The sequence below is a fragment of the Mesorhizobium sp. BAC0120 genome, from assembly GCF_033542235.1.
In the GTDB taxonomy this organism is placed as follows: domain Bacteria; phylum Pseudomonadota; class Alphaproteobacteria; order Rhizobiales; family Rhizobiaceae; genus JAWRCU01.
In genome coordinates this window covers 112,316-223,150 of record NZ_JAWRCU010000011.1, presented here as the reverse complement: position 1 = coordinate 223,150, position 110,835 = coordinate 112,316, and the positions used below count along the sequence as shown (strand labels likewise).

The window sequence follows — 110,835 nt, the reverse complement described above, 5'->3', positions numbered from 1 at the left end:
TCGACCGGGAAGCTGCGGCCCTCGCTGTTCAGTACCGGCGCATCGCCGAGCAGACCGGCGACGCGCGCGCCGTCAAGAGTCGCCGACATGACGAGCAGCCTGAGGTCGGGCCGTAATCCACCTTGCACGTCAAGCGCGAGCGCCAGGCCGAAATCGCCGTCGAGCGAGCGCTCGTGGAACTCGTCGAACAGGATCGCTGAAATGCCGGAGAGTTCCGGGTCGTCGAGGATCATGCGGGAAAGAATGCCTTCGGTGACGACCAGAATGCGTGTGTTTTTCGACTGCCGGCTCTCCATGCGCATGGCGTAGCCGACCGTGCCGCCGACCTCCTCGCCTAGCAGGGAAGCCATGCGGCGCGCCGCTGCACGAGCGGCTAGCCTGCGCGGCTCAAGCAGCAAAATGCGGCCGCCCTGCGCCCAGGTTGCCTCCAGCAGCGCGAGCGGCACGACCGTTGTCTTGCCGGCGCCCGGCGGCGCGATCAGCACGGCGTTCGGCCTGGTCGCGAGCGCCAACAGCAGGTGAGGCAGGACCTCGCGCACAGGCAGGTCGGGCAGGCTGTTGCGCACAGAAATGTCGTCGGCCGTTTTCGTCAACTGCTCCGCCGCTCCTTTCGGCTGCGCAGCGGCATATCAGTGCCGGGAGGCAAGCCGCAACCGGCGGCGATGTCCGCCGGCCCTCCGTTTACGCAGCGTTGCTGCTATTTCATGCTTGAAATATTTCGGGGCGGTTTTAGCGTGCCGCCCAGGGAGGACATCCAGCGATGGCGAAACCGCATCCACTGAAGGGGCCGAACCAGCTGAAGCTCGGCGTCTTCTCGACCAATGCCGACGGCGGGCTCGCCATCACCGACGTGCCCGAGCGCTGGACGGCAAGCTGGCAGGACAATCTGACCGCCGCACAGATCGCCGACCGCGCCGGACTCGAGTTCTTCCTGCCGATCGCGCGCTGGAAGGGCTTCGGCGGCAAGAACAAGGTGCGCGAGTGGTCGTTCGAGACCTTCACCTGGGCGGCAGGGCTCGCAGCGGCGACCGAACAGATCGGCCTGTTCATGACCGTGCACGTGCCGCTCGTCCACCCGCTCTACGCAGCAAAGGCGCTTGCCACCGTCGACCACATCAGCAAGGGCCGTGCGGGGCTCAATATCGTCTGCGGCTGGAACCCGAAGGAATTCGGCATGTTCGGCACGCCGCTGGTCGAGAAGGGCTACGACCAGGCGACCGAGTGGCTGGACATTGTCGAAAGGCTCTATACGGCCGTCGAGCCCTTCGATCATGAAGGCACCTACTACCGCCTCAAGGAGGCCGTCAGCCGACCCGCAAGCGTGCAGGAGCCGCGCCCCGTGACCATGAATGCCGCATTCGGCGGACCCGGGCGGGACTTTGCGGCCGCCAAATGCGACTATCTCTTCACCACTTTTTCCGAAATAGCCGACGCGGGAAAGCATGTGGTCGACATCCGCGAGAGAGCAGAGAAGAACGGCCGCAGCGTGGGCGCCTATACGGTAGCACATGTCGTGTGCCGCGAGACGTCGGAGGAGGCCGAAGCCTATTACAGGCGCTATGCGGTAACCATGGCCGACCACGAAGCAGTCGATGCGCATATGGCCGGAAAGAAGGAATTCTCGCAATCGCACGACCGCCACGCGTATGACCGATACCGGCAGCGCTTCGCCGGCGGCGCGGGCACCTATCCTCTCGTCGGAACGCCCGAGACGATCGCCGCCGCGATGATCGGGATAGCCAACCAGGGCTATGAGGGAATTGCTCTCTCCTTCGTCAACTATACGCAGGAATTGCCATATTTCTGCGACCGCGTGCTGCCACTGCTCAAGGAGGCGGGCTACCGCGAGTAGCTCGGGGCGTGCCCGAGCAGGTGCAGCCGCCCCATGCCGCCGGTTCATTGATTGGCCTGGCGGCAGCATTTGAAAGTAAACGGGCCGTAACAGCACCTTCGAGTCAGGAGCGAGCGCCCATGACCACTCGCCGTGCATCGTGCAGCTGTGGAAGTCTACAGGTCGCTTGCGCTGGTGAACCTGCGAGAACTGCAATCTGCCACTGCCTCGAGTGCCAGCGCAGGACCGGAGCCGTGTTCGGCAACCAGGCGTTTTTCAAACGAGAGCAGATCATCTCGATCTCTGGCGCCACTACGCATTTCACTCGCCTTTCCGGCTCCGGCCGTTCCGTAACCTTCCGGTTCTGCCCGACCTGCGGCTCGACGGTGTATTGGGAGGCGGAGGCACTTCCCGGCATGATAGCTGTGGCTGTGGGATCATTTGCCGATCCGACCTTTGCGGCACCACAACACTCGGTTTGGGAGCGAAGACGGCATGTTTGGGTTGCGCCGTTTTGCGACACGGCCATGCAGCACTCGGACTGAGACGCGGCGGCGGGCGTGATCTGCTGACAAGGAGATGCGCGCGCTCGTGCGTTTCGGAGGCGAGTGACGCCACCCGCCAAGGCGCCACTCAGTTCAACTTGTGTTGCAGTGCATCAAAAAACGCTGGCCCTTACCCCGCACTCCCCTAGGTCGAACCAATGAAGGGGGGCTCCCTTCCGCCTGGAGTGAGCCGAATAGATGAGTGCAGTTACCGTCGCCGAGCCGAAGCAGTTTCGACCCGACATCGAAGGCTTGCGCGCTCTCGCCGTGCTCGGCGTAGTTGCCTTCCATCTGGGGATGACCAGCCTGCCCGGCGGTTTCGCCGGCGTCGACATCTTTTTCGTGATCTCAGGATATCTGATCACGCAGCTGCTGCAGCAGGAGATCGCCAGGCACGGAACGGTCGATCTCTGGCGCTTCTATGCGCGCCGCGCGCGGCGGCTGCTACCCGCTTCCATCCTCGTCATCGTGGCGACGCTTGCGGTCGGCTACTTCATCCTGGCACCCTCGGAGCAGCAGCTCTACTCGAAAGGGGCGCTGTTCGCTTCGACCTATGTCATCAATCTCTGGCTGATCCGCTGGTCGCTCGACTATTTCGCACAGGATGCCTCAAACAACCCATTCATCCATTTCTGGTCGCTGTCGGTTGAAGAACAGTTCTATTTCGCCTGGCCGGCGCTGCTTATCCTGTTTTCCCGGCTGAGGCTCGGCCGGCACGGCGTGTCGCTGGCGATGGCTGCGGTCGCTGTCGTCTCGTTTGCGGTTTGCGCCTGGCTGACCGAAGTCTCGCAGCCCTGGGCATTCTATTTCTCCCCGTTCCGCGCATGGGAATTTGCCGTCGGAGGCATAGCCTCGATGGCGATGTCCGGCGCCTGGGCGAAGCGTTTCCCTTATTCACCTGTCATGGGCTGGCTCGGGCTCGCGCTGATCGCCACGACCTATCTGACGATCACGGAAGAGATGCCCTTCCCTGGCTTCATCGCGCTCGCCCCGGTGGCCGGGACGGTCATGGTACTGTTGAGCGGTATGCATGAGGGCAAGTGGGGGCCGAGGGCGATCCTTGCACTTGGACCAATTCAATGGGTGGGGAAGCTCTCCTACTCGCTCTATCTCTGGCATTGGCCGGTCATTGTCTACGCGGCGATGCTCGTGCCTGATCTGACGGGTCTTCAGCGCCTGCTATGTCTCGCGCTCACCTTCGCGCTATCCTTTGCCAGCTACCATCTCGTCGAGAACCCCGTCCGCCGGAACATCTGGCTCGTCGCCAGCACCGCTCGCTCGCTCGGCCTGGCAACGCTGCTCACGGCGGGAGGCGCCGTCGTCGCCTATGCGAGCGTTGCGCTCGCAGGCCACAATCTCACGCCGCAGCTGAAGAAGATCGCGGAAACCGCGGAGCGCGACTCGACCGCCCGCCAGACCGACGCAGGCTGCGTGGCCGACCTGCTTACCGTCCAGCCGAAAGCCTGCGTGTTCGGCTCGCCATCCTCAAAAGAGACGATCGTCCTGTTCGGTGACTCCCATGCGGACCACTGGTCGACACCGCTGATCGAGATCGCAAAGAAGGAGAATTTCCGGCTCGTTACCTACATGAAATCATCCTGCCGGGCGACGCGGGTATCGACAAGGGACAACAAGCTGAAGCGTGAATATACCGAGTGCAACGACTGGCGGGAGCGTGCGCTCAAGGAAATCATCGCGATGAGGCCGCAGATGGTGATCCTCTCCCAGATTTCCATCAACCATCTCGATGAGGAGGTCGGCTCGCCGTCTGAGATCCCGGCTCGCAGGGCGGAGTGGGCGCGGGGCGTAAAATCGACGGTTCAGGAGCTGAGCGATGCCGGCATCCACGTCGTCTACCTTCGTGATGTCCCCACCCATACATCCTTTCTCGACAAATGCGTGGCCCGGGCGCTCTGGCAGAACAGAAATCCTTCAGTCTGCGACACCCCTCGGTCAATCGCGATCGACGAAGAGGACGCTGTGACGGAGAAGGCAATCGTCTCGAGCATCCGAAACGCGAGATTTGTCGACATGACGGGCTTCTTCTGTAGCGACACCCTCTGTCACGCCATGATCGACGGCAAGCTGACCATCCGAGACCGTCACCACATCGCGACACCCTATGCCGAAATACTGGCGAGCCCCCTGGAACGTGCGATTTTCGGAGGCACTTTCACTGCAGCTGCCAAGGATCGTTCCGCAAAAAGTGAATAGGCGTCAGGGCCAATTCGGGACGAGTCACTCCACCTGCGGTTGAAAATTCGCTTGACAGATTTGTTCTCTTTTCGTTCTATATCGAAAGGGGGGCCGGACATGGCTGGCAGATGACTGCAGCGCCGTCCACCCGGATCGATAGTAAGCCGATATCGGCATCGTCATCGCACTGCGTGACGGAGCTTTCGGCTGGGATACGTTTGAAACATCCAACTTGGGAGCCTTTCATGCCTGTTACCCGTCTTGCCCTGTTGGCCGGCCTTGCGCTGGCTTCCACACTCGCAATCGCGCCCGCGCATGCGCTGACGATGAAGGACTGCAGCGCAAAGTTCAGTGCCGCCAAGGAAGCCGGCACGCTCGGCGACATGAAATGGAACGATTTCCGAAAGACCCAGTGCGGCTCTGATGCCGATGCTGCCGCCGCCGATGCAGCCGCGCCCGACGAGAAGGCGGCGGCCTCCAACGCCAAAGCCGAGAGCACGACCGGTCAGATGGAGGCGACCTCTGCCGTCAATTTCAAGCAACCTGCCGCTGCGATGGTCGCGGTCCCGAGCGAAGTCAGCTTCCCCACCAGCGTCTCGTCGAAATATGCGGATGAGACGCCGGCCAAGGCGCGGATGCATACCTGCCTCGACGAGTACCACCTCAACAAGAACAACAAGACGCTCGGCGGCCTGAAATGGGTCCAGAAAGGGGGCGGCTATTACGGCCTCTGCAACACGAAGCTGAAGAGCTGATCTGGAAAGCGGCCGTGGGCCCATGGAGGATGGCCGTTTTCGTATAGAGCATCAGACCGAACCGAGTACCGGGTGAGTGAAAGTGCGGTCTGGCGCTTCAACTTGAACGCACGCCACTCACATCTGGCCGCCACGTCTCGAGGAGCAGGAAGGGAACGGTCCCTCATCCTGCTCCTTGCTTTTTGCCGCACGGATTGGAGAGTGCCGAGCGTCCTCTGCATCTACCCGGGCGCGGAACTGGCGACAGGCATGTCATTTCGCCCGCGAATTTCGCCGAGCCGCAACAACGCTAGATTTAGCTGTCGCTACTATGCAACGGAGGCTGCGTGAAGTAGCCTTGCCTTGCGCGAACTCTCGTTCACGCCCCGAGGCCATGGCCGAGGTGTATCACCGGCTGCGCGGAGCTGCGCAGGCCGGAGTGAACGGCGAGGGGGCCGGTCGAGCCTCAGGAACACCTGAGCAAGGAGCCTCCTCATGCCTATCACCCGTCTTGTACTGTTGGCCAGCCTGGCGCTGGCTTCCCCGCTCGCCATCGCACCCGCGCATGCGCTGACGATGAAGGAATGCAGCGCGAAATATAATGCCGCCAAAGAAGCAGGCACGCTCGGCAATATGAAGTGGAACGATTTCCGCAAGGCCCAGTGCGGCGCGGATGCCACCGCGGCCGCTGCCACGCCTAACCCGGCCAAGCCCGACACCAAAGCCAGCACCTCGACTGCGAAGCCGCAGACCGCGGCAGCTGGCCAGTCCAAGGGCCTGAACATGACCCAGTGCAGCGCGAAGTTCAAAGCTGCGCAGGAGGCAAATGCCACCACCCTCAAATGGAACGACTTCCGCAAGGCGGAGTGCGGCCCGGGCGCCGATCCGGAAGCGCTCACGTCCAACGACACGAAGGAGCCGCCCGCAGCCACCACCGCTGCACCGAAGGGCGTCTCGTTCCCGAGCAGCGTCTCAGCGAAATATGCGAGCGAGACACCGGCCAAGGCACGGATGCACACCTGCCTCGACCAGTATTACGCGAACAAGAACAACAACACGCTCGGCGGCCTGAAATGGATACAGAAGGGCGGCGGCTTTTACAGCCTCTGCAACGCCAAGCTGAAGGGCTGATGCCGAACGCGGCCGCGTCCTGACGCGGTGCGGCCGCTTCCATGCGAAATCTTCAGAGAACGCCTGGAACTAAATCGCTTAACAAATGTTAGGCTGGGAAGTAGAGCCGAGTGACCTTCATGGGCTTGGGCACTCGGCTCCGGAGGGCCCGCCGCACTCCCCGCGCCGGCGGGCTTTCTGTTTGGACGTCCTCCCGCCCGCCTTATGGAAGAGCGGGCAGATGTTCTTAGTATAGCAGCTTTACTTCGGGTTTGTCGAAAATCGAGAGCATCGGACCGAAAAGTGCGTAGCGCTTTTCGGCGATGCGCAAAGAAAGAGATAGAGCTGCGTGGCGATCCAACTTGAACGCACGCCGCTCTAAGCGACTTGACCTGTCGCGAACATCGGCCCGCCCTTATGCGCGGGAAAGCCGTAGCCATTGATCATCACCAGGTCGATGTCGCTGTCGCGTTCGGCGATATGCTCGGCGAGGATTGCCTTTCCCTCGGCAGCCATGGCGGCAAGGAGACGGGAAACGATCTCCTCGGCCGGGACGGCGCGAGGGACAACACCCTTGGCCGCGCGCGAAGCGTCGATCAAGGCAGTCACCTCAGGATCGACCGCGCGCTTGCCTCCGCTATAGACATACCAGCCGCGACCGGACTTCTGCCCGAAACGGCCGGCCTCACAGAGACGGTCGGCGATATCGACATAACGTTCCCCGGGATCGCGTGTCGCAGCTTGGCGCTTGCGGCGCGCCCAGGCGATCTGCAGCCCGGCGAGGTCAGAGACTGCGAAGGGGCCCATGGCGAAGCCGTAGGCCTCCATTGCCGCGTCGACCTCATGGGGAAGTGCGCCGTCTTCCACCAGGAACTCGGCCTCGCGGCGGTAGGCCGAGAAGACGCGGTTGCCGATGAAACCTTCGCAGACGGCGGAGACGACGGGCAGCTTGCCGAGCCGGCGCGCGAAAGCAAGGCCGGTTGCCAACACGTCGGGCTCCGTCTTCGCGCAGCGCACGACTTCGAGCAGCCGCATTATATTAGCCGGCGAAAAGAAGTGCAGGCCAAGCACTCGTTCCGGCCGCAACGTTGCAGCGGCAATCACGTCAGGGTCGAGATAGCTGGTGTTGGTCGCAAGGATCGCGCGGCGGCGCACGATGCCGTCAAGCTGCCTGAAAAGCTCCGTCTTCACGGCGGGGTCGTCGAACACGGCCTCTATGACGAGGTCGGCTTCGGCGAGCGCCGCCATGTCCGCGCCGATCGAAAGGCGCGCTAACCTCTCGGCACGCCCGGCCGCATCGAGCCTGCCAGACTGCATGGCGCGATCGAGAAGCCCACTGATCCGCTCCCGTCCCTTAGCCGCAGCTTCCGCCGTTTGCTCGACGGCTATGACGTGGTAGCCTGCCCCGAGCGCCGCGACCGTAATGCCGGAGCCCATCAGGCCGGTTCCGACCACACCGACGATCCGCACGGGCCGCGGCTCCACGCCTTCGACGCCGGGCACTTTGGCGGCTGCGCGTTCGGCGAAGAAGACATGGCGCAGGGCTTTCGCCTGTTCGGAATCGCGAAGCCTGAGGAACGTCGCGCGCTCGTCGGCCAGCCCTTCCGTGAGCGGCCGTTGCCCGGCGGAACGCACGAGGCGTACGGCCTCGACGGGCGCCTCCTGTCCGCGCGCCCTGGACAGCGCCTTGGCCGCCGCCTGCTCCACCGCCTCGGCCGATGCCGCGGACACGTCGAGCGCGCCGGTGCGGCGCAGCTTCCGGCCGGCAAGGTTGCGTGCCGCCGTGAGCGCTTCAGTCACGGGATCTCGTGCCACGACACGGTCAACGAAGCCGAGGGCGAGGGCCTCGTCAGCCGACACGATGCGACCAGTCGCGATCAGCTCGACGGAGGCAGCAGGCCCGACAAGGCGAGGCAGGCGCTGAGTGCCGCCCGCGCCCGGCACTATGCCGAGCTTCACTTCGGGAAGGCCGAGCTTCGCGTCGGCTGCTGCGATGCGATGGTGGCAGGCAAGCGCTATCTCGAGACCGCCGCCGAGAGCGGCGCCGTTGATCGCCGCCACGACCAGCTTGCCGCTCTCCTCGATGGAGGCCACCACTTCAGGCAAGGTGGGCTCGGCCATAGGGGCGCCGAATTCCCTGATGTCGGCTCCGCCGACGAAATTGCGGCCGGCGCCCGTGACAACCGCCGCTCGTACCGTCTCCGTCTCGCCGGCATGGCGGATGGCCGCGGCCAGGCCGGCGCGCATGTCGGCGGAGGCGGCGTTCACGGGCGGATTGTCGATCGTGACGATAAGAACGCCGTCGCGGAGCTCACCGGAGACGGTCTGGGAAAAAGTGATGCTCATCCGGCAGCCTACGATTCGCCTCTTCTCTACGAGGCGTCTTCTAGGGCACTAAATTTGTTTACGCATCGGATTTGTCCGAAAACCGTTGGGCACTTTTAGCTGACGCGGTCCTTTGGTTCGGTCCTATGCGCGAGGCGCGACAGATGAAGCGTCGTTCACTCCGGCACGACGGCCGTCGCCTGGATCTCCACCTTTGCGCGGTCCTCGACCAGCGCCACCACCTGAACCGCGGCCATGGCAGGGAAATGCCGACCGATCACCTCCCGGTAGGCCTCGCCGATCCCTCTCAAATTCGCGAGATACTCGGCCTTGTCCGTGAAATACCACGTCATGGAGGTGAGGTGCTCGGGCCCGGCGCCCGCCTCGGCGAGCACGGCCACGATGTTCTGCAGCGTCTGGCGCACCTGGCCGACCAAGTCATCGGTCTCGAATCGGCATTGTCCGGTCCATCCGACCTGCCCGGCCACGAAGATCTGCCGCCCCCGCGCGGCAATGCCATTGGCGTAGCCAACCGGTTTCGCCCAGCCTTCCGGCTGCAGTATGCTATGCATTTCGACTCCCCAAAACAGTTTTATCCATCGTCTAGAGTTGGGTCCGCACGTTCCAAAGCTCGGGAAAAAGCACGACTTCCAGCATCTTGCGCAGGTAGGCGACGCCCGCCGTGCCGCCGGTGCCGCGCTTCAGCCCGATAATGCGCTCGACCGTGGTGACATGATTGAAGCGCCAACGGCGGAAATAATCCTCGAAATCGACAAGCTTCTCCGCGAGCTCGTAGAGCATCCAGTGCTTTCCGGGCGCCGCGTAGACTGTCTTCCATGCCGCGAGCACTTTCGCATTCTCGGCGCGCGGCTCGCGCCAGATGGTGCGCTCGGCATCCGCGCCGATGTCGAAACCGCTGCGCGCCAGATGAAGCAGCGCCTCGTCATAGAGGCTGGGTTCGGCAAGTATCTCCTCGAGCGCTGCCATCACGTCCTTGCGATGGGTGTGCGGCCCGAGCATCGCGAGATTGCGGTTGCCGGCGAGGAACTCGATCGCCCGATACTGCCAGGACTGGAAGCCCGAGGACTGGCCGAGCTCCCCGCGGAATTCCGTGTATTCGCTGGGTGTCATCGTCCTCAGCACGTCCCAGGCATTGTTGAGCTGCTCGAAGATGCGGGCGACGCGGGTCAGCATCTTGAAAGCGGGCTCGAGGTCATCGTTGCGGATCGCGCGCATCGCCGAGCGGATCTCGTGGATTGCGAGCTTCATCCACAGCTCGGACGTCTGGTGCTGGATGATAAACAGGAGCTCGTCATGGGCGTCGGAGAGCGGTTGCTGGGCATCGAGCACCCGATCGAGCCTGAGATAGTCGCTGTAGGACATGCGGTCCTTGAAGGACATCTCGGCGCCGTCCCGCGCAGGGTCGTAAGGCTTGCCGCTCATGTGACCGCCGCCTTCTCGTGGTATTCCGGCCGATCCCACAGTCGGTTCGCCATGATGTCGGCCAGGGTGTCCACGGCTTTCAGCACGTCGGCCTCGCCGAGGTAGAGCGGCGTGAAGCCGAAGCGGATCGAATCCGGCGCGCGGAAGTCGCCGATGACGCCGCGGGCGATGAGTGCCTGCATGATGGCGTAGCCCTGCTCGTGCCGGAACGAGACCTGGCTGCCGCGCCTGGTGCCGCTGCGTGGCGAAGCAAGCGTCAGTTCCGGGCAACGTCCTTCGACCTCACGGATGAAGAGATCGCCAAGCCCGATCGAGGCCGCGCGGATATCGTCCATAGACACGCCGTCCCAGACGTCAAGCGCGGCCTCGAGCGCCGTCAGCGCGATAACAGGCGGGGTGCCGCAGCGCATGCGCTCGATACCGAAGCCCGGCCGGTAATCGAGATCGAAAGCGAAGGGGGCCTCGTGCCCCATCCAGCCGGACAAAGCAGGCCGGGCCCGATCGGCATATTTCGGGGCGACATAGATGAAGGCTGGCGCGCCGGGGCCGCCATTCAAATATTTGTATGTGCAGCCGACCGCGAAGTCGGCCTGCGCGTCCGTGACGTCGACCGGAAGCGCGCCGGCCGAATGGGCGAGATCCCAGACGGTGAGCACGCCATGCTCGTGCGCTTTCTCCGTAAGCGCTTTCATATCGTGCAGGCGGCCGGTGCGATAATCGACCTCGGTCAGCATCAGCACGGCGATCGTATCGTCGATCGCCTCCTCGATCTCTTCCGGCTCGACGATGTCGAGCACGTAGCCGCCGTCGAGCAGCTCTGTCAGCCCTTGGGCCATATAGAGATCGGAAGGAAAATTGCCGCTGTCGGAGAGGATCACGCGGCGGCGCGGATTGAGCTCGAGGGCGGCTGCGAGCGCCTGGTAGACCTTGATGGACAGCGTATCGCCCATGACGACGGTGCCTTCGGGCGCGCCGATCAGCTTGCCGATCCGGTCACCGACCCGGCGCGGCTGCACGAACCAGCCAGCCGAATTCCAACCCTTGATGAGCTGGCCGCCCCATTCGTCCTGCATCATGCGGGCGACGCGCTCCTTCGCCGCCTTCGGCAGCGGGCCGAGCGAGTTGCCATCCATGTAGATGACCCCGTCGGGGATGTGGAAGAGAGCGCGGGTGGCGGCGAAGTCGGTCATGAATAGGTGTGCTCCCGTCCCACTGAAACGTTGGCGGGACAGCGCCCCCCTCTGTCCTGCCGGACATCTCCCCCACAAGGGGGGAGATTGGTTGTCATTGTTGGTTTCGCCAACCTGCAACGCTGGCGATTGGCGAAAGCAAAGCGGCCGTCCAATCTCCCCTCTTGCGGGGGAGATGTCCGGCAGGACAGAGGGGGGCGCTGTCCCGCCAGCCTTGATGGCTTTCGATACGCGGAGGCAATCATCATCCCCCCTCCCGCAGCCTGAAGCGCTGGATCTTGCCGGTCAGCGTCTTGGGCAGCGCCTCGGTGAACTTCACCGAGCGCGGATATTTGTAAGGCGCGATCGTTGCCTTGACGTGGTCCTGCAGCAGCTTCGCTGTCAGCGCATCGGGCGCCACGCCCTCGACCAGCACGACATGCGCCTCGACGATCTGGCCGCGCTCCTCGTCGGCCACGCCGATCACGGCGCATTCCCTGACATGCGCGTGCGCAAGAAGCGCGGCCTCCACCTCCGGCCCGGCGATGTTGTAGCCGGAGGAGATGATCATGTCGTCCGAGCGAGCGGCGAAGTGGAAATAGCCGGCTTCGTCCTGCACGAAGGAATCGCCGGTGAGGTTCCAGCCGTTGCGGACGTAGTTCTTTTGGCGATCGTCGGCCATGTAGCGGCAGCCGGTCGGGCCGCGCACTGCGAGCCGGCCGACCGCGCCGCGCGGCAGCTCGTTCATATCCTCGTCGACTATTTTTCCCTCGTAGCCGGTGACCGGCTTGCCCGTCGCGGCGGGCGCCATGTCGTCCAGCCGGTTCGAGATGAAGATGTGCAGCATCTCGGTCGAGCCGATGCCGTCGAGGATAGGCTTGCCGGTCTTCTTCACCCATTCCTCGAACACCGGCGCCGGCAGCGTCTCGCCGGCCGAGACTGCGATGCGGAGCGACGAAAGGTCGGCGCCCTTGTCGAGCGCAGCGAGCATGGCGCGGTAGGCGGTGGGCGCCGTGAAGCTGATCGTGGCCCGGTATTTCTCGATGATCTCGATCATGTTCGGCGGCGAGGCATTTTCGAGCAGCGTCGCGGCCGCGCCGAAGCGCAACGGGAAGATCGCCAGCCCACCGAGGCCGAAGGTGAAGGCAAGCGGCGGCGAGCCGACGAAGACGTCGTCGGGCGTGACCCCCAGCACCTCCTTCGCGTAGCCGTCCGCGATGATCAGAAGGTCACGGTGGAAATGCATAGTGGCCTTCGGCACGCCGGTTGTGCCGGAGGTGAAGGCGAGCAGCGCGACGTCGTCGCGGCCGGTCCGGACGGCATCGAATTGCACCGGCTTGTCGAGCGCAACGCGGTCGAGCTCGGCATCATGGTTGGCTGTGCCGTCGAAGCCGACCACCTGCTTGAGGAACCGACTTTCCTTGGCGCATCCGACGAGTTCGTCCTTGATGCGGGTGTCGCAAAGCGCCAGCGAAATCTCGGCCTTGTCGACGATCTGGGTGAGCTCGCCCGCACGCAGCATCGGCATGGTGTTGACCACCACCGCACCAGCCTTGGTGGCGGCAAGCCAGCAAGCGACCATGGCCGGGTTGTTGGCCGAGCGGATCAGCACGCGATTGCCTGGCTTGACGCCATAATTTTCGGTCAGCGCGTGGGCCAGCCGGTTCGTCCAGTCCGAGAGCTCCTTATAGGTGCGCCGGCGGCCATTGCCGATCAGGGCCGTATGGTCGCCGAAGCCTTTCTCGACCATTCGGTCGGTCAATTCGACGCCGGCATTGAGGTGCTCGGGATAATCGAAGCCGTCGAGCAGGAAATCCGGCCGTTCGCCAGGCGGTGGAAGGTTGTCGCGCGTGAAGGTGTCGATGTGGGCGGTGGGGCCGAGGGTCGTTAGATCGCTCCCATTCATCATCGCACTCATCAGCTTCCTCCCATGACCTGCCGCGCGATCACCACCTTCTGAACGTCCGAGGCGCCCTCGTAGATGCGCAGCGCGCGGATTTCGCGGTAAAGGCTCTCGATGATGTGGCCGCGCCGAACGCCGTCACCGCCGTGAAGCTGGACGGCCCTGTCGATCACCTCCTGGGCGCGGTCGGTGGCGAAGAGCTTGGCCATCGCTGCCTCGCGGGTGACGCGGGGCGCGCCCATGTCCTTCGTCCAGGCGGCGCGGTAGACCAGCAGCGCCATTGCATCGACGTCGAGCGCCATCTCGGCAATGTGGCCCTGCACCATCTGCAGCTCGGCCATGGGCGCCCCGAAAAGCCGCCGCTCCGCGGCACGTTTCACGCTCTCGTCGAGCGCGCGCCGGGCGAAGCCAAGGGCTGCCGCACCAACCGTCGAACGGAACACGTCGAGCACGGACATCGCGATCTTGAAGCCCTCGCCGGGCTTGCCGATCATCGCCGAGACCGGCACGGGGACCTCGTCGAAGGAGAGACGGGCAAGCGGATGCGGCGCGATCACCTCGAGCCGTTCGGCCACCGCAAGGCCCTTCGCGTCGGCCGGCACGAGGAACGCAGAGATGCCCCTTGCGCCAGGCGCCTCGCCGGTGCGGGCAAAGACGATGTAGAAGTCAGCGATGCCGCCATTGGAGATCCAGGTCTTCTCGCCGGTGAGGACATAGCTGTCGCCGTCGCGCGTGGCTGCCATGTCCATGTTTGCCACATCGGAACCGGAGCGCGGCTCGGAGAGAGCGAAGGCGGCGATCGCCTCACCCTTGCGCGTCCTCTGCAGCCATTGCCGCTGCTCGGATGTGCCATAGAGGCTGATCGCGCCTGTGCCGAGCCCCTGCATGGCGAAGGCAAAATCGGCCAGACCGTCATGGCGGGCAAGCGTCTCGCGGGTGAGGCAAAGGGTACGAACGTCGAGCGGCTTCGGGTCGGCCGGGTCGAGCGCGGTGGGCATCAGCCAGCCGCCGCGGCCGAGCCTTGCGACGAGTTCTCGGCACGCGGCGTCGACATCGTGGTGGGCGACCGGCAGGTTCTCTTGGCACCAGGCCTCCAGGCGGTCGGCCCATTCGCGGTGCCGGTCGTCGAAAAAGGGCCAGGTGAGGAAGGTGCGGTCAGGCATGGCTTGCGCGTCCCCGTGTCGATGTCGCCGCCCTACGTTGCCCCCCTCTGTCCTGCCGGACATCTCCCCCACAAGGGGGGAGATTGGACGGCCGCTTTGGTTTCGCTAGTCGCCAGATTCGGAGATTGGCGAAATCCTCGATGACAGCCAATCTCCCCCCCTGTGGGGGAGATGTCCGGCAGGACAGAGGGGGGTACTGTCCCGCCAATCCAACCATCTGGAGCGCCGCTCCCACCTCAATCCCCCTCGAACACCGGCTTTTCCTTCGCCACGAAGGCCCGATACGCGCGCTCGAAATCCCTGGTTTGCATGCAGATCGCCTGCGCCTGGGCTTCGGCCTCGATGGCCTGGTCGAGGCCCATCGACCATTCCTGGTTGAGCTGCGTCTTGGTGATGCCGTGCGCGAAGGTCGGACCAGAAACGATGCGCTGGGCGATGTCGAGCGCATCGGCTTCCAGCGCGGCCGCATCGACAAGGCGGTTGTAGAAGCCCCAGCGTTCGCCCTCGGCTGCCGACATGGTGCGGCCGGTATAGAGAAGCTCGGCGGCGCGGCCCTGGCCGATGATGCGGGGCAGGATCGCGCAAGCGCCCATGTCGCAGCCGGCAAGCCCGACGCGGGTAAAGAGAAACGCGGTCTTGGCCTCGGGCGTCGCGATGCGAATGTCGGATGCCATGGCGATGATCGCGCCGGCGCCGACCGCCACGCCGTCGACGGCGGAAATGATCGGCTTGCCGCAATGGAGCATGGCTTTCACCAGGTCGCCGGTCATGCGCGTGAAGGCAAGCAGTTCCTTCATGTCCATCCCGACCAGCGGGCCGATGATATCATGCACATCCCCGCCCGAGCAGAAATTGCCGCCATTGGGCAGGAACGTCACGGCATCGACATCGTCGGCAAAGACCATGTAGCGGAACATGTCGCGGAGCTCGGCGTAGGACTCGAACGTAAGCGGGTTCTTACGCTCCGGTCGGTTGAGGCGGATGCGCGCGATCTTGCCTTCGACCAGCCACAGGAAGTGCTTCGGCTTCAGCCCCGCCATTTGCGCAGGTTTCATTCACGTCCCTCCCAATTGCTGCGGAAGGATTTCAGCATCGCCGCCAGGCGACGCGTATCGTCCTCTCCGACGCTGCCGAGCAGCTCGTTGACCCAGATTTCATGCGCCGTGGCGATGTTGCGGAAAGCGTCGATCCCCGCCTCCGTCAGCCGCACCATCGACGTGCGTCGATCGCCGTTGCGCCTTGCGCGCATCACCAATCCTTCCGAGACCAGCCTGTCGACGATGCCGGTCACATTGCCGTTGGAGACGAGCAGGAAGCGCGACAGATCGCTCATCAGCATGCCTTCCGGCTGCCGGTAGAGCGCCGCCATCACGTCAAAGCGCGGCAGGGTGGTGTCGAATTCCTTGCGCAGCCGCTCGCGCAGCTCCGCTTCGATGGTACGCGAGGCGCGCAGCAGCCTGATCCAGAGCCGCAGCCTCTCCTTGCTGTCGCCGGATTTGCCGGGCGCGGGAAGCGGTGCGCTCACCATGTCTCACCCCCGGAGATCGAAATCGCCTGACCGGTTATCGACTGCGCTTCCTCGCTCACCAGCCACAGCACCGTGGCCGCAACCTCCTGCGGCTGAATGAAACGGCCTTGCGGGTTGTCCTTCCGAAACTCTGCCCGGATGTCGGCATGGCTGCGGCCGGTCTTCTCGACGACGCGCCGGACCGATTCCTCCAGCATGTCGGTCTCGACGAATCCCGGGCAGACCGCATTCACGGTGATGCCGGTCTTCACCATCTCGACAGCCAGCGCCCGCATCAGCCCAAGCACGCCATGCTTGGCCGCCACATAGGGCGCGGTGTAGGGGTAGCCCTTCAGACTGGCGGTCGAAGCGACGAAGACGAGCCTGCCCTTCCTGCGCTTGGCCATGCCGGCCAGCGCAGGCTTCACCGTGAGGAATGCGCCGGTGAGGTTGACGTCGAGCGTGCGCTGCCAGTCGGCGAGCGAGACCTTGAAGGCCGGGGCGCTGGACGCCATGCCGGCATTCGCCACGACGATGTCGAACGGCCCCCGTGCGGCTTCGGCGTTCTCATAGAGCGCGGCCATGGAGGCTTCATCGGTCACGTCGGCGACGACCGGGAAGACGCGCCCGTCCTCGCGGGCCACTTCAGCAAGCTGCGCTTCGCGGCGTCCGCAGATCGTGACGTCGAGGCCTGCGCCGGCAAGCGCCAGCGCGATCTCCTTGCCGACGCCCGATCCGCCGCCTGTCACGAGGGCGTGGCGGAAGGGGATCATGAGCGGCCACCTGCAAAGGATCGAGAGGCGCGGCGCCGGTGCAGGCTGTCTTCTCCCCGTTCACGGGGAGAAGATGCCGGCAGGCAGATGAGGGGCAGCACATACCTTTCAGGGCTGGCGCTGCCCCTCATCCGACCCTTCGGGCCACCTTCTCCCCGTGAACGGGGAGAAGGAAATGCCGGCGTCGCGCTCATACCTTCAGCCCCATCGTCGCGCTGCGCTCGGCCAGCCGATAGATCTGATCGCGGCCGCGGAGGTACGGGTCCGGCCATCTCACCTCGCGATCGCCCAACGCAACGGCTGCGTGCAGCGTCCAATACGGATCGGTGAGATGCGGCCGCGCGAGGCAGACGAGGTCGGCGCGGCCGGCCATCAGGATCGAGTTGACGTGGTCCGGCTCGTAGATATTGCCGACCGCGATCGTTGCCATGCCGGTCTCGTTGCGGATCCGGTCGGAGAAAGGCGTCTGAAACATGCGGCCATAGACCGGGCGGGCGAGGATCGTGGTCTGGCCGGCCGATACGTCGCAAATGTCGACGCCGGCGGCCTGCAGAAGCCGGGCAATCTCGACCGCCTCGGCCGGCGTCACGCCCTCGCTGCCCACCCAGTCATTGGCCGAGATGCGCATCGAGATCGGCTTCTCGTCCGGCCACACCGCGCGCACAGCCTGAAAGACCTCCAGCGGATAGCGCATGCGGTTCTCGAGCGAACCGCCATATTCGTCGGTGCGCCGATTGGTGAGCGGGGTGATGAAGGATGAGAGCAGGTAGCCATGCGCGGCGTGGAGCTCCAGCATGTCGAAACCGCAGCGCTCCGCCATCTCGGCCGATGCCACGAACTGGTCGCGCACCATGTCCATGTCGGCGCGAGTCATCGGCTTCGGCACCTGGTTGCGCGGCGACCACGGCACGTCGGAAGCCGCCATCACCGGCCAGTTGCCCTCGGCGAGCGGCGCGTCCGATTCCTCCCAGCCGAGCTGGGTCGAGCCCTTGGGCCCGGAATGGCCGATCTGGGCGCAGATCCTGGTTTCGGTTTCATGATGCACGAAATCGACCAGCCGCTTCCAGGCCAGCTCGTGCTCGGGCGCATAGAAGCCGGGGCAGCCCGGCGTGATGCGGCCTTCAGGACTGACGCAGGTCATCTCGATATAGATCAGGCCGGCGCCGCCTTTGGCGCGCTCGGCATAATGCGCGAAATGCCAGTCGGTCGGGCAGCCTTCGACGGCCTTGTACTGCGCCATGGGCGATACCACGACGCGATTCCTGAGCTTCAGCTCGCGCAGCTTGAACGGCGCGAACATCGGCGCGCGCCGCACATTGCCGGTGTTGCCGGCCTGGCGATGGAACCAGGCTTCGGCGTCGCCCAGCCATTCGGGATCGCGGAGCCTCAGATTCTCATGGCTGATGCGCTGCGAGCGCGTCAGCAGAGAATAGTTGAACTGGACGGGGTCGAGATGGAGATAGCGCTCCACCTCCTCGAACCATTCGAGCGAGTTGCGAGCCGCCGACTGCAGCTTCAGAACCTCCGTGCGACGCGCGCTTTCATATTTCTCGAAGGCCGCTTCGAGACTCGGCTCGGAATGAACATAGTCGGCGAGCGCCACGGCGCTTTCGAGCGCGAGCTTGGTGCCGGAGCCGATCGAGAAATGCGCGCTCGCCGCGGCGTCGCCCATCAGCGCCAGATTCTTGTGCGACCAGCGCTCGCAGAGCACGCGAGGGAAATTGATCCAGGCCGAGCCACGGATATGACCGGCATTGGACATCAGATGATGTCCGCCGAGATATTTCTCGAAGATCCGTTCGCAGGTCGCGATCGACTCTTCCTTGGTCATCTCGCCGAAGCCGAATTTCTCCCAGGTTTCCTGGCTGCATTCGACGATGAAGGTCGCGGTGTCCTTGTCGAACTGGTAGGCATGCGCCCACACCCAACCGTGCTCGGTCTCCTCGAAGATGAAGGTGAAGGCGTCGTCGAACTTCTGCTGGGTGCCGAGCCAAACGAACTTGCATTTGCGCACGTCGATGTCGGGCTTGAACACTTCGGCGAAGGTGGCGCGCGAGCGCGAGTTGAGGCCGTCGGCCGCGACCACCAGATCATGCGTCTCCATGTAAGGCTTGGGGTCCGGGATCTCCGTCTCGAAGACGAGCTTGATGCCGAGTTCCCGCGCCCTGCGCTGTAGGAGCATCAGGAGCCGCTTGCGGCCGATGCCGCAGAAGCCATGGCCTGTCGAAACCGTGCGGACGCCCTTGTGGTAGACGGCGATGTCGTCCCAATAGGCGAAATAGCGCCTGATCCAGACGGCGCTCACCGGATCGTTTTTCGTCAGATTCTCCAGCGTCTCTGCCGAAAGCACGACGCCCCAGCCGAAGGTGTCGTCCGGGCGATTGCGCTCGATCACCGTCACCTCATGCGAGGAGTCGCGGAGCTTCATCGAAATGGCAAAATAGAGGCCGGCGGGACCGCCGCCGAGAACCGCAACCTTCATCGTGCGATCTCCTCTTCTGTTCTGATTCTTATCGCGCGTGAGGGGTGATATTTCAAGCTTAAAGTTTTCGCAAAAACGCTGGCGCCTCCCTCTCCCCGTTCACGGGAAGAGGGTAAGGGTGAGGGGCGGCGCCAGGCCTGGAGAGGAAGTCGCAAGGACGCGTGCCTACCAATTCGGCCGTGGGCGCCGCCCCTCATCCGCCTGCCGGCACCTTCTCCCCGTAAACGGGGAGAAGGGAGCTACTTCCCCGGATCCTTCGGGCTCCAAAGCACCGTCTCGGCGTCCTTTTCGTAAGCCATGCCGTGGGGATAGCTGATCGCCTCGAGCTGCAGGCCCCATGGTGCCTGGAAATAGAGGATGGTCTGGCCAGCGGCCGGGCCTTCGTTGACCGGCAACGGCCCCATGCGCGTGGCGACGCCCTTGCCCTCCAGATAGGCCTTCGCCGCCGCCACGTCGTCCACATAAAAGGCGATGTGGTAGCCGCCGATGTCGCTGTTCTTCGGCGTCGCGTCCTTCTGGTCGGGCGCCGTGTATTTGAAGAGCTCGATATTCGATCCGAAGCCGCAGCGAACCATCGTGATCTCCTCGACCACGGCTTTCGGGTCGACGCCGAGCAGATCCTTCATGAAGGTGCCCTTGTCATCCGCGAACGGGCCGAAGGACATCGCCTTCTTGCAGCCGATGACATTGGTGAAGAAGTCGACCGCCTGCTTCATGTCGGGAACGGTAACGCCGGTGTGGTCATGGCCTCGCATGCCGGGGATGGTGTCGGCAAAGGCGGTGCCGGCTCCGGCTGCAAAGCCGGCAATCAATACTGCGCTTCGGATAACATGCTTCATCTCAGTCACCCTCTGTTGCGGGACGCCGTTATGGAAGTTCACCGAAGGCCCGCTTCTCCGGATTCATGAGGTGCCGGGGCAATCGCATCTGTCGCGGCCAACCCCCTCTCCGCCGAGCTTCGCTCGGCACCTCTCCCCCTCAAAAGGGGAGAGGAAGGGCGCCTGGCATTGCGGCCAGCGCTTCCTCTCCTCCGTCGACCGGGGGAGAGGTGGTTCGCGAAGCGAACCGGAGTGGGGGTCGACCTCAAAGGCGATTGTCTTGCCTGTGGCCCGTGTCCCCGGTGCCAGCTTCATGCGCCCGCCTTGCTTTCGACCCCGCTTCCCAGCCAATCCGGATCGATCTCCGGAAGCGGGATCGCTGCGATCAACTCGCGCGTATAGGGATGCTGCGGCGCTTCGAAGAGCGCTTCCGTCGGGCCGGCTTCGACGATCTCGCCGCTGCGCATCACGATGACCTGCCGGCAGAGGCGGCGGATTACGGAGAGGTCATGGCTGATGAAGGCGACCGTCAATCCCATCTCGTCGGCCAGCTTTTCGAGCAGCGCCAGAATCTGCGCCTGGGTCGAGACGTCGAGACCGGAGACGATCTCGTCAGCGAGCACGAATTTGGGTGAAAGGGCGAGCGCTCGCGCGATGCCGACGCGCTGGCGCTGGCCGCCGGAAAGCTCGTGGCGGTAACGCTGACCGAAGCTTTCCGGCAGGCCCACACGCCTCAATGCTTCGGCCACGCGACCACGAAGATTGTCGCCCAGGCCGTTCTTCTGAAGCGGCGCGGCGATGATTGAGGCGATGGTGCGGCGCGGGTTCAGCGACGACATCGGATCCTGGAAGATCATCTGCAGGTCACGCCGCAGCGGCTTGAGGGCCGGCTCGGAGAGATGAGTGATGTCGCGGCCGTCGAAGTCGATACTGCCTTCGCTGGGCTCGAGGAGGCGCACCAGCGCGCGGCCGAGCGTCGATTTGCCCGAACCGGATTCGCCGACGATGCCGGTGACCGAATTGCCCGGCAGGTCGAAGTCCAGGCCTTTCAGGATTTCCACCTGCGGCGCGGAGCCGAAGAGCGGCTTTCTCGTCATATCGGGCAGCGCAAGTTTGAGGCCCCGGACCTTGAACAGAGGATCAGCCACGCGTCACGCTCCAGTCGCGATCGGCCTCGGCGATCTCTGTCGCGAGCCCGGCCAGCACCGCTTCATCCACCGGCTTCAGCGAGGCGAGCGGGTCGGTATAGCGGGGCATCGCCGCCATCAGGGCGCGGGTGTAGGGATGGCTGGGCGCGGCGAAGAGGGCGGCGACATCCGCCTCCTCGACGATCTTCCCAGCATAGAGGACGGAGACTTTCTGGCTGATCTTGGCGACAACGCCGAGGTCGTGCGTGACGAACAGGAGCGCGGTGCCGTGCTCGCGCTGGAGCTCGGCAATCAGCCTCAGAATCTGCTTCTGCACGGTGACGTCCAGCGCGGTCGTCGGCTCATCGGCCACGATCAGCCGCGGCTCGGCAGCGAAAGCGGCCGCGATCAGGACGCGCTGGCGCATGCCGCCGGAGAGCTCATGCGGGTAGCAGCGGATGACGCGCTCGGGTTCACGGATACGCACCTCGTCGAGGAGCTGGCTGATCCGTGCGTCGGCCTTCCCGGCGTCCCAGCCGAGGATCCTGACCAGCCTGTCCGTCATCTGCGGGCCGATGCGGCGCGACGGATTGAGCGCGGTCAAGGGGTCCTGCGGGATCAAAGCCGTGCGCGCCCCGATCAGCTCGCGGCGCTTTCTTGGCGGCAGGCTTTCGAGGTCTGTACCTTCGAGGCGGATATGGCCTTCGGCAATGCGCAAGCTCGTCGGTAGCACGCCAAGCACCGCCTTGCCGATCATGCTCTTTCCCGCGCCGCTTTCGCCGACCAGCGCGCGCACCTCGCCCGGCTCGACGGTGAGCGACACCGAGCGCAGCACGCGGGTGCCGTTGGCGAGCACCGCGCTGAGGTTCGAGATTTCGAGGCAGGGGGCAGTCATGTCGCCACCCCGGTCGCCGCGACAGCCCATTTACGCCGGGCGATCACATATGCCAGGCGCAACGCTGACGACCCCCTCCCCCTTGTGGGGAGGGATACAGGGTGGGGGTGCGACGCGCGCCGAACCAAGCCGGAGGCGCCGTCTGCTTGAGCTAACCTTGCAGGGTAATCGCGTGGGAACCCCCACCCTGAATCCCTCCCCACAAGGGGGAGGGGGGCACCGGCGCCGCGCCACATCGAACTCCTCTGCCCTAAACGGAGGAGGCGGACCGCCGACGTGTCCGCCGAACCCTCGATGGCGAAGGCGCAAGGCGGTGGAGGGGGCATGCGAAGCGTGAGGGTAGGCCCACTCATCTCAGCACCGGGTCGAAACGCGCCTTCAGCCCTTCGCCGAACTGGCTGAACGAGAGCACGGTGAGGAACAGCGTGATCAGCGGGAAGACCAGTACCCACCAGGCCTGATGGATGGAAAGGCGGCCTTCGGCGATGATGCCGCCCCAGGTCGGGTCGTCCGTCGAGATGGAGAGGTTCACGAAAGACAGGATCGCCTCGACGATGACGGCGATGCCCATCTCCAGCGACAATAGCGCGATGATGGAGGGCAGCACGTTGGGCAATACCTCGCGCAGCATGATGTCGAGCCGGCCGAAGCCGGCGATGCGGGCATTCTCGACATAATCCATGCGGGACTGGCTCATGGCTTCGGCCCGCACCACTCGGCAGAACCGTGTCCAGTCGATCACGGCGATCGCCACGATCACCGAGCCGAGCCCCGTGCCAAGCACGGCGACCAGGAGAATGGCGAAGAGGACCGGCGGAAATGCCATCCAGATATCGACGATGCGCGACACGATGCGGTCGGCCCAGCCGCCGAAGTAGCCTGCGATCAGGCCCAGCACGGAGCCGACCAGGCAGGCGGCGGTCGCGGCCGCGAAGGCGACGATGAAGGCGATGCGTCCGCCATAGACAAGGCGCGAGAGGAGGTCGCGGCCGAGGCTGTCTGTGCCCAGCCAATAGCCGGGTTCCGCGCCCTGCAGCCAGAAAGGCGGTAGGCGCTCGAGCATCAGGTCCTGTGCGAGCGGGTCCTGCGGCGCCACCAGCGGAGCGAAGATCGCTGCGAGGAGGGCAAGGAGCAGCCAGCCGCCCGCGAGCCAGATGCGTGCATTAGCCTTACGGGCGACGAAGCGCGCTTCAGCCATGGCGCAGCCTCGGATTGAGGAGCGCATACATCATGTCGACGACGAGGTTGATCAGCACGAAGATGAGCGCAAAGACGAGCACGATGCCCTGGATCAGCGGCAAGTCGCGGTTGACGACGGCATCGATCGCCATGTTGCCGAGGCCTTCGTAGGAGAACAGACGCTCGACGATGACGGTGCCGCCGATCAGGAAGGTGAATTGCACCCCGACAAGCGTGAGCGTCGGCAGCGCCGCGTTCTTCAGCGCCTCGCGGAGGATGACCTGCGTCTCCGAGAAGCCTTTGACGCGGGCGAGAACGACATAGTCGAGCCCCATCAGCTCCTTCAGCGACTGCTTCAGCAATTGCGAGATGATGGCGGCGAGCGGCAAGGCGAGGGCGAGCGCCGGCATGAACATGTGGCCGATGAGGTCGCGCGTCAGGTCGAAGCGCAGCCTGACGATGCTCTCGAACAGGTAGAACTGCGTGACGAAGGGCAGCTCCAGCCGCGGCGAGACGCGGCCCGAAATCTCGAAGACCGGCCACAGCACGCCGAACAGTAGGATGAGCACCAGCCCCCACAGGAAATCGGGGATGGAGAGGGCTGCGCCGTTGGCGACGTCGATGCCAGCCTCGACCGCCGTGCCGCGCTCGCGCGTGCCGATGACGGCGAGCGGCAATCCGACCGCAAGCGCGATGATGAGGGCGAGGATCGAGAGCTCGAGCGTCGCCGGCAGCCTGCTCATCACCAGGCCGAGAACGTTCTGCCTGAGCGAGATGGAGGTGCCGAAATCGCCGTGAAGCACGCCGGATAGCCAGATGAAGAACTGCTCGATGAGCGACTTGTCGAGGCCATAGAGCGCGCGCAGACGGTCGATGTCGGCCTGGCTTGCGCCGGGCGGCAGCATCATGGCGATCGGGTCGCCGGGTGCGATGCGGATCACCACGAAAACCACGACAGCCACACCGAACAGGGTGACCAGCATGGTGAACAGGCGGGCGAGGAAGCGTTGCAGGATCATGCTGACAGCCAGGCAGCGCAAGTTCTTCAAACTACGGCGCCGCCCCTCACCCTTACCCTCTCCCCGTAAGGACGGGGAGAGGGGGGCGGCAACGTCTCAGCCCCCCTCTCCCCGTCCTTACGGCGAGAGGGTGAGGGTGAGGGGCGGCGCCAGCCTAAAAACGGAAGGCTCTACGCCGCCGGGGTCATCAGCGCCGGCAGCAACGCGCCGGATTTGTGCGGCACCACCTTCACGCCCTTCGCATGCACGATCGGCTGCGCATATTGCAGCAGCGGCAGCACATAGGCGTTGTCGGCGATCAGCTTGCTGACGGCCTTCCAGCCGGCGATGCGCTTTGCCTCGTCCTTCTCGCCCCAGAGCGGCATGATCGCATCGTCCACGTCCTTGCTGGACCATCCTGAGTGCGGGCTCGGGCTGAACATGGCGAAACCGGTCGAGGTGGTCGGGTCGCCGATCGCATTGCCCCAGTTATAGAAGGCCGCCGGCGCCAGCTTCTTGGCGGCGCGCAGTTCGTAGTGCTTGGCAATCTCATAGACCTCGATATTGGCCTCGATGCCGACCTTGCGCCACATGCCGACGATCGCCTGGATCATCTCGTAGTCCTTGGGCTTGAAGCCCTTGGTCGTCTGGATCGTGAATTTCGCCGGATTGTCGGTCGAGTAGCCGGAGGCCTTGAGCAATTCCTTCGCCTTCTCGGGATTGTATTCGACCTTGATGGAAGGATCGAAGGCCGCGTATTCCGGGGTCTCGAGCGTGTCGATCGGCAGGCCGTAGCCGCGCAGCAGCCGGTCGACGAGCAGCTTTTTGTCGACCGACATCACCGCCGCCTTGCGCACGTTGGCGTCGGTGATCGCATCCCTGGGGCTGAAGAAGATCATGCCGATGTCGGAAATCGTCTCGCACGAGCCGGCGAGCCCGTCCTTGGCGATCAGCCGATCATATTCCTCGTAAGGAATCTCCAGCGTCACTTGCGACGAGCCGGATTCGAGCTCGGCCACGCGGCTTGCCGCATCGGTGACGAACTTGATCGTGACATTGTCGAAGGCAGGCTTGCCGCCCCAGTAGGTCGGGTTGGCCTTGAGCCGGATGAAGGCGTTCTGCTCGAACTTCTCCACCATATACGGCCCGGTGCCGATCGGCGCCTTCTCGAAGCCTTCCGGCCCGACCTTCTCGTAATAGGCCTTCGGCATGACGTAGCCGGTGAGGAAGGACATCCATTTGAACAGGACCGGATCGAACTGGATGACGTCGCCGGTGATCTTGTTGCCGTCGATTTTGAAGTTGCCGACATTCTTCCAGACGAACTGGATAGGGTTGCCCGTCGCCTCCTTTCCGGCACGCTCCAGCGACCACACCACGTCTTCCGGTGTGAAGGGCGAGCCGTCATGCCAGGTCACGCCTTCGCGCACCGTCATCAGGACCTTGGTGCGGTCGTCGTTCCAGCCCCATTCGGTGATGAGGCCGGGCGCAAAGGAGAGGTCGGGCTTCTGGGCGATATACATGTCGAAGACCGACTGATAGAGCCCTTGGATGGTCGGGTTTACCGCCGACGGCCCGACCGTCGGGTCCCAGGACGGCAGGTTGACGTTATAGGCAATCGTCAGTTCGCCAGCCTGAGCGGCCGCACGCCGCGGCATGCCGAGCGCCGCCAAGCCGAGAGCCGAGGCGCTGTAGCCGAGTAGTTCACGTCTGTTGAGCTTCATCTTAGTTCCCCTATCGTTTATTGATTAGACGGTCAGCAAGCGCAGATGCCGGTCCTTTCCGATCTGGCGCTCCGGACAGTTTTATTACTTATTTCGGACTTATTTCGGTCGATGGCTGATGCTCAAGGCGAGTGCGCACTGGCCGAAAAAAGTAAACTCTTCACGGCACCTCCCGCACGCCGCTTACCTCCCGCCAAGTTGCTGAGCGAGCATGAAGCCCGATCCTGCCCCGACCCCCGCACCCGGCCAGACGGCTGCCCCGCAAAGGTGCAGCTTCTCGACCGGGGTGTTGCCGCGGGCAAAGCCGCGTGCCGGACGAAATAGAAAGTGCTGCGTCATGTGGTGGCTGCCGCAGATCTGGTCGCCGCCGACCAGGTTCGGATTGTCGCGTTCGAGGTCGATCGGCGAGAACACCGCACGGCCAAGAATTTTCGAGTTCAGGCCGGGAGCGTAGCCCTCAAGGATGCGGAGCGCGCGATCGGCATAGCGCTCCTTCACCTGATCCCAATGCTCAGGCGCGATCTCGCCTGCCGCGTCAGCCTTGATCTCGGCGGGCAGCACGCGGACCTGCACCCAGAGCACGTGCTTTCCGGCCGGCGCGCGCGAGGGATCGATCGCCGTCGGCTGGCCGACGACCAGCACAGGCTCGGCGGGCAGTAGGCCCGCAATAGCCTGCTGGTAAACTTGCGCCATGGCGTCGAGCGAAGGCGCGAGGTGCACATAGGCGAATTGCCGGAGCTCGCGGCCGGCGCGCCAGTCGGGCAGATCGTCGAGCGCGAGGTGGATCATCATCGTGCCCGGCGCATGGCGGAATTTCTTCATCGCCGTATCGAAGGCCGGATCGCCCGAACCCTTCGGCAGCAGCTTGCCGGGAAGCGCGCTCGGCGCAACGCCGGCGATCACGGCCCTGGTTGCCGTGTGCGTCTCACCTGAGGCAAGGCGCACGCCGGTCGCCTTCCCTCCGGCCGTGGTGATCTCGGCCACTTCCGCGCGCGTGAAAATCTCGCCTCCGGCCGCTGCCATCATCTTCTCCAGCGCGCGGATCATCGTGTCGGCACCACCCTTGCCGATAACCAGGCCGAAGCTCTGATCGACCATGGATTCAAGATATGGGAATAGCGCGCCGCCGGCGATGTCCGGCGCGAAGTCGAGATGCATGCCCCAGGTGGCGAGGGTCGCCTTGACATGCGCGGACTCGAAATTGGCATCCAGCCATTCGCGTGGCGAGGCGAGCAGCAGCCGAGCCATGTCGAGCAGACCGGTGGCGCCCTTCTTGCGCCATGCGTTCCAGGCGAAGCCCGCAAGAGCGCGGCCCGTCATGGGCAAGCCGAGCAGGGCGAAGAGGTGCGCGGCCTCGGCCGGGAATGCCGCCACAAAACGGCGCCAGGTCTCGGCGTCGGCCTTCGAAAAACCGGCCATGCGCGCGACCGTCATTTCCAGATCGGTGCTGACGCCAAACCAGCGGCCGTCGGGAAAGGCGCTGGCGAAGCAATCGACGGCCGGGACCAGTTCCAGCCCATGCAACTTCAATTCATTTGCATATTTCCGGTGGAAGGCGGAGCCGGCGAAGAGGCTGAGATTCATGGCTCCGAAGTCATGGCGGAAGCCAGGGAGCGTGTATTCACCAGTGCGGACTGCGCCGCCGACCGTCGGGTTTCTCTCGAAAATCGCCGTTTTCCAACCCTTCGACGCGAGATGCGCGGCACAAGCCAGGTTGTTGTGGCCTGCTCCCACAAGTATGGCGTCGAACTCGCTCAAAGGCCCCCACCCGATCCTTTATGCTTAAAGAGATAATTGCAGATGCATAGGTTTTCGTCTAGTAGGAGATTAAAGGGCCGTGGAGAGCCCATCTGAATTCGATAAAGAGGGAACAGAGATCATGGACACCCAGAAACTTCTTGGCGAGCTCGCCGGCCAGCTCCTCTCCGGCGGCATCGAAGTCGTCGACCTCACGGCCCTGCTCGGCCCCGACACGCCGCTCATCAAGCTGCCGCCCGAGATCGCCGTCGACACGCCGAAGGTCGAGATCCATGGCATTTCCAACTACGACAAGAACGGCCCGTTCTGGGCGTGGAACTGGCTGAAGCTCGGCGAGCATTCCGGCACGCATTTCGATGCGCCGATCCATTGGATCACCGGCAAGGACTACGCCGATGGTTCGACCGACAAGATCCCGGTCAAGAATTTCGTCGGCCCGGTGAACGTGATCGACTGCTCGAAGGAAGCGGCCGACAATCACGACTTCCTGCTCACCGTGGATCATATCAAGGCCTGGGAAGCCAAGCACGGCGCCATCAATGCCGGCGAATGGGTGGTGATGCGCACCGACTGGTACAAGCGCAACCACTCGGAGAAGGAGTTCCTGAACGCCAACGAGACCGGCCCCCACACGCCCGGCCCGACAGCCGAGGCGATCGAGTATCTGATCAGCAAGGACATCAGGGGCTGGGGCTCGGAGACGATCGGCACCGACGCGGGACTGGCCGGCGGCATGAACCCGCCCTTCCCGGCGCACAATCTGATGCACAAGGCCAACAAATATGGCCTGGCCAGCCTCTGCAATCTCGACCGCCTGCCGCCCAAGGGCGCAATCCTGATCGTCGCGCCGCTCAAGATCGAGCACGGCACGGGCAGCCCGATCCGCGCCCTGGCGCTGGTGCCGAGGCAGTAGGGCGAGGTAGCGGTCTTCGGGAGAAGATCATGTGGAGCACGGCGCTGACACAGGCGCTGAAAGGCAGGGCCGGCAATGTTATCGCCCTGTCGCGCCCCCCTCTGTCCTGCCGGACATCTCCCCCGCAAGGGGGGAGATTGGCTGTCATAGACGGTTTCGCCAATCTGCAACGCTGGCGATTGGCGAAATCAAAGCGGCCGTCCAATCTCCCCCCTTGCGGGGGAGATGTCCGGCAGGACAGAGGGGGGCAACGTAGAGCACCCAACCTCCGGGCAAGATTCTGCTCCTTCCTGTCGCGGAGCCGCCCGTGACCACCGCCGACCACATCATCGTCGGCAGCGGCATCAACGCGCTGGTCTGCGCGGCGATGCTGGCCGGCAAGGGCGCGAAGGTGCTGGTGCTCGAGCGCAACGACCGGATCGGCGGCTGCATCCGTACCGAAGGGATCACGGCGCCCGGCTTCGTCCATGACGTGATGGCCACGACCTTCGTGCTGTTCACGACCGGGCCGGCCTACGCGGCGCTCGGCAAGGACCTCGCGCGGCACGGGCTGGAGTTCTGCAACACGGATGCGCCGACGGGTGTGCTGAGGCCAGACGGCAGCTATCTGATCCAGCGCATGAACCAGCCAGCGAACATCGCCGCTTTCAACGCCGCGGCGGCGGGCAACGGCGACCAGTACGGCCGCGATGTCGGCGAGATCGGCAAGAATGCCGGCCTGCTCTTCGGGCTGCTCGGCGGCGGCCTATGGTCGTGGCCGACGCTGAAACTGCTCGCCGGGGAGGCTTGGCGACGCGGGCCCCGCGGTCTTGCCGGCTTTCTCGGCGAGGCGCTGGTCCCGGCGCGGGGCTGGCTCGAAACCTGCTATCAGTCCGAGACCATGCGCGCGCTCTGGGCGCCATGGGTCCTGCATGCGGGGCTTGGTCCCGAAGATGCATTCTCGGGCCAGATTGCCAAAGTCATCGCCTTCGCGCTGGAGGTGGCGGGCGCACCCATCGTCAAGGGCGGCGCTGAGAAGCTCACCGCCGCGTTCGAGGCGCTGATCAAGGAGCGTGGCGGCGAAATCCGCACCGGCGCCGACGTGGCTTATGTCGCCCGCAAGAATGGCCGCGCCGTCGGCGTGCGGCTTGCCTCGGGCGAGGAGATATCAGCCGCGAAGAGCGTGATCTGCTCGGTCACCCCGACACAGCTCTACGAACGCCTGCTCGGGGATCAGCCATCGACGACGCATACGGAATCTGTCCAGCGATATCGCTACGGCAAGGGGAATTTCCAGATCCACTACGCCTTGGACCGCCCCCCTGCCTGGCGCGGCGAAGGGCTCGGCAAAGTGGCACTGCTGCATCTCACCCCAGGGCTCGATGGCGTGTCCAAAGCCTGCAACGAGGCGACACGCGGCATGCTGCCCGAAGTGCCGACGATCTGCGTCGGGCAGCCGCATGCGCTCGACCCGTCGCGCTGCCCGGAAGGCAAGGCGATCCTGTGGCTGCAGCTTCCCGAGGCGCCGCGTCACGTCAGGGGCGATGCGGCAGGCGCGCTCGAGGTACCGTCCGACGGCAAATGGACCGAAGCGCTGCGCGAGGCTTATGCCGACCGGGCGGAAGCGATTCTGACCAGCCACATCGACGGCTTCAGGGAAAGCGTGATTGCCCGGCGCGCCTATTCGCCGGCCGACCTCGAGGCGATGAACATCAACCTGGTGGGCGGAGACCCTTACGGCGGCTCGTCGACCATCGATCAGGCGTTCCTGTGGCGACCCTTCAAGGGAAGCGTCAATCACGAGACCGAGGTCAAAGGCCTTTACCACATCGGGGCATCGACCCATCCGGGCGCGGGCCTCGGCGGCGGCTCCGGCTTCCTTCTGGCGCAGAGGCTCTAGATGGAGCAGAAGATAGAAAAACGGCAGCGGATCTCGACGCTCGGTCAGATCGGGTTGCAGCAGTTTGCGCCCTATCTGATGAACCGCATCATGGGCCGCTACAACGCCAGCTTGCGCGAGGTGTTGCGTAAGCATGGGCTTACCATATCGCAGGTTCGGACTCTCGCCGTGCTGTCGGTCCTCGATGGGGTGACGGTGAACGATCTGTCGGTCTATACCGTGATCGAGCAGTCGACGCTGTCGCGCACGCTGGACGTGCTGGAGGGGCAGGGCCTCGTGCGACGCGAGCAGGGCGTCACCGACAGCCGTGTAAGGCACGTATTCCTGACCGACGAGGGGCGCGCCGAGTTCGGCCGCGCCTGGCCGTTCATGCACGAAGAATTCGAGACGATGTTCAACGGCATCGGCGATCGCGAATATACGGCGCTGATCGCCACGCTCCAGAAGATGCTGACGAACATCCGCAGGCACGACATCTAGGCGATGGCTGAGATGGCGCAGATTTTTGCTTCGACAAACGTGTCCGGTTGGCGAAACCGACGCGGCAGTCGTCCTTCTCCCCGTTTACGGGGAGAAGATGCCGGCAGGCAGATGAGGGGCAGCGCATATCTATCAAGGCTGGCGCCGCCCCTCATCCGGCCCTTCGGGCCACCTTCTCCCCGTAAACGGGGAGAAGGAAAAGAGGAGGCGTCCCATGGCTGAACGCTCATTCGTCAAGGAAGTCGAGAAGCTGCGCCTCGGCGCGGGCGAGACATTCACCGGCGAGGGGATCCTCGCCATCACCAAGGCGCTGCTCGAATGCGGTGTCGGCTATGTCGGCGGGTACCAGGGCGCGCCGATCAGCCATCTGATGGACGTGCTCGCCGACGCCCAGGATATTCTGGGCGAGCTCGGGGTGCATTTCGAGGCGAGTGCCTCGGAAGCCACCGCGACCGCCATGCTGGCGGCCTCGGTGCACTACCCGATCCGCGGCGCGGCGACTTTCAAGTCGACGGTCGGCACCAATGTCGCCTCCGATGCGCTGGCCAATCTCGCCTCGGGCGGCGTGACCGGCGGCGCGCTGATCATTGTCGGCGAGGACTATGGCGAGGGCTCCTCGATCATGCAGGAGCGCAGCCACGCCTTTGCCATGAAGAGTCAGGTCTGGCTGCTCGATCCGCGGCCCAACCTGCCGTCCATCGTGAAGGCGGTCGAGGACGGCTTCGAGCTGTCGGAAGCCTCGAACACCCCGGTCATGCTCCTGGTGCGCATTCGCTGCTGCCACGTGCATGGCAGCTTCACGACCAAGGCCAACAAGCGCCCGGCGATGACGGTCGCCGACGCGCTGTCGGCGCCGCGCCGCGACACCGGCCGCATCGTGCTGCCGCCGGCCTCCTTCCTGCACGAGAAGGAGAAGGTCGAGAAGCGCTGGCCGGCGGCGGTCGAGTTCATCCGCTCGAGGAAGATCAACGAGTTCTTCGGACCCGAAGACGGCAAGATCGGCATCGTCATGCAGGGCGGCATATACAATTCGGTCGTGCGCGCCCTGCAGCGCATGGGGCTCGCCGACAATTACGGCGAGACGGACGTGCCGCTCTATGTGCTGAACGCCGCCTATCCGCTGGTGGACGACGAGTTCCTGTCGTTCTGCGAAGGCAAGGATTCGGTGCTGGTCGTCGAGGAGGGGCAGCCGAACTATATCGAGCAGTCCTTCGCGGCGATGCTGCACAAGGCGGGGCGCGGCACACGCGTCGTCGGTAAGGAATATCTGCCGATGGCAGGCGAGTATACAGGCCAGGTGATGCTCGACGGCATCGGCGCGTTCCTGCGCGCCGAGGCTCCGCAGATGCTGCCGGCCGAGATCAGGGCACCCAACAAGGCCGGCAACGGCCACGACATTCCCGACCTCGCCGGCGTGGTGCCGGGCCGGCCGCCCGGCTTCTGCGTCGGCTGCCCGGAACGGCCCATCTTTGCTGCGACGAAGCTCGTCGAGCAGGAGCTCGGCAAGCATCACATCGCTTCCGATATCGGCTGCCATCTCTTCTCTATCATGCCGCCATTCGAGCTTGGGGCCACGACGATGGGCTACGGCCTGGGCCCGGCATCGGCATCGGCCTTCAACTCGGCAGAAGCTAAGCGGCGGTCGATCTCCTTCGTCGGCGACGGCGGTTTCTGGCACAACGGCCTGACCTCGTCGGTCGGTAATGCGGTGTTCAATAAGAATGACGGCGTGATCGTCATCGTCGACAACTACTACTCCGCCGCGACCGGCGGGCAGGACATCTTGTCCTCACGCGCGAGCAACCGCTCGAAATCGACCAGGCACCCGATCACAGAAGCGGTAAAGGGTATGGGCGTGAAGTGGGTGCGCCAGCTCGACCGCACCTATGATGTCGGCAAGATGCGGGACACGCTGAGAGAGGCGCTGACCACCGAAGAGAGCGGGCCAAAGGTCATCGTCGCCTCCTCCGAATGCATGCTGAACCGTCAGCGCCGCGAAAAGCCGCTTGTCGACAAGGCGATCAAGGGCGGCGAGCGTGTGGTGAAGCCCAAGTTCGGCGTCGACGAGGATGTCTGCACGGGCGACCATGCCTGCATGCGGCTCTCCGGCTGCCCATCGCTCTCCGTGAAGTCCCTCGACGACCCGCTGCGCGACGATCCCGTGGCGCATATTGACCAGAACTGCGTCGGCTGTGGCAATTGCGGGGAAGTGGCAGATGCCGCGGTGCTCTGCCCGTCCTTCTTTCGTGCCGATACCGTTTACAACGCAACAGGATGGGACCGTTTCGTGGACCGGCTCCGCCGCTCGGTGATCGGGTTCCTGCAGGGTCGGCGGGAGAGCCGGCGGCTGACCTTCGCCGATGCCTGAGCTCGCTTCACTCACTCCGACCGCGCAGCGCGCGCCAGATCAAGACACCATCATCAAGCTGGCCGTCCTTGCTGTCGGCGGGCAGGGCGGCGGCGTGCTCGCCGACTGGATCACGGACGTCGCCGAGCGCAACGGCCATGTCGCGCAGTCCACCTCGGTTGCCGGCGTGGCGCAGCGCACAGGCGCGACGATCTACTACATCGAGATGGCTCGCGACACGGGCCGCCGGCCGGTCTTCGCGCTTTCGCCGGCGCAGGGCGACGTGGACATATTGATTGCGGCGGAGTTGATGGAAGCCGGCCGCGCCGTCATGCGAGGCTTCGTGACGCCGGACCGCACGACGCTGATCGCCTCCTCGCACCGGATCGCCGCGGTGTCGGAGAAGATCGCGCCGGGCGATGGGCGCGCCTCCTCGCCGACGGTGCTGGCGGCGGCGGAAGCGGCCTCGAAGCGGCTCATTGCCTTCGACATGGAGAAGATCGCCGTCGATGCCGGCTCGGTAATCTCGGCCAGCCTGCTAGGCGCGCTGGCCGGCTCCGGCGCGCTGCCCTTCCCGCGCGACAGCTACGAACAGGCGATCTCCGCCGGCGGGCGCGGAGTGAAGGCGAGCCTCGCGGCCTTCACCGGCGCATATGAACAGGCGCGCCGGAGTGCGCCCGGGGAGACGGCTGCTGCTTCCAAGGGTCGGGGCGCAGCCAATCCTGCGGCGAGTTCGGCCCCGAGCGCCGGGTCAGCCATGCCGGGCCGAGCCGAGCTGGCACGCCGCGCCGTCTCCGGTCCGGCCTCCCAGCTTGCTGGCTGGAGCGAGCTGCTGGCGCGGGTCAACCGCTTGCCCGAACCGGTCCGCGACATGGCCGGGCGCGGGCTGAAGAAGGTGGTCGATTATCAGGACCTCGCCTATGGCGGAGAATATCTCGATCGCCTCGACAAGGCTGTCTCGTTGGACGATGCCGCGCATGGCTACCGACTGTCGATCGCCGCCGCGAAGCATCTGGCCAACGCCATGTGCTACGACGACATGATCCGGGTTGCCGATCTCAAGACCCGCTCGGCGCGGACTGCCCGCGTGAGGCGCGAGGTCGGCGTCAAGGACGACGCCGTGCTGAAGGTCACCGAATATTTCCATCCGCGCATCCAGGAATTCTGCGGCACGATGCCGGTTCGGATCGGCCGCTACATCGAGGAAAGGCCCAAGCTCGCCGCCTTCCTGGACCGAGGCATCAATCGCGGCCGCCACATCCGAACCGACAGCATGACCGGCTTTGCGATGCTCTGGATCGTTGGCGGCCTGCGCCGCTGGCGGCGAAAGCTTCTGCGGCATCAGGTGGAGAGCGAGCATCTGGAGCGCTGGTACAGGCTCGCGCTCGACAACGTCCGGGCCGACTACGACCTTGCCGTCGAGATCCTCGAATGCCGGCGGCTGATCAAGGGCTATAGCGACACCCATGCCCGCGCGCAGTCAAAGTTCGATCGCGTGCTGTCGGGCCTGGACCTGCTCAAGGGCCGCGACGATGCCGCGCAGTGGCTAAAGCGGCTTCGCGAAGCCGCGCTCAGGGATGAGAAAGGCGACATGCTCGACGGCGCGCTGAAGACGATCGCATCGCTGTAGAGCCAGGGACAGGAGCTTCTCCTCGCCTGTCTTTGGGCGTACTACGATCGCTCGAATTGTGTTTGCAGGCCGTTTCGAGTGGGCAGCGCCTGCATGAGTGAACTGCAGAAAGTTCCAACCGTGCCGCAAACAAATCAAAAAGTTCCAGACAGGTCAGTGTCTGTGCTATCGGCGATGCCGCGTTGATTTCTGCGTGGCTCGCCTCGACCGTATGACCGATGATCCCTTTGCCGCCGTGATAGCCAGCTTGAAGCGGCTCGGGCTGATTCCGGCCGGCGTCGAACCGGAACTTTCGCCGCTGACCGGCGGCGTCGCCTCCGACATATGGCTGGTGCAAGCGGGCGAGCAGCAGTTCGTCGTCAAGCGCGCGCTCGAGAAGCTGCGCGTCGCCGCAGACTGGCGCGCTCCCGTGAGCCGCAATGCCAGCGAGGTGGCCTGGTTCAGGCGGGCTGGACTGGCGGTGCCCGGCGCCGTGCCGGCGATCCTCGCGCATGATCCGGCCGAAGGCTATTTCGCGATGGACTACCTGCCGCCGGCGACGCATCCGGTCTGGAAGCGCGAGTTGCAGGCAGGAAGGGCCGACCCGGGCTTTGCGGCAGAAGTCGGCACGAGCCTGCGCAAATTCCATGAGAGCACCGCTGGAAAATCCGGCATTGCCCAGGATTTCAACGACGATGCGTTGTTCAAGGCGATCCGGCTCGAGCCCTACCTGGAATTCACTGCAGCGCGGCACAAGGAGATCTCCGGCGCGCTGCTCGGCCTCGTCGAGCGCAGCTTGCGGAACCGCAGAGCGCTGGTCCATGGCGACGTCTCGCCGAAAAACATCCTCGTCGGTCCGAATGGGCCTGTGTTTCTCGATGCCGAATGCGCATGGTTCGGTGATCCCGCCTTCGATGTCGCCTTCTGCCTCAATCACCTGCTGCTCAAGTGTTTATGGACCCCCTCGGCGGCGAGCCGGTTCCTCCGCTCATTCGACAGATTGCGGGATGCCTATTTCAGCGAGATCGGATGGGAGCCCGCAGCCGAGCTGGAGGCTCGTGTCTCCGCGCTGCTTCCGGCGCTGCTTCTGGCGCGGATCGATGGCAAGTCGCCCGTCGAATATGTCGAAGACGAAAGCATCAAACGCGGCGTGCGGGGTTTCGCGATCCCGCTGATCGAGGCCGCGCCCGGCGACCTTCCCTCCCTCAGGAGCAGATGGGCCGAGGCCCTTCCACGGATTTTGGAGAAGACATGACGACTGCCATCACGAGCGTCCGGGGCCGCCGCGTTTGGGATTCCCGGGGCCGGCCGACCGTCGAGGCCGAGATCCGGCTTGCCGGCGGCGCATGGGGCCGCGCCATCGCGCCGGCCGGAGCCTCCACCGGCTCTGGCGAAGCACTCGACCTGCGCGACGGGGGCGAGCGGCTTGGCGGCTTCGATGTGATGCGCGCAGTCGGCAATGTGAACGGCGAGATCGCTGCTGCCTTGCACGGCGTCGATGCGGCCGACCAGGAGGCAGTCGACCGCACCCTCATCGATCTCGACGGCACGCCGCAGAACGCGAGGCTCGGCGGCAACGCGATGATCGCGGTCTCGATGGCGTCAATGCATGCTGCGGCGGCCGCGGCCGGAAAGCCGCTCTGGGTCTATGCGGCAAATGGCGGGCCGGTGCGCATACCCGTGCCCGAGATCCAGATTTTCGGTGGCGGCGCGCATGCCGGCCGGCGCGTCGACATCCAGGACTTCCTGGTGATCTGCCCGACCGCTCCAGACTTCGGGACGGTGATGGAGCGGACCGCCGAGGTCTATCGCGCAGCCGGCACACTGCTCGCCGAAAAGGGGCTGAGACAAGGCGTCGCCGACGAGGGCGGCTGGTGGCCGGCCTTCGGCGCCAATGAGGAAGCGCTCGATTTTCTCGTCCGCGCGATCGAGCGCGCCGGCTACACGCCGGGCGACCAGGTCGCAATAGCGCTCGACGTGGCTGCCTCGGAATTCGGCAAGGACGGCCGTTATCGGCTCGGCCTCGAGAAGCGGGAACTCGATCGCGACGGCATGGGCGAAATGCTGCTCGACTGGGTGAACCGGTATCCGATCCTGTCCATCGAAGATCCGTTCGGAGAAGATGACAAAGAGGGTTTCCGCCGCTTCACGGCAGAGGTCGGCGACCGCGTCCAGATCGTCGGCGACGACCTTCTGGTGACGAATGCCGGACGCGTCGAGGAGGCCGCGCGCGAGGCCCTTGCCACTTGCGTGCTGATCAAGCCGAACCAGGCCGGCACGATTTCGGAAACCAAGGCTGCGGTCGATGCCGCCAGGCGGCTCGGCCTCGGCGCCATCGTGTCGGCGCGCTCGGGCGAGACCGAGGACCTGACCATCGCCCATCTCGCGGTCGGCTGGAATGTCGGCCAGTTCAAGGTCGGCTCGATCACCCGCTCCGAGCGCATGGCCAAATGGAACGAGATTCTCAGGATCGAGGAGAATTTGGGCGAGCGCGCGGTGTTTGCCGGCCGGGAAGCGCTGGCGTTTCGGGCGCGGGCGGGCAGGTAATAGCAAGTCTCAAGCGTCAGCGCTGCCCCTCACCCTTACCCTCTCCCCGTGAACGACGGGGAGAGGGGGCGGCAACGTCGCAGAATCCCCTCTCCCCGTTTTACGGGGAGAGGGTGAGGGTGAGGGGCAGCGTCGACCTGAAAGCAGTAGGCGGCAACGATCAAAGCGTATCGTCGCCGCCATACCGAAAGCGCGGCTCCGGCAAACCGGCAACACCCGGCTCCAGCGCGAACAGCCCACCCTCTTGGGGGTTCGCGGCCAGATGCTCGTCGCTCATGGTGAAGCGCGCTGAAGTCACATAGAGCGTCGTCAGCTCGGCGCCGCCGAAGGTGCAGCTCGTCGGCCAGCTGCAGGGCAGGTCGACCACGCGGTCGACACGACCGTCGGGCATGGTGCGCGTCAGCGCAGAACCCCCGGCGACGCGGCAGGTCCATATGCCGCCCTCGGCATCCATACACGAGCCATCGGGCGCCCCTCGGTTGAAAGGTTCGGAGAAGGGGCGCCGGTTGCGCAAAGCCTTGCCGGAAAGATCCACATCGTAGGCGTAGAGGCGGTTTTCCGTCGTGTCGGCCGTGACGAATCGGCCGTCCGGCAGCCAGATCATCGTATTGGTGATGCCGTAGCGATCGTCTGAAAGCTTCGTTACGCCGCCGTCGGGATCGACGCGATAATAGCGTCCGCTCTTTTCGGTGAGCTCCGTCGGCGAGCCGTCAGGCGCGAAATTCTGCTGCATCGTGCCGACCCAGAAGGAACCGTCGGGCGCAACCCGGCCTTCGTTCAGCCGGTTTCCCGGCAGGTCCGGTTCGGGGACGGCGAAGGTTTTCATCTCGCCTTCGAAATCCCACAGGGCGACCCTGGCGGTGAGGCCCAGTATGGCGTCGCCGTCGGTCCTCAGCCCGATGGAGGTCGGGAATTCCTGGAGGTCCCAGCGGCGTTCGGCCTTCGTCGCGGGCTCATAGCGACGGATGACGCGGCCGATGATGTCGACCCAGAACAGGCATTTGCGCTCACTGTCCCAAACGACGCTCTCGCCGACGATGTCGCTGCCGGCAAGGAGCTGCCTGACCTCGGACTGGTTCCGCATTGCTCGACCTCCCACCGCTCGATTATTGCCGGCCAAAACGGCTGGCGTTTATTCCTCCTTCGGCGAGCCACCGAGCCGGGCCATCATGCCGCCGTCGACGCGCATCACCTCGCCGGTGATGAAGGAAGCAGCAGGTGAGGCAAGGAAAGCCACGGCTTCGGCGATTTCTTCGGGCTGGGCAGGCCGCCCAAGCGGGTGCATGTCGTTGATTGCTGCCCAAACCTCGTCCGGCTTTTCCGCAAGCGCGACGGAATCGCGCAGCATCGGCGTGTCGACCGAGCCGGGGGCTATGCCGTTCACGCGCACGCCGTAGGGCGCCGCATCCACCGACATGGCATGGACGAGGCCGACAAGGCCGTGCTTGGCCGAGGAATAGGCGACGACGCCGGCCTGGCTGGCAAATCCCTGCACCGAGGCCATGTGCACGACCGCGCCTTTTGCGGCGCGCAGCTGCGGCATCAGCGCCTGCGAGATCAGGAAGGCGCCCTTGAGATTGACGGAAAGCACCTCGTCCCAGAGCGCCTCGGAGGTCGTCTCGACGGTCCCGTAGCGCTGGATACCGGCATTGTGCGAAAGCACGTCCGCGCCACCAAGCTCCGCGGAAGCCTCGGCTGCGCGCGCACAGTCCGCGGCGCTCGCCACCGAGCCGACGACGGTCTTGACGGTCGCAGCGCCGGCGAATTCCGCGGCGACCCGCGACAGCGCCTCGGCGTCCACATCCATCAGGACGAGCTTGCCGTGGTCCTTGCCAAGACGATGCGCGACGGCTCGGCCTATGCCCTTGCCGGCGCCGGTTATCAACGCGGTCATTCGCTCTCCTCCCTGCAGACCTGTCAGAGCATGCCGATACGGCAATCGCCAGCAGGCCGCAACGGTGCAGATGGCCGGCAAGTTCCGACCGATGCGCGGTCCAGGCGGACCGGGATCTTAGCTGGTCCAACTTTGAACTTCGGGGCGCCCTCCACGGAACCTGGCTGCCCAATAGAAGGTTCGAGCACTGAGCCCTGGTTTTGCAAAGAGCTGCTGGACCGATGGCTGACTTCGCCTTTGCCCTTGCCTGGCTTGCCGTTGTCGCATGGCTTATAAAGCGTGCGATGCGCCAACGCGAGCTACTGCGGCCGCTGCAGCCGGTGCCGCCGGGGGACGGCTGTCCCGCCACATGCATTATCGTGCCGGCCCGGGACGAAAGCGCCAACATTGGGGGATGCGTCCGCTCGCTGCTCGAACAGCGCTATCCGCCCAGCCGTCTGCGGATCATCGTCGTCGACGACAATTCGAGCGATGACACAGCCGCAATCGTCGCCAGGATGGCGGCGCGGGATCCGCGTCTTGAGCTAGCCCGCGCAGCTCCGCTTCGTGTCGGCTGGCAGGGCAAGGTGCAGGCATGCTGTACCGGAGTCGCTGCAGCGCCCAATGCCGACTGGCTTTGCTTCATCGACGCCGACATGCGGTCACATCCGCTGCTTCTGGCAAGTGCCGTCGCTGCGGCCCATCGTGGCAGGCTGGACCTCCTATCCCTTTCTCCCCGCCACGATCTTCGCAGCTTCGCCGAACGGCTGATCATCCCCTGCGGTCATTACCTGCTGGCGTTCCTGCAAGACCTCGCCCACATCCAGAATGCCGACAGCGACGAAGTCGTGGCCACCGGCCAGTTCATGCTGGTGCGCCGCCGCGCCTACGCATCTGGCGGCGGTCATGCGGCGGTCGCTTCGTCGATCCGCGAGGACGTCGAGCTCGCTCGTCTGCTGAAGTCATCCGGATACCGCGTGATGCTGCAGGATGGCTCACGGCTTCTGAGCACGCGCATGTACACCGGCTGGCGAACGCTCTGGCCCGGGCTCGCCAAGAATCTGAGCGACATGCTTTGCGGGCCGGCACGAACCTTGATGATTGCGGCCGCATCGATCGTGCTGGCCTGGGCCGCGCCGCTGCTGCCGGCCTATGAGATGGCCCGCTGCGTCAACGGCTCGGGCAGCGCATGTGTGGCTTCCGTGCCGGCGATCGCAGGGTCGGCGGCCGCACTTGCCTTCCACATCGCTAGTGCCGTCCATTTCGGAATTCCAGTCGCCTATGGTTTCATCTTTCCGGTGGGCTACACGGCAGGGGCCGCCATCGCGCTCGATAGCTTGCGTCGAAAACTGACGCATCGCGTCAGCTGGAAGGGCCGTGTGTACCCATGACGGGAGGACGCAAATTCCCCGGGCAGCAGGGCGAAGCCGTTGGCGGGGGCCGCTCCCGTGTCTCCGAGCGAACTGTCATCGTCACTGTCGCGACCATCGTCATTTTCGCCTATCTGGTCCGCAGCATATTGCTGCCCTTCGTCATTGCGGGCGTGGTGGCCTATCTGTTCACGCCCGTGCTCGATTGGCTGGACAGACGGTCGCGGCTGCCTCGCTGGGTGTTCGCCCTGCTCGTGCTTCTGCTCGTGATGAGCGCGGTCGCGGGCATCGTCATCCTGGCCGGCCCGCCCCTCAAGCAGGAGGCGCTCGGTATCGCAGGCGATCTCCACGGCACCATCGAAGGTTTTGCACGCCAGCTTCTAGGCGACCGAAAGTTCAACATCGCTGGCACCGCCGTCGATGCCGGCTTCATCGCGGACCAGATCGTCAACGAGCTGCGCGGCTGGTTCGGCGAGGGCATCCAGGTGCTCAGGATCGCGGCGCTGGGAGCGGCCGGCTTCTTCGGCATCATCCTGACCTGGGTGCTGCTCTGCTATTTCCTCATCGATGGCCATCGGATCGGTAGCGGCCTGATATGGCTCGTGCCGCCCGGCCAACGCTCTTTTGCCGAAGAAACCTGGGGCAAGCTCGATCCCCTCCTTCGGCGCTACTTTGGCGGGGTCGCACTTGTGGTCGCGTTTGCGTCTGTGGCCGCCTATCTAGGTTTAGGGCTCATTCTCGGTCTCCAACACGCGCTCGTCCTGGCCCTGCTCACCGGCCTGCTCGAAACCATACCTCTGATCGGGCCGATTGCCTCTGGCGTAGTAGCCGGCCTCGTAGCCGTACAGGAGGCGAAAGCCACGTGGGACATCGTGGCCTACATCATCTACGCCGTCGCCCTCAGGGTTTCCATCGACCAGTTCTTCGGCCCGATCGTGCTCGGCAGGGCAGCCTACATCCGGCCGGTGCTGGTGATATTCTCATTCCTGGCCGCTTCGATTCTGTTCGGCGTCGTCGGCATAATACTGGCGGTGCCGGTCGTGCTCGCGATGAAAGTGGTTCTGGCGACTCTTTATGGGGACGGGACAGGGCAGCGGGAGGATGCACCATGAACCTGCGCTTCGGCAATCACAACGACAATGCATGTTCCGACGGAAACACGGGCGCAGGCGGCCCCGGCTCGAGCGCGGCGGCAGCCAGCCCCGTGTCGCGGGCGAAGGCGAGCGCGCCTGCTTCGGCCGGGCGGTGTGCTGCTCAACCACGGCCTCGTCACCACCGACCCTGACGGCAAGGCGCATGGGCCGCCCGGCGGCGAGTTCATCGACCGCCATGTCTTCCAGGGGGGAGAACTGCCGCACCTTTCCCGGGTGCTGCAGACGGTGGCGCTGGCCGGGTTGGAAGCGGTCGACATCGAGGACCTGCGGCCGCACTATGCGCGCACGCTGCAGCACTGGGTTCGCCGGCTCGAGGCGCGCTCTCGGGAGGCGATCGGGATCGCCGGCATCGAGCGCTACCGTATCTGGCGCATCTATCTCGCCGGAATGGCGTTCGCCTTCGACCGCGGCTGGCTCTCGGTCGCCCAGGTTCTCGCTTACAAGCCGACAAATGGCCCGCCGGCCATTCGCCCCTGGACGCCGGAGCATCAGTACGTCTTCGGTAACCCGCAATTCATCGCCTCCGGGCTGAACTGGACCGAGGACTGATGGAAGACGTTCGGTTCGGATGGAACCAACGTCGGGGCCGGAGGTTTGAAGATCGTCTACATCCGCTTTGGGACGTGACTTTGTCCGTCGCGATTTCGCAAAGACCACGCGCTCTGGGAACTTGGCCCGGAAATGCGATCCTTGAACTGGATCGCTGGCTACGCAGGCGGCAAGGCGTCTATGAGTACACGAGCGATCGGACCTGCATCTTTCGCATCCAGCGCCTCCACGCCCGACGCGAGTTGATGTTCGCGGACGGCACGCATATCCGCCGGGGCGATCCCCTTCTCCAGATTCACCTATGGAACGAGCAACTACCCGTTATTGGCGCCGAAGGGCCATCCGTCGCCTGGGGCCGCAAGTTCGGACGAGCTTGGCCCGTCACATCCGCAGCGAGCCCGCCCTTCGCGAAATTGTCGCGGTCTATTGCGAAATGCGACTTGGTGCGCAGGAGCAGGGCGAGCAGCTCACGCGCATGGCAGCGCGATACGGGTTCGAGTCGCCAACCATCCAAACATGGAGCATAGTGGATAATCAGCTGAAGAGGTTTGTGGAGAATATCATGGGCCTCCTCCTCGTGCTTGCGACCAACCGGATGGCTGCCCACTTCTCTGTCCTTCGACGCGACCGAGCGTTTGTCTATCTCTCGCGCGCTGCGCTGGAGCGTTACAGCCACGATCGCTCCAAGCTCGCGCCGCATTAGCTGGGAGCGCCGTCGTGCCGCTCACCGAAGATCTTGTCCGTTGGGCAGCCAACCTGTGCCTTGCGGCCGCCGGTCTGGGTTGCGTTTACCTGCTAATCGGCTGGGTACTGGTGCTGCGGTTCGGTTCGAAAGCATCGGCCGCGGAGCTTTGGCCGGTTCCCGTCACCATTCTCGTTCCGCTTTGCGGCCCGGAGCCGGGCCTGCATGAACGCCTGAGCAGGTTGTGCCAGCAGGACTATCCCGCGCCTTTCCAGATCGTCTGCGGCACTCAGGATGCGCGGGACCCGGCTAATGCCGTCGTCAAGCAGATCGCCGATCGGTTCCCGCACCGCCAAATCGATCTGCATATTGATCCGCGGATCAACGGCGGAAACATGAAGATCTCGAATCTTATCAACATGGTCGCACGGGCACGGCATGACATCCTGGTGCAGATCGATAGCGACATGGAGGTCTGCCCGGACTATCTGGCCAAGGTAATCGGCGCGCTGCAAAAGCCCGGTGTAGGAGCGGTCACCTGCCTCTACTATGGTATGGCGAAGGGCGGCACATGGGCGCGGCTCTCCGCCATGGGTATCAACCTGCATTTGCTGCCTAACGTGATCTTTGCCCTCGGCTTCGATCTGGCGCGGCCCTGCTTCGGCGCGACGATCGCCATCTCGCGGGACACGCTGCGCCGCATCGGAGGCTTCCGCAGCTTCGTCGATCAGCTCTGGGACGACTATGCCTTGGGCGAGGCAGTGCGGGAGCTCGGCCTTCGAGTCACGGTTCCGCCTTTCGCGCTCGGCCACGTTTGCACGGATCGTTCGGCCAGCGAATTCTTCGCAGCCCAGCTGCGCTACGCGCGAACTATCCGCAGCATCGATCCCGCCGGGTACGCGGGCGGCATCATCACCAATCCGTTCCCGTTGGCACTGGCGGCGCTAGCCTTCGGCGGAGGCAAGGATGCGCTGGCGCTGGCGGCGGTCGCGCTGGCCTGCCGGGCGGTGCTGTCCCGCTGCATCGAATACCGGTTCGATACCCAGGCGCAAGCCTACCTCCTGCTGCCACTTCGCGATCTGTTCTCCTCTGTTGTGTATGTCGCAGGCTTCTGTGGCTCCACCGTCGCCTGGCGAGGGCACCGCTACCGGATCGCGCACGACGGAACCGTGATTCCGAATCCGCGATGAGGTAGGATCATGCGCACGCTCTTCTTGCAGGCCCCAAGCTATGAAGGCTTCGACGGAGGCGCCGGCTCGCGCTACCAGGCGAGGCGTGAGATCCGGTCATTCTGGTACCCGACCTGGCTCGCCCAGCCGGCAGCCCTGCTCCCGGACAGCCGGTTGGTCGATGCCCCGCCGCACGGGATCGGCCTGGCGGACATAACTGCAGAGGCTCGGAGCTACGACCTCGCCGTGCTGCACAGCTCTTCGCCTACATTCGCCTCCGACACCCGGGCAGCAGCGGCACTGAAGGAAGCCAATCCGAAGCTCAAGATAGGCTTCGTCGGTGCCAACGTCGCCGTGGATCCGGCGAGCAGCCTGAAGAGGGCGCCTGCGCTCGATTTCGTTGCCGGCAACGAGTTCGATTTTACCATCAAGGAGGTGGCTGAAGGACGCGACTGGTCAAGCATTGCCGGGCTCGCCTATCGCGACCGCAACGGTGTGGTCAGGCAGAACGAGGACCGGCCAATCCTGGAGCGTATGGACGATCTGCCGTTCGTGACACCCGTCTACAAGCGCGACCTCAAGATCGAGAACTACTTCATCGGCTATCTGAAGCACCCTTACATCTCCTTTTATACCGGCCGCGGCTGCAAATCGCGCTGCACGTTCTGTCTCTGGCCGCAGACGGTAGGCGGCCATCGCTACCGTACGCGCAGCGTCCAAAACGTTGCGGCCGAGGTCCGCTGGGCGCAGAAGGCCTTCCCGCAGGTAAAGGAGTTCTTCTTTGACGACGACACGTTCACCGATGACGCCCCGCGCGCCGAGGCGATCGCCCGCGAGCTCGGCAGACTCGGTGTCACCTGGTCCTGCAACGCCAAGGCGAACGTGAGGTGCGAGACACTGAAGGTGATGCGCGACAACGGCCTGCGACTGCTTCTCGTCGGCTATGAATCCGGCAACCAGCAAATCCTGCACAACATCAGGAAGGGCATGCGCATCGACGTGGCGCGACGCTTCACGAAGGAGTGTCACGATCTCGGCATCACCATCCACGGGACCTTCATCCTTGGGTTGCCGGGAGAGACGCGCGAGACGATCGAGGAGACGATCCGCTTCGCCCAGGAGGTCAATCCGCATACCCTCCAGGTCTCGATCGCCGCACCCTATCCGGGCACCTTTCTATACGACCAGGCAATCCAGAATGGCTGGTTCGACGAGGCACATGCCGAGTTCGTCGACGAGCACGGCATGCAGCTCGCTCCACTGCACTACCCGCATCTGAGCCATTCGGAGATCTATCATTCAGTCGAGGAATTCTACCGTCGCTTCTATTTCCGGGCGCCCAAGATCGCCTCGATCCTGGCCGAAATGGCGCGCAGTCCAGAGATCATGAAGCGGCGGCTGCGCGAGGCAGGCGAGTTCTTCGCTTTCCTGCGGGAGCGACGGGAGGCGCGAAACTGAACGGGCTGATCATCACCGCCGACGATTTCGGCATCGCCGAAGAGGTGAACGAGGCGGTGGAGATTGCATATTGCAAGGGTGTGCTGTCCACGGCCAGCCTGATGGTGAGCGGACCTGCCGCCGCGCACGCCGCCGCGATCGCAAGACGCCTGCCGGGTCTGCGTGTCGGTCTACATCTCGCGCTCGTCGACGGACCACCGGCTGCTTCCCTGCATCGAATTCCCGATCTGGTGGACTGCGAGGGACGGCTTGGCCGCAACACGGTACGGCTTGCAGTCGAGCTTGCTTGCCGCCCGGCAGTGCGGCGTCAGCTGCGGAGAGAAATCGAGGCCCAGTTCGCAGCTTTTCAGGCAACCGGACTAGCGCTCGATCACGTCAATGCGCACCGCCATTTGCATGTCCACCCGCTGATCGCGCGTGAACTGTTTTCAGTCGGGCCCGTATTTGGGATGAGGGCGCTGAGGGTTCCCCTTGAGCCCGTGCTTCCCCCAGGCTCCGACGATGGGCCACCAACCGTTTCCGAACGCGTGCTGCGGCCTTGGGCGCGGATGCTTGCATGGCGGGCGAGCCGTGAGGGGCTTGTGACGCCGGACGCCGTTTTTGGCCTTCGCTGGTCCGGCTGCATGCATGCGGGACGGCTTCGGCGGTTGCTGGAACACTTGCCGGACGGTCTCGTCGAGATCTACACACATCCCGCGACCGCAGACCGCTTCGCCGGGCATTCTGACGGGTATCATTATGCTGCGGAACTTTCGGCGCTGACCGACGCCGGTGTCGTTGAGACGCTGCGCCGCTCGGGGCGCCGCCTCGGCGGTTACACCCGGTTCGCACATCGGAACTGACAAGGTGGTCGGCGGATTTCGCTCGCGAGATCATGACCGAAATCGAAAAGAACTGGCCTCGAGGAGCTTTACGTGAAGGACTGCCTGGGCGGCGGGTGGCCTGTCGAGACCGGACACTCCTGGCTGCGCAGGTGGTCGAACCGTTTGGTGCGCAAGATACGCGGGCATTGAGGCGTGGAAGCCTGGTGGCGCTCAAAGATATCCGGCTTCGCGGAACCAGCGGATCGCATCGCCAATGGCTTCGGGGTAGGGACGCGCGACGAATCCCAGGTCCCGTTCCGCTTTCGCCGCAGTGAAGAACATGCGGTGTTTCGACATGCGCAAACCGTCGCGGGTGATGAACGGTTCGCGACCACGGCGCCGGGCCGCGATTTCGGCCGCCACGGCGACCGGCAGGACGACGCAGCGGGGAATACGCAGCCGCGGCGGGCTTCGTCCCACCTGCCGCGCCACGACTGCCAGGATTTCCGATAGCGGCGCATTCTGGCCGCCAAGGATGTAGCGCTCGCCGACGCGCCCTCGTTCCATCGCAGCAACATGTCCTGCCGCGACATCGTCGACGTGGACGAGGTTGAGCCCCGTATCGACGAAGCCCGGCATTCGTCCGGCCGCCGCCTCCACGATGATTCGCCCTGTCGGCGTCGGGCGGACGTCGCGCGGTCCGACCGGAGTGGACGGGTTGACGATCACGGCGGGCAATCCGTTCGCGATCATTTGCTCCACCAGCCGCTCGGCTATCACCTTGCTGCGCTTGTAGGCGCCGATTGCATTGGCCAATGCGAGGGGCTTTGCTTCGTCGGCCGGGCTGCCATCGCCATTGACGGCAAGGGTGGCGACGCTGCTCGTATAGACGATGCGCTCGACGCCCGCCTCGGCGGCTGCCTGCATCACCGCGTGCGTTCCATTCACGTTGTTTTCGATGATTTCGTTCGGATTGGGCGCCCACAGGCGATAATCCGCCGCAACATGGAACAGCCGGCGCACGCCCTTCATCGCCGCCCTAAGCGAGTCCGGCTCGCGCAGGTCGCCCTGCACGAACTCGAGGCCCAACCCCTCCAGGTGAAGTGTCGGGCTGGTATGCCGGATCAAGGCCCGCACGCGGAAGCCGCTTTCGACGAGCCTGCGCGTTACGGCTGAGCCAACGAACCCGCTGGCGCCGGTCACAAGGATGACGTCACCCGGCATGGTCGTGTGGAGTGAACATGTTGCGCTCGTTCGCCAAGAACCGTACTCGATGGCCTCGGCGCAGCTGAGGGAACAATTCTCCTCGCCAACGGTTTCTAATCTTCGAGGGACGTGTTTGTTCCCGAACGGTCGAGGCGCTATCGCAATGGGCGAGCTTCTCGACTGCCTGGTTTTCGGGATCTGGCTCTATCTCGTGGCGGTACGGGGTGGCTTCTCACGTGCGGAATGGGACCGTGATTGTCGCTCGGGCCATGCCGCCCGCTACGTCGGCAGCACTGAGTGAGGTGCGGTGATCGCCCGCGACCGAGCGGGTCGCGGGCGAAACCCGACGAAATGTTGAAGCCTGACAGGTCAGGGCCGCACTGCCGTTACTTCGATCTCGACGAGAAAGGCGGGGCTGGCGAGGCCGGCCACCTTCACGACTGAGCGAACGGGAAGATTCGGCTGCTCAGCGGTTCCGAAAAACTTCGTGTAGCTCTTCATGAAGCCGGCGAAATCCATCTCGCCGTTCCTGGCCGGATCGCCGACGAGGAAGGCCTGCATCTTGACGACATCGCCCATTTTCAAGCCAAGCCCATCAAGCGTCTTTTCAACGGATTTCAGCACGGATTCCGTTTGCGCCTCGGTATCGCCATAGGCGGCGATCGTCCCTTTTTCAGCCTTTGGATCGATCACAGTCGGTACGGCCCCGCTCAGGTAGACAGTTGTCTTGCCGGGCGGCACCTCCACCGCCTGTGCGATGGGAAAATCCGAATTGGGGATCTTGTGACGCACGACATCATCGGCAAAAGCGCTGCCTGTCATGGCAAGGCCTGCAAAGATGATGGCTACGCGGATCGATTTTTTCATCGTCAGCTTCCTTCAAATGTGGATTGACGTGGCGGGCACGGATGACGCCCGCCGAGGAGTGCGTCAGAGCGGCGCGCGTTCAATGTTGAACCGCGCCGCTCTTTCTCTTTGATGACGCATCGGATTGACCGAAAACAGCTGTGCAATTTTTCGCCGACGCGGTCCTTCGGTTCGCTAGCGCGAAGCCTTCACGTCCTCTGCAGTAACTGCGTCCTGGTAGTTATTGCCGAAGTGCGTGCGCACATAGTTGACGACAGCCGCTATCTGATCGTCGCTCATCATCTGGCCAACGGGCGGCATGCCCTTCTGGCCCTGAAGGAGGATGAGGATCGGATAACCCGCCGATTCCAGATTGGCGTTGTTGGCGAGCGCAGGATAGTGCCCGGCGCCAACCGCACCCTGTCCCTGATCCAGGTGGCAGGCCGCGCAGACATGGGTGAAGAGCTGTTCTCCCGTCTGTTCGGTGAAAGTGCGGCCGTTGCTGAACGTGATGCCCGCCGAGTCGGCGAAGGCTGCCGGCACGCCGGGCAAGGCCAGGAGCGGAAGGGCGGCCAGGCCGCACGCAATTTGGCGTTTCATGGTCGAATGCTCTGCTGATTTGACGTGATCGGTGCGAAACATGACTGTCACGCCTGAAGCACACGCTGGTGCAGGCGCGTGATGGCGTTCAGGGAGGACAGGATCGCTCCCTCCTGCCAAGCGGGGATGTAGGACGCATGTTCGCCGGCCAGCACGATACGGCCGTCGATCTGGCAGAGATTGTTGTAGTGCTCCTTGCGGGCCTCGTCGGTCCAATCGCCGGCACATCCAAGCGTGAATGGCGAACGGTGCCAGGCAACGGCAATGCCGTTCTCGAACTCATCCTTGTATTGCGGATGGATGAGGCTGCCCTGCTCCACGGCGCGCTTGACACGTTCCTCCGGCGCCATGGCAGTGAACTCGTAGGAATTCGGGCCATTCCACGTGTAACAGCCGAGCAGCACGCCCTTGCCCTTCTTGTTGTAGTCTGTGCTCGGGTAGGAAATCTGCGAGATCGGCTGGTTCGTGTAGGTGACGCCGCCGAAAATCTTGTCATCCTCCTCCCAGAACCGCCGCTTCATCTGCAGGCCTACCTTGACGGACGAGGCGTATGGGACCGCAGCGATGGCCGCCTGCATGGCGCTACCCACATTGATGTCGATCTGGCTGAGGATGGTGAGCGGGATGGTGCAGACGCACCAGTCGGCACTTGCTTCCTGCGTAGTACCCGGGTTCTTCACGTCCTCATAGGTGACGGTCACGCCCTTCTCGCTCTGGGCGATCTTGGTGACCTTGGCATTGTAGGTGATGAGATCACCCACTTCTCTTGCGAACGCTTCCCCGATGCGGCCCATGCCGCCGACCGGCTGGAACATCGTGGTCTGGAACTCGTAGAGCGCAAAGTTGGCCAGCGAGCGCCAAAGGCCGGAATTCAGAATATCGGACAGGCCGATGACGTCACCCGGCGCCGGCTCGGCTCCGATGCCGCCGCCCGGATCCTTCTCATAGCCGCGGAATTCCGCAGCAAGGTCACCGGCCTTGTAGGCGTAGTCCTTGTCCAGAGCGCCCCAGGATCGCAGCGCCTCAAGCAGGATTTCCTGGTCCTCCTCGTTCACCAGCCCTTCGAGCTGGCCTTTCTGCGTCACCTTGGCCAGCAGTTCGGAGGTATGGCCCTGGAAATCGCTCTTGATCTCGCGCATACGGCGCGGCTTCCCGCCAAATGCCTTGGTCGAATGCAGATAGGCGTTGTGATTGATCTGCTGGAACGGCTCCAGCTGCACGCCTAGCCGCTTGCAGTAATCGAGCAGACCATTGTGGTGGTAAGGGATGCGCCAAGGGCCAGGGTTGAGATAGAGCCCTTCGTCGAACTCGCATTTCTGCGTGGCGCCGCCGAGTTCGGTGTAGGTGTCGCCGCCACGCAACGACCAGTTGCGGCCGCCGGCCCGGTTGTTGAATTCCAACACCTTGACCTTGTAGCCAGCCTGGCGAAGTTCGAGCGCGGCTGTCATGCCGGCAAGGCCTGCACCGAGAATCAAGACCGATGCGCCTTTCGGATCGCCTTCCAGCTTGATCGGGCCGCTATAATCGGACGTGGCGGCCAGGCCCATGCTGGTCATGGCCTGATACATGGCGGCGCTTCCAGCCGTCATTCCGATCAATTTCAGCAGGTCCCGCCGGCGCATGCCGGCGGTTGGCAGTTCACCATCCATGTATGTATCCCTCCTCGATGCACGCTAATTCCGCGCATGCCGGGGGATACTACATGCAGCCTCGATGCTCACAAGGCAGGGCACTATAGCCTATGGTCGTATGTGGAATTGTGTTTCGATTATTGACACGCGATTTCATGCCGCTCGAATCACGGCCTTTGGTCGATTCTTCGAGATGAAGCATCTGGTGGTCTTACGTGGGGGCGATCCGTGTGGCTTCGACGATGAATCGCTGGCGAAGCAGGGCGGGCGCGACCGGATTGCGCTCACCCGAACTTCATGTTCTCTCTCGCACTCGCCGCCGAGACAGGCGACAATCGTTTCTTAACCGGAGCTCAGGCAGGCGCTTGGGCGCCCCGGACTTGGTGCCGTTGGACCACCTGCCACTAGTCCAGAGTGCGCAGCATGCCAGCTAGGCCGCAAAGTCGAAACCGTCGTCGCCGAGACGCTGCTGCAGCTGACGGATGCGGCGGCTAACGAGCGATGCCGATTCGCTCGGCCCCGGAATATAGACCGGCTTGCCATCGCGACCGAACCGGAAGACCGCATCGCTTGCCTCCGCGCTCACGTCGCCGAACAGACGTTCCACTATGGCAAAATCTCCGTTCGGCGAGATGCCGATCGACTGCGACCATGCCGCCAGATCGCGCAGCAGCTTGCGGGCCTCGCTGGGATCGATCTCGGTGAGCGGCATGCCCGATGCTTTGGATCCTTCGAGATACGCGTCGAGCAGCTCCTCGTCGACGGGTCTGAACACGCTGTCTTTGATCCCCAGGCAGAATACGTCGAGCAGAAACATGCCAATGGACAGGGTATAGGGGCTGTCGCCGCGGACCAGGACCAGCGAGCCCATGCCGACGCTGAATATCTGATCCGTGATCAGGCAGTGTCGTATGGGCGCCCGAGCCGCCTGCAGCACCTGGCCGGCCAGACTTCCGTCGACCGCCTCGGCCCGACGTTTTTCCGATACTACCTGTTTTCGCCGCTGCGCCTTCCGGGCGCGCTTGAGGGCCATATTCGCCGCCATGGTCGCGAACTCCACAGAATCAAAAGCCCATTCAGGATATGCGAAAAGACCTTCGCCTACGGCGTGGCGACGCGTTTTTTCTGAGGATAAGGACGCCGGCGGAAGATGTGCGATGACGCAGGCGCGCCAACACTTAACGCTGCGAGGGCACACATCGACTGAGCCGCCTCTCCAACGCGTCCTGCGCGCCATCTTCGCCGGATTTGCAATTTCTTCGTTCCAACTCTCAAGCCGATCGCGAGAGCCAACAACGCATGTTCACCCATTGACACGGCCCTGCCGCAAGCTAAAAGTGCCGCGTAAATAACCGACCGGATGGAAATAAATGGGTCGACCGAGGGTGATCGATCGGGAAGCGGTGCTCGAGGCTGCCGAGATCGTAGTCGGGCGGGACGGCGCGGCCAGTCTGACGCTTGATGCGGTTGCGGCCGAAGCCGGCATCAGCAAGGCCAGCGTGATCTATGATTGCGGCTCCAAGGAGAGCCTGATCAGGGCGGTCATCGAGCGGCGTGTCAGGCTCGATTCGGAAAAGATCCAGGCGGCTCTCGACAGGCTGGGGAATGTTCCCAATGCAAGGATACGCGGGCGGATAGAAGCGGCGGCGCATTTCGACGATAACCCCGCGGAGGCGGTCGCGCTCAATCTCTGTTCGGCATTAGCCCATGATGCGGAGCTTCGCAGCAGGATGCAGAAGCTTTGCGGGGATGAGATCGAGGCGATCATGTGCGATGCGGAAAATCCTGGCAATGCGATGGTGGCCTTTCTTGCGGTGGAGGGGCTGAAGATAATGGAATATTTCGGCTTTCTCCGCCTGACTTCCGAAGGCAGGGCAACAGTCTTGAAAGACATCGCCGCGCTCGTCGAGCCGAGCTCCGGAACGGGGGCCAGCTCGTAAGAACCTAACAGCCGTCGCCTGAATGGGAATTTCAGGCGTCCCGTCATCATTCGATTTTTCTGGAAACCCATGACAAGGTACATCCCGCTCCGCCAGGCTGCGGCCTGCGCGCTTCTGCTCTCGCTCGTAGCTGCATGCAGCGAATCGAAAAGCTCGGCCAGCCCTCCGGCCATGCCGCCGGCCGGGGTCAGCGTCATACAGGTCAAGCCGCAGGCGGTCCCGATCGTCAACGAATTGCCCGGACGCATTGCCCCGACGCAAATCGCCGAAGTGCGTCCGCGCGTGTCGGGTATCATCATCAAGCGCGTCTTCGAGCAGGGCAGCCTCGCCAAGGAGGGCGACGTCCTCTACAGAATTGACCCTGCACCATTCCAGGTCCAGGTAGAGAGCGCCAAGGCCACGTTGCAGCGTGCGCTCGCCAGCCAGTTGCTGGCACGCCAGCAGGCGGATCGGCAGACGGAGCTTCAGCAGAAGAACATCACCAGCAAACAGGAGCTGGACAGCGCGACCGCGCAGCTGGCGCAGGCCAACGCCGATGTCGCCGCCGCTCAGGCTGGGCTCGATGCCGCCAAGCTCAACCTGCAATATGCCGATGTGAAGGCGCCAATCAGCGGCCGCATCGGACGCGCGCTCGTCACGGAGGGCGCGCTCGTCAGCGCCACTGGGCCGGAAAAGCTCGCCACGATCCAGCAGCTGGACCCGGTCTATGCGGATTTCACGCAGTCGTCCCAGGAACTGATGAACCTGAAACAGGCGGTGAAGAAAGGGCTTCTGCAAAGCCCGACCGAAGGCGCGGCGACAGTGCGCCTGCTCTTTGACGACGGCACCGAATACGCCCATCCCGGCCAGTTGCTCTTCTCCGAAGCCACCGTCGACGAGACGACCGGCCAGATCACCATGCGGGCACAGTTCCCCAATCCCGACGGTGACCTTTTGCCCGGTCTTTATGTGCGGGTGCAGATCGAGCAGGCCGTCGAGCAAAGCGCGCTCACCGTGCCGCAGCAGGCAATCCAGCGGGATACCAGCGGCCGCCCACAACTCTATGTGGTCGCCAAGGACAACGTCGCCGAGCTTCGTTCCGTGGAGATTGGCCGCGTGGTCGGGAACCAAGCCATCGTCACCAAAGGATTGCAGGCCGGCGACCACGTCATCGTGCAGGGTTTTCAGAAACTTCGGCCCGGCGCAACCGTCGCGCCCGAGGAATGGAAACCGGCCGCAGCACCTGCCGCCACGTCCAGCACCGAAAACAAGGCCTCCGAAGGCTAAGGCTGCTTCATGTCCAGTTACTTCATCGACCGGCCGATCTTTGCCTGGGTCGTCGCCATCTTCATCGTGCTGGCCGGCGCAATTTCGATTCCGCTGCTGCCGGTCTCTCAATATCCGAACGTCGCGCCGCCGCAGCTTACCGTCTACACGACCTATGCCGGCGCCTCGCCCCAGGACATCTACCAGAGCGTGACGCAGCCCATCGAGCAGGAGCTCAACAGCGTCAAGGACCTGCTCTATTTCGAGTCGACCTCCGACTCGTCGGGGCTGATGCAGGTCATCGTGACGTTCAAGCCGGGCACCGATCTCAGCGAGGCCAGCGTCAACGTGCAGAACGCCATCCGCCGCGTCGAGGCGCGCCTGCCGGACGCCGTTGCACGGCAAGGCGTGCAGATCAGCGAGTCCGGCTCGAGCTTCCTGATGCTGGTCGGTCTCAAATCCACCGATAGCTCCATGGATGCCGTCGGCCTGGGCGACTATCTCAACCGCAACGTGCTCGGAGAGATCTCGCGCGTCGAGGGGGTGGGCCGCGCCCAGCTCTTCTCCTCGCAGCGTGCCATGCGCGTCTGGCTCGATCCGGACAAGATGCTGGGGCTGAACCTGACCGCCACGGACGTGATGGCCGCCATCGGCGCGCAGAACGTGCAGGTCTCGGCAGGCCGTGTCGGCGCAAAACCCAACCCGATCGCGCAGCAGATTTCGGCTAATGTTCTGATCAAGGGCCAGCTGACCAATCCGGATGAGTTCGGCGCAATCATCCTGAGGGCCAATCCCGACGGCTCGACGGTCAGGCTGCGCGACGTTGCCCGCCTCGAGATCGGCGCGGAAAGTTATAATTTCTCGACCCGCATCGACGGCGAGCCGGCCGCGGCAATCGCCGTGCAGCTTGCGCCGACCGGCAATGCGCTGGCGACGTCGGAAGCGGTGCGCACCAAGATGACGGAGCTGGCGCGCTTCTTTCCGCCCGGCGTCGAATACATCATCCCCTACGACACCTCCCCCTTCGTGCAGGTCTCGATCGAGAAGGTGCTCCACACGCTGCTCGAAGCGATGGTGCTGGTCTTCGCGGTCATGTTCCTGTTCCTGCAGAACATCCGCTACACCGTCATTCCCGCGCTGGTCGTGCCTGTTGCGCTGCTCGGGGCCTGCGCGGCCATGCTCGCCACCGGGTTCTCGATCAACGTGCTCACTATGTTCGCCATGGTGCTGGCGATCGGCATCCTGGTCGACGACGCCATCGTTGTGGTGGAGAATGTCGAGCGCATCATGGCCGAAGAGGGCCTGCCGCCACGCGAGGCCACACGCAAGGCGATGGGGCAGATCAGCGGCGCCATCATCGGCATCTCCCTGGTGCTGACGGCGGTGTTCGTGCCGATGGCCTTCTTCCCGGGCGCGGTCGGGGTCATCTACCGCCAGTTCAGCCTGACCATGGTCGTGTCGATCCTGTTCTCAGGTTTTCTGGCGCTGTCGCTCACGCCGGCGCTCTGCGCGACCTTTCTGAAACCCATTCCGGCCGGACATCACGACAAGCGCGGCTTCTTCGGCTGGTTCAACCGCGGGTTTAAGAAAACAACCGATGGCTATACGTCCTGGGTGAGTTGGACGGTCCGCCGGGCGGGCCGCTTCATGATCATCTACCTCGCGCTGCTGGCCGGCCTGGGCTGGGCCTTCATGCGGCTGCCGACCTCCTTCCTTCCCAACGAAGACCAGGGCTTCGTCATCGTCGACATGCAGGCGCCGCCCGAGGCGTCGGGCAATCGCACCCTCGACGTGGTCAAGACCGTGGAAGGCATTTTCAGCAAGGAACCTGCCGTCGAGCACAGGGCGGCGGTGCTCGGCTTCAGCTTCTCCGGCGCAGGCGACAATGCCGCGCTCGCCTTCATCACCTTCAAGGATTGGGCGGAGCGCGGCATACAAGACTCTGCGCAGGCAATCGCCCAGCGCGCGAACGGCGCGCTCTTCCAGTTGAAGGACGCCATTGCCTTTGCCCTGTCGCCACCGCCGATCGCCGGCCTCGGCACGTCGAACGGCTTCACCTTCCGCCTGCAGGATCGCGGCGGCGTCGGCGAAGAGGGGCTGGCCGCGGCGGCCGCGCAGCTGATGGATGCCGCGTCCAAGAGCCCGGTCCTGACCGGGCTGCGCATCGAAGGCATGCCCGACTCCGCGCAGCTCAACCTGATCATCGACCGCGAGAAGGCCAACACCTTCGGAATCGCCTTCGCCGATATCAACTCGACGATTGCGACAAATATCGGCTCGACCTACGTCAATGACTTCCCGAATGCCGGCCGGTTGCAGCGCGTCACGGTGCAGGCGGACGAGGGCAAGCGCATGCAGGCGGCCGACCTCCTGAAGCTCAACGTGCGCAATGCCAATGGCGGCATGGTGCCGCTCTCTGCTTTCGCCCGCGTCGATTGGACGAAAGGTCCGCTGCAGGTGGTCGGCTATAACGGCTATCCGGCCGTTCGCATCGGCGGCAGCGCAGCGCCGGGCTTTTCCTCCGGCGCGGCAATCGAGGAGATGGAGCGCCTCGCGGCGGAGTTGCCGCCCGGTTTCGGCTATGAATGGACACAGCAGTCGCTGCAGGAAATCCAGTCCGGCTCGCAGGCGCCGTTCCTTATGGGGCTGACGGTCCTGTTCGTGTTCCTGCTGCTCGCCGCGCTTTACGAAAGCTGGTCGATCCCGCTGTCGGTCATGCTGGTGGTGCCGCTCGGCATCATCGGCGCGGTGCTGGCCGTGACCATGCGCGGCATGGAGAACGACGTCTATTTCAAGGTGGGCCTGATCACCATCATCGGCCTGTCGGCAAAGAACGCGATCCTGATCGTCGAATTCGCGAAGGATCTGAGGGCTGAGGGCAAATCGCTGTTCGAGGCGACGGTCGAGGCCGCGCAAATCCGCTTCCGGCCGATCATCATGACCTCGCTCGCCTTCACGCTGGGCGTCGTGCCGCTGGCGATCGCCACCGGCGCGAGCGCCGCAAGCCAGAACGCCATCGGCACCGGCGTGATGGGCGGGATGATCACGGCCACGATCATTGCCGTTCCCTTCGCGCCGATCTTCTTCGTCTTCGTGATGAAGCTGTTCGGCAGCAGAAAATCGCAGGAGGGCGAAGCGGGAATTGAGCCAGCACAGGCTCCAGCCGAATGAGGCATCCGGTCGTCGCCGCCGGTAGGCCGGCTGCTGCCGCTGGCGTGTGCAGCAATTTGCGGTACAACGGCCTTTCCACGAAGGGGAAAGCCATGGTTGCCAACGCTGAACGCAAGGACCGCCCGATCTCGATGCGACTGCCTAAGGCCGAGCTCGCAATGATCGACCGCGCGGCGGGCCTGCGCGGTCGTTCGCGCACGGACTTCGTGCGCGAGGCTGCCGTACGCGCTGCCGAGAATGTGTTAATGGAAAACCTGCTTATTCGCATGAGCCCGGAGGGCTTCGCCGACTTTGTGGCTGTCCTGTCAGTAGCTGGGGTCCCGGTGCCCGAAGTCGTTGAACTGGCAAAGCGTGCGGCGCCATGGGAACCCGGCTACGCGGCAAAAAGCTGAGCGTTGGATCGAAACCGATTTGAGCGCCGTCGCGATTTCTCAGGTCGATGAATGACCACGGAAACCTTCTTCGCAAAGATTCGGACATACGCCGATCTGTCGGAGGAAGCCGAAAGCGCCTGGGCTGCGGTTCTGCGACCCAACCAATATCTCAAGGACGAGTCTCTTGTCAGGGCAGGCGACGTACCGACGAGCTACGCCTTCGTGGTCGAGGGCCTGTTCTACCAGCACTACGTTGGTCCAAACGGCGACTTGATCATCAAATACTTCTTTCCGGAGAACCGCATCGCCGCCTCGGTCAGCGCCACGCTGCTCGGCGAGCCGAGCCTGTTCGCCATCACCGCCATCGAGGACAGCACCGTTCTCGAATACGACTTTGCGGCCTTCAGAAAGCTCGTCGCCAAGTTTCCCGATATCGCCGCCTTCTACATCCGCTACATGGAACGCCACTGGATCATTGAGAAGGAGCCGGACGAAGTCTCTTTTCGGCATGACGATGCGATGAAGCGCTACCGCGACTTCATCCGCCGCGAACCGGACCTGCACAAGCGGCTGAAGCAGCACCATATTGCGGCGTGGCTGGGCATCACACCCGAAAGCCTAAGTCGCCTCCGCCGCGCTATCGCCTATGGCCGGATGGTTCGTGATTGAGGCGATTCCTTACCAAACATCAATTCTCTCCCTCCGCATCACCTCTAAACACTCACCGGCAAGCGGTCGCGATGACGAGCATGGCGGCGCTTATCGGACTGAGCCGCAAGTGTATCGCCGCAAATTAAGGGAGATGTGAGATGACCAAGATGATTTTCGTCAACCTGCCGGTGACCGACCTGCCGCGCGCCAGGGCCTTCTACGAGGCGCTGGGTTTCATCAACAACGCCCAGTTCAGCGACGAGAACAGCGCGGCCATGGTCTGGAGCGAGACCATCAACGTCATGCTGCTTACTCATGCCAAATGGCGCAACTTCACCAATCGCCCGATTCCGCCGGCAAGCTCGAGCGAGGTGATGTTGGCGGTCTCCTGCGACAACCGCGAAGCGGTCGACAAGATGAACGAGGCTGCGGCGAGCAACGGCGGAACGGCCGACATCAACCCAAAGCAGGACTTCGGCTTCCTGTACAACCGCAGCCTCGCTGACCCCGACGGCCATGTTTGGGAAGCGCTGTGGATGGATCCTGCGGCGTTTCCGTCGGCCGGCTGAGGCATCGGCGCGAGCCAGGGCTGGCCCCCGTGGGGCCTGCCCTGGCACATTGAGCAGACTTACCTGCTGAGCCGATGATTCCACGATATGCATAGGCCAATTCGGCGACACTTATTGGCTGCACGGTGATCGAGATGACCGACAGAACCATCAGGGTCAGGTGGTAACAAGCACCCGCGGTACGGCAGGAATTTCCAGCTTCTCCAAGGCATACCGATAAGACCGAAAGCGGCATGCCCTGACGGCCGGAGAGCCGCGGCATCCAGCTGCGAAAAGGCGCGTCGCCTCCTATATTTTTCGAAACAGCAGGCACCTCGCCGGATGGAGGGGTGCGCAAATCCTAGCCGTGCGGCGAGTTACAGCCGCGGGAGGAAGGGCAGATATTGGGTTCAATCGACAACATCCCTGCCCAGGAGTTGAACATGTCTGAATTCGATCTCGCCGGTTTCTCGAAGGCCGTGGCCGACCGCGCCGAGGCCGCAGCCTCGTTGACCGCAAGCGTCAGCGTGGACCGTCATCATTTCGCCAGCGCCTTCCACTGGCGCGACGGCCTCTATGTCGCCCCGGAGGAGGCGGTCGATCCCGACGCTGAAATCGTGACGACGCTGGCGTCCGGCGAAAATGTGAAGGCCGAGCTGCTCGGCAGCGACGCGGCAACCGGCATCGCCGTGCTGAAGCCGGCCGGCGCCTCGCCGCTGTCTCCCTTCGCTCATGCCAGAGGGGTTCGCGCCGGCGCGCTGGCGATCGTTGCCGGGCGCAACGGCAATTCGCCGCTTGCCGGCTTCGGTGTCGTCAATGAGGCAGGTCCTGCCTGGCGCAGCATGCGCGGCGGGCTGATCGACCGCCGCATCGGCCTTTCGGCCGGGCTGGACGGCCGCTTCGAAGGCGCTGCCGCGCTCGACGTCGACGGCGCCTTGATCGGCATGGTGCTGTTCGGCCCGCGCCGCCGCGCGCTGGTGATCCCGGCCGAGACGATCGACCGCGTCGCGCCGGTGCTTGCCGAAAAGGGCCGTCTTGCCCGCGGCTATCTCGGCGCCGGCTTGCATCCGCTCCGCGACGAGCGCGTGTCTGGCGCGATCGTGATGAAGCTCGACGACAGTGGACCGGCAAAGCGTGCCGGCCTCTATGTCGGCGACGTTATCACCCAATGGAACGGCGAAGTCGTGCGCGGCCCTCGCGACCTGGTCCGCAGGCTCGGACCGGACAGCGTCGGAGCGGCGGTGAAGCTGTCGATCCTGCGCGGCGGCCAGACGCAGCAGGTGGATCTCACGGTCGGCGAAAGACCTTCGGCTTGAACGGATGGATGGCGGCCCTGAACTGATGGCGGAGAGACGGCCGATTGTCCTCATAGCGCTCCCCGACCGCGTGCGGGCGGAAGAGCTTGCCGCTTACCTCACAGAGGAGGAGGGCATGCGGACCGTCCTAGAGACGGGCAACGAGCAGGACGTGGGCTCGACCGATGGACACGACCTCGCCGTCACCGACGGCCGGACGCTCGATGCCGTGACGCCCCATGTCGTGCTGGCGGAGCGGACTCCGGCGGGCGCCAATATTCGCGCGGTCCTTCGCCCAACCAGTGCCGATTCGGTGATTGCCGCCGCGCTTCGCTTGGCTGCGGCGGGTTACAGGACGGTGCCGGCGGAGTCAGCCCGCGATCCGGCCGGCGAGCGCAGCCTCGCGAATGACGCTGGGACCTCCCTTGTAACCTCCCATGCTGCCGCGCAGCCAGTAGCCCTTACCCAGCGGGAAAGGCAGGTGCTCGCGCTGCTCGCCGAGGGCGCCTCGAACAAGCTGATCGCGCGCAAGCTGGACATCTCGGTTCACACCGCGAAGTTTCACGTCGCCGCCATTCTGGAGAAGCTCGGCGCCGTCAACCGCACCGATGCCATAGCCATCGCCATGCGCGAGGGGCTGGTGCTGATTTGAGAGTAAGCGCCGGAGACCGGGCGCTGGGATTGTCCCAGGAAGCTGCTACGCCACCGCCCTTGCCAGAGCGCATTGCGACCAGAGGTCGGAGAGCGCGCCGATCAGATGGTCGATGTCGGCATCGGTATGGAGCGGCGACGGCGTGATGCGCAGGCGCTCGGTCTTGCGCGGCACCGTCGGGTAATTGATCGGCTGGACGTAGACGCCGTAATTATCCAGCAGGATGTCGCTGATCCATTTGCACTTCACGGGATCGCACACCATCACCGGCACGATGTGGCTCGGGTTCGGCAGGTAGGGGATGCCGAGCCTGTCGAGGCGAGCGCGCACCTTGGCGACCCGATCGCGGTGCATTTCCCGCTCGACGTTGCTGACCTTGAGATGGCGGATCGAGGCGAGCGCGCCGGCCGCGACATGCGGCGGCAGCGACGTCGTGAAGATGAAGCCGGAAGCAAAGCTGCGGATGAAATCGCAGAGCCTGGTCGAACCGGCGATATAGCCCCCGACGACGCCGAACGCCTTGCCGAGCGTGCCTTCGATGATGGTGAGGCGATCCATCAGCCCTTCGCGCTCGGCCACGCCGCCGCCACGCGGGCCATACATGCCGACCGCATGCACCTCGTCGAGATAGGTCATGGCGCCGTGCTTGTCGGCCACGTCGCAGATTTCCTTGATCGGCGCGATGTCGCCGTCCATCGAATAGACGGACTCGAAAGCGACGATCTTCGGCACGTCGCGCCCATATTCCGAAAGAAGCCGGTCGAGATCCCGGGGGTCGTTGTGCTTCCAGATGCGCTTCTCGGCCCTCGAGTGGCGGATACCCTCGATCATGGAGGCGTGGTTCTGCTCATCCGAGAAGATCACCGCACCGGGGATATGCGCGCCGAGCGTGCCGAGCGTGGTCCAGTTCGAGACATAGCCCGACGTGAACAGCAGCGCGGATTCCTTGCCGTGCAGATCGGCAAGCTCGCGCTCGAGCAGCACGTGATAATGGTTTGTGCCGGAAATGTTGCGTGTCCCGCCGGCACCCGCCCCGCAACGGTCGAGCGCCTCATGCATGGCGGCAAGCACGGTCGGGTTTTGGCCCATGCCGAGATAGTCGTTGGAGCACCAGACGGTCACTTCTCTTTCGCCACGGTCGGAATAGCGTATGGCGCGTGGGAAATCGCCCTTCTTGCGCTCGAGCTCGGCGAAGACACGGTAGCGTCCCTCCTTGTGGAGGCCATCGAGCTTCTCGGCAAAAAGTGCTTCGAAATCCATCTGTTGCTCCTGCACTAGCCACCGTACCCGGTGGGCTGGCGGCTTTCTAGACAATTCGGTCGTGCCTGTCAGGTGACCTTTGGTCGCAAACCTGTCTTTGATCCAGCACAAACCTGCGCGGAGTATCGAGGCATTCCCCGTCAGATCCTGCGGCTCGCTGCAGGATCACTTCATTCACCCTTAGGCCAACGTGCACGGAGCTTTCCAGCATCCGGGCCAGAGATATAATGTCACACTGCGTGAACGCCTGCCCGGGCGAGTTGTATATAGGGCCGTAGGCGAATCTCGGAAGCTCAGGGACGATGGCGGCGAGGAGACTGCGTGACGAAGACCTTGATCGCCCCTTCCATTCTGGCCTCCGATTTCTCGCGGCTCGGCGAGGAAGTCGAGGCGGTGGACGCCGCAGGCGCCGACTGGATCCATCTCGACGTGATGGACGGCCACTTCGTGCCAAACATCACTTTCGGCCCGCCCCTCATCAAGGCGATCCGCGATCGCACCCGCAAGCGCTTCGATTGCCATCTGATGATCTCGCCGGCCGATTTTTATATTGCCGCCTTCGCGGAGGCTGGCTGCGACAGCATCACCGTTCATGCCGAGGCGGGACCTCATCTCGACCGCTCGCTGCAGGCGATCAGGAACCACGGCAAGAAGGCTGGCGTCGCGATCAATCCGTCGACGCCGGAGAGTGCGATCGAATATGTGCTGGACCGGCTCGACGTCATCCTTCTGATGACCGTCAACCCGGGCTTCGGTGGGCAGGCCTTGATTCCGGCCATCCTGGACAAGATCAGGCGGGTCAAGGCGATGATCGGCAGCCGACCGATCCATATCGAGGTTGATGGCGGCATTTCGGTCGAAACCGCGCCGCTCGTCGCTGCGGCAGGCGCTGGCGTGCTGGTCGCCGGTTCGTCGATCTTCGAGGGCGGCGCAGAGGGTGAATATCGCGCAAGGATCGAGAGATTGCGCAATGCCGCCGACGGCGCCATAGCCAAGGTTGCGTGAGCATGCAAGGGAGAGTTCCATGTCAGCTGTACCTCCGGTTTGCGATTTCGGATGGAAAGCCATCGACGCGACATTGCCCGGCGTCGACCGGCGCAAGCGCTCGATTTTTGCGGAGAAGGGACCGAACGGGCTGGTTGTCGCCTTCATCTGCAACCATTGCCCCTATGTGAGGGCCGTGATCGACCGCATCGTACGCGACGCAAACGACCTCAAGCCGCACGGCATCGGTTTCGTGGCGATCAGCTCGAACGATGTCGAGACCTATCCGGAAGATTCATTCGAGAAGATGCAGCTCTTCGCGAAGAAGCACGATTTCACCTTCCCCTATCTCTATGACGAGGATCAGTCGGTCGCCCGCGCTTACGGCGCGGTCTGCACGCCGGATTTCTTCGGTTTCAACCGCGCGCTGGAGCTGCAGTATCGCGGCAGGCTCGACGCCTCGCGCAAGGAGACGGGACCGTCGGACCTGCGCCGTGACCTCTACGAGGCGATGGTCGAAATTGCCAGGACCGGCCGTGGACCGGCCGAGCAGGTAGCCTCCATCGGCTGCTCGATCAAGTGGAAGGAGCACGCATGAACGGCTTCGTCCACGAAGAGCCGCATTGGCCGCGCGCCGTTCTGTTCGACCTCGACGGTACGCTGATCGATTCGGTCCCCGACATCAGGGCTGCCGTCAACGAGCTGCTTGCCCGCCGCGGTCTTGGCCCGCTGCCGCTCGACCAGGTCAAGTCGATGATCGGGAACGGCGTGCAGAAGCTGGTCGAGCGCGCCTTTGCGGCGACCACGGAATCGCTTTCGCCCGCCGAGTTGCAGGACGAATACATGGCGATGCTCGATATCTACGCGAAGCATCTCACGGGGCTGACGACGCTGATGCCCGGCGTGCGCGGTGCGCTCGACGCCCTTCATGGTGAGGGCGTGCGTCTTGGCCTTGTCACAAACAAGCCGCAGCGCTTCATCGAGACGATCCTCGATCATTTCAGGCTGGCCCATTTCTTCGGCACGGTGATCGGCGGCGATGCCGGCGTCGCCAAGAAACCGGCACCCGACATGCTGCTTGCGGCTCTGGATCAGTTCGGCGCGAAGCCGTGGGATGCCGTGATGGTCGGCGACAGCGTTTCGGACGTGAAGGCAGCACGCGCGGCAGGCACCTTCGCCATCATCGTGCGCGGCGGCTATACGGTCGTTCCCGTCGAACAGCTCGGCGCGGACGTCGTGATCGACAGCTTCCGTCAGCTCGGGGGCGTGCTGCCGACGCTCAAGCCGGCCGCTTAGAGCCTTCTGCGTTTAGGTTGGGGCTGCCCCTCACCCTCACCCTCTCTCCGTTAAAAACGGGGAGAGGGGATTCTGAGACGTTGTCGCCCCCTCTCCCCGTCCTTACGGGGAGAGGGTAAGGGTGAGGGGCAGCGCCTGCGTCAGGCGCAGAACGCTCTAGTTCAGGCCGCCTCGCCGCGCGCTCACACTCCCGTCCGCTCCAGCGCAAGGTGCTGCACGAGCATGATCGTTTTGGCGTCGACGATGTCGCCATTGGCAATGAGCGCCAGCGCTTCGTCGAGCGAAATCTCCAGCACCTCGATGTCCTCGCCCTCGTCGGCTGCCCCGCCGCCGTCGGAAATGCGGTCGGATGGCCGATACTCGGCCAGGAAGAACCACAGCCGCTCGGTGACGCTGCCCGGGCTCATGTAGGGCGCATAGAGGCGGCGGACGTCCTTCAGGTGATAGCCCAGCTCCTCTTCCGCCTCGCGGCGGATGCAGGTCTCGGGATCGTCCTCGTCGAGCAGACCGGCGCAGGCCTCGATCAGCGGCTCCTTGTGGCCGGTGACATAGGCCGGGTAGCGGAACTGCCTCACGAGCAGGATCGTGCCGCGTTCGCGGTCATAGGGCAGGATGACCGCGCCGTCGCCGCGGTCATAGGTCTGCCTGACCTGCGTCTCCCAGGTGCCGTCGCTGCGGCGATAATCGAAAGTCGTCTTTTTCAGCACCGCCCATTCGTCGGAGAGCACTTCGATGGAGCGGATTCGGATGCGGTCGTCCAAGGTCAATCTCCCGACATGTGTGCTGCCGCCTACCGGAATAACGTCGCCGTAGTGTGGCAGCAACCGCCGGAACGCTGCTTCCGGTCGGACGTTGTTCAGCGAAGGTCATGCAAGACAGGATTGGCTTCGATGATACGTCACGGAAGCTGCAGTTGCGGTCAGGTCCGCTATCAGGTTTCGGGCGAACCTTCGCGGGTTGGTATCTGCCACTGCACCTCATGCCGGCAGGAGACCGGCAGCACCTTCACCGCCTTCGCGGTCTGGCCGCGCTCGGCATTCCAGTCGAGCGGCGACTTCGCAACGTGGAGCGGCCGCAGCTTCTGCCCGAAATGCGGCTCTCGCCTGTTTGCGTTGCGTGACGATGAGGCGGAGATCAAGATCGGCACGCTCGAAAACGCGCCGACCAACTTCACGCCCCAATACGAGCTCTGGACCTGGCGGCGCGAGCATTGGCTGCGCCCGGTGGATGGCGCCAGGCAGTTCCAGCGCGACCCCGACGAGTGACGGCTGACTTTAACTCCGCGCCGGGATCGCGATGCCGCGCTGGACTGCCGGACGTTCGAGACCGCGGTCGAGCCAGGCCGCGACATTCGGGAAGCTGTCGAACTCGACGATGTCGCGCGCGCCATAGAAGCCGATCAGGTTGCGCACCCAGCCGAGCATCGAGATGTCGGCGATGGTGTATTCCTCGCCCATGATCCAGTCGTGGCCTACGAGCCGCGCGTTCAACACGCCGAGTAGACGCTTCGATTCGTCGCGATACCGGTTCAGCGGGCGCTTGTCCTCGATATCCTTACCGGCGAATTTGAAGAAGAAGCCGAGCTGGCCGAACATCGGGCCGATGAAGGCCATCTGAAAGAACACCCACTGGATCGTTTCGTAGCGGCGGGCGAGATCGGCAGGCAACAGCTTGCCCGTCTTCTCGGCGAGATAGACAAGGATCGCGCCGGACTCGAACAGACCGAGCGGCTTGCCGCCGGGACCGTTGGGATCGAGGATCGCCGGGATCTTGCCGTTCGGGTTGAGCGAGAGGAATTCCGGCGTCCAGCTTTCGTTGTTGCCTATATCGACCAGATGCGCCTCGTAGGGGAGGCCGACCTCCTCCAGCATGATCGACACTTTCACGCCGTTCGGCGTCGGCAGGGAATAGAGCTGGAGGATATCCGGGTTCCTGGCCGGCCAGCGTTTGGTGATCGGAAAGGCGGAAAGGTCGGCCATCTGAACTCCTGGCAAATTCGAGAGGGATGAAGGTGGTGAAAGGACGCTGCTTCGATTTGGGCGGTCGGCGGCGATCGGCAATGGCGGGAAACGAGATCTGCTCCGGGGTGGTCGTTTGGTCTCAGGCTTCCTTGACCGCGATGACGGCGTTTGTGCCGCCGAAGGCGAAGGCGTTGCTGAGGGCAGCTCGCACCTTGCGCTGGCGTGCGACGTTGGGCGTCACGTCGAGGTCGCAGTCGGGATCCTTCTCGCGGTAGTTCGCGGTCGGCGGGACTATCCCCTGGCGGATCGCCATGACGCAGGCGATCAGCTCGATCGCGCCGGAGGCACCCATGCAATGGGCGTGCATCGACTTGGTCGAGGAAACCGACACGGCTTCTGCATGCTTGCCGAAGGCGCGGCGGATCGCCTGCGTCTCGAGCTGGTCGTTGAACTTGGTGCCGGTTCCGTGCGCGTTGACGTAGTCGATATCTTCCGGCGCAAGATCGGCGTCGGCAAGACAGGCCTTCATCGCCGCAGTCGGCCCCTCCACGGTCGGAGCGACGATATCGGATGCGTCGCCCGACATGCCGGTGCCGGCGAGCTCGGCCAGAATGGTCGCGCCGCGCGCCTTCGCATGCTCATAGGTCTCGAGCACCGCCATGCCTGCGCCCTCGCCTAGCACGAGCCCGTCGCGATCCGCCGAGAACGGCCGGCAGGTGTCGCGGGCAACCGCGCGAAGTGCCTCCCAGGCCTTCAGCACCCCATAGGTGAGCGGCGCATCGGTGCCTCCGGCAAGCATGACATCGGCGCGGCCGAGCCTCAGCTGATCGGCCGCCGAAGCGAAGGCATGGTTGGAGGAAGAGCAGGCCGAGGTCACGCCAAAGACCGGGCCGCGCAAGCCGTAGACCATGCTCACCTGACCAGCAGGGGCCCCCGGCATGGCGCGCGGGACCGCAAAAACATTCGCGCGCGACCGCTTCTCAACCAGCAGGCCGCGATAATTGTCCTCCAGCGTTTCGGCTCCGAAAATGCCGGTGCCGACCACGGCGCCGATGCGCGCGGTGTTGGCTACGGTGACCGAAATTCCGGACTGCCTGAGCGCTTCGCCGGCCGCGATCACCGCGATCAGGCTATAGCGATCCATCGTCGCAAGCCGGCGACGGTCCAGCTCACCATCTGGGACCTGCTTGATCTCCGCGCCTATCCGGACCTTCACCTCGTAAAGCGGCGTGGTCGTGATGTCGCCGATCGCCGAGCGGCCGGCCTTCATCGCGTCCCAGATCGATGGAACGTCGGTGCCGAGTCCGCAAATTCCGCCAAGGCCGGTGATGACGATGCGTTGCCGCGCCATTCTCAAGCCGACCTAGCCTTTTGCAGCGATCAGGGCACGCGTCGCTTCGACAATGTCGCCGACATTCTTGAGCTTGTTCCAGGCCTCGACCGTGTTCATCTCGATCTCGATGCCGTACGCCTCCTCGATATCGAAGACGATCTCCGTGAGTTCGAGCGAATGGATACCGAGTTGGTCCAGCTCGGTGTCGACAGTTATTTCATTGCCGTCGGGCTCGGCGTGCGCTTTTATCTTGTTGATGATCTCAGTTGCCAGCTGATCTGCCATTGCGCGTTCCCGAATTGATCCGCCCTGCCTGCGTAAAGACAAGCTGCCGCCATGGACCGCATAAGACAGTTGGCCTGCTCTTAATTAGCGTCCCGGAAAAAAGCGGCTGTTTGTTCTATAGAAACCAAATCGCGGCGAGGCAACAGCCGAAACCGGCGCTCGATCTGGCGGCTCGATCCGGCCGTTCTGCTTCAAGCCTGGATTTTGGCCAAACAGGCTGGCTGGAAGGAGTAGCGCATGCGACACGAGCATGACTTCTCCGCGGTTGCCGCCGAGCGGGTCTCGGCGCGCGGCGAGCTCGTCGTGGTGGCAAAAGCCGACCGCACGCGGATCGAGCGGCTTTATCAGGAAGGCGCCGCAAAGCTCAGGATGCCGACGAGAGAGGCCGACCCGCTCGAGGCCGTGCTCATCAATACGGCCGGCGGCTTGACCGGAGGCGACCGGCTCGACTGGGCAGTGACGGTCGGAGAGGGAGCGTCGGCGGTTGTGACGACCCAGGCTTGCGAAAAACTCTATCGTGCATCGTCCGGCACAGCCGAAGTCGGCTGCCGCCTGTCGGTCGCCGCCGGCGGCCGGCTCGCCTGGCTGCCTCAGGAAACGATCGTGTTCGACAATTCGGCGATTTGCCGCCGGATCGATCTCGACCTTGCTCCAGGCGCCGAGGCGCTGATCATGGAGGCGACGGTCTTCGGGCGCCGGGCCATGGGGGAACAGGTCCGGCATGCTCGTTTCTCCGATCGCTGGCGGGTATGGCGGCGCGGAAGCTTGATCCACGCCGAGGATTTCGCGGTCGGCCCGGAGATCGACGGGCAGCTCGCCTCGCGCGCCGCGCTCGGCGGCGCGGAAGCCTTCGCAACGGTGCTGCTTTTTTCGGAGGATGCTGCCGCGAACATCGACGCAGCGCGTGCCATCATCGGCGAAGCCGGCGGGGCAAGCGCCTGGGAGGTCGCCGGGTCTGGCAAGCTTCTTGCGAGGCTGGTCGCCGGCGACGGCTATACGCTTCGCAGGCGGCTGATCCCACTTCTGGAGCTGCTCAACGAGCGGGCAGGCCTGCCCAAAGTCTGGACACTTTAGGTACCCACGCATGTATCTGACGCCACGAGAGAAGGACAAGCTTTTGATCGCCATGGCCGCGATCGTCGCCCGCAGGCGGCTGGAGCGCGGGGTCAGGTTGAATCATCCCGAGGCGATGGCGCTGATCACGGATTTCGTGGTCGAAGGCGCCCGCGACGGGCGTTCGGTAGCCGAGCTGATGGAAGCGGGCGCTCATGTCGTTTCGCGGGACCAGGTGATGGAAGGCGTCGCCGAAATGATCCACGATGTCCAGGTCGAGGCCACTTTTCCGGACGGCACCAAGCTGGTCACCGTCCACGAACCTATCCGTTGAACGGGAGGAACGATGCTCGAACTCAGGCCGAATTGCGAATGCTGCGACAAGAATCTGCCGCCCGATTCCCGCGAGGCGATGATCTGCACCTTCGAGTGTACGTTCTGCGCCGATTGCGCTGAAAACGCCTTCGGCGGCCTCTGCCCCAATTGCGGCGGCAATTTCGCCCCGCGGCCGATCAGGCCGGCCGGAAAGCTTCTGAAATATCCGGCCTCGGCGAAGCGCGTGCTGCGTGAGGATTGCGTGACGCTTCGCGAGAGCGCCTGATCGTATGACGATATCTGCACGAAAGGTTTTGCCATGCTTCCTTCGATGACCAGGAAAGCCGCTCTCTCTGCCCTGCTGCTCGCCGCCGCCGCGGCACCGGCCTACGCGCATGTCGGCGTCGACTCGACCTCGTCTTTCGCTACCGGCTTCGGCCACCCCCTGTCCGGCCTCGATCACGTGACAGTCATGATCGCCGTCGGTCTCTGGGCCGCGCTCAAGGGCGGCCGCGCGATCTGGGCATGGCCCGCCGCCTTCGTCGGCGTCATGCTGATCGGAGGAACGCTCGGCATGCTGCATGTGCCGTTCCCCTTCGTCGAGCCGGGGATCCTCGCCTCGGTGGTTGCATTCGGCCTGCTGGTGGCGCTTGCGGTTGATCTTCCGGTCGCCGCTGGCTCTGTCGTCATCGCCCTGTTCGCTCTCCTTCACGGCAATGCCCATGGTACCGAGGTGCCGGAGAGCGCCGGCGGCCTCGATTACATGGCAGGCTTTGCGCTGGCGACCGTGCTGCTGCACGGCGTCGGAATTGCTGCCGGGCTCGGTCTCAGCCTGAAGTTTCGCTACCTGGTACGAGCGGCGGGCGCTGCCTGTGCGGCAATCGGCGTCGGGCTGGCCTTGGGCGCGATCTGAGGCCAACGCCATGATCCCCGGAGAAGTCATCCCCGCCGATGGTGTGATCGAGCTGAACAAGGGTGCGCCGACGGTGACGCTCAGGATCGCCAATAGCGGCGACCGACCTATTCAGGTCGGCAGCCACTATCATTTCTTCGAGACGAATGAAGCCCTGCGCTTCGACCGTGAGCAGGCGCGCGGCATGCGGCTCGACATTCCAGCCGGGACCGCTGTGCGCTTCGAGCCCGGCCAGGAGCGCGACGTCACGCTCGTGCCCCTTTCGGGGAAGCAAACCATCTACGGCTTCCAGCGGAAGGTGATGGGGAAGCTGTGAAAATTACGCCGCAGCTACATGTGTGCCGTCCGCGCTGCACGCCCGCATTGCTGGGGTCGGGCGGCTTATTTCACATAGACCGTGAGCCTGCCGTCCGCGTCCATATCGGCGGCGACCACCTTGGTCACGTCAACGTGCTTGGCCTCGAGCGCCGAGTTCAGCGTGGCGTTCGACTGCAGCGCCGCCTGAACCTCCTCAACTTTAGGCTTGTTTCGCATGATCGTCGTCTCGAGGCTGCTGCCCGTGCCGGTAAGCGACGACACGTCGACTACGTGCACGGACTTTACCTCAATGGCCTTCCTGATGGCGGAACTGCTCTCTTCGCTGGCGTCGATCGCCGACATCACGGTCTGGGTATCCGCCTTGCCAGTGCTGCCTGTCTGTTGCGTGTCGACCTTCGCGCCGCCGGCAAACGCGGGTATCGAAAAGGCACCGGCCATCAGCGCGGCTGCAATAAGCGTCTTCCTGCATTCCATGACGAATCTCCGATTGTCTGTTTCGACGGACCTCCCGCGGAAGTTGCACCCCAGGCCGCGCTATCTCTTTGTTCACGTATCGGATCCATGCGAAAACCGCTTCGCGCTTTTCGGTCCGATGCCCAGGGAAAACCGACGGCTGGCCAAGCGGTTCCCTGGCCGATGACGGGACCACCCCTGCGAGGCTCGGCCGCTTCGCGTCTGCCGGACTCAGTGAGGTCGCATCGATCCTCGCGTGGGCAAAGCAACCAACACAAGTCCTGAGAGGAGATGAGCAATGACGGCACAACGCTACACGGGAGGCTGCCAATGCGGCGCTGTTCGCTACGAGGTCACGGTCGACCTCGATCACACCATCGCATGCAACTGCTCGCGCTGCGGGCGGCTAGGCAGCATCTTGACCTTCGCGCCTACGGAGAGCTTCACGCTGCTCTCCGGCGAGGAAAGCCTGACGGATTTCCAGTTCAACAAGCACGTCATCCATCATCTCTTCTGCAAGGTCTGCGGAATCGAATCCTTCTCCCGCGGCACCAAACCCGACGGCACCGAGATGGTCGCGATCAATGCCCGATGCCTGGATGGTATCGACGTCTTCGCGTTGAATCCGGCCAAGTTCGACGGCCGCGGCAGCTAGAGCATCAAATCGAAAGGTGAGGAGCGGTTTTGGGACAAAGCCGATGCCAAAACGAAGCAAAAGAGCGGCGTGGCGCTTCCACTTGAAGGCACGCCGCTCTGAAGCATCGGTCCGAAAGATGCGAAGCGGCTTTCGGATAAATCCGATGCGTACACAAAGAGATAGAGCGGCGTGGCGAACCAACTGGAACGCACGCAGCTCTACGAGGAGAGCTGCGTCGGTGCAAACTCCGGCGGCCACCGATGGATGTATCTACCGCTCTCGCACCGCGTGGCCACTGCCACGGAACGAGGCAAGCCTGGCCCTCACGGGGTCAACTTTTTTTCTTGGTGATCAGCGTCAGGGCGCCCTTGTCGGTCAGACTGGCGGCGATGACCTGGGCCGAGCTCAACCCTTTGGCTTCGAGTGCGGATTTGACTTGAGGCGTGGCATCGATCGAGCTGCGCAGCTTCTGAAGATCGGCATCACTGCGCTGGGAAACGATCGTGTTGACCTGCGCTTTCGTCTCCTGGGGCAGTTGGTCGATATCGACGATATTGATGCTTTGGATTGTAGGCGCGGTCGATGGAGCCTGCTGCTCCGGCTGGGCCGAGGGCTGATCAGTCTGCGGAGCGGGTTGCTGCTGGGCGCCGGCAGCCGTCGCGAGCATGAGGGCGGCAGCAGCCGTCAGAATCGTCGTTTTGCGCATGGACTTTCCTTTCCATCGTTTGACAGACGACCAACTAGGGGACGACCCCGCGAGTTCAAATGCGCAATGCGCTCAGATGCCGCCGCTGATCGGGTCATTCCGTGACCATATCGTGGCGGAAATGTGCAACCGGGCTTCATGCAGGACCGATTGGTAAGGGGATCGCCGATGGCTAGAATCTCACGCGCTGCCTATGCTCAGATGTTCGGGCCGACCGTCGGCGACAAGGTTCGCCTCGCCGACACGGAGCTCTTCATCGAGGTGGAGAAGGACTTCACCGTCTATGGGGAAGAGGTGAAGTTCGGCGGCGGCAAGGTGATCCGCGACGGGATGGGCCAGAGCCAGGTTGCGCGGGCGGCCGGCGCGGTCGACACCGTCATCACCAACGCCCTGGTGGTCGATGCGACGGGCATCTACAAGGCCGATGTCGGCCTCAGGGGTGGCCGTATCCACGCGATCGGCAAGGCCGGCAATCCGGACACGCAGCCTGGCGTCGATATCATCATCGGTCCAGGTACCGAGGCGATCGCTGGCGAAGGCAAGATCCTGACGGCCGGCGGCATGGACGCGCATATCCACTTCATCTGCCCGCAGCAGATCGAGGAAGCGCTGATGAGCGGGATCACCACTATGCTCGGGGGCGGCACGGGCCCCGCGCACGGAACGCTGGCGACCACCTGCACGCCGGGGCCGTGGCACCTCGCCCGCATGATCCAGTCCTTCGACGCTTTCCCGATGAATATCGGGATCTCGGGCAAGGGCAACGCCTCGCTGCCCGCCGCGCTCGAGGAGATGGTGCTTGCGGGCGCCTGCTCGCTGAAGCTCCACGAGGACTGGGGCACCACCCCTGCTGCGATCGACTGCTGCCTGTCCGTCGCCGACCGGTACGACATTCAGGTGATGATCCACACCGACACGCTGAACGAGTCCGGCTTCGTCGAGGACACGATCAGGGCCTTCAAGGGCCGCACCATCCACGCCTTCCACACCGAGGGTGCCGGCGGCGGCCATGCACCCGACATCATCAAGGTCTGCGGATTGCCGAACGTGATCCCGTCCTCCACCAATCCGACGCGGCCCTACACGGTGAACACGATCGCTGAGCATCTGGACATGCTGATGGTCTGCCATCATCTGTCGCCCTCGATCCCGGAAGATGTGGCCTTTGCCGAAAGCCGCATCAGGAAGGAGACCATCGCGGCGGAGGACATCCTCCACGACATCGGTGCGTTTTCGATCATCTCTTCCGACAGCCAGGCCATGGGCCGCGTCGGCGAGGTACTGATCCGCACATGGCAGACCGCCGACAAGATGAAGCGCCAGCGCGGCCGTCTGGCCGAGGACGCTGGCGACAACGACAATTTCCGCGTCAGGCGCTATATCGCCAAATACACGATCAACCCGGCGATCGCGCACGGGCTCGCGAAGGAAATCGGCTCAGTCGAGGTCGGCAAGCGCGCCGACCTGGTGCTCTGGAACCCGGCCTTCTTCGGCGTGAAGCCGGATATGGTACTCATCGGCGGTATGATCGCGGCCGCGCCGATGGGCGATCCCAGCGCTTCCATCCCGACCCCGCAGCCGGTGCATTACCGGCCGATGTTCGGCGGCTACGGCAAGGCGATCACGAACTCCTCGGTTACCTTCGTTTCCAAGGCGGCTCTGGACGCTGGCCTGAAGTCGAAGCTCGGGGTCGAGAAGGAGATGATCGCAGTCGAGAACACCCGCGGCGGGATCGGCAAGCATTCGATGGTGCTGAACGACGCAACGCCGAATGTCGAGGTCGACCCCGAGACTTACGAGGTTCGTGCCGACGGCGAGCTCCTGACCTGCAAGCCGGCCACGGTGCTGCCGATGGCGCAGAGGTATTTTCTGTTCTAGATTGGAGGCATGGGAAAGCTTCTCGAGAAGCCAAAAGACTCGCTATATGAACGCGATTTCTACGCGTGGCTGCAGGATCAGGCCGCGAAGCTTCGTGCGCGCTCCCATAATGACGTCGACTGGGAGAACCTGGCGGAGGAGGTCGAGAGCTTGGGGCGCAGCGAGAAGAAGGAGATTCGGACACGCTTGGCGCTGCTGATCCATCATCTGCTGAAATGGCAGTTTCAGCCCGGGCGACGCAGTGAAAGCTGGCGTATTACGATCAGCGAGCAACGGCTCTGGATTCCGGAAAGCATCGAAGACAGCCCGAGCCTGAAGGGCTATCCGGAAGAGATTTTCGAGAAAGCCTACGCCGAAGGACGTCGCCAAGCGATAAAGGAAACGGGTGTCCCAGCAGAAGTTATCCCGCCTGAACCTCCGTTCTCAGTCGCCGATGCGCTGGACGGGCACTTTTGGCCGGGAGAGACATTTCAGCCGTACGACATCTTGCGAGACTGACGGACCCTTCATTGCTTTCGCGATGATCTACCGGGTCTCCTGGATCCTGCGTCTCTTCGACACGATCGCATGAGCGCACTTGCGCTTGGATCACGTGAGGCTAACCACTACTGTCCTCAGAAGTTTAGGCGAAAGGGCAGAGATGCTGCGAGCCGTATCGATCACGCGCGCCGCCGACCGCAAGCTTCAGCTGGCCTTCGACAGCGTGGTGCTTCCCCAGGACGAGCGTCACCTCCGACGCAAGGTGCTGACACTCTCGCAGGGCGAGAAGGTGCTTGTCGATTTACCAGAACCGGTGGTGCTCGGCGGCGGTGATCTCCTGGTGCTGGAAGATGGGCGTTGTGCGGGCATCGTGGCGGCGGAAGAGGAACTCTATGAAGTTCGCGCCCGCGACGCGGTCCATCTCGTCGAGCTCGCCTGGCACCTCGGCAACCGGCATCTCGCTGCTCAGGTCGAGGCCGGGCGCATCCTCATCCTGCGCGACCATGTCATCAAGGGGATGCTCGAAGGGCTTGGGGCCAGTGTGGTCGAAGTGTTTGAGCCCTTCAGCCCCCTCCGCGGTGCCTATTCCGGCCACTCCCATGGCCGTGACGACGCCCACCACGGCAACCATCATCATGACTGAGCCTCCCTCGACCAACGGTCTGCTCAAGCTGACGGCCTGGCTATCGCCTGCCTTCCCGATCGGCAGCTTCAGCTACAGCCATGGGCTGGAGTCGGCAGTCAGCGCTATGCCCAGCGAAGCCCCCTCCACCGCCTTCCGCGGTCTCCCTCCCCCGCTTCGCAGGGGAGGATCCCAGGCTGCGGGCGGCCGCGACATTGATCCTCCCCCGTTTACGGGAGAGGGGGACCACGCGGAGCGTGGTGGAGGGGGCGAGCGCGCCCCTCTCATCACCTCCGCCGACGAGCTCAAGGACTGGCTGGCCGCCCTGCTCCGCTTCGGCTCGGCTTGGAACGACGCGGTTCTCTTCGCCGCAGCCTGGCGAAGGCAGCAGGACAGCGGCGACATGGGAGAGCTTGCCGATTTGGGCGCCGCACTTGCCGGCTCGTTCGAGCGTCATCTGGAAACGACGCTGCAAGGGAGAGCCTTCGCTGCCGCCTTGCAAAACGGCTGGCCTCAGCCTGCGGTCGAACTGCCCGACCCATGCCCATATCCGATCGCGGTCGGTGCTGCGGCCGGCGCCCACGGCATCCCGCTGGAGGATGCCCTTCCCGTCTGGCTGCAGGCCTTCGTCACCAATCTCGCGCAGGCGGCGATCCGCCTCGGCATCACCGGCCAGGCCGGAGCTGTCGGCCTGGTTGCGGCTCTGGAACCGGTCATCGCCGAGACGGCAACATGCGCAGCAGGCTCCACCCTCGATGATCTCGGTTCGGCAACGGTTCTTTCCGAGATCATGTCGATGCGTCACGAAACCCAATATTCCCGACTGTTCCGTACATGATCGTGCTTGCCCTTTTGCTCGCTGTGCCGCTCGTCCTCATCGCAGCGCTTCACGTCTATTGGGGCATTGGCGGCATCTGGCCGGGAACCGACCCGAACTCCTGCGCGCGCGCCGTCGCCGGCTTCAAGGGGATCGACGCGATGCCGTCGCCCTCCGCCTGCTTTGCGGTCGCGGCGGTCTTCATCGTCGCGACGCTGATGGTGCTCGCGCTCGGCGGCGTGTTCGCCTCCCCCTTCGAGAGGATCTCTCTTGCGGGTGCTGCACTCTTCATGGCGCTCGTGTTTCTCGGCCGCGGTCTGGTCGGCTTCATGCCTTTCTGGCGGCGGCTCACCCCCGAAATGCCTTTCGCCCGGCTCGATCTACGCTACTATTCCCCGCTCTGCCTCGTGCTCGGCGCGGGCCTTGCCATTCTGGCTCTCGAAGGATTTGCAGCATGAAATCGCAGAACGGTCCTCTTCGGGTCGGCATCGGCGGGCCGGTCGGCTCCGGCAAGACAACGCTGACGGAGAAGCTCTGCAAGGCGCTGCGGGACGAGTTCTCGATCGCGGTCATCACCAACGATATCTACACCAAGGAAGATGCCCTGATGCTGGCACGGCTCCAGGCCCTTTCCGAGGACCGCATCATGGGCGTGGAGACCGGCGGCTGCCCTCACACTGCAATCCGCGAGGATGCTTCGATCAACCTGCAGGCGATCGCGGCAATGCGAGAACGTCACCCCGATCTCGACATCGTGTTCATCGAATCGGGCGGCGACAATCTCGCTGCCACCTTCTCGCCGGATCTGGCGGACCTGACCCTCTACGTCATCTCGGTCTGCCAGGGCGAAGAGATTCCGCGAAAGGGCGGCCCGGGCATCACGCGCTCGGACTTCCTGGTCATCAACAAGAGCGACCTAGCGCCTTATGTGAATGTCGATCTCGACGTGATGGAGCGCGACGCCGCGCGCATGCGCAGCGGCAGGCCATTCGGCTTCACCGACCTGTCGCGCGGCAAGGGTATCAAGGACGTGATCGATTTCATTGTCGAGAACGGCGGCCTGCGCGCTGATGGAACTCAATCGGCTGCCTGAAAACACGTTCCGCCTGCACCAAGCATTCCCGGTTGCTGTCGGCCGCAAGGCGCGGCATCCTTCGGCAAACTGGAGGATCGCTGATGAACATCGCGCAGGTTCACAAAGAAACCCGCACCAACCTTCCCCATTACGCCGAGCGGGTCGATCTCGCTTGTGCCTTCCGCTGGACCGCCAGGCTCAACATGAACGAGGCTGTGGCCAACCATTTCTCACTAGCCGTCAGCGAGGACGGCACGCAATTCCTCATGAACCCCAACCAGGTTCACTTCTCGCGCATCAAGGCGAGCGACCTTTTGCTGATCGACGGCAACGATCCCGAGACGATGAGCCGGCCCGACGCTCCGGACCCGACCGCCTGGGGCCTTCATAGTGCAATCCACCGCAACGTGCCGCATGCGCGCTGCGTCATGCACGTCCATTCGATCCACGCCACGGTGCTCGCCTCGCTGGCGGATTCCCGTCTGCCGCCGATCGACCAGAATTCGGCGATCTTCTTCGGACCCCGCCAAGTGATCGACGAGAACTATGGCGGACTTGCCTTCGAGGAAGAGGGCGAGCGTTGCTCGAAGCTGCTCGCCGACCCGATGACCCAGGTCATGATCATGGGCAATCACGGCATATTGGTCATCGGCGAGACTGTCGCCGAGGCGTTCAACCGCATGTATTATTTCGAGCGGGCGGCCGAGACCTACGTGAAGGCGCTGTGGACCGGAAAGCCATTGCGCAGGCTGTCCGACGAGATCGCCGCCAAGGTCGCCGACGAAAGCGACCACTATCCGGGCCAGGCCGATCGGCATCTGGCCGAGTTGAAGGCGATCCTCGACGAGGAAGAGCCGGTCTATCGGAGCTAGAGCGTTTGCGCGGGGGGACAGTTTACTTTTTCCGCTTGCGCCGGCTTTGAAGCGCCACGGCCTTTCTGCGGAAAAAAGTAAACTGTCCCCGCCACTTCCCGATCGGCGGCCGATCAAAATTGGATCGCCACGCCGCTCCATGTTTTTTGTTTACGCATCGGATTCGTCCGAAAACCGCTGCGCACTTTTCGGTCCGATGCGCTAATCGGCCACGCCCCCATTCGACACGACGAGGTCCGCCTCGCGGCGGCGGGCGAGCACGCGGTCGACATTGGGCAGGTCATTCGTGTTCACCCAATTGCGCCCATCCTCGGGCGTGCGGCCATGGTCGAGCCAGCGCTGGATCAATCGCCGCTCGAGTTCCTCGCGCGGCACGTCGAGGAAGATGGTGAAGTCGAGCAGGGGTCCCAGCCGTGACCACGGCTCCTCATCGAGCAGCAGATAATTGCCTTCGGTGAGCACGAACTTGACATGCTGCCCGACGATTGCCGCTGCGGCGCGCGAAAGCTCGTTGGCGCGGTCGAAGATCGGGATGGCGACGTCGCGATCGGCGGAGCGCAGCCGCGCCAGCAGCGTCGTATAGCCGTCGAAGTCGAAAGTCTCCGGCGCCCCCTTGCGCTTGCTGAGCCCCTTCGCTTTGAGCACGACGTCGTCGTAATGGAAGCCGTCCATCGGCACCACGGCCGCACTGCCCTCCGGCAGGAGATCGAGGAGCTTTTCGGTGATCGTCGATTTTCCGGCGCCCGGCGGACCGGCGACGGCGATGATCGCCCGCTTCGACTTTCCTGCATGCTTGAAGATAGCAGCTGCGACGGAGGCGATGGCGGACATGGCTTCGGACGCTTCCTTGCTCTAACTCTTTCTCTAGGTATCGGACTAGGCGTCGGACTTGCCCGAAAACCGCTACGCGCTTTTCGGTCCAATGCGCTGGCTTTCCTGAACTCGGCTCTTCACGGCGCAACATTTCTAGCAGCATTCGCCTGCCGGCCCAATGCTGGCGAAGTGCCACGTTTCAGAATGCCGCGGCCTCGAAGAGGGCGACAACGCCCAGGACTTCGACCTTCACGTTCGTGAAGCGAGCCCTGAGCGCGCTGTCCAAATCTTCGACCGTGTCCGCCGCGTTCGAGAATATGCCTTTCCTGTTGTAGATGTTCATGAGCGCCTGGGCGGCACGGGATCGGGGAAGGCTACCCTGCAGAATGGTTGCCCCGAACACCCGGGCCCCCGGCTTCAGCAGCGGGCGAAGATGATCGAAGGCGACCGCCTTATCGGGGATCGCCCCGGGCATGCAGTGCAGCAGGTAGCAGAGCGCCGCCGAACCGAACGATCCGCTGAGCGGGAGAGACTCCATTGCATTGGCGACGACGGTCTCTGGCGCGTATCTCGCTATGCGCCTGGAAGCGGCGTCAAGACTGTTCGCGTTGAGATCTACCAGCGTGATGGACGGCTTCGCTACGGGCCATTTCGCTTTGTCGAGGAAATATCCGGTTCCGACCCCGATATCGATGTGGCGCGCCGAGACGTTGCGATCGTAGAGTTGGCGCAGGGCTGAAGTCGGGCAATGCCACAAGAGATGGTTCGAGAGCCCGTGAACATACCAGTCATATATGCCGAGCACGATCGGCGAGTAGGCCGCCTGGCCCGCTTCGATCTGTTCAGGTCTGGCCATTTTCACACCACAGTCGAAATGCACCGGTAAGTCGCCACTTCGTTGCGCCGAAACAACGGCGAGGCATTAGATACCATGGAAACAATCGGTCCTGTCGGCGATCGGCTGGGGATACTTCACGCATAAATGGACTGATAATGCCGATTGGTTTAGGTCTTTCGACTGCACGGCATGTGCAGTGCGCGGTACCGCGGTACTGAGTGGGGACAGGTAACACTTGCAGCCAGCGATCCGAAAGCCGTTTGGCATTTTCCATGTGGCGGTCGTCCTGATGCTCGCCTTCGCGGTCAGCGCCTGCACGACCGCGCAGGACCTCGCCCCGTTGCCGACGACCCTCTCGAGCTACACCTCGACGAAATACGCCGCCATCGTCGTCGACGGAAATAACGGCAAGGTGCTCTACCAGGCGGCCTGTGATGATGTCCGGCATCCGGCCTCGCTGACGAAGATGATGACGCTTTACCTGCTCTTCGAGGCGATGGAATCGGGCCGTGTTTCGGCGGCCACGCAGATTCCCGTTTCCGACCACGCCCGCCTGCAGCCGCCCACCAAGATCGGTTTCAGAAGGGGCGGCACGATCGATGTCGACTCCGCAATCAAGGCGCTGGTTACCAAGTCGGCCAATGACGTCGCCGTCGCCATTGGGGAATATCTCGGCGGAACGGAAGAGAATTTCGCCGCGCTGATGACGGCCAAGGCACGGGCGATCGGCATGCGCTCGACGGTCTTCCGCAATGCCTCGGGCCTGCCCGACCCTGAGCAGGTCACCACGGCTCGCGACATGGCGCTGCTTGGCCTGGCGCTACGCAAGCGTTTCCCGCAGTACTATTACTATTTCTCGACGCAGTCCTTCGCCTTCAACGGGCGGATGATCCGCGGCCACAACGACCTGCTCGGCGGTGTCGACGGCGTCGACGGCATCAAGACGGGCTATATCCGCGCCTCGGGCTATAACATCGTCACCTCGGTCTCGCGCGGCAACCGCAAGCTGGTGGCGGTCGTCATGGGCGGCGACAGCGCCCGCGCCCGAAACGCCGAGGTCGCGGCGCTCATCGACCGCTACATGCCGGAAAACGTCGCCACCACCGGCCTGACGTTTTGAGCACAGGCCTGGGCAGCAGCTGCATGCTTTCTCATGATAGCACCGCAGCAGGCAGCACCGGCAGCGAGTGACTCGACCGTCTTTCCAAGTGCTCACGCGAACCAAGTGCTCACGCGATCGCGCAGGACGGGAAGTTTGGTCACCCGGTTTTCGCTTCCAGCGTGCTCTGAAATCTGGGAGGCTTCGTGCATGGCTTCGTCGAAGATCCGGAACGTGTTGCGACCGGCGGCCTTGGCTGCGTAGATCGCCATATCTCTCTGTTTTGCATCGGATTTATCTGAAACCGCTTCGCACGTTTCGGTCTGATGTCCAGGAATTAAGGATCTTGAACGACAGCCAACCGCGGCATTCACCTTGCCTTCACAATCGGGCTGATAGCTCGCGTCTCCTACGCTGGTGCTGAGAAGGAGACATGACATGAACCGCCGATTTTTCCTGACGAGTGTTGCAATGGCGATTGCCGCGCCGGGGCTGGCATTTGCGCAGGATCGCGCCGGTCCCTCCTCGAACGAGATCATGCGCCGGCTCGATTCGGCGCCGCGGCAGCACGTGCGCCCCGAGGAGCGCGTGACAATTCAGGAGTTTCGGCGCCGTCCGGACTTGCGCCGTTCCGCGCCTTCGATCGACATCCAGGCGATCAATTTCGAGTTCGCTTCCGCGGAGATTCCGCGCTCGGAATTCCGCAAGGTGCGGGAGATTGCAAGCGCGTTCGACCAGCTGTCGCGCCGGCGGCGCGGCGCCCGTTTCCTGATCGAGGGCCATACGGATGCTGTCGGATCGCGTGAGTCGAACCAGATCCTGTCGGAGCGCCGGGCAGAATCGCTGAAGCGAGTTCTCGTGCGCGAATTCGGCGTGCCGGCGCGCATTCTGGAGTCGGTCGGCTATGGCGAGGATTTCCTCCTGATCGACACGCCCTATGAGGACTGGCGAAACCGCCGCGTCACGATTCGCCGTATTGACGAATTCGTTCGCTGACACGAACGACGAAGCCCGCCGGAATTGCAAACCGGCGGGCTTTCGCGCCGGGAGAGCGCACCGGCTGAAGGAAGGGGCCACCGGCCGATGCGGTCATGCGGGACAGCGCAGCCTATGACGGCTGGCTCCACCACACGGGGCTGTGCGACGGATCCGCCTACGTCACTGGCGTGCCATTTTGCTGAACTTGACGCACCCAACTCCACGCGCCTTTTCCAGCGCGAATTCGAGGTCAACCGCCGTTGAACAGGGGGGAGCCTTCGTATAAGAACGCTCTGTCGGTCCCCGAGGCGGGTCCGGCTCCGATGCGGATGCACCCGTAGCTCAGCTGGATAGAGCGCTGCCCTCCGAAGGCAGAGGTCACAGGTTCGAATCCTGTCGGGTGCGCCATTTCAGAACAGAAGTATGAATGGCGGTTGCCGCCCCTTCGATGAAATGTCGGCCGGCTTCGGTCAGTCGAACGCCGCGCGCGTGACGCTCGAACAGGAGGATGCCAAGGTCCTCCTCCAGAGCCTTCACGCGCGCGCTGACACTGGACTGGCTGACGCGCAGAGCATTGGCCGCGTGGCGGAAGTTTAGATACTCAGCGACGGCGAGCGTCTGGACCAGGGACAGGAGAGGAATGCGCGATCCCAGCAGCGTTTCACTTGATCTGAAGGGGTCGTTCGCATGTCCTCTCAAACGCCGCATCCTGCGCTCCTGCTATGCGACCTGTCTCGCGGCTCCACGTTTCTCGACCGGGATGCCGCGCAGATCGCGCAACCAGAGCTGACCACATGCGGCTGAAATATCCCGTCCCTGTGTATCCCGCACCACGACGGGCACACCGGCGCGATCCAGCACTTCACGGAAGAGCCCAAGGCTGCGGTCGCTTGTTTGGTCAAGTGCGACGCCATCGACGGGATTCCAGCGCATGAGGTTCACGCGTGCCCTTCGCTTACGCATCAAACCGGCAAGTCGCTTCGCGTCAGCAAGCGTATCATTAACGCCGGGCAGCACCAGATAGACGAAGGTGACAATCCGGTTATGCCGTTCCGCCCATGACGAAGCGCGCGAGATGACTTCCTTGATGTCGTGTTTCCGCGATCCGGGGATGAGACGGTCGCGAACTTCCTGCGTTGTCGCGTGCAGCGATATGATCAGGTTGATCGCCAGATGCTCTTCTCGCAGTTGCGCCAGCGCCTTCGGAACGCCGATGGTCGAAAGCGTGATCCCCGTGGTGGGAAAATTCATCCCCCGCCGGTCGCGGAGGATACGGATCGCCTTCATCACCTGTTCGTAGTTGTTCAAAGGCTCGCCGATGCCCATGAACACAATCCGATTCACTTTCGGGCCGAGTTGAACGACCTGTTCGACGATCTCGCCCGCCGAAAGGTTGCGCTTGAGGCCGACTTGGCCGGAAGCGCAGAACTGACAGGCGAAGGCACATCCGACTTGGGACGAAATGCAGGCGGTGTGTCCATCGTGGCGGCGGATCAGGACGGTTTCGACGGCATAGCCGTCATGAAGGCCGAAAAGCACTTTCTGCGACCGGCCGCCGCGCTCATGCGTGATCTTGAGCAGGCTCCGCAACTGGACGCCCCGAGCCTTGGACCAGCCTCGCAAGGCGCGAGGCAGATCGGCATGCGAGCTGAACAAGTCGCGATATGCGACTCGCGCCTCGCCGCCAGCGTTCAACGAATCGAATTCGTCGGCCGTCAGGCTCAGCGCCAAGGTTGGCGCGGGCAGTGCTTTTTGTCGTTCGGGCCCCAAGGGGCCTGGTTCTCGTATAGGCATGATCGTCGTCCCGGGTTTCGGAGCCCGGTGGTACCGTGGCACAGCCCAATAAATAACCGACGCGACTGTTATAAACAACCCTCCAGATGGTGTTACCCGAACACATGGTCGGGATAAAGCATGGACAGAAGCATGCGGGTCCGCTCGGTCATGAAGGACGCTAGCTCGCCTTCGGGCTCAACAAGCCACTGCATGCAGGCCCCTTGGATGACTGTCTGGATCAGACCGGCTGTGGGTTCGGGAGGATGTGGTGCGGCGGGCAAGCGCGCTTCAATGGCCTCAAGCACTAGTCTGTTGCGCTCGGCAGCAAGTGCCCGGAGCGAGGGGTCTTGAACGTCTCCCCACAAAAGCAGGAGATAGCCTTCCGTCTCGGCACCGGTGCCCATTCCGGAGATGAGGTCCTTGAGCATCGCCCACAGTGGATCAAGGCCCTTTTCGGGACTTGCGCCCGCGAAATAGTCCCGCACCTCCTGCGTGTTGCGCTCCATGACCTTTTGATGCAGCGTCGCCTTGTCCTTGAACCGCTGGATCAGCGCAGCCCGCGAGATGCCGACCGCCTCTGCAACATCGGAGAGGGTGAAGGCCGATGGCCCTTTCTGAAGAAGGATGCTTAGCGCGGTATCGAGAATGAACTCGTCGCTGTGAAGTTTCGGTCTCGGCATATCTTCTTTTCTACTGCTCGCTCGAATGATGACCCTTACAATAGCGGCCATCCAACACGAGATACACGAGGGGATGACGGAATGCCGGGTGGATCTCACGATGACTTGCGGGTTATCGCGGGTGCATCACGATCCGCTATCGTGCGCAGAATGCTCGTTCGATTGCGCCCGGCCTTCTTTGCGGCGTACAGCGCGGAATCGGCCAAGGAGATGAACTGATCCAGATTGGCGTCCCGGCTGCGAGCAATCGAGATGCCGGCGCTCGCCGTGGCCATGATCTCAATCCGGTCGTGCAGGATCGGCGTGCCGCTGAAGGTAGCCCGTACGCGCTCGACAATAAGCCTGGCATCGTTGAGCGTCGTGTCCGGCAGCAGCAGCGCGAACTCCTCCCCGCCAATTCGACCAAAAATATCGCCAGGCCGGATCGTGCTGACGGCGCGCCGTGCGAATTCGGCGATCACCGTGTCGCCTGCGGGATGGCCATGCTTGTCGTTGATGGCCTTGAAGAAGTCGATATCGAAAAGGGCGATTGCGGTTTCGCTGGACGTTCCGGACAGCTTCTCGAGTTGATTCGCGCCAGTCTCGAAGAAGCCGCGGCGGTTGAGGACGCCGGTGAGTTGATCATTCATGGCGAGATCGCGAAACCGGCTTTGCGTGCGCTCGGCGATCATGAGAATGCCGAGAACGACGATGGCCACCAGGGCGACAGCGGATTGGAAGGGCGCGAAGGTGAGCCATCCGTGCAGCGGGCCTTGGCCGACGGTGTCGCGCATGAGAGCGAGGGCGATGGCCTGTCTGTAGCTGACGAGGGTCTCGAACAGACAGATGAGCGCGATGCAGAAGCGCGGCGACAATTCCCTGGCGGTGGATCGCCAGAGATCGACACCGACGAGAAGCGTCGCCGTGCCGATGGCAATGTTGAAATGCATCTGGCGCAGCGCGAAGAGGTGGTGGACGAAGGGCAGTCCCAACGCCCAGATCACGAGCGGCACCAAGGCGAGAACCGGAAGCGAGCGCCGATCAAACACGCGCAGGCCACACCAGAAGGCTCCCACGCTGAGCAAGGCAGCGAAGCCGGGAAGGCCGATCGTCGTGAGTTGGAGCAAGCTATGGCGTTGTGCCGTCAGCGCGACGCCGAGGCCGGAGAGCAAGAAGGCAAGCACCCACCAGGCGTAGGACGCCGTTGAGCGATCCCGGAGCCATATGATTACGATAGTCAGGCAACCCAGGGCAGATGCAATGCCAGCCAGTAAGCCGACCGTGAACATATCGAACAACGATGACAACTCCGCACCAGCTCCATTGTGAATGAGGTAGCCATTCGGACTTAAGGCAGGAGCAAGGGGTTCAATAAATTTGTAGATATTCAGTACTGAGAATCTGCATCAGCTCAATTTTGCAACAGGTTCCTCGATTGAGCCTAGAAGGATCCCGGATCCGGTGCGTGTCGCAGGCCAAATGCAAAGCTATTGGTCGTCGTGCAAATGGTAACTCCGGCGCTGACGAAGAAACGGCGTTCAATCCTTCCCGGTCGGCGACCCATCCCAATGCCGGGCCGCCGATCGCCATAGCGATGTCGAGGAAGACTGTGCAGATCCCCATCGCCAGTCCGCGCCGTAGCCTTTTTCCACATCTGGTGACTGCGGGCCGCCATAGAGATCAGCCGTGTCGATGAAACCGATGCCGGCGCCGAGGGCCTCGTCCATCACAGCAAAGCTGGTCGGCTCGTCAGTCAACTCGCCGAAGTTCGTCGGCGCGCGACGTAACTCCCGGCCAGGGCGAGGAGCGCCAGCAAAATGGGAGAGAACGACAGCCAGAGCACGGTGTCCCATCCGTATGCCGTCAGCAGGCCGCCGGAAAGGAACGAGCCGAAAACCATCGTCCCGAACACGACGAAGTCATTGAGCGATTGCACACGGGTCTTTTCCTCGGGGCGATGACATTCCAGCACCAGCGCCGACGCGCCCACGAAGCCGAAATTCCAACCGATACCGAGCAGGATGAGGGTGAGCCAGAAATGCGAGACATCGACACCCAGCAACCCGACTACTGCCGCGGCGGCGGTCAGCGCCATGCCGGCCGTGACCACACCGGGTGCGCCGAAGCGCGTAATCAGCCGCCCGGTGAGGAAGCTCGGCGCATACATCGCGATCACATGCCACTGAAGGCCGAGGTTGGCCGCTTCCTGCGAAAGGCCGCACATCTGCATGGCCAGAGGTGCGGCGGTCATCAGAAAATTCATGAGCAGGTAAGAAACGACGCCGCAGATGACCGCGATGATAAACCGCGGTTGGCGGGCGATGACGCCGAGCGGGCGGCCACCGGCAACCTCCACCGCAGTCGGCGTTGGAAGACGCACACCGACCAGGATCAGTGCAGACACGGCAGCGACGGCCGCTTGCGCGAGGAAGGTCGCCGCGAACATGTGGGGCATCCACAGATACATGGTGTAGGTGACAAGCTGCGGCCCGATTACCCCAGCGAAGACCCCACCCACCATGACGAAAGACAACGCGCGCGGGCGCCGCTCCGTCGGCACGCAGTCGGCCGCCGCGAAGCGGAAGGAAAGGACGACAGCCGCATAGGCGCCCCCGAAGAACGTCGCGGCGCAGAATAGCCAGAAGGAGCCGAGCACGACTGCCAGGGCAGCGAGAAGACCGACGAGCACGCCGCAAGCCGTTCCGATCAAGAAGGCGGCGCGGCGCCCGTGGCGTTGGGCGATAGCGCCGGCGGGCAAGGTGCAGGCTGCCATCCCGACGACGAAGATCGAGATCGGCAGCGTGGCCAACGCAGGGCTCGGCGCGAGCATGTTTCCGACGATGGCGCCGGTGGCGTAGACGACGACGGAATTCGCCCCGGCGAGCGCCTGCGCGATGGTCAGTCTCGCGACGTTGCCGCGCGCATAATCATGGCCGGACAAGGAAGAGGGCCTGGCCGGCGTTCTTGCAATGACTTGTGACATCGGATTTCAAACGGGCAACGATTCGTGGCGCGCTTGGACGCGGCGGGACAGCCCACCGATTCAGCGGCACAGGCGTAAGGGAAATAACTCCCTCGCTTCATAACACCGCGGCGATATGGCTGTATCTCGACGAAGTGACAGATTATATAGAATATCTGCCACTCAGAGATTCAGCATGACGTGGAAGCCGATCGCCGCGCCGCCGGGCGTACTTCCTCCCGAGCCGATCACCGTGCGCGCACAGTCCATTCCGGCGCGTCATTTCTTTCCCGAGCATTCGCACCGTTGGAATCAGTTGGTCTATGCCATCTCCGGCGTGCTGACGGTCTACACGAAGGCGCGGTCGTTCGTGATCTCGCCCGAACAGGCAGTATGGCTGCCCACTGGTGTGGAGCACCGGGTCGGTGCTCCTCTCGGCGCGGAATTCCGTAGCCTCTGGATCGCTGAAGGGGCCCGTGCGGGTCTGCCGGCAGCTGCAACGTTGTTCGGCGTATCGCCGCTGCTGCAAGCTCTGATCGTCGAGGCGGCTGCGATCGATGGACAGGAGGACCCCGACGGCTATGCAGGGCGTATCACCGGCTTGATCCTTGACCAGCTTCGGCGAGCCCGTGCCTTGCCGAGTGTCTTACCTTGGCCTCGCGCAGAACCTCTATCTGCCATTTGCGAAGCCCTTTATCTGGAGCCGGCGGACAGCCGCGGCCCGGAGGAATGGGCACGAGCGTTGCGCATGTCGCCCAGGACCTTGGCCCGTCGCTTCGAGGCGGAGCTGGGCATGAGCCTGCGATCATGGCGGCGGCGCTTGCGGCTGTTCAGATCAATTGAGCTTTTGGGGGGCGGCCTGAGTGTGACGCAAGTCGCCATGGAACTGGGATACGGCTCGACGTCTGCGTTTGTGTACGCCTTTCGGACCGAAATGGGGGAGAGCCCGCAAGCTTACATGCGCGAGCGTGCTTCGCGTAGTGCTCCAAGCCGCCCCTGACCGTCAAAACCCGCGATCCGCCGCGCTCGCATCGTGGGCAACAGGGAATGCGAACACCGGCTTGTACAGATAGGCGAGGCTTCTCGCCGCTGCGGCGGTAAGATGGTCGGCATCCTTGTACAACGGCATTCCATCGCGCGTCGCATTGCAGTGGCGGGTGCTGCAGAATGCCGGGACCGGGTCGACGATCGACGCGCCGTATTTTGCAGCAAGCTTCGTCAGCAGGTCGCGCGCGAGGGCCTGCCGCTTCGCGATATAGTCCCAAGGCGGCGCAACGTCAGTCGAGGCGCCGGTCAGCATCGCCCTCGCGACTGCTTCCGGAACGTAGCGGCCCATTTCCGGCACATCCATGACCAGCGCCACCTTCGTGCCGTGCCGCTTGAGGTCGGCCAGCAGGCGATCAAGGGCTTCAACGATCGCCGCCGATTTGTCCGCTAGTCTTGGTTCTATCGACGCGTCGAAGAAGACACCCTCCTCAGGGAGTTCGCTGTCGTGGACGTATTTGGGCCAGTAGGCCACCAGGAACACGAGCGGAATATGCCGGGACACGATCAGATCTCGCACCGTGCCATTGAACTCGCGGCAACGCTCCGTCTCGCCTCGGTCCGGCAATTCGACATCGGGCAGCGGGGGACAGGAAGCGTGGGCAGCGATGCGTCCGAAAACGCCCGCCTCGGCCGCGGCGGCATCGATCGCCGGCGCCATGGTTGCAGCATGGGAATCGCCCCAGACCAGGAAGGCCGGGTCCGTCGCGCCTTCCCTGCCCAGCCCGCACAGCTTTCCCGACCTAATGTCGGCCAGCGCTGGCCCGCGATTGTCGTCGTTGTCGATGAAGCAGCCGGGCATATAGAAAGGACTGACGTCGTAGGTTGCGGCATAAACCGTCTGCACGGCGGCGGGCAGCCTGACCGGCATTCCTCCCGCTGCGACGACATAGTTGCCGAACCAGGCCGCCGCGGCCATTGCCACGGCCGCGCTCGCGAACAGCGGCCTGCGGCCGACACGACCGGCGTGGTTTCGAAACGGCTTTTCAATGAAGCGCCATGATATAGCGGCAAGAATGAGGGAGCCGACGACGATCGCGCTGCCTTGGGCGACCGATAATTGGTGGCCGGTGAAATAGGGACTGAAGACAATCAGCGGCCAGTGCCAAAGGTATAAGGAATAGGAGATCAGGCCGATAAACACCAAGGCCGGCGTCTGCAGCGCTCGACCGACAAGACCATCTTGGGCATTGGCGTGGATGACCAATGCCGCGCCCAAGCACGGGAGCAATGCCGCAAGACCGGGGAATGGCGTGCTTTTGTTAAAGACGAGCACCGCCGTCGCGATCAGGCCGACGCCGAACGCGGCCAATACCTGCCTGGTCAACGGCCGCGATGGCGCCGGGACGATCTGGAAGGCCAGGAGGGCGCCCAGGATGAGTTCCCAGGCGCGAAATTGCGACAGGAAGAATGCGTTAGTCGACCATTGAAACACGCCCCACGCGCTTGCTGCCAGCGACGCGGCAAATAGCAATAAAAGCGTGGCGATGGTTCTGCTACGCCCAAATCGGCTGAGCGCAACCAGCAGCAGCGGAAAGATGATGTAGAATTGCTCTTCGACTGCAAGGGACCATGTGTGAAGCAAAGGCTTCATGTGGGCGCCGAGGTCGAAATATCCGCTTTCCCTGGCGAACTGAATGTTCGAGGTGAAAAGGGCGGTTGCCCGCATGCTGCGCCCGAAAAATCTGAACTCCTCCGGCATGAAGAACATCCAGGCGAAGATTGCACAGGCCGTCATCATGGCGAACAGCGCCGGGAAGATGCGCCGGACGCGTCGCTCGTAGAAATGCAGCAGGCTGAAGTCCGCTTCGGCGATCTCGCCCGCGATCAGCGATGTGATCAGGTATCCGGAAATGACGAAGAACACGTCGACGCCGACGAAGCCGCCTTGGAAGCCGGGGATGCCAGCGTGGTAGAGCACCACCGGCAGCACGGCGATGGCGCGCAGCCCGTCGATGTCGGCCCGGTACAGCACCCGGCCGGCAGGATGTTTCTGCGTCGGTGCCTGCGCGACCCGACGCGGCAATATGACATTCAACCCGACTCTCCTGGGAATCCCCGGCCGGCAGCTTGTGGCGCGCGACTATATCCGAAGCGGGGCGGGATTATGATCCCGTCCGGGAACGATGCCGAACCGGGAGCGGTCAGATGCCAAGGAGGAGACATGCATCCGGATGGGAGTAGCTTGTGGAGCCGAAGCCTGGCACCCTTGTCTGAGTTCGTTTCCTAATGTAGCACACGTCACTTAGTTAACCGCAGCGAAGCGAGTGCGCTTTGCCCTTCCCGAAGTGCCGCCGAGAGGGGAGCACGAAGGGTCGGGACCGGAGAGAGGACCGCCGGCAACGATCTCATTGAGATCGGGCATCGAGCCCACCAACATCAGGGTTGGGCGGGGGACGAACGAATAATGACCGATACGATCGCACGTATTTTCGTCGGCTTCGATTCCAAGGAAGTCGTGGCCTATCACGTGCTCGCGCAGAGCATCATCGAGCATTCATCGATGCCGGTGATGTTTTCGCCGATCGTGCTCGGCCATCTCGACGGTCTCTTCACGCGCGAGCGCAATGCGCTGCAGTCGACCGAATTCTCCTTTTCGCGGTTTTTGGTGCCATACCTCAGCTCCTATGAAGGCTGGAGCCTCTTCATGGATTGCGACATGCTGGCGCGCGCCGATATCGCCGAACTATGGGCCCTGCGCGACGACCGCTATGCCGTCATGTGCGTGAAGCACGACTACGTGCCGAAGATCGAGCAGAAGTTTCTCGGCCAGGTCCAGACCAAATACGAAAAGAAGAACTGGTCGAGCGTGATGCTGTTCAACAACGCCAAGTGCCGTGCCCTTTCGCCGGACTATGTCAATACCGCCACCGGCCTGCAGCTCCATCAGTTCAAGTGGCTGGACAGCGATGACCATATCGGCGAGTTGCCGGTCACATGGAACTACCTGGTCAACGAATACGACTACAGGCCGGATGCCAAGATGGTGCATTTCACGGATGGCGGGCCGTATTTCAACGAATACCGTGACGACGACTATGCGGATGAATGGTTCGCAATGCGCGAGCGCACGCTGCATGTGACCCAGCGCGAGCCCAAGGGATAGGTATTCCAAGATGCCCCTCGACAGCCCAGTTGGAGCGGCGAAGCCGTCGGCGGGCGCGACTGCAGGGCTTTCGACGACCGAGGACTGGCGGTCGTTCTTTGCTTCCTACTCGACGATTGTGCTGGTCGCCAACAGCGACGAGGTCGATATCGAGGCGCTGCGCGCAGCGCTGCCGCGCGATGCGCTGTTCGTCTTTTTCAACAAGGTCTACAAGGTTCTCAAGCGACCCTTCGATGGCCATGCCCTGCTTGCAGTCCGAAGCGGCACCGCCGGCGTCAAAATCCTCAATCGCGGCGAGTTGGGTGATGTCGTAAGCTATTTTCCTGCGGACCGTTTCCTCGGGATCCTGTCCATCCGTGCGGGCTCGGAGGAAAAGGTCACCCCAGCAAGCGCCTTCGGCAGCGTCCCGGCCGGCCTGCTCGATTTGACCGATCATTTCCGGGATTTCTACCCCTCCGACCATCTGCCCAGCACCGGATTTGCGCTTGCGGTCTGGCTCTGCGAGCTCGTTCCGGACAGGAAAACCGTGTTGGCTGGCTTTTCCGGCAAGCGCAGCGATCGCCTGCAGATATTCCACATCCACGATTGGACGTTCGAGCAGACGGTGCAGCGCCTGCTGGTACGCTCCGGCCGGCTGACGATTGCGAACGCCGAGCACCCGTCTTCCTATGCTGCGCTGACCAAGCGGTTCCCCGAAATCACGGAGGCGGACATCTCGCTTGCGGCAGCCGAAATCCTCTCCGAGCGCCTCGAGGGCGCCAATATGGAGATCGACAAGCTGATCTCGATGATGCGGGTCAATCGGTCGATCAAGAACTTCTTCGGCGGCCTAAGGCCCGTGATCCGCAGCGTCAGGCCGATCGAGACCGCCGTCCGTCGCCTGAAAGGCGGTATGAAGGGAAAGCCGCGAGGGGACTAAGAAGCGTCGTTGGCTTGTGTGGCGTCATCGCCGCCGAACGTCTCGAAGCGAAATCAACTGCCGCCCGGGAGCTGCGAGATCAGGACTTAACACCGGCAATCCGGTCGTGGACTGCGCGCGGGATCTCAAGGCCTTCCCGTAGCAGCCGCTCCCGCGCGTTGGCCTTGGCGCGGCCGGGAATGTGAACGCCGTACTCGCCGGACAACCGCTCGATCTGCCGGGCAAGCCTTGCCTCGAAATCCGGATCGATCAGGCGCGGCGCGATGGCGATCACCGTCATGCCCGTGCCGGGACCTTCGGCACCCGCATCGAAGGACGGCGCGTCGAGCGACCAGTTGGCGCCGTTGAAACCGGCCGCGAGCACCTCGACCATCAGTGCGATATTGGCGCCGCGCCCGCCGCCGAATGCAAGCAGGGCGCCCTTCATTGCAGCGAAAGGATCGGTCGTCGGGCGGCCCTCGGCGTCGATTGCCCAACCCGCCGGTATTGTCTCGCCCCTCTTTGCGGCGGCCCGGAGGCTGACAAAGGCCGTCGCGCTCGACGATTGGTCGATCACAAGCGGCGGTCCGCTGGCGACGGGGGCTGCAAAGGCCATCGGGTTGGTGCAGTAGACTGGCTTGGTCGAGCCTGAGCCCGCAAGAAGCGGCGGGCCGTTGGTCGCGGCTAGTCCCGCCAGCCCGCGCGCGGCGAGCCGTCCGACGAAATAGCCGAGCGCACCGCAGGTGTAGGCGTTCCTCTGCGTGAAGAACGCGATGCCGAAGGTGTTTGCCGTCTCGACAAGCTTCTCAAAAGCCGCGTCGAAACCAGGATGGGCCGCCCCGCCCTTGGCATCGGAGAGGATGATCGCCGGCGCCGGTTGCGTGATCTCGGGCACGGCACCGCCGTCCATGCGGCCCGCCTTCAGCGCGTCGAGATAATCGATGAAATGAGATACGCCGAGCGCGGCCTGCCCGTCCGCCTCCGCGGCAACGGCCGAGCGGGCGAGCGAAAGCGCGACCTCAGGGCTTGCGCCGGCGGCGATGGCACTGCGTTCGCAGAGCGTGGTCGCCTCGTCGAGCGTCATCCTTACGATATCAGGCATTCCCCTCTCCTATCCGAGCCTGACCGGAATGCGCGCTTCCAGCCTGCGGAACAGGAACACGAGTATGCCGGTAATCGTGAGATAGACGAGCGCGAGCAGCAGCAGCGGCTCATAGGTGATGAAGGTTTCCTGGCGGACCCGCGAGGCGACGGAATAGATGTCGACCATCGTGATCGTCGCCACCAGCGGGGTTGCCTTGAGCTGAAGCACGGTTTCGCCGGCAAGGGTCGGCAGGGCGCGATGGAGGGCCTGCGGCAGCCAGATGCGCCGGAAGAGCTTCCAGCTGCTCATGCCGAAGGCCCGCGCCGCCTCCAATTGCCCCTTCGGGACGCCGGCAAAGGCGCCGCGCATCACCTCGCCCTCATAGCCGGCATAGGAAAGCGTCAGCGCCAGCACGCCATACGGCCAGGCCTGGCGCAGATACGGCCACAGGAAGGATTCGCGGATCCAGGGAAACTGCGGAAAGAGGGAACCCAGCCCGAAATAGAGCAGCCAGAGCTGCAGGAGCAGCGGCGTGCCGCGGATTACGGTGCAGAAAACCTTGGCGGGCACGCCGAGCCAGCGCGGGCCTGCCGCCTGCCAGAAGCCGAGCGGGATCGCCAGGGCGAGGCCGAGCACCGTTGTCACGAGCAGCAGCCAGATCGTTCGCCAGATGCCCTGGACCGCGAGATCTGCATAGTTCGGCAGCCAGTCCCAGCGCATGTAGTAAGCACACAGCACCACGAGGGCGAGGGCGATCAGGATAAGGACGATGCGATGCGGCTGCAGCCAGCCGAACACGCGCTGCCGTCTCGTCCTGTTGATGAAGGCGATCTCTGCCATCAAAGCCCTCCGGCTACGGATGGCATGCCGCGCCGCGCCCAGCGCTCGATGCGCGCGATGATGAGGTTCGAGGCGAGCGTGAGCATCAGATACAATACGCCGGCGGCGGTGAAGAAGGTGAAATAGGCCTTGGTGCTCGCTCCTGCGTTGCGCGTGACCTGAGTGAGCTCGTTGAAGCCGACGATCGCCAGCAGCGCCGTGTCCTTGGTGGCAATCAGCCAGAGATTGGCAAGGCCGGGAATCGCATAGGGGATCATGGCCGGCAGCGTGATGCGGCGAAGCAGCAGGCTTGGGGACATGCCGTAGGCGCGGGCGGCCTCTATCTGTCCCTGCGGGATCGCCAGGATCGCGCCACGCAGCACTTCGGTCGAATAGGCGCCCTGCACGACCCCGAGAACGCACATGCCGGCGATGAAGCCGTTGATATCGATCGCGCCATAGCCCAGAGCCGTGACCAGCTGGTTGATGAGGTCTGTCCCTGCGTAATAAAGCAGCAAAATCCAGATCAGCTCCGGCACGGCGCGAATCAGTGTCGTGTACACTTCGAGCAGATCCCGAAGGACGGCATTGCCATAGAGCTTGCCATAGGCCCCGCCGATGCCGATCAGCACGCCCAGTCCGAATGCGCCGATTGCGATGGTTACGGAAGTCGCGAACCCATAAAGAAGGCTGGCGCCTCTGCCCGGCGGCTCGAGCGCCAGCAGCTCCAGCGAGCTGGCACCGAAAACGGCAGCAAGGATATCGTGCAGGTCACTCCCCCGCGCTTGGATCAAGGCTGTTCCGTGGCGAATCGGGCCGCCGCACCTGAGGCGACGGCCCGGCAAGAGCGTCAGTTGGTCTGCTTCTCGTCGCCGTAGATGTCGAAGTCGAAGTACTTCTTGGTGATCTCGGCATATTTGCCATTGGCGCGGATGGCCTTGATGCCGGCGTTGATCTTGTCTTTCAGCGCCGCGTCGTCCTTGCGTACACCTGCGCCCACTCCGGGGCCGAGGACTTCGAGATCGGGCGCGACATAGCCTTTGAGGTCGCAGCAGGCCTTGCCGTCGTCGGATTTCAGGAAAGCATCGAGGGCGATCGAGTCGGCCTGGGTAGCGTCGATGCGGCCGGCAACGAGGTCCTGGTTGGCCTCGTCCTGAGTCTGGTATTCCTTGATCTCGGCGGCATCCTTGAAGTGCTTCTTGGCGTAGGCGGCATGCACAGTCGACACCTGCACGCCGACCACCTTGCCTTTCAGCCCCTCGGGCGTCGCATCGAACTTCTGGTCCTTCGCGCCGATGACCGCAGTCGGCGTGTTATAGTACTTGTCCGAAAAGTCGATTTCCTTCTTGCGCTCGTCGGTGATCGACATCGAGTTCATGATCGCATCGATCTTCTTGGTCTTAAGCGCCGGGATCAGCCCGTCCCAGGGAATCGGCGTCAGCACGCATTCGACCTTCGCTTCGGCACAGATCGCATTGACGATCTCGACCTCCCAGCCGCCCCAATTGCCCGATGCGTCCTGCTGGTAGAAGGGCGGGTAGGCTTCGGGCGAGAAGCCGACCTTGATCTGTTCGGCGCTCGCCGCATACGCGCCGGAAAGCGCGATCGCGGCGGCCACGAGGGCCGTCTTCAGAATTGTTCTCATCAGTTCACTTCTCCCTTTTTTGATTGATCGTTCCCGACTTTTGCTGCGCAATCATCCAACATTGCGCAGAAACTGCTTCAGGCGCTCCGACTTCGGCGCGCCGAAAATCTGGTCGGGCGGTCCCTCTTCCTCGACCAGCCCGTTGTAGAGGTAGACGACGTGGCTCGCGACCTCGCGCGCGAATTTCATCTCATGGGTAACCAGGATCATGGTGCGCCCCTCGCGCGCCAGGTCGGCGATCACCCTCAGCACCTCACCGACCAGCTCGGGGTCGAGGGCGGAGGTTGGCTCGTCGAACAGCATGACCCGCGGCTGGATTGCGAGCGCGCGGGCGATCGCTCCGCGCTGCTGCTGACCGCCTGAAAGAAATGCGGGATAAACGTCGCGCTTGTCGGAAAGCCCGACCCGGGCAAGCAGCTTCTCGGCGGCGGCGACCGCCTCGTCGCGCTTGACGCCGAGCACATGCACCGGAACCTCGATCACATTCTCGAGGAGGGTCATGTGGCTCCAGAGGTTAAAGTTCTGGAACACCATGCCGAGCCGCGAGCGAATGCGCTCGATCTGGCGGCGGTCCGCGGGATGGGTGTGGCCGTGGCTGTCGGCCTTCAGTTTGATCTCCTCGCCGTTCACCCGGATGATGCCGCTGGTCGGGTTCTCGAGGCAGTTGATGCAGCGCAACAGCGTCGACTTGCCCGAGCCCGAGCCGCCGATGATGGCGACCACGTCGCCATCGCGCGCCGAAAGCGAGACGCCCTTCAGCACATGGAGCTGGCCGAATTTCTTGTGCAGGTTCTCGACATGGATCGCCTCGGCCGCTTCATTGCGACCGTAGCCGGGGGCGCGTGTTTGTTCACCGTTCCGGCTTTGGACGGCGTCGCCCGCGTCCAGCTCCGCGCTCGTCATCACCCTGTCATACTCACTCCCACGCCGGCCAACATGAACCGTCAGACGAGCCTCCGTCAACCTCGGCGGCGGCGGCTTTCGTCGCAATGCGGCTAGTAGCCGGCCGCGACGTCGCGTAGGCTCGGCGCCGTTCGTGGCCTCGCGGAGCCTGGCTGGCTGCCCTCTTTGGGAGGAGGAAAAACCGGTCAAGTCGCGGGTCGGCATGCGGGCGCGAAGGAGGGAGCATCGTGAATATCCAGACCGGCAGGATGTTCGGCGCACAGTCCATGGCCGCGCCACTCAAGCGCGTGCTGATGCGCTCGGCCGCCGGCGCGATGCGCCGCGCGGAGCCTCGCCAATGGCACTACGGGGCGGGCTTCGAGTCGACGCGTGCCGCTGAACAGCATCGCGCCTTCGCCGATCTGGTCGCCGCCTCGGGTGCGGCGATCGAATGGCTGCCGGACGAGGACGACGGGCTGTCCGATTCCGTGTTCACGCATGATCCGTCACTGATGACGGAAAACGGCGCGATCATCCTTGCCATGGGCAAGGCGCTGCGCCGCGCCGAGCCGGCGTTGCACGAGGCTGCCTACGAACGGCTCGGGATTCCAATTCTCGGCCGCATCGAAAATCCCGGCCAGGTCGAGGGCGGCGACTGCGTCTGGATCGACGACAGGACGCTGGCCATCGGCCGCGGCGTGCGCACCAACCAGTCCGGGATCGCGCAGATGGCGGCGATCCTCGAGCCCCTGGGTTTCGCGGTGCTCGGCTATGACCTGCCGCTGTGGATGGGCGAGGAAGCGTGCCTGCACCTGATGTCTGTGATCAGCCCGCTCGCCGACGACCTGGCGCTGGTCCATTCGCCGCTGCTTCCGGCGGCCTTCTACCAGCTTCTCAGGGCGCGCGGCATCGGCCTGGTCGAAGGCGACCCCGCCGAGTTCACGGAGAGCAACGGGCTGAGCCTCAACGTCCTGCCGACCAGCCCGCGTGACGTGATCATGGTCGCCGGCTTTCCGAAAACGAAAGCCGCCATGGAGGCGGCAGGCTGCCGGGTGCAGACCTTCGAGGCCGATGCACTCTGCATCGCCTGCGAGGGCGGCCCGACATGTCTGACGCGGCCGATTTTGAGGCAGGGCTAGATCGTTGTCAGATATGTCGGTGCTCTACGTTGCCCCCCTCTGTCCTGCCGGACATCTCCCCCACAAGGGGGGAGATTGGCTGTCATCGATGGTTTCGCCAATCTCCGACGCAGGCGATTGGCGAAATAAAAGCGGCCGTCCAATCTCCCCCCTCGTGGGGGAGATGTCCGGCAGGACAGAGGGGGGCGCGAGGGGGCGCGACCTTGCCGCTATGGCAAGGAGGCAAATTGCATGACCCTCGGCGAAGCACTGATCACGCTCCTTGAAGCGCATGGCGTCGATACCGTCTTCGGCATACCGGGCGTGCACACGATCGAGCTCTATCGCGGGCTCGCGACGTCGAGGATCCGCCATATCACGCCGCGCCACGAGCAGGGCGCAGCCTTCATGGCGGACGGCTACGCACGCGTGTCCGGCAAACCCGGCGTCGCCTTCGTCATCACCGGCCCAGGCCTTACCAACACGATCACCGCGATGGCGCAGGCACGCGCCGATTCGGTGCCGGTTCTGGTGATCTCCGGTGTCAACGCCACCACAACGCTCGGCAAGGGCCTCGGCTTTCTCCACGAGCTGCCCGACCAACGTGGCATGCTGTCGACCGTCGCGCTGTCTTCCGAGCGCGTGGCCGAACCGGGCGCGCTGGCCGAGGCGCTGGCCCGCGCCTTTACGATTTTCGCCTCCGGCCGGCCCGGGCCGGTCCACATCGAGATTCCGCTCGATGCCATGGCAAAAGACGCCGGCATGCCGACGGCCGTGCCGGTGCGCGCCGGGCCGCCCAAGCCTGATCCAAAGGCGATCGAAGAGGCGGCGAGGCTGGCGGCGACCGCATCGAGGCCGCTGATCCTGGCCGGCGGCGGCGCCAGGCGCGCCGAACCGGCGCTGCGCGATCTCGCGGAAAGGCTAGGCGCTCCTGTCGTGCTGACCGCCAATGCGCGCGGGCTCCTGCACGGCCACCCGCTCGGCGTGCCCGCAAGCCCGAGCCTGAAGCCGGTACGCGCGCTGATCGACGCGGCCGATCTGGTGATCGCCGCGGGCACCGAGTTCGGCCCGACCGACTACGACATGTATGGCGATGGCGGCTTCACCATGCCGCGAAGCCTCGTTCGCATCGATATCGACCAGGCGCAGCTCGAGCGCCGGCCGGCAGCGCTGGGGATTCTCGCCGATTGCGGCGAGGCGCTCCTGCCGCTCGCTGCCGCGGTTGCGCCGAGCGGTCGTAATGACGGCCCAGCGCGCGCAGCCGTGGCCAGAGAGGCTGCGCTGGCCGAGCTGACACCGGATATGCGCCACCAGCTCCGCGCGCTCGAGGCGATCCGCGATGCGCTCCCTGGGGCGATCATCGTTGGCGATTCGACACAGCCGGTCTATGCAGCAAACCTCTATTACGACCATGACCGGCCAGGCGGCTGGTTCAACGCCGCGACCGGCTATGGGGCGCTGGGCTATGGGCCACCGGCGGCGATCGGCGCCGCACTTGCCGCGCCCGATACGCCGGTCGTCTGCCTTACCGGCGATGGCGGCTTCCAATTCACCATGCCGGAGCTGGGCGCCGCGCTCGATGCCGGGGCACCTGTCATCTTCGTGATCTGGAACAATCGCGGCTATCGCGAGATCGAAACCTCGATGCGCGACGCCGGCATCGAACCCGTCGGGGTCTCGCCGGCCCCGCCGGATTTCCTGAGGGTCGCGGAGGCCTATGGGATGAAGGCTGAACGGCTGTCAGACCTAAACGGCCTTCCAAATGCCCTGAAGAAGGCCCGCCATACCGGAGAGGCATGCCTGATCGAGATCATCGTCAGTTGAAGGCGTCACAGCACGGCCTCAGGCGACCAGACTTCAGCGGCGATTTTCATCCGGCGAGTCGCGACGTTAAGCAGGAACGTAGGTCAACCTGATCACGTCCTCGCAAATCCGATCATGAGCCATAAAGCGGAGCGGCGGGCGGGGTCCGGCGAAATATGGCTTACCGTGACCAAGCACGACGGGGTGCAGGTAGATTCGATACTCATCGATCAAGCCAAGTTCGGTGAGGCTTTGCGCCAAGCCCGGGCCGGCAACTTCGATCTCCCCGTCGCGCTCGGCCTTCAGCTTGCGGATCGCTCCCTCAAGATCATCCTCGACAAGCCTCGCGTTGGGGCCGACCGACTTCAAAGAGCGCGAGACGACCCATTTCGGCTGGTTCCGCCACGCCGCCGCGAAGGCATGTTGATCCGCATCCCATTGAGGATGATCGACGTCCCAGTAACGCATGATCTCATATATCTGGCGACCGTAAACACTGCCCGCCTGCCCCTGAGCCTCCTTGATAAAGTGGCGGAAGAGGGTGGGGCTTGGCCCAAACGCCATATGATCGACGTAGCCGTCCAGGGACTGGTTCATTCCGAACACAAGCCTAGCCATATCCAGTTCCCTTCCTTAGACGGCAAATCCGCGCGGATCTGATTGCGTTATGCAATCAGTTGTAAGCTAGATCGATTGATTTTATCTCGCAACTGGTTTTTCGGCTTCCATAGCGCTTCGCCAGAGCTTTGGCTAAGCGGGCTTTGCGGCGGCCGTGAAACCGACTATGAGACTGGCTCAATTGCCTAGCTTTCCGCGAGGAGCCGCCACATGACCGTCGTCACCGAAGTCCCGAAGCTCGTCACCATTTTCGGCGGCTCCGGTTTCCTCGGACGCCATGTCGTGCGGGCGGTCGCCAGGCGCGGCTATCGGATCCGTGTCGCCACGCGACGGCCGGACCTTGCGGGCCATCTGCAGCCGCTCGGCAATATGGGCCAGATCCAACCGGTGCAAGCCAATGTCCGCGTGCGCTGGTCGATCGACCGCGCAGTCGAAGGCGCCGACCATGTAGTCAACCTGGTCGGCATACTCCATCAATCGGGGCGACAGACGTTCAACAATGTCCAGGATTTCGGCGCACGCGCCGTGGCTGAAGCCGCACGAGCGGCCAAAGCCGGCCTGACACACGGCTCCGCGCTCGGCGCGAGTCTCGATTCGCCCTCGGCCTATGCGCGCACCAAGGCCCTGGGCGAGAAGGCCGTGCTGGAAACCGTCGAGGATGCTGTGATCTTCCGCCCTTCGATCGTATTCGGCCCGGAGGACCGCTTCTTCAATCGTTTCGCCGAGATGGCGCGCTTCTCGCCCATGCTGCCGCTGATCGGCGGCGGCCATACGAGGTTCCAGCCGGTCTATGTCGGTGACGTCGCCGAAGCCTTTGCCCGCTCGGTGGACGACGAGGTCGAGCGCGGCAAGATCTACGAGCTTGGCGGTCCCCAAGTGCTCACCTTCCGCGAGTGCATGGAGGAGATGCTGGAGGTGATCGACCGCCAGCGGATGCTCGTTCCCGTCCCGTGGTGGGCCGCCCGCATCCAGGGCTCGATCCTCGGCCTGCTGCCCAATCCGCCACTCACCCGCGATCAGGTCGTACTGCTTCAGCGCGACAATGTCGTTTCGGCAGAAGCTGAGGGTCAGGGGCGGACGCTTGCCGGCCTCGGCATCCAGCCACAGTCGACTGCTGCTATCCTGCCAACCTATCTCTGGCGCTACCGGCCGGCCGGCCAGTTCACGCGCAGGACAGAGGCGTAAGCGCAGCGCGCTGATTTCGAAGTTCGCCTGACTGATATCAGGCTGTGAGCGAACTCGAGTTTCAGAGTCGAGACACCCGAGCGTTCTGCTGATACCGACGATGGTAGTTTTTTGACCGTCGGCGTTGCCCCTCATCGCCCTGCCGGGCACTTCTCCCCGTAAACGGGGAGAAGAACGCCGGCCGTTTTTGAAGGCGCTTGTTCTGCAACGTCGCCGATTAGTGAAATCAAAGCGGCAGTCGCCCTTCTCCCCGTTCTACGGGAGAAGATGCCGGCAGGCAGATGAGGGCGGCGCCGGCGGTCAAACCCTAAGCCCGCTGGTAATCCCCACCGCCGGTCCAAGTGGCTTTCGGGGCATGAAGCCTGCGTCAACCTAAAAGCAGGGTCTAACCCCACGCAATCAATGCCGCCAGGCCGACTACGCCGACGATCAGCCGCCACCAGGCAAACAGCGCGTAGCCGTGGCGCGACACGTAGTCGAGCAGGTAGCGCACGACGATGACGGCGACGATGAAGGCCGCGACGAAACCGGTCGCGATCACCGGCACGTCGGAAGCCGACAACAGGTCGCGATTCTTCAGAAGATCGAAAACGAAGGCCCCGAGCATGGTCGGCATGGCCAGGAAGAAGGAGAATTCGGCCGAGGAGCGCTTGTCTGCGCCGAGCAGCATCGAGCCCACGATGGTCGCGCCCGAACGCGACGTGCCGGGGATCATCGCCAGGCATTGAAACAGGCCGATGCCGAGGCAAACCGGCAGCGGGAAATCCATGATGCTGCGATATTTCGGGGTGAGAGCCCAGCGATCGACCCACAGGAGCACCACCCCGCCGAGGATCAGCATGATGCAAATCAGTTTCGGCGTCTCGAACAGCACATTCTTTATGAAATCATGTGCCAGCGCGCCGATGACCGCAGCCGGAAGGAAGGCAACCAGGACGCCCATCACAAAACGGCGCGCGCGCGGGTCGGACGGCAGGTCGAACAGGATCTTCAGCAGCCTGCTGAAATAGACCGAAAGGATGGCCAGAATCGCGCCAAGCTGGATAAGAACCTCGAAAGCCTTGCCGGTCGATTCGAAGCCAAGAAAGTGACCAGCGAGCAGCAGATGCCCGGTCGAAGAAACAGGGATGAACTCTGTCAGTCCCTCCAAGATGCCGAGTGCGAGCGCATCGCCGATCGCTTGACTTGCCATGGTTCACCTAATCCGGATTAAGGGCTTAGCCGGCCTGGATTGCCGAAGGGGATTGCCGAAGGGGATTGCTTGTCAGGAAACTGAACTGCCCCTATAGGTCGGGGCCTTTCTGCCGCCCGGTTCACCGGACGCGCGCAAGTCATAGCGGCGTGAACTTGCAATAGCCAGCGCCGGAATGTCGCGGAACCATGCTCACGCTTTTTCATCACCCGATGCTCGCCGCCTGCCGTTTCGTCCGCCTCGCCTTCGGCGAGTATGGCGAAGAATTGGTCCTCATCGAGGAAAAGCCCTGGGCAAGACGAAAAGAATTTCTGGCGATGAACCCGGCCGCGACGCTGCCCGTATTGCTCGCGGAGGGCGACGTGCCCATCGTCGGGGCCTCGGTCATAGCCGAATATCTCGACGAGACGCGTGGGGTGCTCAAGCGCGAGCGCCGGCTGTTTGCCGAAGATCCGATGGACCGTGCCGAGATCCGCAGGCTGGCCGACTGGTTCTTGTCGAAGACCGAAAGCGAGGTAACGCGGCATCTGGTGCGCGAGCGGGTGCTCAAGCCGATGATGCCCACCGGGCAGGGCGGTGGCTCGCCGGATTCGGCAGCCATCCGCGCGGCGCGCGCCAATATCCGTCAGCACATGAAATACACCAACTGGCTGACCGGCACGCGCAACTGGCTTGCGGGTAGCCGAATTACCTATGCAGACCTCGCCGCAGCGGCGACGCTCTCGGTGCTCGACTATCTCGGCGAGATCGACTGGACGGAGTATCCCCTGGCGCGCGACTGGTACTCCAGAGTGAAATCGCGGCCGTCGTTCCGGCCGCTGCTCGGCGACCGCGTGCGCGGACTGACGCCGGTATCGCATTATGCGGACCTCGACTTTTAGCACCAAGGAACAGCTGCGCGGCTTCATCGAGCGCGAGGCGAAACGGCTGGGCTTCGACTGCGTCGCCGTCGTTGCTCCTGATTCGATCCCGCTCGCACCCGAGCGGCTCGCCATGGCAGTCGCAGCCGGCCATCATGGGTCGATGGCCTGGCTGGAGGAAACGGCCGCGCGGCGCGGCGATCCACGCACGCTGTGGCCGGACGTGCGCTCGATCGTCATGCTCGGCATGAATTACGGGCCGGACATCGACCCGCGCGAAGCGCTGGCGCAGCGCGACCGCGGCGTGATTTCCGTCTATGCGCAAAACCGCGACTATCATGACGTCATCAAGGGCAAGCTGAAGGAACTGGCCGGAAAGATCGCGGCCCGAGGCGGGGCGGACGTCAAGGTCTTCGTCGATACGGCGCCCGTCATGGAAAAGCCGCTCGCCGAGGCCGCCGGGCTCGGCTGGCAGGGCAAGCACACGAATCTCGTGAGCCGTGAGTTCGGCTCCTGGCTATTCCTCGGCAGCATCTTCACGACCGCGGAGCTCACGCTGGATGCCGGCGAAGAGGATCATTGCGGTTCCTGCCGCGCCTGCCTCGACATCTGCCCGACGAATGCATTTCCGTCGCCCTACCGGCTCGATGCGAGGCGCTGCATCTCGTATCTCACCATCGAGAACAAGGGCCCGATTCCCGTCGAATTCCGCAAGGCAATCGGCAACCGCATCTATGGCTGCGACGATTGTCTGGCGGCCTGCCCATGGAACAAGTTCGCCAAGGTCGCCTCGGAAGCCAAATTCGTGGCGCGTGACGATCTGCGCACCCCCTCGCTCGCCAAGCTCTTGACGCTCGACGATGCCGGTTTTCGGACTCTGTTTTCCGGCTCGCCGGTTAAACGAATCGGCCGAGACCGCTTCCTGCGCAATGTCTTGATTGCCGCCGGCAATTCCGGCGATGCTTCGCTTGCCGAGCGCTGCAACAGCCTGCTGGACGATGCCTCGGCGCTGGTCAGGGGCGCGGCTGTATGGGCACTCTCGCGGCTGATCTCACGCTCGGCGCTGCGGGCGTTGGCTGCAGAACGCGCCGCAGCCGAAGCCGACGGCCATGTCCTTGCCGAATGGCAGGCAGCGACTGGCCACGCCATCGACATGGTCCACGCCACCGGGGACGCCGCGTGACGAATCGCTATTTCATCTTCGGAGCCGGCTATTCCGGCCGCGCATTCGGCCGGCTGGCGGCAGGCGAGGCGCAAATCGACGGCACGTCACGGTCCGAGGACAAGTTCGACCGCCTGCTGAAAGCCGGCATCGAGCCGTATGCTTTCGACGGCAAAACCGTTGCGGATGCGGTCCGACTGGCGCTTACGATGACGACCCACCTTGTCATCTCGGCCGCACCGACCGAAGCCGGCGATCCCGTGCTCGCCGTCGCTCGCGAAGCGCTTCTTGCGGAAACGCCGAGGCTGAGATGGGTCGGCTATCTGTCGACCGTCGGGGTCTATGGCGACCATGGCGGCGCCTGGGTGGATGAGACGAGCGAGTGCCGGCCCGTGTCGCGGCGCTCGACACTGCGCGTCGCTGCCGAGCGCGATTGGATCGGCTTCGGGCATGAGCGCGGCGTGCCGCTCGCCGTGCTCAGGCTCTCCGGCATCTACGGGCCGGGCCGTAACGCTTTCGTCAATCTCGAGAAGGGCACGGCCCGGCGACTCGTCAAACCCGGACAGGTCTTCAACCGCATCCACGTCGCCGACATCGCGGGCGCGTTGAAGCACCTTTCGAGGAGCGCCACCGGCGGGATTTTCAACATCACCGACGACGAGCCGGCTCCGCCGCAAGACGTCATCGCCTATGCCGCAAAGAGAATGGGCATCGAGCCTCCGCCAGAAATTCCGTTCGAGACCGCCCAAATTTCGCCAATGGCGAGGTCATTCTACGGCGAGAACAAGCGTGTCTCGAACCTGGCAGTCAAAGCCGCCGGCTATCGCTTCGCCTTTCCGAACTATCACGCTGCGCTGGATGCGATGTGGGCAGCCGACGACTGGCGTGGCGAGGGCGAGGCGGATGCGGCGAGCCCGATGAGCGCTTGAACGGGACGTTCGCCATTCGGAGCGGCTTCGTTAACCAACTGGCAACCACGCAAGCCGAGAGTCGGCTGCCGGACTGACAGCTCAGGGCCGGGGATTTGGAGGGTCGGACGATGAAAGGGATGGCCAGGCTGGTGCGCGTCGCCGCTGTTCTCGCAGCCGTCGCCGCGGTGATCTACCCCTCGTCCGTGGCGCTGACCAAGGAGCCGCTCGCCAAGGACCTGTTCGGCGCAGAGAAGCTGCCGGCCGTGTCCAAGCCGCAATCCTTCGGCTTCTACAGCAAGGGCTGCTTTAGCGGCGGCGTGGCGATCGCGACCGACGGGGCCACCTGGCAGGCGATGCGGCTGTCGCGCAATCGGCGCTGGGGCCATCCGACGATGATCAAGCTGATCGAACGGCTGTCGAAGGAAGCAACCGCCGACGGCTGGCCGGGCCTGCTGGTCGGCGACATCTCGCAGCCGCGCGGCGGCCCGATGCTCACCGGCCACGCCTCGCATCAGATCGGGCTCGACGCGGATATCTGGCTCACGCCCATGCCGGATCGCAGGCTCACCGCGGCGGAGCGCGAGAACATGAGCGCCGTGTCGATGATCAGGAAGGGCGGGCTCACTGTCGACGACCGGCTGTGGACCCCGGCCCATATGAGACTGCTCAAGCGTGCCGCGAGCTACCCTGAGGTCGAGCGGATCTTCGTCCATCCCGGCATCAAGAAGAAGCTCTGCGACACCGTGACCGGCGACCGTTCCTGGCTGAAGAAGATCAGGCCGTTCTGGGGCCACGACTATCATTTCCACGTCCGTATCAAATGCCAGCCCGATTCGATGGGCTGCAAGCCCCAGGACCCGCCGCCCGATGACGAGGGCTGCGGCAAGCAGCTCGCCTGGTGGTTCACCGAAGAGCCGTGGCGCCCGGCAACGGGCCCGCAAAAGCCGCGGCCACGCGACATCATGACGATGGCAAGCCTGCCGAAAGAATGTCGAGCCGTGCTCGACGCGCCGGCTCCGGTCTCCGAGGCATCCGTCACGATCGGCGGCAATGGCGTGACCACGACCGCCGCCGCTCCGGTGGCGGATCCGGAAGAGCCCGGCAGCGCGAGCTCGGATGTGGCGGCGCAGCCTGGTCCGACGGTCCCATCCGTGCCCGTCAGCGCCTTCACCGCGACGCCAAAAGTCAAGGCTCCACTGCCGAGGCCTCGGCCGGAGCGGTGACCATCCGTAAGGAGGGGCGCGCACCCTAGAACCTTCTGCAATTCGCTCGACGTCGGCGCTGCCCCTCACCCTTACCATCTCCCCGTGAAAAACGGGGAGATGGTAAGGGTGAGGGGCAGCGCCAGCCCGAAAACAGAACGCTCCTAATCCGGCCAGCGAAGCACTGACCGGCTGTTCTTGCTCGGTGTCATGAGCGCATAGTCCGGCTTGGGATTTGCCTTCAGCGCGCTCTTCAGCCCTTCGGCGACCAATTCCGCTTCGCCCTCATGCAGATTGCACGGGTCAAGATAGAAATGGCCGCGTTCGACCTCGTGGTTGCGCACGATGATCGGTGGCTCGGCCAGGGACAACGCCTTGGCGAGCCCAGCCGCCGTGTATCCTGATTCCGGCATCACCGAGACATGTAGACGATCGAGGGGATTGTCGGTCGGATCCGGCACGATCTCCGCTTTGATGCCCGGCAATCCAGAGAGTGTTTGATGCCAGAGCGCAAGGGCTGCCGTCTCGCGCTTTCTGATGCCGGCGTGATCGCGATTTTCCCACGCCTCCAAGGCAGCGATGACGCCGGCGATGCTTTCCTTGCCGACTTTCATGCCCCGGCCGATGCCGCGGTTTTGCAGAAAAGCTGCCCTGACGAGATCCTTGCGGCCGGCAACGATGCCCGTGGTTGGCCCGCCAAGGAATTTGTGCCCGCTATAGATGACGATATCGGCTCCCTGTTTCAGGAAGCCTTGCAGGTCGTATTCGGAGGCGGCGTCGACGATGACCGGAACGCCGGCGGCATGGCAGATTTCGGCAAACTGCGGAAGCGGAAGCATGCCGTATTGAACGGTGTGATGCGACACCACGTAGAGGCCGGCAACGGTCCTTTCCGTGATTGCGTCGGCGACATGGTAATCGTTGACGACGCTGACCGTTCCGGCCTGGACGACCTTGCCACCGCTGAGCCTGATTGCCTGATCTATATTGCCGCCGAAGCTGACCATATGGCCGTATTGGACGATGACCTCGTCCTTCAGGCCGGCCGAGACATCCGGCAGGCGCTCGATCGCCAGCAGATTGGTGCCGGTTATCGCGCCGGCGATGGCCAGCGATATGCCGCTGGCGCAAGAGGCCGTGATGAAGCCGGCCTCGGCGCCCGTCAGGCGGGCAACGACCTTGCTCGCGGCGCGATGCAGATCATCCATTTCGACGAATTGCGGCGCGATCTCGGCCATTGCCCGGATGGCTTCCGGCACGATGATCGAGGCGCCAAGCGCCGTCATGGTTCCTGACACGTTGATGATCGGACGCAGACCCAGACGTTCACGGATCGTCTGGTTGCGCCTGGCATCGGCGAAGTCGGAGCGACTATCCATTGCTGTTTCCTTCAGGGAGAATTTCGACGATCGCCTCGACCTCGACCGTGATGTTGTTGGGCAAGGATGCGACGCCGATGGCGGATCGGGCGTGCACGCCATCTTCACCGAACACCTCGACCAGAAAGTCGGAGCAGCCATTGATGACGCGAGGATGGTCTTGAAAGTCCTGTGTCGCGTTGACGAAGCCCAGGAGCTTCACGAAGCGCTTCACACGCTTGAGGTCGCCAAGATGTTCGGCCAGGACCGACAGGATGTTCAGACCTGTAAGCCGGGCATGCTGATATGCCATCTCGACGCTGACGTCGCGACCTACCTTGCCCTTGTGAAGGATACCGTCGGCGTCGAGCGGCCCTTGACCCGACACATAGAGAATATTGCCGACCTGCAGCACATTGCGGAACGTACCGATCGGCGTAGGCGCCGGCAGAAGTTCGAGATCGAGCGCGGCGATCCGGTGATGGGGAGACATGACGGCCCTGACTTTGTTAATGCAAATGGCTGGTTCTGAAACGCGACAGGAAAGCATCCAGCCTTTCGTTGGAGCCGGCCTGTGCCATCAGCTCCTTGGGCGGCCCTTCGGCTGATATCTTGCCGTTATCCATGAACACGATGCGATTGCTGGCATCGCGGGCAAAGGCGATTTCGTGCGTGACCATGAGCATGGTCATGCCTTCTTCCGCCAACTGCCGCACCACGTCCAGGACCTCGCTGACCAGTTCCGGGTCGAGCGCAGAAGTGATTTCGTCGAGCAGCAATATCTTCGGATCCATGGCCACGGCGCGCGCAATGCCAACGCGTTGCTGCTGGCCGCCCGACAACTCCGACGGCAAGCTGTCGATGCGGTGAGCGAGGCCGACGCGCCTTAGCCAGTTCTCGGCGATCTCCCGCGCTTCCTTCTTCGATCTCCTGCGCACCTTTACAAGTCCGAGCATCACGTTCTGGGCCGCGGTCAGGTGCGGGAACAAATTGAAGCTTTGGAAAACCATGCCGGTTTCGGCGCGCATGCGTGCAAGATCCGTTTCGCCACGTCGCTTGCGGTTGTCGCTGTCGCGAAATCCCACCTCCTGGCCATCGATCTGGATCGAGCCGCGCTCGTAGGCCTCGAGAAAGTTCACGCAGCGCAGAAGGGTAGTCTTGCCGCTACCGGAAGGTCCGATGATGGAAACGACCTCCCCCTTGCGGACAGTCATGCCGACGCCCTCGAGGACGCTCACCTTTCCGAATGACTTCTCCAGGTTCTCTATTCTGAGAAGCGGCCGTTCGTTTGCGTCCATTGTTCAGTCCCGAATATATGCGAAGCGCCGTTCAACGACCCGGCTGGTCAGCGACAGGGAATAGTTGATCGCGAAGTAGAGAAAGGCGCCGAGCAGATAGAGCGGCATTGCGTGATACGTCCGTCCGATGACCTCGTTGATGGACTGCATGAGATCGACGATGCCGAGCAGCGAAATCAACGCGCTGCCCTTGACTGCATCCGTCACGCCGTTGATCCAGGGCGGGAGGAAACGGCGGATAGCTTGCGGGAAGATCACCGATTGGAGGCGCTGCACAAAGGTCAAGCCGATCGCCTTGCCGGCTTCCATCTGTCCCTTCGGGATCGACGAGATGGCGCCTCGCACATATTCGATGACCTGGGCGGCCTTGAACAAGGTCAGCGCGACCACGCCGGCCCAGAACGCGTCGATGTTTATGCCCAGAGGCGGGAAGCCGTAATAGACGACGAATATCAGCACCAGGATCGGAATGCCGCGGATGCAGTCGCTGAAAAGCCTCACGATCCATTGGACAGGTCGCGGGCCATAGACCAGTCCGACGCCGAGGATCACGCCGCTCGCCAGGGAGAAGATCACGACGAGGGCGGACACCCAAAGGGTGATCAAGAGCCCCTTCAGGAGAAAGGGAAGTGCGTAAATGACCGCTGACATGGATCAGCGCTCCACGCTGAAGCGGCGTTCCATCTGGCGTAAGCCGAACAGAATTCCGTAGCCGGTGATCAGGTACATGACGGTCGTGACGATATAGACCTCGACGATGCGAAACGTGTTGAAGTTGATCCATTGCGTCCCATAAGTCAGCTCGGGCACCGAGATGACGGACGCTACGGATGTGTCCTTGAACAGCGAGATGAAGGTGTTCGACAGCGCCGGAAGCGTGATGCGCGTCATCGTCGGGAGCCGCACATAGAGCAGGCGTTGCAGCGGTGTGAGGCCGATCGCCTTGCCGGCGTCGATCTGCCCGCGCGGCACGGCATCCAGGCCGGACCGGAAGACTTCAACGAGGTAGGCGCCTGCATAAAGCGACAGCGTGCCTACGAACGAGACAGTTGCGCTATACGCGAAGTCCACGACGGTGGGGATGCCGTAGAAGACGATATAGACAAGCAGGATCAGCGGCACGTTGCGGATGAATTCGACATAGGCCGAAATCACTGACCTGACGATCCGGCCGGCGGAGACGTACCAGATGGCGAGCGCCAGCCCGATGATCGCGCCGATCAGTATAGACAGCACGGCAAGCTCGAGGCTCAAGACGAGCCCCTGCCAGAGCTTGTCGAAATGCCGCCAGATCAGGTTGAAATTGAGGTGATAATTCATTCAGGCTTGCTTGACTTGAGCAAGCCCGGCGAGCCTTTGGCGGCCGGGCTTGCTTCAGTCAGATCGTCGGGAAGCCCGGCTTGCGCTCCGGCGGCTCCATGCCGAAGTAGTCCTTGAAAGCTTTATCGTAGAGTTCGTTCTGATGGCCGAACATCGCGATATTGAAGGCGGTGTTGACGAACTGCAGCCAGTCCAGATCACCCTGCCTGACACCGCCGCCATAGAGCATGGAGTTCCACTGCTTGCCCGCATCGAAATAACGGTCTGGGCTCTTT

General features: G+C 63.6%; 111 protein-coding genes and 1 tRNA gene (2 of these 112 only partly in view). 57 read left to right on the top strand and 55 right to left on the bottom strand.

What is annotated here, in order from left to right; all coding sequences use genetic code 11:
• Positions 1-593, bottom strand: the 5' portion of a protein-coding gene (gene hrpB, locus SAZ10_RS23370) for an ATP-dependent helicase HrpB (protein ID WP_412535281.1). It extends 2,008 nt beyond the left edge of the window; 593 of the gene's 2,601 nt are visible here — the first part of the coding sequence; it begins with the start codon at positions 591-593; its stop codon lies off the left edge, out of view.
• Between the two features lie 167 nt (positions 594-760).
• Between hrpB and SAZ10_RS23365 the strand changes: the two genes are divergently transcribed.
• From SAZ10_RS23365 to SAZ10_RS23345, 5 genes are all read left to right on the top strand, one after another.
• Positions 761-1,852: an LLM class flavin-dependent oxidoreductase gene (locus SAZ10_RS23365; protein ID WP_318611788.1), complete on the top strand. Its 1,092-nt coding sequence runs from the start codon at positions 761-763 to the stop codon at positions 1,850-1,852.
• A 119-nt stretch (positions 1,853-1,971) separates the two neighbouring features.
• Positions 1,972-2,376, top strand: a complete 405-nt coding sequence (locus SAZ10_RS23360) for a GFA family protein (protein WP_318611787.1) — start codon at positions 1,972-1,974, stop codon at positions 2,374-2,376.
• A gap of 198 nt (positions 2,377-2,574) precedes the next feature.
• Positions 2,575-4,590: an acyltransferase family protein gene (locus SAZ10_RS23355; protein ID WP_318611786.1), complete on the top strand. Its 2,016-nt coding sequence runs from the start codon at positions 2,575-2,577 to the stop codon at positions 4,588-4,590.
• A gap of 227 nt (positions 4,591-4,817) precedes the next feature.
• Positions 4,818-5,327: a hypothetical protein gene (locus tag SAZ10_RS23350; protein ID WP_318611785.1), complete on the top strand. Its 510-nt coding sequence runs from the start codon at positions 4,818-4,820 to the stop codon at positions 5,325-5,327.
• 474 nt (positions 5,328-5,801) lie between these two features.
• Positions 5,802-6,437: an antifreeze protein gene (locus SAZ10_RS23345; RefSeq protein WP_318611784.1), complete on the top strand. Its 636-nt coding sequence runs from the start codon at positions 5,802-5,804 to the stop codon at positions 6,435-6,437.
• A 357-nt stretch (positions 6,438-6,794) separates the two neighbouring features.
• On the opposite strand, the gene SAZ10_RS23340 is transcribed toward SAZ10_RS23345, so the two are convergent.
• From SAZ10_RS23340 to SAZ10_RS23260, 17 genes are all read right to left on the bottom strand, one after another.
• The gene (locus SAZ10_RS23340; protein WP_318611783.1) at positions 6,795-8,762 is read right to left on the bottom strand and encodes a 3-hydroxyacyl-CoA dehydrogenase NAD-binding domain-containing protein; all 1,968 of its coding nucleotides are present in this window, start codon (positions 8,760-8,762) and stop codon (positions 6,795-6,797) included.
• A 155-nt stretch (positions 8,763-8,917) separates the two neighbouring features.
• On the bottom strand, positions 8,918-9,313 hold the full coding sequence (locus tag SAZ10_RS23335) for a RidA family protein (RefSeq protein WP_318611782.1): 396 nt from the start codon (positions 9,311-9,313) through the stop codon (positions 8,918-8,920).
• A gap of 31 nt (positions 9,314-9,344) precedes the next feature.
• A complete protein-coding gene (gene kynA / locus SAZ10_RS23330) occupies positions 9,345-10,184 on the bottom strand; it encodes a tryptophan 2,3-dioxygenase (protein WP_318611781.1) in 840 nt (279 codons plus the stop codon).
• Positions 10,181-11,374, bottom strand: coding sequence for a kynureninase (gene kynU, locus SAZ10_RS23325; RefSeq protein WP_318611780.1), 1,194 nt, complete (start codon positions 11,372-11,374; stop codon positions 10,181-10,183). The genes kynA and kynU overlap by 4 nt, the downstream gene beginning before the upstream one ends.
• Positions 11,375-11,618: 244 nt before the next feature.
• Positions 11,619-13,271 carry an AMP-binding protein gene (locus tag SAZ10_RS23320; RefSeq protein WP_318611779.1) on the bottom strand — a complete coding sequence of 551 codons (1,653 nt, stop codon included), beginning with the start codon at positions 13,269-13,271 and terminating at the stop codon, positions 11,619-11,621.
• Positions 13,271-14,419: an acyl-CoA dehydrogenase family protein gene (locus SAZ10_RS23315; protein ID WP_318611778.1), complete on the bottom strand. Its 1,149-nt coding sequence runs from the start codon at positions 14,417-14,419 to the stop codon at positions 13,271-13,273. The genes SAZ10_RS23320 and SAZ10_RS23315 overlap by 1 nt, the downstream gene beginning before the upstream one ends.
• 236 nt (positions 14,420-14,655) lie before the next feature.
• A complete protein-coding gene (locus SAZ10_RS23310; RefSeq protein WP_318611810.1) occupies positions 14,656-15,459 on the bottom strand; it encodes an enoyl-CoA hydratase family protein in 804 nt (267 codons plus the stop codon).
• Positions 15,460-15,470: 11 nt separating this feature from the next.
• On the bottom strand, positions 15,471-15,947 hold the full coding sequence (locus tag SAZ10_RS23305; protein WP_318611777.1) for a MarR family winged helix-turn-helix transcriptional regulator: 477 nt from the start codon (positions 15,945-15,947) through the stop codon (positions 15,471-15,473).
• A complete protein-coding gene (locus SAZ10_RS23300; protein WP_318611776.1) occupies positions 15,941-16,699 on the bottom strand; it encodes an SDR family NAD(P)-dependent oxidoreductase in 759 nt (252 codons plus the stop codon). The genes SAZ10_RS23305 and SAZ10_RS23300 overlap by 7 nt, the downstream gene beginning before the upstream one ends.
• Positions 16,700-16,889: 190 nt before the next feature.
• Complete coding sequence (locus SAZ10_RS23295) at positions 16,890-19,181, bottom strand: bifunctional salicylyl-CoA 5-hydroxylase/oxidoreductase (protein WP_318611775.1); 2,292 nt, start codon at positions 19,179-19,181, stop codon at positions 16,890-16,892.
• 239 nt (positions 19,182-19,420) lie between these two features.
• The gene (locus SAZ10_RS23290; protein WP_412535280.1) at positions 19,421-20,020 is read right to left on the bottom strand and encodes a VOC family protein; all 600 of its coding nucleotides are present in this window, start codon (positions 20,018-20,020) and stop codon (positions 19,421-19,423) included.
• A 290-nt stretch (positions 20,021-20,310) separates the two neighbouring features.
• The gene (locus SAZ10_RS23285) at positions 20,311-21,147 is read right to left on the bottom strand and encodes an ATP-binding cassette domain-containing protein (protein ID WP_318611774.1); all 837 of its coding nucleotides are present in this window, start codon (positions 21,145-21,147) and stop codon (positions 20,311-20,313) included.
• The gene (locus tag SAZ10_RS23280) at positions 21,140-22,021 is read right to left on the bottom strand and encodes an ABC transporter ATP-binding protein (RefSeq protein WP_318611773.1); all 882 of its coding nucleotides are present in this window, start codon (positions 22,019-22,021) and stop codon (positions 21,140-21,142) included. Before SAZ10_RS23280 ends, SAZ10_RS23285 begins: the two co-directional genes overlap by 8 nt.
• A 349-nt stretch (positions 22,022-22,370) precedes the next feature.
• On the bottom strand, positions 22,371-23,219 hold the full coding sequence (locus SAZ10_RS23275) for an ABC transporter permease (protein ID WP_318611772.1): 849 nt from the start codon (positions 23,217-23,219) through the stop codon (positions 22,371-22,373).
• The gene (locus tag SAZ10_RS23270) at positions 23,212-24,219 is read right to left on the bottom strand and encodes an ABC transporter permease (protein WP_318611771.1); all 1,008 of its coding nucleotides are present in this window, start codon (positions 24,217-24,219) and stop codon (positions 23,212-23,214) included. The genes SAZ10_RS23275 and SAZ10_RS23270 overlap by 8 nt, the downstream gene beginning before the upstream one ends.
• 170 nt (positions 24,220-24,389) lie before the next feature.
• A complete protein-coding gene (locus tag SAZ10_RS23265; RefSeq protein WP_318611770.1) occupies positions 24,390-25,922 on the bottom strand; it encodes an ABC transporter substrate-binding protein in 1,533 nt (510 codons plus the stop codon).
• Between the two features lie 183 nt (positions 25,923-26,105).
• Positions 26,106-27,680, bottom strand: coding sequence for an NAD(P)/FAD-dependent oxidoreductase (locus SAZ10_RS23260; protein WP_318611769.1), 1,575 nt, complete (start codon positions 27,678-27,680; stop codon positions 26,106-26,108).
• A gap of 121 nt (positions 27,681-27,801) precedes the next feature.
• Here SAZ10_RS23260 and SAZ10_RS23255 point away from each other — a divergent pair, with 121 nt between their 5' ends.
• The 7 genes from SAZ10_RS23255 (at position 27,802) to eno (ending at position 37,455) form a co-directional block, all read left to right on the top strand.
• Positions 27,802-28,593: a cyclase family protein gene (locus SAZ10_RS23255; protein WP_318611768.1), complete on the top strand. Its 792-nt coding sequence runs from the start codon at positions 27,802-27,804 to the stop codon at positions 28,591-28,593.
• Between the two features lie 307 nt (positions 28,594-28,900).
• A complete protein-coding gene (locus SAZ10_RS23250; RefSeq protein ID WP_318611767.1) occupies positions 28,901-30,472 on the top strand; it encodes an NAD(P)/FAD-dependent oxidoreductase in 1,572 nt (523 codons plus the stop codon).
• Complete coding sequence (locus tag SAZ10_RS23245) at positions 30,473-30,952, top strand: MarR family winged helix-turn-helix transcriptional regulator (RefSeq protein ID WP_318611766.1); 480 nt, start codon at positions 30,473-30,475, stop codon at positions 30,950-30,952.
• A gap of 214 nt (positions 30,953-31,166) precedes the next feature.
• On the top strand, positions 31,167-33,320 hold the full coding sequence (locus tag SAZ10_RS23240; protein WP_318611765.1) for an indolepyruvate ferredoxin oxidoreductase subunit alpha: 2,154 nt from the start codon (positions 31,167-31,169) through the stop codon (positions 33,318-33,320).
• Positions 33,313-34,929: an indolepyruvate oxidoreductase subunit beta family protein gene (locus tag SAZ10_RS23235; RefSeq protein WP_318611764.1), complete on the top strand. Its 1,617-nt coding sequence runs from the start codon at positions 33,313-33,315 to the stop codon at positions 34,927-34,929. Before SAZ10_RS23240 ends, SAZ10_RS23235 begins: the two co-directional genes overlap by 8 nt.
• 193 nt (positions 34,930-35,122) lie before the next feature.
• Positions 35,123-36,163: a phosphotransferase family protein gene (locus tag SAZ10_RS23230; RefSeq protein WP_318611763.1), complete on the top strand. Its 1,041-nt coding sequence runs from the start codon at positions 35,123-35,125 to the stop codon at positions 36,161-36,163.
• Positions 36,160-37,455, top strand: coding sequence for a phosphopyruvate hydratase (gene eno / locus SAZ10_RS23225; RefSeq protein WP_318611762.1), 1,296 nt, complete (start codon positions 36,160-36,162; stop codon positions 37,453-37,455). Before SAZ10_RS23230 ends, eno begins: the two co-directional genes overlap by 4 nt.
• Positions 37,456-37,615: 160 nt before the next feature.
• Here eno and SAZ10_RS23220 read toward each other — a convergent pair whose 3' ends face one another.
• Together SAZ10_RS23220 and SAZ10_RS23215 are read right to left on the bottom strand one after the other, a co-directional pair.
• Entirely contained in the window at positions 37,616-38,539 is a 924-nt protein-coding gene (locus SAZ10_RS23220; RefSeq protein ID WP_318611761.1) for an SMP-30/gluconolactonase/LRE family protein, read from the bottom strand.
• Between the two features lie 48 nt (positions 38,540-38,587).
• Positions 38,588-39,349, bottom strand: a complete 762-nt coding sequence (locus SAZ10_RS23215; RefSeq protein WP_318611760.1) for an SDR family oxidoreductase — start codon at positions 39,347-39,349, stop codon at positions 38,588-38,590.
• Positions 39,350-39,570: 221 nt separating this feature from the next.
• Here SAZ10_RS23215 and SAZ10_RS23210 point away from each other — a divergent pair, with 221 nt between their 5' ends.
• From SAZ10_RS23210 to hpnK, 7 genes are all read left to right on the top strand, one after another.
• A complete protein-coding gene (locus SAZ10_RS23210; RefSeq protein ID WP_318611759.1) occupies positions 39,571-40,719 on the top strand; it encodes a glycosyltransferase family A protein in 1,149 nt (382 codons plus the stop codon).
• Positions 40,716-41,810 (top strand): AI-2E family transporter, encoded by a 1,095-nt coding sequence (locus SAZ10_RS23205; RefSeq protein WP_318611758.1) that lies wholly within the window; start codon positions 40,716-40,718, stop codon positions 41,808-41,810. The genes SAZ10_RS23210 and SAZ10_RS23205 overlap by 4 nt, the downstream gene beginning before the upstream one ends.
• Positions 41,811-41,837: 27 nt before the next feature.
• On the top strand, positions 41,838-42,401 hold the full coding sequence (locus SAZ10_RS23200) for a class I SAM-dependent methyltransferase (protein WP_318611757.1): 564 nt from the start codon (positions 41,838-41,840) through the stop codon (positions 42,399-42,401).
• 562 nt (positions 42,402-42,963) lie between these two features.
• Positions 42,964-43,104, top strand: a complete 141-nt coding sequence (locus tag SAZ10_RS23195; protein WP_318611756.1) for a hypothetical protein — start codon at positions 42,964-42,966, stop codon at positions 43,102-43,104.
• 14 nt (positions 43,105-43,118) lie between these two features.
• Positions 43,119-44,273, top strand: a complete 1,155-nt coding sequence (gene hpnI / locus SAZ10_RS23190; RefSeq protein ID WP_318611755.1) for a bacteriohopanetetrol glucosamine biosynthesis glycosyltransferase HpnI — start codon at positions 43,119-43,121, stop codon at positions 44,271-44,273.
• A 9-nt stretch (positions 44,274-44,282) separates the two neighbouring features.
• Entirely contained in the window at positions 44,283-45,710 is a 1,428-nt protein-coding gene (gene hpnJ, locus SAZ10_RS23185) for a hopanoid biosynthesis associated radical SAM protein HpnJ (protein ID WP_318611754.1), read from the top strand.
• The gene (gene hpnK, locus SAZ10_RS23180; RefSeq protein ID WP_318611808.1) at positions 45,707-46,552 is read left to right on the top strand and encodes a hopanoid biosynthesis-associated protein HpnK; all 846 of its coding nucleotides are present in this window, start codon (positions 45,707-45,709) and stop codon (positions 46,550-46,552) included. Before hpnJ ends, hpnK begins: the two co-directional genes overlap by 4 nt.
• A 192-nt stretch (positions 46,553-46,744) precedes the next feature.
• On the opposite strand, the gene hpnA is transcribed toward hpnK, so the two are convergent.
• The 5 genes from hpnA to SAZ10_RS23155 all read right to left on the bottom strand — a co-directional run bounded on the left by hpnA (position 46,745) and on the right by SAZ10_RS23155 (position 51,841).
• Complete coding sequence (gene hpnA, locus SAZ10_RS23175; protein ID WP_318611753.1) at positions 46,745-47,737, bottom strand: hopanoid-associated sugar epimerase; 993 nt, start codon at positions 47,735-47,737, stop codon at positions 46,745-46,747.
• Between the two features lie 351 nt (positions 47,738-48,088).
• Positions 48,089-48,586, bottom strand: a complete 498-nt coding sequence (locus SAZ10_RS23170; RefSeq protein ID WP_318611752.1) for a RidA family protein — start codon at positions 48,584-48,586, stop codon at positions 48,089-48,091.
• A gap of 174 nt (positions 48,587-48,760) precedes the next feature.
• Positions 48,761-49,165, bottom strand: coding sequence for a cytochrome c (locus tag SAZ10_RS23165; protein ID WP_318611751.1), 405 nt, complete (start codon positions 49,163-49,165; stop codon positions 48,761-48,763).
• A 47-nt stretch (positions 49,166-49,212) separates the two neighbouring features.
• A complete protein-coding gene (locus SAZ10_RS23160) occupies positions 49,213-50,814 on the bottom strand; it encodes a flavin monoamine oxidase family protein (RefSeq protein WP_318611750.1) in 1,602 nt (533 codons plus the stop codon).
• 412 nt (positions 50,815-51,226) lie between these two features.
• Entirely contained in the window at positions 51,227-51,841 is a 615-nt protein-coding gene (locus SAZ10_RS23155; RefSeq protein ID WP_318611749.1) for a hypothetical protein, read from the bottom strand.
• Between the two features lie 325 nt (positions 51,842-52,166).
• On the opposite strand from SAZ10_RS23155, the gene SAZ10_RS23150 reads away from it, so the two are divergent.
• From SAZ10_RS23150 to SAZ10_RS23115, 8 genes are all read left to right on the top strand, one after another.
• A complete protein-coding gene (locus SAZ10_RS23150) occupies positions 52,167-52,736 on the top strand; it encodes a TetR/AcrR family transcriptional regulator (protein ID WP_318611748.1) in 570 nt (189 codons plus the stop codon).
• A 69-nt stretch (positions 52,737-52,805) separates the two neighbouring features.
• On the top strand, positions 52,806-54,002 hold the full coding sequence (locus SAZ10_RS23145) for an efflux RND transporter periplasmic adaptor subunit (protein ID WP_318611747.1): 1,197 nt from the start codon (positions 52,806-52,808) through the stop codon (positions 54,000-54,002).
• Positions 54,003-54,011: 9 nt separating this feature from the next.
• Positions 54,012-57,152 carry an efflux RND transporter permease subunit gene (locus tag SAZ10_RS23140; RefSeq protein ID WP_318611746.1) on the top strand — a complete coding sequence of 1,047 codons (3,141 nt, stop codon included), beginning with the start codon at positions 54,012-54,014 and terminating at the stop codon, positions 57,150-57,152.
• Between the two features lie 92 nt (positions 57,153-57,244).
• Positions 57,245-57,544, top strand: a complete 300-nt coding sequence (locus tag SAZ10_RS23135) for a DUF1778 domain-containing protein (protein WP_318611745.1) — start codon at positions 57,245-57,247, stop codon at positions 57,542-57,544.
• 51 nt (positions 57,545-57,595) lie between these two features.
• Positions 57,596-58,195: a Crp/Fnr family transcriptional regulator gene (locus tag SAZ10_RS23130; protein WP_318611744.1), complete on the top strand. Its 600-nt coding sequence runs from the start codon at positions 57,596-57,598 to the stop codon at positions 58,193-58,195.
• Between the two features lie 140 nt (positions 58,196-58,335).
• Positions 58,336-58,746 (top strand): VOC family protein, encoded by a 411-nt coding sequence (locus SAZ10_RS23125; RefSeq protein ID WP_318611743.1) that lies wholly within the window; start codon positions 58,336-58,338, stop codon positions 58,744-58,746.
• 422 nt (positions 58,747-59,168) lie between these two features.
• Positions 59,169-60,041: a S1C family serine protease gene (locus SAZ10_RS23120; RefSeq protein WP_318611742.1), complete on the top strand. Its 873-nt coding sequence runs from the start codon at positions 59,169-59,171 to the stop codon at positions 60,039-60,041.
• 25 nt (positions 60,042-60,066) lie between these two features.
• Positions 60,067-60,672: a helix-turn-helix transcriptional regulator gene (locus tag SAZ10_RS23115; protein ID WP_318611741.1), complete on the top strand. Its 606-nt coding sequence runs from the start codon at positions 60,067-60,069 to the stop codon at positions 60,670-60,672.
• 45 nt (positions 60,673-60,717) lie between these two features.
• Here the strand turns inward: SAZ10_RS23115 and hemA are convergent, their stop codons facing one another.
• Complete coding sequence (hemA, locus tag SAZ10_RS23110; protein ID WP_318611740.1) at positions 60,718-61,932, bottom strand: 5-aminolevulinate synthase; 1,215 nt, start codon at positions 61,930-61,932, stop codon at positions 60,718-60,720.
• A gap of 321 nt (positions 61,933-62,253) precedes the next feature.
• On the opposite strand from hemA, the gene rpe reads away from it, so the two are divergent.
• The 3 genes from rpe to gph are packed head-to-tail and all read left to right on the top strand — an operon-like array spanning position 62,254 to position 64,212.
• Positions 62,254-62,937, top strand: a complete 684-nt coding sequence (rpe, locus tag SAZ10_RS23105; RefSeq protein WP_318611739.1) for a ribulose-phosphate 3-epimerase — start codon at positions 62,254-62,256, stop codon at positions 62,935-62,937.
• Between the two features lie 19 nt (positions 62,938-62,956).
• Complete coding sequence (locus tag SAZ10_RS23100; RefSeq protein WP_318611738.1) at positions 62,957-63,514, top strand: thioredoxin family protein; 558 nt, start codon at positions 62,957-62,959, stop codon at positions 63,512-63,514.
• Complete coding sequence (gph, locus tag SAZ10_RS23095) at positions 63,511-64,212, top strand: phosphoglycolate phosphatase (protein ID WP_318611737.1); 702 nt, start codon at positions 63,511-63,513, stop codon at positions 64,210-64,212. The genes SAZ10_RS23100 and gph overlap by 4 nt, the downstream gene beginning before the upstream one ends.
• 182 nt (positions 64,213-64,394) lie before the next feature.
• Here gph and SAZ10_RS23090 read toward each other — a convergent pair whose 3' ends face one another.
• Positions 64,395-64,973 (bottom strand): NUDIX domain-containing protein, encoded by a 579-nt coding sequence (locus SAZ10_RS23090; RefSeq protein WP_318611736.1) that lies wholly within the window; start codon positions 64,971-64,973, stop codon positions 64,395-64,397.
• A gap of 129 nt (positions 64,974-65,102) precedes the next feature.
• Between SAZ10_RS23090 and SAZ10_RS23085 the strand changes: the two genes are divergently transcribed.
• A complete protein-coding gene (locus SAZ10_RS23085; protein ID WP_318611735.1) occupies positions 65,103-65,477 on the top strand; it encodes a GFA family protein in 375 nt (124 codons plus the stop codon).
• Positions 65,478-65,486: 9 nt separating this feature from the next.
• Here SAZ10_RS23085 and SAZ10_RS23080 read toward each other — a convergent pair whose 3' ends face one another.
• The 3 genes from SAZ10_RS23080 to SAZ10_RS23070 form a co-directional block, all read right to left on the bottom strand.
• Entirely contained in the window at positions 65,487-66,191 is a 705-nt protein-coding gene (locus SAZ10_RS23080) for a glutathione binding-like protein (protein ID WP_318611734.1), read from the bottom strand.
• Positions 66,192-66,312: 121 nt separating this feature from the next.
• A complete protein-coding gene (locus tag SAZ10_RS23075) occupies positions 66,313-67,524 on the bottom strand; it encodes a beta-ketoacyl-[acyl-carrier-protein] synthase family protein (RefSeq protein WP_318611733.1) in 1,212 nt (403 codons plus the stop codon).
• Between the two features lie 12 nt (positions 67,525-67,536).
• The gene (locus SAZ10_RS23070) at positions 67,537-67,791 is read right to left on the bottom strand and encodes an acyl carrier protein (protein ID WP_318611732.1); all 255 of its coding nucleotides are present in this window, start codon (positions 67,789-67,791) and stop codon (positions 67,537-67,539) included.
• Positions 67,792-68,028: 237 nt separating this feature from the next.
• On the opposite strand from SAZ10_RS23070, the gene SAZ10_RS23065 reads away from it, so the two are divergent.
• Genes SAZ10_RS23065 through SAZ10_RS23045 form a run of 5 tightly spaced genes read left to right on the top strand, consistent with a single transcriptional unit; the run spans position 68,029 to position 70,388 of the window.
• Complete coding sequence (locus SAZ10_RS23065; protein WP_318611731.1) at positions 68,029-68,865, top strand: urease accessory protein UreD; 837 nt, start codon at positions 68,029-68,031, stop codon at positions 68,863-68,865.
• 10 nt (positions 68,866-68,875) lie between these two features.
• Positions 68,876-69,178, top strand: a complete 303-nt coding sequence (locus SAZ10_RS23060; protein ID WP_318611730.1) for an urease subunit gamma — start codon at positions 68,876-68,878, stop codon at positions 69,176-69,178.
• Positions 69,179-69,190: 12 nt separating this feature from the next.
• Positions 69,191-69,445, top strand: coding sequence for a DUF1272 domain-containing protein (locus SAZ10_RS23055; protein ID WP_318611729.1), 255 nt, complete (start codon positions 69,191-69,193; stop codon positions 69,443-69,445).
• Between the two features lie 33 nt (positions 69,446-69,478).
• Positions 69,479-70,072, top strand: coding sequence for a HupE/UreJ family protein (locus SAZ10_RS23050; RefSeq protein WP_318611728.1), 594 nt, complete (start codon positions 69,479-69,481; stop codon positions 70,070-70,072).
• 10 nt (positions 70,073-70,082) lie between these two features.
• Positions 70,083-70,388 carry an urease subunit beta gene (locus SAZ10_RS23045; RefSeq protein WP_318611727.1) on the top strand — a complete coding sequence of 102 codons (306 nt, stop codon included), beginning with the start codon at positions 70,083-70,085 and terminating at the stop codon, positions 70,386-70,388.
• Positions 70,389-70,453: 65 nt separating this feature from the next.
• Here the strand turns inward: SAZ10_RS23045 and SAZ10_RS23040 are convergent, their stop codons facing one another.
• Complete coding sequence (locus SAZ10_RS23040) at positions 70,454-70,864, bottom strand: hypothetical protein (RefSeq protein WP_318611726.1); 411 nt, start codon at positions 70,862-70,864, stop codon at positions 70,454-70,456.
• Positions 70,865-71,141: 277 nt separating this feature from the next.
• Here SAZ10_RS23040 and SAZ10_RS23035 point away from each other — a divergent pair, with 277 nt between their 5' ends.
• Positions 71,142-71,498 carry a GFA family protein gene (locus SAZ10_RS23035; protein ID WP_318611725.1) on the top strand — a complete coding sequence of 119 codons (357 nt, stop codon included), beginning with the start codon at positions 71,142-71,144 and terminating at the stop codon, positions 71,496-71,498.
• A 313-nt stretch (positions 71,499-71,811) separates the two neighbouring features.
• On the opposite strand, the gene SAZ10_RS23030 is transcribed toward SAZ10_RS23035, so the two are convergent.
• Positions 71,812-72,186, bottom strand: coding sequence for a hypothetical protein (locus tag SAZ10_RS23030; protein WP_318611724.1), 375 nt, complete (start codon positions 72,184-72,186; stop codon positions 71,812-71,814).
• Between the two features lie 168 nt (positions 72,187-72,354).
• Between SAZ10_RS23030 and ureC the strand changes: the two genes are divergently transcribed.
• From ureC to SAZ10_RS22995, 7 genes are all read left to right on the top strand, one after another.
• On the top strand, positions 72,355-74,064 hold the full coding sequence (gene ureC, locus SAZ10_RS23025) for an urease subunit alpha (RefSeq protein WP_318611723.1): 1,710 nt from the start codon (positions 72,355-72,357) through the stop codon (positions 74,062-74,064).
• A gap of 9 nt (positions 74,065-74,073) precedes the next feature.
• On the top strand, positions 74,074-74,562 hold the full coding sequence (locus SAZ10_RS23020) for a DUF29 domain-containing protein (RefSeq protein ID WP_318611722.1): 489 nt from the start codon (positions 74,074-74,076) through the stop codon (positions 74,560-74,562).
• Positions 74,563-74,704: 142 nt separating this feature from the next.
• A complete protein-coding gene (gene ureE, locus SAZ10_RS23015; protein ID WP_318611721.1) occupies positions 74,705-75,187 on the top strand; it encodes an urease accessory protein UreE in 483 nt (160 codons plus the stop codon).
• On the top strand, positions 75,144-76,004 hold the full coding sequence (locus SAZ10_RS23010; RefSeq protein WP_412535279.1) for an urease accessory protein UreF: 861 nt from the start codon (positions 75,144-75,146) through the stop codon (positions 76,002-76,004). Before ureE ends, SAZ10_RS23010 begins: the two co-directional genes overlap by 44 nt.
• Complete coding sequence (locus SAZ10_RS23005; protein ID WP_318611719.1) at positions 76,001-76,441, top strand: DUF3995 domain-containing protein; 441 nt, start codon at positions 76,001-76,003, stop codon at positions 76,439-76,441. Before SAZ10_RS23010 ends, SAZ10_RS23005 begins: the two co-directional genes overlap by 4 nt.
• Positions 76,438-77,076 (top strand): urease accessory protein UreG, encoded by a 639-nt coding sequence (gene ureG, locus SAZ10_RS23000; RefSeq protein WP_318611718.1) that lies wholly within the window; start codon positions 76,438-76,440, stop codon positions 77,074-77,076. The genes SAZ10_RS23005 and ureG overlap by 4 nt, the downstream gene beginning before the upstream one ends.
• Before the next feature lie 83 nt (positions 77,077-77,159).
• Entirely contained in the window at positions 77,160-77,930 is a 771-nt protein-coding gene (locus SAZ10_RS22995; RefSeq protein ID WP_318611717.1) for a class II aldolase and adducin N-terminal domain-containing protein, read from the top strand.
• 201 nt (positions 77,931-78,131) lie between these two features.
• Here the strand turns inward: SAZ10_RS22995 and SAZ10_RS22990 are convergent, their stop codons facing one another.
• Both SAZ10_RS22990 and SAZ10_RS22985 read right to left on the bottom strand, forming a co-directional pair.
• Positions 78,132-78,761 carry a nucleoside triphosphate hydrolase gene (locus tag SAZ10_RS22990; RefSeq protein ID WP_318611716.1) on the bottom strand — a complete coding sequence of 210 codons (630 nt, stop codon included), beginning with the start codon at positions 78,759-78,761 and terminating at the stop codon, positions 78,132-78,134.
• A 181-nt stretch (positions 78,762-78,942) separates the two neighbouring features.
• Positions 78,943-79,599 (bottom strand): class I SAM-dependent methyltransferase, encoded by a 657-nt coding sequence (locus SAZ10_RS22985; protein WP_318611715.1) that lies wholly within the window; start codon positions 79,597-79,599, stop codon positions 78,943-78,945.
• Between the two features lie 271 nt (positions 79,600-79,870).
• Here SAZ10_RS22985 and SAZ10_RS22980 point away from each other — a divergent pair, with 271 nt between their 5' ends.
• The gene (locus tag SAZ10_RS22980) at positions 79,871-80,701 is read left to right on the top strand and encodes a D-alanyl-D-alanine carboxypeptidase family protein (protein ID WP_412535286.1); all 831 of its coding nucleotides are present in this window, start codon (positions 79,871-79,873) and stop codon (positions 80,699-80,701) included.
• Positions 80,702-80,793: 92 nt separating this feature from the next.
• Here SAZ10_RS22980 and SAZ10_RS22975 read toward each other — a convergent pair whose 3' ends face one another.
• The gene (locus SAZ10_RS22975) at positions 80,794-80,952 is read right to left on the bottom strand and encodes a hypothetical protein (RefSeq protein WP_318611713.1); all 159 of its coding nucleotides are present in this window, start codon (positions 80,950-80,952) and stop codon (positions 80,794-80,796) included.
• Positions 80,953-81,118: 166 nt separating this feature from the next.
• Between SAZ10_RS22975 and SAZ10_RS22970 the strand changes: the two genes are divergently transcribed.
• Positions 81,119-81,676: an OmpA family protein gene (locus SAZ10_RS22970; RefSeq protein ID WP_318611712.1), complete on the top strand. Its 558-nt coding sequence runs from the start codon at positions 81,119-81,121 to the stop codon at positions 81,674-81,676.
• Positions 81,677-81,989: 313 nt separating this feature from the next.
• Positions 81,990-82,066 (top strand) — tRNA-Arg (locus SAZ10_RS22965).
• On the opposite strand, the gene SAZ10_RS22960 is transcribed toward SAZ10_RS22965, so the two are convergent.
• From SAZ10_RS22960 to SAZ10_RS22935, 6 genes are all read right to left on the bottom strand, one after another.
• Entirely contained in the window at positions 82,037-82,366 is a 330-nt protein-coding gene (locus SAZ10_RS22960) for a LysR family transcriptional regulator (protein WP_318611711.1), read from the bottom strand. The genes SAZ10_RS22965 and SAZ10_RS22960 overlap by 30 nt on opposite strands.
• A gap of 12 nt (positions 82,367-82,378) precedes the next feature.
• Positions 82,379-83,197, bottom strand: coding sequence for a 23S rRNA (adenine(2503)-C(2))-methyltransferase RlmN (gene rlmN, locus SAZ10_RS22955; protein ID WP_318611710.1), 819 nt, complete (start codon positions 83,195-83,197; stop codon positions 82,379-82,381).
• Positions 83,198-83,544: 347 nt separating this feature from the next.
• Entirely contained in the window at positions 83,545-84,114 is a 570-nt protein-coding gene (locus tag SAZ10_RS22950; protein ID WP_318611709.1) for a TetR/AcrR family transcriptional regulator, read from the bottom strand.
• A 95-nt stretch (positions 84,115-84,209) separates the two neighbouring features.
• Positions 84,210-85,382, bottom strand: a complete 1,173-nt coding sequence (locus SAZ10_RS22945; RefSeq protein WP_318611807.1) for a GGDEF domain-containing protein — start codon at positions 85,380-85,382, stop codon at positions 84,210-84,212.
• 249 nt (positions 85,383-85,631) lie between these two features.
• A complete protein-coding gene (locus tag SAZ10_RS22940) occupies positions 85,632-85,850 on the bottom strand; it encodes a hypothetical protein (RefSeq protein WP_318611708.1) in 219 nt (72 codons plus the stop codon).
• Positions 85,847-87,076 carry an MFS transporter gene (locus SAZ10_RS22935; RefSeq protein WP_318611707.1) on the bottom strand — a complete coding sequence of 410 codons (1,230 nt, stop codon included), beginning with the start codon at positions 87,074-87,076 and terminating at the stop codon, positions 85,847-85,849. Before SAZ10_RS22935 ends, SAZ10_RS22940 begins: the two co-directional genes overlap by 4 nt.
• A gap of 175 nt (positions 87,077-87,251) precedes the next feature.
• Here SAZ10_RS22935 and SAZ10_RS22930 point away from each other — a divergent pair, with 175 nt between their 5' ends.
• Positions 87,252-88,055 carry a helix-turn-helix transcriptional regulator gene (locus SAZ10_RS22930; RefSeq protein ID WP_318611706.1) on the top strand — a complete coding sequence of 268 codons (804 nt, stop codon included), beginning with the start codon at positions 87,252-87,254 and terminating at the stop codon, positions 88,053-88,055.
• Positions 88,056-88,058: 3 nt separating this feature from the next.
• Here SAZ10_RS22930 and SAZ10_RS22925 read toward each other — a convergent pair whose 3' ends face one another.
• On the bottom strand, positions 88,059-90,137 hold the full coding sequence (locus SAZ10_RS22925; RefSeq protein ID WP_318611705.1) for an acyltransferase family protein: 2,079 nt from the start codon (positions 90,135-90,137) through the stop codon (positions 88,059-88,061).
• 369 nt (positions 90,138-90,506) lie between these two features.
• On the opposite strand from SAZ10_RS22925, the gene SAZ10_RS22920 reads away from it, so the two are divergent.
• Complete coding sequence (locus SAZ10_RS22920) at positions 90,507-91,205, top strand: glycosyltransferase (protein ID WP_318611704.1); 699 nt, start codon at positions 90,507-90,509, stop codon at positions 91,203-91,205.
• A gap of 10 nt (positions 91,206-91,215) precedes the next feature.
• The gene (locus SAZ10_RS22915) at positions 91,216-92,124 is read left to right on the top strand and encodes a 3-deoxy-manno-octulosonate cytidylyltransferase (protein WP_318611703.1); all 909 of its coding nucleotides are present in this window, start codon (positions 91,216-91,218) and stop codon (positions 92,122-92,124) included.
• Positions 92,125-92,203: 79 nt separating this feature from the next.
• On the opposite strand, the gene SAZ10_RS22910 is transcribed toward SAZ10_RS22915, so the two are convergent.
• The 5 genes from SAZ10_RS22910 to SAZ10_RS22890 all read right to left on the bottom strand — a co-directional run bounded on the left by SAZ10_RS22910 (position 92,204) and on the right by SAZ10_RS22890 (position 96,554).
• A complete protein-coding gene (locus SAZ10_RS22910) occupies positions 92,204-93,205 on the bottom strand; it encodes an Ldh family oxidoreductase (protein ID WP_318611702.1) in 1,002 nt (333 codons plus the stop codon).
• A 9-nt stretch (positions 93,206-93,214) separates the two neighbouring features.
• Positions 93,215-94,027, bottom strand: a complete 813-nt coding sequence (locus SAZ10_RS22905; protein WP_318611701.1) for an ABC transporter permease subunit — start codon at positions 94,025-94,027, stop codon at positions 93,215-93,217.
• Positions 94,027-94,737, bottom strand: a complete 711-nt coding sequence (locus SAZ10_RS22900; protein WP_412535285.1) for an ABC transporter permease — start codon at positions 94,735-94,737, stop codon at positions 94,027-94,029. Before SAZ10_RS22900 ends, SAZ10_RS22905 begins: the two co-directional genes overlap by 1 nt.
• Before the next feature lie 119 nt (positions 94,738-94,856).
• The gene (locus SAZ10_RS22895; protein ID WP_318611700.1) at positions 94,857-95,651 is read right to left on the bottom strand and encodes a transporter substrate-binding domain-containing protein; all 795 of its coding nucleotides are present in this window, start codon (positions 95,649-95,651) and stop codon (positions 94,857-94,859) included.
• A gap of 51 nt (positions 95,652-95,702) precedes the next feature.
• Complete coding sequence (locus SAZ10_RS22890) at positions 95,703-96,554, bottom strand: ABC transporter ATP-binding protein (RefSeq protein ID WP_318611699.1); 852 nt, start codon at positions 96,552-96,554, stop codon at positions 95,703-95,705.
• Positions 96,555-96,820: 266 nt separating this feature from the next.
• On the opposite strand from SAZ10_RS22890, the gene SAZ10_RS22885 reads away from it, so the two are divergent.
• Both SAZ10_RS22885 and SAZ10_RS22880 read left to right on the top strand, forming a co-directional pair.
• On the top strand, positions 96,821-97,672 hold the full coding sequence (locus SAZ10_RS22885) for a dimethylarginine dimethylaminohydrolase family protein (protein WP_318611805.1): 852 nt from the start codon (positions 96,821-96,823) through the stop codon (positions 97,670-97,672).
• A gap of 231 nt (positions 97,673-97,903) precedes the next feature.
• Positions 97,904-99,475 carry a 5-guanidino-2-oxopentanoate decarboxylase gene (locus SAZ10_RS22880; RefSeq protein ID WP_318611698.1) on the top strand — a complete coding sequence of 524 codons (1,572 nt, stop codon included), beginning with the start codon at positions 97,904-97,906 and terminating at the stop codon, positions 99,473-99,475.
• A 66-nt stretch (positions 99,476-99,541) separates the two neighbouring features.
• Here the strand turns inward: SAZ10_RS22880 and SAZ10_RS22875 are convergent, their stop codons facing one another.
• Entirely contained in the window at positions 99,542-100,072 is a 531-nt protein-coding gene (locus tag SAZ10_RS22875) for a dihydrofolate reductase family protein (RefSeq protein WP_318611697.1), read from the bottom strand.
• 210 nt (positions 100,073-100,282) lie between these two features.
• Here SAZ10_RS22875 and SAZ10_RS22870 point away from each other — a divergent pair, with 210 nt between their 5' ends.
• The gene (locus tag SAZ10_RS22870) at positions 100,283-101,257 is read left to right on the top strand and encodes a complex I NDUFA9 subunit family protein (protein ID WP_318611696.1); all 975 of its coding nucleotides are present in this window, start codon (positions 100,283-100,285) and stop codon (positions 101,255-101,257) included.
• Between the two features lie 385 nt (positions 101,258-101,642).
• On the opposite strand, the gene SAZ10_RS22865 is transcribed toward SAZ10_RS22870, so the two are convergent.
• Complete coding sequence (locus SAZ10_RS22865; RefSeq protein ID WP_318611695.1) at positions 101,643-102,449, bottom strand: undecaprenyl-diphosphate phosphatase; 807 nt, start codon at positions 102,447-102,449, stop codon at positions 101,643-101,645.
• A 188-nt stretch (positions 102,450-102,637) separates the two neighbouring features.
• Between SAZ10_RS22865 and SAZ10_RS22860 the strand changes: the two genes are divergently transcribed.
• From SAZ10_RS22860 to mepA, 4 genes are all read left to right on the top strand, one after another.
• Positions 102,638-103,330 carry a glutathione S-transferase family protein gene (locus SAZ10_RS22860; protein ID WP_318611694.1) on the top strand — a complete coding sequence of 231 codons (693 nt, stop codon included), beginning with the start codon at positions 102,638-102,640 and terminating at the stop codon, positions 103,328-103,330.
• Positions 103,311-104,492 (top strand): tRNA epoxyqueuosine(34) reductase QueG, encoded by a 1,182-nt coding sequence (queG, locus tag SAZ10_RS22855; protein ID WP_318611693.1) that lies wholly within the window; start codon positions 103,311-103,313, stop codon positions 104,490-104,492. Before SAZ10_RS22860 ends, queG begins: the two co-directional genes overlap by 20 nt.
• A complete protein-coding gene (locus tag SAZ10_RS22850; protein ID WP_318611692.1) occupies positions 104,489-105,400 on the top strand; it encodes an SDR family oxidoreductase in 912 nt (303 codons plus the stop codon). Before queG ends, SAZ10_RS22850 begins: the two co-directional genes overlap by 4 nt.
• A 110-nt stretch (positions 105,401-105,510) precedes the next feature.
• Positions 105,511-106,605 (top strand): penicillin-insensitive murein endopeptidase, encoded by a 1,095-nt coding sequence (gene mepA / locus SAZ10_RS22845; protein ID WP_318611691.1) that lies wholly within the window; start codon positions 105,511-105,513, stop codon positions 106,603-106,605.
• Between the two features lie 143 nt (positions 106,606-106,748).
• On the opposite strand, the gene SAZ10_RS22840 is transcribed toward mepA, so the two are convergent.
• The 6 genes in view from SAZ10_RS22840 to SAZ10_RS22815 are tightly spaced (at most 58 nt apart) and all read right to left on the bottom strand, a layout consistent with a single transcriptional unit that may run on beyond the window.
• The gene (locus SAZ10_RS22840) at positions 106,749-107,963 is read right to left on the bottom strand and encodes an aminotransferase class V-fold PLP-dependent enzyme (RefSeq protein WP_318611690.1); all 1,215 of its coding nucleotides are present in this window, start codon (positions 107,961-107,963) and stop codon (positions 106,749-106,751) included.
• Positions 107,956-108,435: a RidA family protein gene (locus SAZ10_RS22835; RefSeq protein ID WP_318611689.1), complete on the bottom strand. Its 480-nt coding sequence runs from the start codon at positions 108,433-108,435 to the stop codon at positions 107,956-107,958. Before SAZ10_RS22835 ends, SAZ10_RS22840 begins: the two co-directional genes overlap by 8 nt.
• A 16-nt stretch (positions 108,436-108,451) precedes the next feature.
• Positions 108,452-109,240, bottom strand: a complete 789-nt coding sequence (locus SAZ10_RS22830; RefSeq protein ID WP_318611688.1) for an amino acid ABC transporter ATP-binding protein — start codon at positions 109,238-109,240, stop codon at positions 108,452-108,454.
• Between the two features lie 3 nt (positions 109,241-109,243).
• Entirely contained in the window at positions 109,244-109,891 is a 648-nt protein-coding gene (locus SAZ10_RS22825; RefSeq protein ID WP_318611687.1) for an amino acid ABC transporter permease, read from the bottom strand.
• Positions 109,892-109,894: 3 nt separating this feature from the next.
• Positions 109,895-110,560: an amino acid ABC transporter permease gene (locus SAZ10_RS22820; RefSeq protein WP_318611686.1), complete on the bottom strand. Its 666-nt coding sequence runs from the start codon at positions 110,558-110,560 to the stop codon at positions 109,895-109,897.
• Positions 110,561-110,618: 58 nt separating this feature from the next.
• On the bottom strand, positions 110,619-110,835 hold the 3' end of the coding sequence (locus tag SAZ10_RS22815; RefSeq protein ID WP_318611685.1) for a transporter substrate-binding domain-containing protein. It continues 662 nt past the right edge of the window; 217 of the gene's 879 nt are visible here — the last part of the coding sequence; its start codon lies off the right edge, out of view; the stop codon is at positions 110,619-110,621.

What these genes read in the sequence shown, in the direction of transcription:
- SAZ10_RS23365 (WP_318611788.1), top strand. Translation starts at nt 761, where the DNA reads ATGGCGAAACCGCATCCACTGAAGGGGCCGAACCAGCTGAAGCTCGGC.
- SAZ10_RS23360 (WP_318611787.1), top strand. Translation starts at nt 1,972, where the DNA reads ATGACCACTCGCCGTGCATCGTGCAGCTGTGGAAGTCTACAGGTCGCT.
- SAZ10_RS23355 (WP_318611786.1), top strand. Translation starts at nt 2,575, where the DNA reads ATGAGTGCAGTTACCGTCGCCGAGCCGAAGCAGTTTCGACCCGACATC.
- SAZ10_RS23350 (WP_318611785.1), top strand. Translation starts at nt 4,818, where the DNA reads ATGCCTGTTACCCGTCTTGCCCTGTTGGCCGGCCTTGCGCTGGCTTCC.
- SAZ10_RS23345 (WP_318611784.1), top strand. Translation starts at nt 5,802, where the DNA reads ATGCCTATCACCCGTCTTGTACTGTTGGCCAGCCTGGCGCTGGCTTCC.
- SAZ10_RS23340 (WP_318611783.1), bottom strand. Translation starts at nt 8,762, where the DNA reads ATGAGCATCACTTTTTCCCAGACCGTCTCCGGTGAGCTCCGCGACGGC.
- SAZ10_RS23335 (WP_318611782.1), bottom strand. Translation starts at nt 9,313, where the DNA reads ATGCATAGCATACTGCAGCCGGAAGGCTGGGCGAAACCGGTTGGCTAC.
- kynA (WP_318611781.1), bottom strand. Translation starts at nt 10,184, where the DNA reads ATGAGCGGCAAGCCTTACGACCCTGCGCGGGACGGCGCCGAGATGTCC.
- kynU (WP_318611780.1), bottom strand. Translation starts at nt 11,374, where the DNA reads ATGACCGACTTCGCCGCCACCCGCGCTCTCTTCCACATCCCCGACGGG.
- SAZ10_RS23320 (WP_318611779.1), bottom strand. Translation starts at nt 13,271, where the DNA reads ATGAGTGCGATGATGAATGGGAGCGATCTAACGACCCTCGGCCCCACC.
- SAZ10_RS23315 (WP_318611778.1), bottom strand. Translation starts at nt 14,419, where the DNA reads ATGCCTGACCGCACCTTCCTCACCTGGCCCTTTTTCGACGACCGGCAC.
- SAZ10_RS23310 (WP_318611810.1), bottom strand. Translation starts at nt 15,459, where the DNA reads ATGGCGGGGCTGAAGCCGAAGCACTTCCTGTGGCTGGTCGAAGGCAAG.
- SAZ10_RS23305 (WP_318611777.1), bottom strand. Translation starts at nt 15,947, where the DNA reads ATGGTGAGCGCACCGCTTCCCGCGCCCGGCAAATCCGGCGACAGCAAG.
- SAZ10_RS23300 (WP_318611776.1), bottom strand. Translation starts at nt 16,699, where the DNA reads ATGATCCCCTTCCGCCACGCCCTCGTGACAGGCGGCGGATCGGGCGTC.
- SAZ10_RS23295 (WP_318611775.1), bottom strand. Translation starts at nt 19,181, where the DNA reads ATGAAGGTTGCGGTTCTCGGCGGCGGTCCCGCCGGCCTCTATTTTGCC.
- SAZ10_RS23290 (WP_412535280.1), bottom strand. Translation starts at nt 20,020, where the DNA reads ATGAAGCATGTTATCCGAAGCGCAGTATTGATTGCCGGCTTTGCAGCC.
- SAZ10_RS23280 (WP_318611773.1), bottom strand. Translation starts at nt 22,021, where the DNA reads ATGACTGCCCCCTGCCTCGAAATCTCGAACCTCAGCGCGGTGCTCGCC.
- SAZ10_RS23275 (WP_318611772.1), bottom strand. Translation starts at nt 23,219, where the DNA reads ATGGCTGAAGCGCGCTTCGTCGCCCGTAAGGCTAATGCACGCATCTGG.
- SAZ10_RS23270 (WP_318611771.1), bottom strand. Translation starts at nt 24,219, where the DNA reads ATGATCCTGCAACGCTTCCTCGCCCGCCTGTTCACCATGCTGGTCACC.
- SAZ10_RS23265 (WP_318611770.1), bottom strand. Translation starts at nt 25,922, where the DNA reads ATGAAGCTCAACAGACGTGAACTACTCGGCTACAGCGCCTCGGCTCTC.
- SAZ10_RS23255 (WP_318611768.1), top strand. Translation starts at nt 27,802, where the DNA reads ATGGACACCCAGAAACTTCTTGGCGAGCTCGCCGGCCAGCTCCTCTCC.
- SAZ10_RS23245 (WP_318611766.1), top strand. Translation starts at nt 30,473, where the DNA reads ATGGAGCAGAAGATAGAAAAACGGCAGCGGATCTCGACGCTCGGTCAG.
- SAZ10_RS23240 (WP_318611765.1), top strand. Translation starts at nt 31,167, where the DNA reads ATGGCTGAACGCTCATTCGTCAAGGAAGTCGAGAAGCTGCGCCTCGGC.
- SAZ10_RS23235 (WP_318611764.1), top strand. Translation starts at nt 33,313, where the DNA reads ATGCCTGAGCTCGCTTCACTCACTCCGACCGCGCAGCGCGCGCCAGAT.
- eno (WP_318611762.1), top strand. Translation starts at nt 36,160, where the DNA reads ATGACGACTGCCATCACGAGCGTCCGGGGCCGCCGCGTTTGGGATTCC.
- SAZ10_RS23220 (WP_318611761.1), bottom strand. Translation starts at nt 38,539, where the DNA reads ATGCGGAACCAGTCCGAGGTCAGGCAGCTCCTTGCCGGCAGCGACATC.
- SAZ10_RS23215 (WP_318611760.1), bottom strand. Translation starts at nt 39,349, where the DNA reads ATGACCGCGTTGATAACCGGCGCCGGCAAGGGCATAGGCCGAGCCGTC.
- SAZ10_RS23210 (WP_318611759.1), top strand. Translation starts at nt 39,571, where the DNA reads ATGGCTGACTTCGCCTTTGCCCTTGCCTGGCTTGCCGTTGTCGCATGG.
- SAZ10_RS23205 (WP_318611758.1), top strand. Translation starts at nt 40,716, where the DNA reads ATGACGGGAGGACGCAAATTCCCCGGGCAGCAGGGCGAAGCCGTTGGC.
- SAZ10_RS23200 (WP_318611757.1), top strand. Translation starts at nt 41,838, where the DNA reads ATGCATGTTCCGACGGAAACACGGGCGCAGGCGGCCCCGGCTCGAGCG.
- SAZ10_RS23195 (WP_318611756.1), top strand. Translation starts at nt 42,964, where the DNA reads ATGGGCCTCCTCCTCGTGCTTGCGACCAACCGGATGGCTGCCCACTTC.
- hpnJ (WP_318611754.1), top strand. Translation starts at nt 44,283, where the DNA reads ATGCGCACGCTCTTCTTGCAGGCCCCAAGCTATGAAGGCTTCGACGGA.
- hpnA (WP_318611753.1), bottom strand. Translation starts at nt 47,737, where the DNA reads ATGCCGGGTGACGTCATCCTTGTGACCGGCGCCAGCGGGTTCGTTGGC.
- SAZ10_RS23170 (WP_318611752.1), bottom strand. Translation starts at nt 48,586, where the DNA reads ATGAAAAAATCGATCCGCGTAGCCATCATCTTTGCAGGCCTTGCCATG.
- SAZ10_RS23165 (WP_318611751.1), bottom strand. Translation starts at nt 49,165, where the DNA reads ATGAAACGCCAAATTGCGTGCGGCCTGGCCGCCCTTCCGCTCCTGGCC.
- SAZ10_RS23160 (WP_318611750.1), bottom strand. Translation starts at nt 50,814, where the DNA reads ATGGATGGTGAACTGCCAACCGCCGGCATGCGCCGGCGGGACCTGCTG.
- SAZ10_RS23155 (WP_318611749.1), bottom strand. Translation starts at nt 51,841, where the DNA reads ATGGCGGCGAATATGGCCCTCAAGCGCGCCCGGAAGGCGCAGCGGCGA.
- SAZ10_RS23150 (WP_318611748.1), top strand. Translation starts at nt 52,167, where the DNA reads ATGGGTCGACCGAGGGTGATCGATCGGGAAGCGGTGCTCGAGGCTGCC.
- SAZ10_RS23145 (WP_318611747.1), top strand. Translation starts at nt 52,806, where the DNA reads ATGACAAGGTACATCCCGCTCCGCCAGGCTGCGGCCTGCGCGCTTCTG.
- SAZ10_RS23140 (WP_318611746.1), top strand. Translation starts at nt 54,012, where the DNA reads ATGTCCAGTTACTTCATCGACCGGCCGATCTTTGCCTGGGTCGTCGCC.
- SAZ10_RS23135 (WP_318611745.1), top strand. Translation starts at nt 57,245, where the DNA reads ATGGTTGCCAACGCTGAACGCAAGGACCGCCCGATCTCGATGCGACTG.
- SAZ10_RS23130 (WP_318611744.1), top strand. Translation starts at nt 57,596, where the DNA reads ATGACCACGGAAACCTTCTTCGCAAAGATTCGGACATACGCCGATCTG.
- SAZ10_RS23125 (WP_318611743.1), top strand. Translation starts at nt 58,336, where the DNA reads ATGACCAAGATGATTTTCGTCAACCTGCCGGTGACCGACCTGCCGCGC.
- SAZ10_RS23120 (WP_318611742.1), top strand. Translation starts at nt 59,169, where the DNA reads ATGTCTGAATTCGATCTCGCCGGTTTCTCGAAGGCCGTGGCCGACCGC.
- SAZ10_RS23115 (WP_318611741.1), top strand. Translation starts at nt 60,067, where the DNA reads ATGGCGGAGAGACGGCCGATTGTCCTCATAGCGCTCCCCGACCGCGTG.
- hemA (WP_318611740.1), bottom strand. Translation starts at nt 61,932, where the DNA reads ATGGATTTCGAAGCACTTTTTGCCGAGAAGCTCGATGGCCTCCACAAG.
- SAZ10_RS23100 (WP_318611738.1), top strand. Translation starts at nt 62,957, where the DNA reads ATGTCAGCTGTACCTCCGGTTTGCGATTTCGGATGGAAAGCCATCGAC.
- gph (WP_318611737.1), top strand. Translation starts at nt 63,511, where the DNA reads ATGAACGGCTTCGTCCACGAAGAGCCGCATTGGCCGCGCGCCGTTCTG.
- SAZ10_RS23085 (WP_318611735.1), top strand. Translation starts at nt 65,103, where the DNA reads ATGATACGTCACGGAAGCTGCAGTTGCGGTCAGGTCCGCTATCAGGTT.
- SAZ10_RS23080 (WP_318611734.1), bottom strand. Translation starts at nt 66,191, where the DNA reads ATGGCCGACCTTTCCGCCTTTCCGATCACCAAACGCTGGCCGGCCAGG.
- SAZ10_RS23075 (WP_318611733.1), bottom strand. Translation starts at nt 67,524, where the DNA reads ATGGCGCGGCAACGCATCGTCATCACCGGCCTTGGCGGAATTTGCGGA.
- SAZ10_RS23070 (WP_318611732.1), bottom strand. Translation starts at nt 67,791, where the DNA reads ATGGCAGATCAGCTGGCAACTGAGATCATCAACAAGATAAAAGCGCAC.
- SAZ10_RS23065 (WP_318611731.1), top strand. Translation starts at nt 68,029, where the DNA reads ATGCGACACGAGCATGACTTCTCCGCGGTTGCCGCCGAGCGGGTCTCG.
- SAZ10_RS23060 (WP_318611730.1), top strand. Translation starts at nt 68,876, where the DNA reads ATGTATCTGACGCCACGAGAGAAGGACAAGCTTTTGATCGCCATGGCC.
- SAZ10_RS23055 (WP_318611729.1), top strand. Translation starts at nt 69,191, where the DNA reads ATGCTCGAACTCAGGCCGAATTGCGAATGCTGCGACAAGAATCTGCCG.
- SAZ10_RS23050 (WP_318611728.1), top strand. Translation starts at nt 69,479, where the DNA reads ATGCTTCCTTCGATGACCAGGAAAGCCGCTCTCTCTGCCCTGCTGCTC.
- SAZ10_RS23045 (WP_318611727.1), top strand. Translation starts at nt 70,083, where the DNA reads ATGATCCCCGGAGAAGTCATCCCCGCCGATGGTGTGATCGAGCTGAAC.
- SAZ10_RS23040 (WP_318611726.1), bottom strand. Translation starts at nt 70,864, where the DNA reads ATGGAATGCAGGAAGACGCTTATTGCAGCCGCGCTGATGGCCGGTGCC.
- SAZ10_RS23035 (WP_318611725.1), top strand. Translation starts at nt 71,142, where the DNA reads ATGACGGCACAACGCTACACGGGAGGCTGCCAATGCGGCGCTGTTCGC.
- SAZ10_RS23030 (WP_318611724.1), bottom strand. Translation starts at nt 72,186, where the DNA reads ATGCGCAAAACGACGATTCTGACGGCTGCTGCCGCCCTCATGCTCGCG.
- ureC (WP_318611723.1), top strand. Translation starts at nt 72,355, where the DNA reads ATGGCTAGAATCTCACGCGCTGCCTATGCTCAGATGTTCGGGCCGACC.
- SAZ10_RS23020 (WP_318611722.1), top strand. Translation starts at nt 74,074, where the DNA reads ATGGGAAAGCTTCTCGAGAAGCCAAAAGACTCGCTATATGAACGCGAT.
- ureE (WP_318611721.1), top strand. Translation starts at nt 74,705, where the DNA reads ATGCTGCGAGCCGTATCGATCACGCGCGCCGCCGACCGCAAGCTTCAG.
- SAZ10_RS23010 (WP_412535279.1), top strand. Translation starts at nt 75,144, where the DNA reads ATGGCCGTGACGACGCCCACCACGGCAACCATCATCATGACTGAGCCT.
- SAZ10_RS23005 (WP_318611719.1), top strand. Translation starts at nt 76,001, where the DNA reads ATGATCGTGCTTGCCCTTTTGCTCGCTGTGCCGCTCGTCCTCATCGCA.
- ureG (WP_318611718.1), top strand. Translation starts at nt 76,438, where the DNA reads ATGAAATCGCAGAACGGTCCTCTTCGGGTCGGCATCGGCGGGCCGGTC.
- SAZ10_RS22995 (WP_318611717.1), top strand. Translation starts at nt 77,160, where the DNA reads ATGAACATCGCGCAGGTTCACAAAGAAACCCGCACCAACCTTCCCCAT.
- SAZ10_RS22990 (WP_318611716.1), bottom strand. Translation starts at nt 78,761, where the DNA reads ATGTCCGCCATCGCCTCCGTCGCAGCTGCTATCTTCAAGCATGCAGGA.
- SAZ10_RS22985 (WP_318611715.1), bottom strand. Translation starts at nt 79,599, where the DNA reads ATGGCCAGACCTGAACAGATCGAAGCGGGCCAGGCGGCCTACTCGCCG.
- SAZ10_RS22980 (WP_412535286.1), top strand. Translation starts at nt 79,871, where the DNA reads ATGCTCGCCTTCGCGGTCAGCGCCTGCACGACCGCGCAGGACCTCGCC.
- SAZ10_RS22975 (WP_318611713.1), bottom strand. Translation starts at nt 80,952, where the DNA reads ATGGCGATCTACGCAGCCAAGGCCGCCGGTCGCAACACGTTCCGGATC.
- SAZ10_RS22970 (WP_318611712.1), top strand. Translation starts at nt 81,119, where the DNA reads ATGAACCGCCGATTTTTCCTGACGAGTGTTGCAATGGCGATTGCCGCG.
- SAZ10_RS22960 (WP_318611711.1), bottom strand. Translation starts at nt 82,366, where the DNA reads ATGCGGCGTTTGAGAGGACATGCGAACGACCCCTTCAGATCAAGTGAA.
- SAZ10_RS22950 (WP_318611709.1), bottom strand. Translation starts at nt 84,114, where the DNA reads ATGCCGAGACCGAAACTTCACAGCGACGAGTTCATTCTCGATACCGCG.
- SAZ10_RS22945 (WP_318611807.1), bottom strand. Translation starts at nt 85,382, where the DNA reads ATGTTCACGGTCGGCTTACTGGCTGGCATTGCATCTGCCCTGGGTTGC.
- SAZ10_RS22935 (WP_318611707.1), bottom strand. Translation starts at nt 87,076, where the DNA reads ATGTCACAAGTCATTGCAAGAACGCCGGCCAGGCCCTCTTCCTTGTCC.
- SAZ10_RS22930 (WP_318611706.1), top strand. Translation starts at nt 87,252, where the DNA reads ATGACGTGGAAGCCGATCGCCGCGCCGCCGGGCGTACTTCCTCCCGAG.
- SAZ10_RS22920 (WP_318611704.1), top strand. Translation starts at nt 90,507, where the DNA reads ATGACCGATACGATCGCACGTATTTTCGTCGGCTTCGATTCCAAGGAA.
- SAZ10_RS22915 (WP_318611703.1), top strand. Translation starts at nt 91,216, where the DNA reads ATGCCCCTCGACAGCCCAGTTGGAGCGGCGAAGCCGTCGGCGGGCGCG.
- SAZ10_RS22910 (WP_318611702.1), bottom strand. Translation starts at nt 93,205, where the DNA reads ATGCCTGATATCGTAAGGATGACGCTCGACGAGGCGACCACGCTCTGC.
- SAZ10_RS22905 (WP_318611701.1), bottom strand. Translation starts at nt 94,027, where the DNA reads ATGGCAGAGATCGCCTTCATCAACAGGACGAGACGGCAGCGCGTGTTC.
- SAZ10_RS22895 (WP_318611700.1), bottom strand. Translation starts at nt 95,651, where the DNA reads ATGAGAACAATTCTGAAGACGGCCCTCGTGGCCGCCGCGATCGCGCTT.
- SAZ10_RS22890 (WP_318611699.1), bottom strand. Translation starts at nt 96,554, where the DNA reads ATGACGAGCGCGGAGCTGGACGCGGGCGACGCCGTCCAAAGCCGGAAC.
- SAZ10_RS22885 (WP_318611805.1), top strand. Translation starts at nt 96,821, where the DNA reads ATGGCCGCGCCACTCAAGCGCGTGCTGATGCGCTCGGCCGCCGGCGCG.
- SAZ10_RS22880 (WP_318611698.1), top strand. Translation starts at nt 97,904, where the DNA reads ATGACCCTCGGCGAAGCACTGATCACGCTCCTTGAAGCGCATGGCGTC.
- SAZ10_RS22875 (WP_318611697.1), bottom strand. Translation starts at nt 100,072, where the DNA reads ATGGCTAGGCTTGTGTTCGGAATGAACCAGTCCCTGGACGGCTACGTC.
- SAZ10_RS22870 (WP_318611696.1), top strand. Translation starts at nt 100,283, where the DNA reads ATGACCGTCGTCACCGAAGTCCCGAAGCTCGTCACCATTTTCGGCGGC.
- SAZ10_RS22865 (WP_318611695.1), bottom strand. Translation starts at nt 102,449, where the DNA reads ATGGCAAGTCAAGCGATCGGCGATGCGCTCGCACTCGGCATCTTGGAG.
- SAZ10_RS22860 (WP_318611694.1), top strand. Translation starts at nt 102,638, where the DNA reads ATGCTCACGCTTTTTCATCACCCGATGCTCGCCGCCTGCCGTTTCGTC.
- queG (WP_318611693.1), top strand. Translation starts at nt 103,311, where the DNA reads ATGCGGACCTCGACTTTTAGCACCAAGGAACAGCTGCGCGGCTTCATC.
- mepA (WP_318611691.1), top strand. Translation starts at nt 105,511, where the DNA reads ATGAAAGGGATGGCCAGGCTGGTGCGCGTCGCCGCTGTTCTCGCAGCC.
- SAZ10_RS22840 (WP_318611690.1), bottom strand. Translation starts at nt 107,963, where the DNA reads ATGGATAGTCGCTCCGACTTCGCCGATGCCAGGCGCAACCAGACGATC.
- SAZ10_RS22835 (WP_318611689.1), bottom strand. Translation starts at nt 108,435, where the DNA reads ATGTCTCCCCATCACCGGATCGCCGCGCTCGATCTCGAACTTCTGCCG.
- SAZ10_RS22830 (WP_318611688.1), bottom strand. Translation starts at nt 109,240, where the DNA reads ATGGACGCAAACGAACGGCCGCTTCTCAGAATAGAGAACCTGGAGAAG.
- SAZ10_RS22825 (WP_318611687.1), bottom strand. Translation starts at nt 109,891, where the DNA reads ATGTCAGCGGTCATTTACGCACTTCCCTTTCTCCTGAAGGGGCTCTTG.
- SAZ10_RS22820 (WP_318611686.1), bottom strand. Translation starts at nt 110,560, where the DNA reads ATGAATTATCACCTCAATTTCAACCTGATCTGGCGGCATTTCGACAAG.